Genomic DNA, 113,003 nt, shown 5'->3' with positions numbered 1-113,003 from the left:
GCCGTTCCGCCCGCATCGCCGCAAAGATCGCGTCGCGCCCCTCGCACCACTGCCCGCTGAGCGTCAGCATCCCGGCAGATGTCGCCAGCACCGCCGCGAGGAGGTCGGCATCCCCGGCCATCCAGGCGGAGGCAAAGGCCCGCGCAAAGCCTTCCGGTTCGGTCACGCCGCAGGATCCTGCGGCACGAGCTTGCCGGGATTCATCAGGTTCAGCGGATCAAGCGCGCGCTTGATGGCGCCCATGACCTGCCAGCCCTCGCCATGCTCCGCCGCCATGTATCCCAGCTTGCCCATGCCGATTCCATGCTCGCCCGTCACCGTGCCGCCCAGCCGCAGCGCCCGTTCGGCCATGCGCGCCGACAGCCGCGCGGCCTCGGCCAGTTCGGTTGAGCTTTGCCTGTCAACCAGAAGGATTGCATGGAAATTCCCGTCTCCGACATGGCCGAGTATGGGGCCCTGAAGCGGGCTGTCGGCAATGTCCGCGCGGGTTTCCTCGACCGCCTGCGCCAGCCGCGACATCGGCACGCAGACGTCGGTGACAAGTGCCGTCGATCCCGGACGCAGGGCGAGGCAGGCGTGATAGGCCCGGTGCCGCATGCGCCAGAGGCGCGCGCGGTCCTCGGCGGCCTGCGCCCAGCGAAACTCCGACGCGCCGAAGTCGCCCGCGATCTCTCCGAAGCGCCGGCTCTGCTCCGCGACGCCCGCCGGGCTGCCGTGAAACTCGACCAGCAGATGCGGCAGCGGCGGCAGCGCTTCGCCGGAATGGGCATTGCAGGCCGCGACCGAGGCTTCGTCGAGGAATTCGATCCGGGCCATCGGGATGCCGGACTGGATCGTTGCGGTCACGCAGTCGACGGCTTCGGCCATGCCGGGAAAGGCGCAGACGGCGGCGGCCACCGCCTCGGGCTGGCCCTGCAGCCGCAGGGTCAGTTCGGTGATCAGGCCCAGGGTGCCCTCGGCACCTGTAAAGAGGGCCGTAAGATCATAGCCTGCCGAGGTTTTCGGCGCGGCTGTCCCGGTGCGGATCACCCGTCCGTCGGCCAGCACGACCTCGAGCGCCAGCACGTTGCCGCGCATCGTGCCGTAACGCACCGCCGTCGTGCCGCTGGCCCGGGTCGAGGCCATGCCGCCAAGCGTCGCATTGGCGCCAGGGTCGACCGGGAAGAACAGGCCGGTGGCGCGCAATTCCTCGTTCAGCCGCTCGCGGGTGATGCCGGGCTGGATCACCACCGTCATGTCCTCGGGATTGACCCGCAAGACCTTGTCCATGCGCGTGAAATCGACCGTCACACCGCCGCGCAGCGGCAGCGCGTGCCCTTCCAGCGAGGTGCCGGCGCCCCATCCGACCATGGGCAGGCGGTGCGCGGTGCAGATGCGGGCGATGGCGGCCACCTCGTCCGTTGTCGAGGGGAACGCCACGGCATCCGGCAGCCCGCCCGCCACCCAGGTTTCGCTGGCGGCATGTTGTTCGCGGATCGGCCGCGTGGTTGCAAGCGCCGCGCCAAGGACTGCGGAAAGCTCGGCAAGTGCTTGTTCTACAGACATTTGTATCTCCCTGCCGATGCAGGTTACGGGAAGTGGTGCGGCGGGGGAAGCATCAGGATGCGCGGGATGCCAGGAAGCCCGCGAGATCGCCGTAGCCGGTAAACCGGCGTTCATAGGCAAGCCCCAGACGTTCGGCCGCGGCGCGGGCGCGGGCGTCGAGATCGGGGTCGTCGGTCTGGGCCTGGTAGACCAGCTTGGTGTAGTTGCCGAAATACATGTCGCGCAGCTCGGGATGCCGGTCCAGGCCCATCGGCCGCCAGACGAAGGCGTCGAACTGGCGGGTCAGGAAATCGGTCAGGTAGAATGCGGTTATTTCGGAATCAGCGTGTTCGGAAAAGACATCGTTGCCTTCAAAAAACGAATAGCAATGGGGCCCCTGTATCATTTCTACGCCAAGTTCCTTGCACTTTTCCTGCAAACCCCCACCAGTTCCGCAGTCGGCGTAGAGAATGAGGATCGTCGCGTAACTGTCGCGCCACCGCAGCACGGCCGCTTCGACCGCCGCGGTGATCCGGTCGGGCCAGAGATGCAGGTTGGCGGGCAGGCAGTGCAGATCGAGATAGTCCCATGAATTCAGTCGCTTGAGCGCCAGAACTTCGCGGGCCAGGGCGCCGCAGGCGATGGCCAGGACGCGGCCGCGGCCTTCGGGGGGCATTCCCTGCTCGGTCAGGGTGATGTCGTCGGGCGGGTTCACTTCCATCGTCTCAGGCCCGGCCAGAGACTGGCCAAGAGCGCCGCAAGTCCCAGTGCTGCAAGGGGAAATCCGGCCCAGAGGGCCAGCCCCAGGGTCGCCGCCGCGGCGGCGATCACGGCAAGGATGAGCAGGGCGAATGTCCGGGCGGGCATCGGTTTCCTTGCGTCTGGCATCTGTCGGGTCTGCGTCTGGCGCGCGTCTGGCATCCGTCCCGACAGGGGGCGCGATCCGTCAACGGAAAGGTAGGAAAGAAAGGGGCGGGTGCCAAGACCCGCCCCTGCCGGTTCCGGCTGTCGGTGGTGCGGGGTCAGCGCGCGACGGCCTGGTTGTGCTTGCGCAGGATCATCGCCTTGGCGGTTTCCACCGCCACGGCCGCATCGCGGCAATAGGCGTCGGCACCGATCGCGCGGCCGAACTCCTCGTTCAGGGGGGCGCCGCCGACGAGGACGATGTAGTCCTCGCGCATGCCCTTTTCCTTCATCGTGTCGATGACGACCTTCATGTAGGGCATCGTCGTGGTCAGCAGGGCGGACATGCCCAGGATGTCGGGCTGTTCGGCTTCGAGCGCCTCGAGATACTTCTCGACCGAATTGTTGATGCCGAGGTCGCGCACCTCGAATCCGGCGCCTTCCATCATCATCGCCACGAGGTTCTTGCCGATGTCGTGGATGTCGCCCTTGACGGTGCCGATCACCATCTTGCCCATGCGCGGCGCACCGGTTTCCACCAGCAGCGGCTTGAGGATGAACATCCCGGCCTTCATCGCGTTGGCGGCCAGCAGCACCTCGGGCACGAAGAGGATGCCGTCGCGGAAGTCGTTGCCCACGATGGTCATGCCGGCGACGAGCGCCTTGGTCAGCACGTCATAGGGGGTCCAGCCGCGCGAGAGGAGGATATTGACGCCTTCCTCGATCTCTTCCTTGAGCCCGTCATAGAGGTCATCGTGCATCTGGAGCACGAGCTCGTCGTCATCGAGATCGGAAAGGATGATGTCGTCGCCGTCGTCTGCCATGGTATCCTCGCGCGGGCCTGCCTGCCCGTCATCTGCCGCTTCCATATACCGGACTTTCCGGTTTGCGACAGGGTCCGCGTGGAAAGCGGCAGGGCTGGCATTTGTTCGCTCTATGTTCTATCATTCGACGATGCAGCGGGGCAGGGGCATTCTTCCGGGACAGGAGTTGCGCGGCCGGGGGGCCGTGTCGAACGCCGCCGGCCGGTTCGAGGGCAGCACGCGCGAGGCTGTCGATGACGGCTGGGACCTGCCGGAGGAGGCGCGCGTGGTGCGGACCGAGGTGCGGCACGAGCGCGCCCGGTCGGCGCTGAGCTGGAACAGCTCGCCCGATCTGGGCTTTGACCGGGCGGTCAATCCCTATCGCGGCTGCGAACATGGCTGCGTCTATTGCTACGCCCGACCGACCCACGCCTATCTGAACCTGTCTCCGGGGCTGGATTTCGAGACGCGGCTGATCGCACGGCCCGGCATCGGGCAGGTGCTGGCGCGCGAGCTGTCGGCAAGGGGCTATGCGCCCGCCGTGCTGGTGCTGGGGTCGAACACCGACCCCTATCAGCCGATCGAGGCGCGCGAGCGGGTGACGCGCGAGGTGCTGGAGGTGTGCCGCGATTTCCTTCACCCCGTCGGCGTGACCACGCGCGGGTCGCTGGTCGAGCGCGACATCGACATCCTGGCGCCGATGGCGGCACAGGGACTGGCGCGGGTGGGGGTCAGCCTGACCACGCTCGATCCGGCGCTGGCCCGGCGGATGGAGCCGCGCGCGCCCGCGCCCGCGCGGCGGCTGGCGATGATCCGCCGTCTGTCCGGTGCGGGCGTGCCGGTGCGGGTGCTGGTGTCGCCGCTGGTCCCGGCGCTGACCGACCACGAGCTTGAGCCGATCCTGGCGGCGGCGGCGGAGGCCGGGGCGGTGGCGGCCTCGACGATCCCGCTGCGGCTGCCGCGCGAGGTGGCGGGGTTGTTCCGCGACTGGATCGAGGCGGAGTTTCCCGACCGCGCCGCGCGGATCATGGGACGGGTGCGCGAACTGCACGGCGGGCGCGACTATGACCCCGATTTCGGGGTGCGGATGAAGGGGCAGGGTATCTGGGCCGACCTGATGCGCCAGCGGTTCCGCGTGGCCACGGAACGCCTGGGGCTGGCGGTCCGGATGCCGCCGATGCGGACCGACCTGTTCCGGATACCGCCACGGCCGGGGGACCAGCTGAGCCTGTTCTGAAGGTCTGGCGCTTCGCGGCGGCCACGAAGCCGCCACCGCGTGATGGTGGCGGTTGCCCGGGCCAGGGTCAGCCCCGCCGACCCCGCCGTTCGCGCTTCGGCCCGGTGTCGTCGCCGGTGCCGTCCGAGGCCGAGGAAAAGCCGCCAAGCCGCCCCGCGATCTCGTCCAGCGAGGGGCGGGGGCCGCGCGGCCGGGTTTCGAGCGCGGCCCTCATCGCGCGCAGGTGGTCGGGGGTGGTGCCGCAGCAGCCGCCGATCAGCCGCACGCCCGCGTCGCGCGCCAGCACCGCGTAGTCGGCCATCAGGTCGGGTGTGCCGTCATAGTGGATGTGGCCGTCGTGATACTTGGGAATCCCCGCGTTGCCCTTGGCGATCAGCGGGCGTTCGGACCCCTGCGCCACGAAGCCGAGCGCGGTGCGCAGCAGGTCCGAGGCGCCGACACCGCAGTTCGCGCCATAGGCGATGGGCGGGTTCGGCAGCTTTTCGACCAGATCGGCCATGGCGGCCGAGGTGACGCCCATCATCGTGCGGCCTGCCGTGTCAAAGCTCATCGTGCCGCACCAGGGCATCCCGGCCAGGCGCGCTGCCTCGGCGGCGGCCCGGTATTCCTCGGGCGCCGAGATCGTCTCGACCCAGAGCACGTCGACGCCGCCCTCTTTCAGCCCCTCCGCCTGTTCGTGGAACATCTCGACCGCGACGGCATGGGTCAGGGTGCCCATCGGCTCGAAGATATCTCCGGTCGGGCCGACCGACCCCGCGACGATCACCGGGCGGCCTGCACGGTCGGCCACCTCGCGCCCCAGTTCGGCGGCGACGCGGTTCAGTTCGCGCACCCGGCCTTCGGCGGCGTGCAGCTTCAGGCGGCTGGCATTGCCGCCGAAGCTGTTGGTCAGGAACACGTCCGACCCGGCATCGACCGCGCCGCGATAGAGCGCGGTGATGCGGTCGGGGTGATCGACGTTCCAGAACTCGGGGGGGTCGCCGGCCGAAAGGCCCATGTTGAAAAGGTTGGTTCCCGTCGCTCCGTCAAGCAGCAGCACATCGCGGTCGGCCAGAAGGCGGGAAAGCGGATCGGTCATCGGGCACCTGTGTCAAAGCGTCCGCCCCCCATGTCACGGCGGCACGGGGGGCGCAAATGCAAAGCGTTCATGTCGTCATGAGCGCCGCCGCAGGACCGGCGGCGGGGGCGGTCAGCCCTCGGACATCAACTGGGCCTTGGCGACGGGCGCAAGCTCGGCCAGCTTGGCGCGGATCGTGTCGGGGGTCGCGCGGGCGCCCAGATCGGCCGCCACCTTGCGCACGACATCCTCGGAGCCCGCTTCCTCGAAATCGGCCAGCACCACGGTCTTGGCATAGGCGTCGGCCTCGTCGCCCGAAAGGCCCATCAGGCCGGCGGCCCAGAGACCCAGGAGCTTGTTGCGCCGCGCCTCGGCCTTGAACTGCATCTCGGCATCATGGGCGAACTTGGTCTCGAACGCCTTTTCGCGGTCGTCGAAGGTGGTCATGCGCGTCTCCCTGTTGCTCGGGTGTGGCCGCTATATGCCCCCGTGTCCGGAACCTCGCAAGTGCGCAGCCCCGGAAATGCCCGCCGCGCGCGCCATGCCGCATGTCGGCCACAATGCCGCCGCGATCTGCCGACAGGCTGGGCAGCGGGGCTCTTGCGACGGAAGGTGACGCGGCGACCATGGGACATGCAGCGGTCCAGCGGGAAGGTGCGACGGCGGCGATGCCCCTGATGGGCCGCGACCGGGCCGAGGTTGCGCGCGCCATGCTGTCGGTGGTGATGATCGCGGTGGCGCCCGACGGTGAGGCGCGGGCGGGCGGCGCCGGCCGCGCGCTGGTGATCTGCGCCGACAGCCCTGCCTTTGCCGGGCTCGATGCCGCCGACCTGCGGCAGCTTGCGGGCTGGGTGCTGCGCGCGCTGGCCGGGCGCGGCCCCGGCGCGGTGATCGCGGACGTGCAGGGCCTGTTGTCGCCCGAGCGCGCGGAGACGGCGCTGTGCCTTGCGGTGCGGGCGGTTCTGGCCGGTTCGGCCTCGGCCGGGGCGATGGACCGGCTGGGCGCGCTGTCGCACCGGCTGGGCGTGCCGGTGGACCGGTTCGCCACGATGATCGAGATCCTGCGCATCCTTGACCGGCCCGTCGGCTGATCCCCGCCGTTCTTGCGGCGTCCCCGGCCTTGGCTTATATGGCGGCTCACCGGGCGCCCGCAGGCCCCCGGGTGGAGACCCCATGGCACGCCGCAAGAAGATTTACGAGGGCCAGGCAAAGATCCTCTACGAAGGACCCGAGCCCGGAACGCTGATCCAGTATTTTAAGGACGAGGCTTCGGGCAGCCCGGCCACGCCGATGCGCGCCGCCGTCGAGGGCAAGGGGGTGCTGAACAACCGCCTGAGCGAGTTCTTCATGTCGGGGCTGAACGGCATCGGGGTGCCGACGCATTTCATCCGGCGGCTGAACATGCGCGAGCAGCTCGTCCGGATGGTCGAGATCATCCCGCTGGAGGTCGTTGTGCGCAACTTCGCGGCTGGCGACCTGTCGAGCCGCCTGGGCATTCCCGAGGGCACGTCGCTGCCGCGCCCGATCGTCGAATACTACTACAAGGACGAGAAGCTGAATTCGCCGCTTGTCGCGGAAGAGCATATCGTGGCCTTCGGCTGGGCCAACCAGCAGGACCTTGACGACATCGTGGCGCTGGCGCTGCGGGTGAACGACTTCATGTCGGGGGTGATGATGGGCGTGGGAATCCGGCTTGCGGATTTCCGCATCGAGGTGGGGCGCATCTGGGAAGGCGATTTCATGCGGCTGATCGTGGCCGACGAGATTTCGCCCGACAGCTGCCGCCTTTGGGACCTGCGCGGCCCCGACGGCCAGTTGCTGCCCGAAGGCGCGGTGCGCCCGCTGGGTGCGGCTGGCGACATCTATACCGAACTGGCGCGGCGGCTGGGCGTTCTGCCCTCGAACGTCACGCACACCACGAAGCCCACGCTGATCAACTGAAGAGGTCCCGATGCTCAAGGCGCGCGTGCATGTGATGCTGAAGGACGGGGTGCTGGACCCGCAGGGCGAGGCGGTGCGCCACGCCCTTGGCACGCTGGGGTTTTCCGGCGTGCAGGCGGTGCGGCAGGGCAAGGTGATCGAGCTGGACCTGGCCGCCACCGACCGCGCCGCCGCCGAGGCGGAGGTGCGCGCGATGTGCGAGCGGCTGCTGGCGAACACCGTGATCGAGAAGTTCGCGGTCGAGATCGCCTGACCGGGCCGCGCATGGCTTGACCCCGCCCGGGGTTTCGCGCCCCATTGCGCGACCTGAAGGGGGAAGAGCGATGCGTGCTGCCGTGCTGAGGGCCTATCGGGCCGACCTGTCGATCGAGGATGTGCCGGAACCCGGCTGCGAGGCCGATGGCGTGGTGCTGCGGGTGCTGGCCTGCGGCATCTGCCGGTCGGACTGGCACGGCTGGTCGGGGGAACATCCGCGGGTGAAGCCGGGCCAGATCGGCGGGCATGAATATTGTGGCGAGGTGGTCGAGGCCGGGCCGCTGGCGAAGTGGCGCCCGGGTGACCGGGTGGTCGCGCCCTTCATCCTGGCCTGCGGAATCTGCCCCGACTGCCAGTCGGGCGAGGGCCACACCTGCCGGTCGCAGCGCCTGCCGGGGTTCGTGGAACCGGGCGCCTTTGCCGAGTACGTCCATGTTCCCTTCGCGCACAACCTGGCCCGTCTGCCCGACAGCCTGTCGCCGGTGGTCGCGGCGGGGCTGGGCTGCCGGGTGACGACGGCCTGGCACGCGCTGACCGGGCGGCCCGGCTTGCGGGCGGGCGAATGGCTTGCGGTGCATGGGACGGGGGGTATCGGGCTGTCGTGCCTGATCCTCGGGCGGGCCCTGGGGGCGCGGGTCGTGGTGGTGGATGTGGTGCCCGAAAAGCTTGACCATGCGCGCCGCCTGGGGGCCGAGGCCGCCATCGACGCGCGCGAGGGCGACGTGGCGGCGCGGATCGTCGAGATCACGGGCGGCGGGGCGCATGTCTCGGTCGAGGCGCTCGGCATCGCGGCCACGACGAACGGGTCCATCGAATGCCTGCGGCCGCTGGGGCGGCATGTGCAGGTGGGTATGCCGGTGGGCCACACGGCACGGATGGAAATCAACATGAACGCCATCTACATGAAGAACCTGGCGCTGTTCGGCACGCGCGGGATGCCGGCCTGGCGCTATCCGTCGCTTCTGGACCTGATCGAGCGGGGCGCGGTGGACGTGACGCCGATCGTCGCGCGCGAGGTGGCGCTGTCGGATGCCTCGGCGGAACTGCGGGCCTTCGACGGACCGACCCCGCCGGGGGTGGCGGTGATCTCGGATTTCGCCGCCTGACGGCGCGGCGCGGGTCAGCCGCGCGGCCGGGCGAAGTGCTGGCGCATGATGCGCAGCAGCGTGCGGTGCATGGGCGAGGTGCGGTGGCGCAGGTGGGTTGCCGCCTGCACCGGCTGGCCGATCGCCGGGGCATCGGCCACGGGGCTGACGGCGGCCCCCATGGCGCGGGCGGTATCCTCGAGCACATAGGCCGCGCCGCCCATGGCCAGCAGCAGCGAGGCCACCGCCGCCGACTGCCCCGAGGCCACCGCCGCCTCGGCCATCGCGGGGATCGCGGCGGCCTGTGCGGCAGCGAAGGCCGGGGCATAGTTGGCGCGGATCAGCCGCGCGGGCGCGAGGTCGGCCAGCCGCGCCGGAACCGTCGAGACCAGGATGTAGCGCGCCTCGCCCAGCGTGGTGAAATGCAGGTCGGGCGCGGGGTGGGGCGTGTAGAGGACGGCGAAGTCGAGCCGCCCCTCGGAGATGTCGCGGCACATCTGCGCCGAATAGTCGGGTTCGATGTAGAGCGCGACATCGGGCAGGGCGCGGCGGAACCCCTGCGCCCAGTCGCCCAGCCCATGCGCCGCCAGGTCCGACTGGATGCCGATGCGCAGGTTCAGCGCCGATTCGCCGGTGGGTGTGACGGACCGCTGCGCCTCGGCCCAGGCGTGGCGCAGCGCGCGGGCATGGGGCGCGAACTTCAGCCCCTCGGTCGTCAGTTGCGCCCCCGCGCGCGACCGCGAGAACAGCCGCGTGCCAAGCGCGGCCTCGAGCGCCGCGATGCGGGCCGAGACGGTCGATTGCGTGAGGCCAAGCCGTTCGGCGCTGCGGTGGAAACTGGCCGTCTCGGCGAGGTCGAGGAAGGTCGCGATCTGGTCGGGGTGCATCTGGGGCCGCGCTGTCGGGTGGGGCCGGCGCGGGGTGTCCCGGGAACGGGTGGAACCGGGCGGGCCGTGATCGTCGATTTCGATCAATAAGGGTGACAGCGGCGAATTGAAAGCATCGCGCGGCAGGCAGATGATGGCGCCGGCGAAACGGGGGGCGGCAATGGCGGACTGGCCCATGCATGTGCGGGTGGCGGTGATCGGCGGGGGCGCGGTGGGCGCTTCGTGCCTTTACCATCTGGCGAAGGCGGGGTGGCAGGATGCCGTGCTGCTGGAGGCGAACGAACTGACCAGCGGGTCGACCTGGCACGCCGCCGGGAACGTGCCCACCTTCAGCGCGTCCTGGTCGATCATGAACATGCAGCGCTACTCGGCGGGGCTGTACCGGCGGCTGGGGGCCGAGGTCGACTATCCGATGAACTACCATGTCACCGGGTCGGTGCGGCTGGGCCATTCGCGCGAGCGGCGGATGGAATTTGCCCGCGTGGTGGGCATGGGCCGGTATCAGGGGATGGACCTGGAACTGCTGGACCCGTCGGAAATCGGGCAGAAATACCCCTTTGTCGAGACGCACGACCTGACCGGGGCGCTCTACGATCCCCATGACGGCGACATTGATCCTGCGCAGCTGACGCAGGCGCTGGCCCGGGGGGCGCGGGCCATGGGTGCGCGGGTCGAGCGGTTCTGTCCGGTCACCGCGGTGCGGCGCGAGGCCGGGCTTTGGGTCCTGGCCACGCCCAAGGGCGAATGCCGGGCCGAGGTGGTGGTGAACGCCGCCGGATACCGGGCCGCCGAGGTCGGCGCGATGTTCGGCCGCCGCGTGCCGATGATGGTGATGAGTCACCAGTATCTGCTGTTCGACACGATCCCGGAACTGGAGCAGTGGTCGAAGCAAGCGGGGCACAAGCTGCCGCTGCTGCGCGACGTCGATTCGAGCTACTATCTGCGGCAGGAGAAGATGGGGTTCAACCTGGGGCCCTACGAGGACCCCTGTCGCGCGCACTGGGCCACGCCCGATGACCCGATGCCCGAAGATTTCGCGTTCCAGTTGTTCCCCGACGATCTGGACCGGCTGGAATGGTGGATCGAGGATGCGGCGCGGCGGGTGCCGCTGCTGGCCAACGCGAACCTTCAGAAGGTGATCAACGGGCCGATCCCCTATACCCCCGACGGCAATCCGCTGATCGGTCCGATGCCCGGCGTGCCGAATGCCTTCGAGGCCTGCGTGTTCACCTTCGGCATCTGCCAGGCGGGCGGGGCGGGCAAGGTGCTGGCGGAATGGGTGACCGAGGGCGGCACCGAATGGGACATGTGGTCCTGCGACCCGCGCCGGTTCACCGGCTGGGAGGATGACGACTACCTCGTGGCCAAGGGCAAGGAGGTCTATGGCCACGAATACGCCATGCATTTCCCGATGGCCCGCTGGCCCGCCGCGCCCGACCGGCGGCTGTCGCCGGTGCATGCGCGCCTGACGGCACTTGGCGGCCAGATGGCGCCTTACAACGGCTGGGAACGGGCGGAATGGTTCGCGAAGCCCGGCGACGACACGTCCTGGCAGGCGACGCAGACCTGGGGCCGCGCGGGCCCGTGGGAGGCACGGATCGCCGCCGAATGCGCGGCGGTGCGCGATGGCGTGGGGGTGCTGGACCTGCCGGGCTTCACCCGGCTGCGGCTGGCAGGCCCGGGCGCGCGGGCGCATCTGGCGTCGCTGACCGCGTCGAGGCTGCCGCAACCCGGGCGGACCGGGCTTTTGTATTTCGCCGATGACCGCGGCCGCATCGTTACCGAGATGACCTGCCTTCCCTTCAGCGACGAGGATGTGGGCGTCATCACGGCCGCGGTGGCGCAATCCCACGATGCCGACATCCTGCGCAGGGGCCTGCCCGAGGGCGTCACGCTGGAGGACTGGACCGATCGCATCCACTGTTTCATCGTCACCGGACCGAAGGCGCGCGCGCTGCTTGCGCCGATCTCGGACGCCGACCTGACGCTGCCCTGGCTGTCGGTGCAATATGCCGCGAGGGTGGCGGGGAAGGATGTCGCGCTGCTGCGGGTGTCGTTTGCGGGCGAGCTGGGCTGGGAAATCCACTGCGACCGGGCCGACGCGCCCGAGATCTACGACGCCTTGCTGCACGGCGGGGCCATCCCCTTCGGGATGCGGGCGCTGAACAGCCTGCGCATCGAAAAGGGATACCGGGCGTGGAAGGGCGACCTTTCCACGGACTATTCGCTGCTGGAGGGCGGGCTGGAGCGGTTCGTCGACTGGGGCAAGGATTTCCCCGGAAAGGCGGCGCTTCTGGCCGAGAAGCAGCGCGGGCTTGCCAAGCGGTTCGTGGCGCTGAAGGTGGCGGACTGTCCCTGCGATCCGCCCTACATGGCGAACCTCTGGCATGGCGACCGTATCGTGGGCGAGGTGACATCGGCCGCGATGGGCCACCGGGTCGGGCATGTCGTGGCGCTGGGCATGCTGCGGGCGGACCTTGCGGCGCAGGGGCAGCGGCTGGAGGTGGAGGTGTTCGGCGCGCGCATTCCCGCGGAGGTCGCGGGGTTCGGCGCGCAATGGGACCCGGCCAACGAAAGGCTGAAGGCATGAGCCTGCCCGCCGTCATGTGCGGGGTGCAGCTTGTGGCCCACGGCGGGCCCGTGGCGCTGGTCTGGCGCGAGGACATTCCCGTGCCGCGCCCCGGCCCCGGTCAGGTGCTGGTGCGGGTGCTGGCGGCGGGCGTGAACATGACCGACATCAACACGCGGCTGGGCTGGTACGGCGTGGGCGACGCGGGGGAAGGCAAGGCGGCGGGCTGGGCGGGCGAGATGGCCTTTCCGCGCATCCAGGGGGCCGATCTCTGCGGCCGGGTGGTGGCGCTGGGCGAGGGGGTGACGGCGCCGGCCCTGGGCGCCCGCGTCGTCTGCCCGGTCAACCAGCACGAGCCGACCGCGGCCAACGCCATCGCCTTCGTCGCCATCGGGTCGGAGTTCGACGGCGCCTTCGCGCAATACTGCGTGGTGCCTGCGCGGCATCTGCATGACGTGACGCCCTCGCCCCTGTCGGACGTCGAGATCGGCGCGATGCCATGTGCCCACGGCACGGCGCACAACCTGCTGACTCGCGCGGGCGTGGCGGCGGGTGAACGGGTGCTGGTGACGGGCGCCTCGGGCGGGGTGGGGCTGGCCGCGGTGCAACTGGCGCTCCTGCGCGGGGCCGAGGTGACGGCGCAGTGCAGCCCGGCCAAGTCCGCGCCCCTGCGCGCGATGGGGGCCGAGATCCTGCCGCGCGATGCGGTGCCCCCGGCGGGCCGGTTCGACGTGGTGATCGACGTGGTGGGGGGCGGGGGCTGGCAGGACCGGCTGGACGCGCTCCGCCCCGGCGGCCGCTATGCCACCTCGGGCGCGGTGGGGGGCCCGATGGTGCAGGGCGACCTGCGGCGCATCTATCTGAACGACCTGACGATCCACGGCGCCACGCACCAGCCGCGCGAGGTGTTCGCGGGGCTGGTCACCCTGATCAACACCGCACGGCTGCGCCCGGTGGTGTCGAACACCTATCCCCTGCGCGACATCGTCCGCGCGCAGGACGATCTTGCGGCCGGGCGCTATCCCGGCAAGCTCGTGCTGATCCCGCCGGAGGCCCTGCCATGACCGTTCCCACCCAGGCACGCGCGGTCGTCATCGGCGGCGGCATCTCGGGCGCCTCCGTCGCCTATCACCTGGCCGAGGCCGGCTGGACGGATGTGGTGGTTCTGGAACGCCGCAGGCTGACCTGCGGCACCACATGGCATGCGGCGGGGCTGATCGGGCAGTTGCGCGGATCGGCCAACATGACGCGGCTGGCGCGCTATTCCGCCGATCTCTACCGGCGTCTCGAGGCCGAGACGGGCGTCGCCACCGGCATGCGGCAGGTGGGAAGCATCTCGGTCGCGCTGACGGCGTCGCGGCTGGAGGAACTGCGCCGCCAGGCCACCGTCGCACGGATTTTCGGGGTCGAGGTCGAGGAGATTTCGACAGCCCGGATCAAGGAGATGTATCCGCTTCTTGAGGTGGCGGACGTGACCGGGGGCGTGCATCTGCCGCTGGACGGCCAATGCGATCCGGCCAACATCGCCATGGCGCTGGCCAAGGGCGCGCGGATGAAGGGCGCGCAGATCCACGAGGGCGTGCGCGTCACCCGCGTCACCACGGCAGACGGCCGCGTGACCGGCGTCGACTGGGACGCCGGCGGCGAGACCGGGCACATCGCCGCGGAGGTGGTCGTGAACTGCGGCGGCATGTGGGGGCGCGACCTGGCAGCGGCCAGCGGCGTGACCCTGCCGTTGCACGCGGCGGAGCATTTCTACCTGGTGACCGAGCCGGTGGCGGGGCTGGGCCACCTGCCCGTGCTGCGCGTGCCCGACGAATGCGCCTATTACAAGGCCGACGCGGGCAAGATGATGGTCGGGTTCTTCGAGCCGCGGGCAAAGCCCTGGGGGATGGACGGCATCCGCGCCGATTTCGAGTTCGACACCCTGCCCGAGGACTGGGACCATGTGGCGCCGGTGCTGGAACTGGCGTCGCGGCGGATGCCGCTGTTCGAGACGACGGGCATTCACACGTTCTTCAACGGTCCCGAAAGCTTCACGCCCGATGACCGCTATTACCTGGGCGAGGCGCCGGAACTGGCCGGCTACTGGATCGCGGCGGGCTACAACTCGGTCGGCATCGCATCCTCGGGCGGGGCGGGGATGGCGCTGGCACGCTGGATCGTCGACGGCGCGCCGCCTTTCGACCTGTGGGAGGTCGACATCCGCCGCGCCATGCCGTTCCAGCGGAACCGCAGGTATCTGAAGGACCGGGTGAGCGAGACCCTGGGCCTGCTTTATGCCGACCACTGGCCCTACCGGCAGATGACGACGTCGCGGGGCGTGCGGCGGTCGCCCGTGCATCACCTGCTGGAGGCGCGGGGCGCGGTCTGGGGCGAGGTCGCGGGCTGGGAGCGGGCGAACTGGTTTGCCGAACCGGGGGGGCCGCGCGACTATACCTTCGGCTGGGATCGCCAGCCGTGGTTTGCCAACGTTGCCGCCGAACACCACGCGGTGCGCAGCGGTGTCGCCTGTTTCGACATGACAAGCTTTGGCAAGATCCGGGTCGAGGGGCGCGATGCCACCGCCTTCCTCAACCGCGTCTGTTCGGCCGAGATGGACGTGGCACCGGGGCGCATCGTCTATACGCTGATGCTGAACGACCGGGGCGGCATCGAGGCCGACCTGACCGTGACGCGGCTGTCGGATGGCGCCTATCTGCTGGTCGTGGCGGGCGCGGTGCTGACGCGCTGCCTCGCCTGGCTGCGCGGGCATGTCGACGGCGATTTTGCCGTGGTCACCGACATGTCGGCCGCCGAGGCCTGTTTCGTGGTGATGGGGCCAAGGGCGCGCGAGGTGATGGGCGCGCTCAGCCCCGACGACTTCGGCAACACCGCCTTCCCCTTCGGCACCGCGCGCGAGATCGAGGCGGGCATGGGTATCGCGCGGGCGCATCGCGTGTCCTATGTGGGCGAGCTTGGCTGGGAGCTTTACGCCGGGGCCGACCAGGCCGCCCATGTCTTCGAGGCGCTGATGCAGGCGGGCGCGGGGCCGGGAATGCGTCTGGCGGGGCTGCATGCACTGGATTGCTGCCGGATCGAAAAGGCGTTCCGCCACTGGGGCCACGACATCACCGACGAGGATCACGCGCTTGAGGCGGGGCTGGGCCATGCGGTGCGCAGCACCAAGCCCGGCTTCATCGGGCGCGATGCCGTGCTGCGGCGGCGGGACGAGGGGCTGCGGCGGCGCATGGTGCAACTGCGCCTGAAGGACCCGGCGGTCATGCTGTACCACAACGAGGGGCTGGTGCGGGACGGGCGCATCGTCGGCCCGGTGACATCGGCCGCCTACGGGCACTGGCTGGGCGGGGCGATCGCGCTTGGCTACGTGCCCTGCGCGGGCGAGACGGCGGCCGATGTGCTGGCCTCGGCCTATGAGATCGAGGTGGCGGGCGTGCGCCATGCGGCCGAGGTGTCGCTGGTGCCGATGTACGACCCCAAGGGCGAAAGGATGCGGGCATGAGGCTGGCGGACCGTCATCAGGCATTTGCCGAGCTTCACCGCGCCGGCTGTTTCGTGCTGCCGAACCCCTGGGATGCCGGATCGGCGCGGATGATGGCGGCCCTGGGCGCGCCTGCGCTGGCCACCAGTTCGGCGGCACATGCCTTCACGCTGGGGCGGCCCGACATGGGCGGCGTCAACCGGGACGAGGCGCTGGCCCATGCCGAGACGATGGTGGCCGCGACCGGCCTGCCGGTATCGGGCGACTTCGAGAACGGCTTTGCCGACGATCCCGACGGTGTCGCCGAAACGGTGCGGATGGCCGCCTGGGCCGGACTGTCGGGCTGCTCGATCGAGGACACGATGATGGTGCCGGGCAATCCCGCCTATCCGCGTGACCTGGCGGTCGAACGGGTGCGCGCGGCCGTGGCGGCGGCGCGGGGGCTGGGCCGGCCCTTTGTCCTCTGCGCGCGGGCCGACGGGGTGATGAACGGCGCCTATGACATGGCCGAGGGCATTGCGCGGCTGCGGGCCTTCGGGGTGGCGGGTGCCGATTGCCTGTACCTGCCCGCGCCGCCCGACCTGCCGGCGCTGCGCGCGGTGCTGGCGGCAGTGGATGCGCCGGTCAACGTTCTGGCGGCGGGCTTTGTCAGGGGCATGGCGGTGGCCGATCTGGCCGCGATGGGCGTGCGCCGCATCTCGACCGGCAGCCAGATCGCGCGGGTCACCCATGCCGCCATACGGGACTGCATGGCGGGAATGCTGGGGCAGGGCACCTTTGCACCGCTGTCAGGGGCGGCAGCGGGTGGCGAGATCGACGCGCTTCTGGCGAAGGGCGGCGCGGGACGGTGATGGGGGCGGGCCGGGCGCCAGGTGCCCGGTCGGCAGGGCGGGCCAGGATGAAAGGGCCAGGGGAATGAGCGACGAGGTCTGTGCGCCGGTGCGGGCGCGGGGCGGGCGGGCGGCCCGGGTGGCGGCGCGGGCGGCGGGCCTGTCGCCCGAGGCGCGCCCGGTGCGGGGCGGGATGCCCGGCGGCCAGTACCGGCCGCTGACCGAGGCGGGCATGCTGCGCATCCACCAGGCGGCGCTTCAGGCGCTCGAGGAGATCGGGCTGAGCCAGGCGCCGCGCTCGGGCGTCGAGATCCTGACCGGGGCCGGGGCGGTGCTGGGCGATGACGGGCGCATCCGGTTTCCGCGCGCACTGGTCGAGGACATGCTGGCGGTGGCCGCGCGCGACATCACGCTGTTTGCCCGCGACCCGCGCCATGACCTGCACCTGACCGGCAGCAACGTGCATTTCGGCACGGCGGGCGCGGCGGTGCATGTGGTCGACCCCGTCACGCTGGCCTATCGCGATTCCACGGCGCAGGACCTGTATGATGCGGCCCGGCTGGTCGAGCATCTGGACAACGTGCATTTCTTCCAGCGGATCTGCGTCTGCCGCGACGTGGTCGACAACTTCGACATGGACGTGAACACGCTCTACGCCTGCCTCGCGGGCACGCAGAAACACGTCGGCACCTCGTTCAGCGACCCGGCGCATGTGAAGGGCTGCTTTGATCTCCTGCACATGGTGGCGGGGGGCGAGGACCAGTGGCGCGCGCGACCCTTCGTCAGCAATTCCAACTGCTTCGTCGTCCCGCCCATGAAGTTCGCCGAGGAAAGCTGCGTCACCATGGAGGCCTGCATCCGGGCCGGGATGCCCATGCTGCTGCTGTCGGCCGGGCAGGCCGGGGCCACGGCGCCCGCGCCGATCGCACTGGCCATCGTGCAGGCGGTGGCGGAATGCCTGGCGGGTGTGGTCTATGCCAATGCCATCGTGAAGGGTGCGCCCTGCATCTTCGGCACCTGGCCGTTCGTGTCCGACCTGCGCACCGGCGCCATGTCGGGGGGCAGCGCCGAGCAGGCGCTGCTGACGGCGGGCTGCGCGCAGATGCACCGGTTCTATGGCCTGCCGGGGGGCGCGGCGAGCGGCATCTCGGATTCCAAGCTGCCCGACATGCAGGCGGGCTGGGAGCAGGGCATCACCAATGTGCTGGCGGGGCTGGCGGGCCTGAACATGTGCTACGAGTCGGTGGGGATGCATGCCTCGCTGCTGGGGTTCTGCCATGAATCGCTGGTGCTGGGCGACGATCTGCTGGGGCAGGTGATGCGCTGCGTGCGCGGCATCGAGGTGACCGAGGACAAGGTGTCGATCGACGCGATGAAGCAGGTCTGCCTGGGCGGGCCGGGGCATTATCTGGGCAGCGACCAGACGCTGAGCCTGATGCAGACCGAATATGTCTACCCCGTCGTCGGCAACCGGATGAGCCCCAAGGAATGGGGCGAGGCCGGGCGGCCCTTGCTGCTTGACGCGGCGCGTGCGCGGATGGAGTCTATCCTCGGCCGGGCGGGCTGCGTGCTGCCACCCGCCGTCGATGCCGCCGTCAGGGCGCGGTTCAACATTCATTTCCGGTGAGGTCAGGATGGCTTGGGACAATCTGCTGAAGTTCTACGTGAACGGGGAATGGGTCACGCCGCTGTCCGCCGAGCGGATGGGTGTCGAGAATCCCGCGACGGAAGAGATCGTGGCCGAGATCGCACTGGGATCGACCGCCGACGCCGACCGCGCCATTGCAGCCGCGCGCGCGGCCTTCGACGGCTGGACGGTGGTGCCGGTGGCCGAGCGCATCGCGATCGTCGAGCGCATCCTCGATGAATACAACGCGCGCGCCGAGGAATTCGCGCAGGCCATGTCCACCGAGATGGGCGCGCCGATCACCTGGGCGCGCGACGCGCAGGTCTGGGCCGGGCGGGTGCATCTGGAATCGACCATCGCCGCCGGGAAGGACTTCGAATGGGAGGTAATGCGCGGCGAGACGCTGCTGATCCGCGAGGGCATCGGGGTCTGCGCGCTGATCACGCCGTGGAACTGGCCGATGAACCAGATCGCCTGCAAGGTGGCCCCCGCGCTGATCGCAGGCTGCACGATGGTCCTGAAGCCGTCCGAGATCGCGCCCCTGTCGGGCGTCCTGTTCGCCGAGGTCTGCCATGCGGCGGGTGTGCCTGCGGGCGTCTTCAATCTTGTCAACGGCATGGGGCCGGTGGTGGGGGCGCATATGTCCGCGCACCCCGAGGTCGACATGGTCAGCTTCACCGGTTCCACCCGCGCGGGCACGGCGGTGGCCGCTGCCGCCGCGCCGACGGTGAAGCGCGTGGCGCAGGAACTGGGCGGCAAGTCGCCGAACATCATCCTGCCCACGGCCGACCTTGCGGCCGCGGTGGCGGGCGGGGTCGAGGGCTGCATGGGCAATGCCGGCCAGTCCTGCGACGCGCCGACCCGCATGTTCGTGCCGCGCGCCCGGCATGACGAGGCCTGCGCGGTGGCCAAGGCGGCGGCCGAGGCGATCGTCGTGGGCGATCCGCGCGACGAGGGCACCGGGATGGGCCCGCTGGTGTCGGGCCTGCAATGGGAAAAGGTGCAGCGGCTGATCGCGGCCGGCATCGCCGAGGGCGCGACTCTGGTGACCGGCGGCACCGGACGGCCCGAGGGCGTGAACCGCGGCTGGTTCGCACGGCCCACGGTGTTCGGCAATGTCACCAACGAGATGACTGTTTCGCGCGAGGAAATCTTCGGGCCGGTGCTGGCGATCCTGCCCTATGACAGCGTGGATCAGGCGGTCACCATGGCCAATGACACGCCCTATGGCCTGGCCGGCTATGTGCAGGGCCCGGTCGATGAGGCGCGCGCGGTGGCGCGGCGGCTGCGGGCCGGGCAGGTGTCGCTGAACTATCCGGCCTGGGATACCCATGCGCCCTTCGGCGGCTACAAGCAGTCTGGCAACGGGCGCGAATATGCGGACTGGGGTATCCACGACTTCTGCGAGGTCAAGGCAGTGGTGGGGCACGGCGCATGACATACGGCTATGTCGGTCTGGGCAACCTGGGGTTCCACCTGGCCGGGGGGCTGGTGCGCGCCGGGCTGGATGTGGTGGCCTATGACCGCGACCCGGACAGGCCCGCGCCCGATGGGGCGGGCCGTGCCACCTCGCTGGAGGATCTGGCGCAGCGGGTCGACCATGTGGTGACCTGCCTGCCGTCGCCCGCCGCATCCGAGGCGGTCCTGGCGGCGCTGCTGCCGCATCTGAAACGCGGCGCGACCTGGATCGAGAATTCGACGCTGGGGCGGGCCGACGTGCTGCGGCTGGGCGGGCTGGCCGAAGGCGCCGGGGTGTCGATGCTCGAGGCGCCGGTCACCGGCGGCGTGCATCTGGCCGCGCGCGGCGAGATCACAATCCTGGCGGGCGGCCCCGCCGATCTGGTGGAACGCCACCGAACCGCCCTGTCGGCCATGGGCGGGCGGCTGTTCCACATGGGGCCGCTGGGCAGCGCGGCGGTGATCAAGGTGATCACCAACATGCTGGCCTTCGTGCATCTGCTGGCGGATGGCGAGGCGCTGATGCTGGCCGCACGCGGCGGTCTTGACCTGAAGACCGCGTGGGAGGCCATCGCCGCATCGTCGGGCAACAGCTTCGTGCACGAGACCGAGGGCCAGCTGATCCTGAACGGCAGCTATGATGTGGGCTTCACCATGGATCTGGCGGTCAAGGATCTGGGGTTCGCGATGGACTACGGGCGGGAATTCGGTGTGCCGCTGGGGCTGGCGGCCCAGGCCATGCAGACCTTCCTGCAGGGTCGCGCGGCCTATGGCGGGGCGGCGCAGTCGACCGCCATCGTGCGGTTGCTCGAGGATGCGCTGAAGACGGAACTGCGCGCCGACGGCTTCCCGGCCAGGCTGGTCTAGGGCGCGGTGGGGGCGGCGCGATTTGCGGCAGCGCGCCCGGCCCGGATGCCGTTTGTGCGATGTGGCGTGACGGGTGCGTGACACTCGGGCGCGCAGGCACTACATCAGGCGCATCGCGATCCTGGGATTCGGAGCCTCGCCCATGGAACCCTTCCGCCACCCCTTCGATCCGCTGTCCGACGACAAGCTGCACGAGGAATGCGGCGTGTTTGGCGTGATCGGCGTGCCGGAGGCCGCGAATTTCGTGGCGCTCGGCCTGCATGCGCTGCAACACCGGGGGCAGGAGGCGGGTGGCATCGTCAGCTATGATCCCGACCACGGGTTCAACTCGGTCCGCCGCTTCGGCTATGTGCGCGACAATTTCACCAATGCCTCGCTGATGCAGACGCTGCCCGGGGGACTGGCCATCGGGCATGTGCGCTATTCCACGGCAGGGTCAAAGGGGGCGACCGCGATCCGCGACGTGCAACCCTTCTTCGGCGAGTTCTCGATGGGCGGAGCGGCCATCGCGCATAACGGCAATCTGACGAACGCCTCGGCGCTGCGCCGGGAACTGATCGAGCGGGGCTCGATCTTCCAGTCGTCCTCCGACAGCGAATGCATCATCCACCTGATGGCGCGGTCGATCCAGAAGACCATTGCCGAACGCATCAAGGACGCGCTGCGACGGGTCGAGGGGGCGTTCTCCATCGTCGCCATGACCCGCACCAAGCTGATCGGCGTGCGCGATCCGCTGGGGGTGCGGCCGCTGGTGCTGGGACGCCTCGGGGACGAGGGGTGGGTGCTGTCGTCGGAAACCTGTGGGCTGGACATCATCGGCGCCGACTTCGTGCGCGAGATCGAGCCGGGCGAGATGGTCATCGTCGAGAACGGCAAGGTTGCCACCTCGCGCCCCTTCGCCCATGCCCCGGCCCGCCCCTGCATCTTCGAGCATGTCTATTTCAGCCGCCCGGATTCGATCCTCGGCGGCCGGTCGGTCTATGAGACGCGGCGCCTGATCGGGATCGAACTGGCGCGCGAGGCGCCGGTCGAGGCAGATCTGGTCTGCCCGGTGCCCGACAGCGGCACCCCGGCCGCGATCGGCTATTCCCAGGAATCCGGCATCCCCTTCGCCTTCGGCATCGTGCGCAACCAGTATGTCGGCCGCACCTTCATCGAACCGACCGAGCAGATCCGCAACATGGGCGTGCGGCTGAAGCTGAACGTCAACCGCGCGCTCGTGAAGGGCAAGCGGGTCGTGCTGGTCGATGACAGCGTCGTGCGGGGCACGACATCGCGCAAGATCAAGGACATGATCCTTGAGGCCGGTGCCGCCGCGGTGCATTTCCGCATCGCCTCGCCGCCGACGGCCTGGCCCTGCTTCTACGGCGTGGACACACCCGAACGGTCAAAGCTGCTTGCCGCCACGATGTCCGAGGACGAGATGCGCGACTGGATCGGGGTGGACAGCCTGCGCTTTGTCACGCTGGACGGGCTGTACCGCGCGGCGGGGCAGGCGGCCGGGCGCGATCCGGCGGCCCCGGCCTATTGCGACGCCTGTTTCTCGGGCGAGTATCCGGTTGCGCCCTCGGACATGATCGAGAACGGGTTCGAGATGAAGGCGGCGGAATAACCCCGCCGCAGCGGCCGGAATGCGGAACGCCGCCCCGTGGGGCGGCGCCTGCATGTCCGGCAAGGTGCGGCGGATCAGCCCGCGCGCGTCACGGCCTTCCAGCCGCCCGCGATCATCAGCGCCGCGATGGCCGACTTGACGACGCCGCCGATCAGGAACGGCGCGATCCAGCCCGCCCAGACCACCGACAGCGATCCGGCGGTCCAGGGGGCCTGCATGCCCAGCACGCCGGCCAGCAGCGGCCAGCCTCCGCCCGCGACGAAAAGCAGCATCGCAGGCACCACCGCCGCGACGAACAGCGCGGCGAAACCGCGCGCCGCCATGCGTTCGGCCAGCCAGCCGGTCGCCCAGGCCATGCCGACAAAGCCCCACAGGAAGCCTGCGGTCGGGCCGCCAAGCAGCCAGCCGATCCCGGCGTTGCCGCCCGAGAACACCGGCAGCCCCGCCGCACCCTCGGCCAGGTAGGCCAGCACGGTGAGCGCGCCAAGGCGCGCGCCATAGGCCAGCCCGACCAGCGAGATCACCAGCGTCTGCAGGGTCATGGGCACCGGGTACATCGGCACCTCGACGCGCGCCGAGGCGGCGATCAGGATCGAACCGGCCAGAACCATCAGGGCCTGAACGGGCAGGCTGCGGTTGGCAACAAGCGCATGGGAAAGGGTCATCGGCGCGGACCTTCTGCATGGAATGACGACGCCTTGATGACGGCGCCGCCCCGGGGGGTCAAGTCCTCTTGTCATCTGCCGCCCTTGCCCTTTCGTGCCCGGGCACTTATTCCGCCGCCAGATCGTCCGCTGCCCGGAGCCTGTGCATGCCCGACCTTCCCGCACCCGGCCGCGTGGCCCTTGTCACCGGCGCCTCGCGGGGGCTTGGCGCCGCGATCGCCGAGCAGCTGGCGCTGCGGGGGTGGCATGTGGTGGCGGTGGCGCGCACCGTCGGCGGGCTCGAGGACCTGGACGACCGCGTCAGGAAAGCCGGCCTGCCAGGGGCAGGCGGGCTGACGCTGGCGCCCATGGATGTCACCAGCGAGGACGCGATGCGCCACCTGTGCCGGTCGGTGCATGACCGCTGGGGGGGGCTGGCGCTCTGGGTCCATGCGGCGGTGCATGCGGCACCGCTGGCGCCTGCCGGGTCGATGGATGCCCGCGATTTCGACAAGTCGGTCGCGGTGAACCTGCGGGCCACCGCATCGCTGATCCCGATGGTGGAACCTCTGCTGCGGGCCGGGCAGGGCACGGCCCTTTTCCTCGACGATCCGCGCGGCGGGCAGAAGTTCTTTGGTGCCTATGGCGCGACCAAGGCCGCGCAGGTCGCCCTCGCCCGCAGCTGGCAGGCCGAAACGGCGCGCACCGGTCCGCGTGTGATGATCGCCGAACCCGCGCCGATGCCCACCGCCGTCCGGGCGCGGTTCCATCCGGGCGAAGATCGGTCCGCATTGGCCGATCCCCGGGCCGAGGCCGCACGGCTGCTGGATCTGCTCTGACCGCTTCCGCCGGGTCCCGGCGCCGTCAGCAGTCGCTGTCGTTGCAGAACATGTCGTGCAGGGTGGTGATGATCCGTCCGACCTTCGGGTCGCGGATCGCATAGTATATCGTCTTGCCCTCGCGGCGGCAGGTGACCAGCCCCTCAAGCCGCAGCCGCGCGAGCTGCTGGCTGACGGCCGACTGCCGCTGTTCAAGCAGGGTTTCAAGCTCGGTCACCGATCGCTCGCCCTGGGCCAGATGGCACAGGATCATCAGCCGACCCTCATGCGACAGCGCCTTCAGGAAGGCCGCAGCCTCGGCCGCGCGCACCGCGATGTCATCCGCAGGCGGCGGGGCCACGGCACGCGGGGTCGTAACGGTCATCTCGGTTGCGGGTGTCATTGCGATGTCCGGCTGGGGCTGTTCGTCGGGATATATGCGCAGACCTGCATTTGTTCAAGTCAACGGCGCGTCAAGCCCCGATCATCGGCAGGATATGCAGCCCGACGAACACGATTGCCGCCAAAAACAGCGTCTCGCCCAGTATGAGCGCGATCGCGGGCCGCCCCACCTGCATCAGCCGGGGCAGGGCGATCTTCATGCCCACTGCGGCGATCGCGGTCAGCAGCGCCCAGCGTGACAGCGCGCCGGCCAGGTCCGACGCCGAGGCCGGAACCACCCCGGTCGAGTTCAGTGCGGCAAGCGCCAGAAAGGCCAGCACAAAGCCCGGCACCAGCGGCGGCCGCGTGCCGGCGCCGGTTCCGCGTGCGCGCAGGATCACGGCAGCCAGGATCACCACGGGGGCAAGCGCGGTCACCCGGATCAGCTTGACCAGGGTCGACAACTCTCCTGTCGGATCGTCGATCGAAAATCCCGCGCCCACGACTTGCGCGACGTCATGGATGGTGGCCCCCAGGAACAGCCCGGTCGCCCGGGTGTCGAGTCCAAGCCGCGTGGTCAGGATCGGATAGACGATCATCGCCAGCGTCGACAGGACGGTCACACCGACCACGGTAAAGGCAAGGTCGCGTTCGGCGGTGTCGGCGCGGCGCCCGTCCTGCGGCAGGATCGCCGCGATGGCCATCGCGGCCGAGGCGCCGCAGATCGCCACCGACCCGCCGGTCAGGAACCCGAAGGCGCGGCTCTGCCCCGACAGCCGGGCAACCAGCATCCCGAAGCCGATGGTCGCTGCCACCGCGCCCAGCACCAGGGCCAGTGCGGGCAGGCCCAGCGACAGCACCATGTCGGCAGACACGCGCAGCCCCAGCAGCGCCACACCGATGCGCAGCACCGCCCTTGCGGCCAGGTCGATGCCGGGCGCCGCGCGCCCCTCCTCGGCCAGGAAATGCAGCGCCATCCCGATCAGGATCGCCATCAGCATGGCCGGGGCGCCGTAGTGGTCCGACAGGAACTGCGCGGCAAGGGCGGCGCAGCCTGCGACCGCGAGGCCGGGAAAGTGCTGATCCCAGTCGGCGCGCGTGGGCAGGGAAAATGACATGGGGTTCCGTTCGGGGGCGCAGGGCAGGCAGCGGGGCGCCCCCGCGCGGCAGGTGCCGCGCGGGGGCAACCGGCGTCAGTTCATGTCGGCGGCACGTTCCGCGTCGATCTTGGCGGTGGCCGCGACCACCGCCGCCTCGAATGCCGCCAGCGTTTCCTCGCCGCCCGCGACATTCGCCTTGAACCAGTCGTAGACCGGGGCGACGGCGGCCTGGAACGCGGCCTTTTCCTCGGGCGTGGGCACGTAGATGTCGCCACCCGCCTCGCGGAACGCCGCATAGGCCGCGATTTCCTTGCGCTTGGGCGAGGCAAAGGTCGCCTGCTGCAGCGCCGCGAACCCGTCCAGCACGATCCGCTTCTGGTTGTCGTCAAGCGACTGGAACCGCTGGTTCGACATGTACCAGAAGGCGCCCATGTAGCTGTGGCCGTCCAGCGTGATGTACTTCAGGCCGGCATCGGGGAACTTCATCGACATGATGTCGGTGATCCCGTTTGCGGTGCCTTCCACGACGCCGGTCTGCAGCGAGGTGAACAGCTCCGGCCACGGGATCGGCGTGGGTGCCGCGCCCAGCGTCTTGGCCAGTTCCTGCGGCAGGTCGGCGGGCACCGTGCGCATCTTCAGTCCCGACAGGTCGGCGGGCGCCGCCACCCGGGCCTTGGTGTTGGCATAGTTGCGCCAGCCGCCGGTATTGCCCACCGTCATCAGGCGTATCGTGTCGTCGCTGTCGGCCAGCATCTTGTCGCGCAGGAAGCGCACGAAATCGCCCGACAGCACTTCCTCGGCCACGCGGTCGTCGCTCATCAGATAGGGCAGGTCGAGCACCTGGATGTAGGGAAAGATCCCCGCCGCCCCGCCCGAGGTCGAGATGAAGATGTCGATCGACCCGTCGGCGACGCCCGCCAGGCATTCCTGCCCGGTGGCGCAAAGCTGCGTGCCGATGAACAATTCCACGCCGATCGCGCCGTTCGAGGCGTTCTCGACATAGTTCTTGAACACCACGAGGCCGTCATAGTCCTCGTCCTGTTCGTTCGAGTTCGCCGTCGCGCGCAGCACGATGTCCTGCGCCATGGCGGCGCCCGCCGTGCCTGCCAGCAGCGCGGCCAGCATCAGTGATTTCAGGTGTGTCTTGAGCATGTGGTCCTCCCGTTGGTTTTCGGTTTGGTGGCGGGGGCCGGGAACGCGGCCCCGCGCCGCGTCAGTTCACGAACCCGAGCAGTCGCGGGATCGTCAGTGTCAGGGCCGGGAAATAGGTGATCAGGAAGATCACCACGATCTCGACGGCAAGGAACGGCAGCGTGGCCCGCGCGATGGTCTCGACCCTCAGCCCCGAGACCGACGAGGTGACGAACAGCACCAGCCCCATGGGCGGCGTCAGCAGCCCCACGGTCAGGTTCACCGCCATGATGATGGCGAAATGCACCGAATCGACGCCCATCGCTGTGAACACCGGGCCAAGGATCGGCCCCAGGATGATGATCGCGGGCCCGGCATCCAGGAACATCCCCACGATGAACAGCAGGATGTTGATCATGAACAGCAGGATCAGCGGGTTGTCCGATACGCCGAGGATCATCGCCGCCAGCATCTCGGGCGTGCGCGCCAGCGACGCGACGGTCTTGAAGGCCATGGCCGCCCCCACCAGCAGCAGCACGACGGCCGAGGTGATGCCCGCCCTGATCAGGATGTCCGGCAGGTCGCGAAGGCTCAGCGTCCGCATCACGAACAGCCCGATCATCAGCGAATAGCCGACCGCGATGCAGGCCGCCTCGGTCGGCGTGAAGATGCCGCCAAGGATGCCGCCAAGGATGATCACCGGGGTCATCAGCGGCCAGATCGCCTTGAGACTGGCCTGGCCGGCCTCGCCCCAGGTGGCGCGGCGGGTCGACATCGGCAGGTCATAGCGGTCGGCCAGGAACCAGATCATGAACATCAGCGATCCGCCGATCATCAGCCCCGGCACGATCCCCGCCAGGAACAGCGCGGCCACGCTTTCGCCCATCACATAGGCATAGATGATCATGATCCCCGACGGCGGGATGATCGGCCCGATGATCGAGGATGCGGCGGTGATCGCGGCGGCGAACTTGCGGGAATAGCCCTGCTTCTCCATCGCCGGGATCAGCATCGAACCCAGGGCCGAGACATCCGCCACCGCCGAACCCGACAGCCCCGCGAACAGCATCGACGACATCACGTTCACATGCGCCAGGCCGCCCCGCAGGTGCCCGATCATCGCCTGGCTGAACTCGACCAGCCGCAGGGTGATGTTCGACCGGTTCATCACCTCGCCCGCCAGCATGAAGAACGGGATCGCCATCAGCGGAAAGCTGTCCATCCCGTTGTAGACGTTGCGATACAGCAGCACGATGTCGCGCTCCTGCCCGTTCATCCACAGAAGGATGCCGGGTGCCGCGATCAGCCCGAAGAACACCGGCAGGCCCAGGAGCAGGAAGACCATGAAAAGCGGAAGGAAAAGCGACAGCATCACTCGGCCCCCCCGACTGCGGCGCCGGCGATCGCGGGCAGGCGGTCACCCGCGCCGACCATGGTGGCGACGCAGCGCAGCATCAGTTCCACCGTCACCGCGATCATGATCGTGACGCCCACGGCCAGCGAGGCCATCATCCAGGCGCGCGTCACCTTGGTCCATTCCAGCCCCTCGGCGCCCCATCCGGTCGGCACGCGGAACGCATCCATCTCGAACCGCCCGCCAAAGCCCGTCACCTCGGCCCAGCCGATGCGGAACCCGACCAGCAGCACTGCAAGCGCCACGCCCAGCAACAGCAGCGTCAGCCCGGCCGCAACCACGCGCGGCAGCAGGCGCACCACCATGTCGATGCCGACGAACCCGCCCTGCCGATAGGCTGTGGGCGCCATCAGCCCGGTCGCCCAGAGCATCAGGAACCGGGCCACCTCTTCCGGCCAGGGCAGGGCATTGCCCAGCACATAGCGCCAGAACACCTGGATCAGGATCGCCCCGACCATCACGGCCATGCAGACCGCTCCGATCCATCGCCCGGCCGCAAGCACGGCGGCATTCAGCGCGCCCAGGGCTGCGGCCAGCCCAACCAGTACACCCATCGGTGCGTCCTCCCCCCTTGTGCCGTCATCCCGCCGGCCGGGCCTGTCCCGCGCGGGTCCCCCTCAGGCCTGCGCGAAGGTTCCGTATCGTCCGGCGCTGAACACCAGCGGCGTGCCCTCGGCCAGCGCCGCCCGCAGCACCAACCCCACCACGATGGTGTGGTCGCCGCCGTCATGCAGCGCGTGCTGCCGACAGTCGAACCGCGCCAGGCACCCCTCGATCACCGGCACGCCCTCGGCATTCACGCCATGGGGCAGTCCGTCGAACCCCGCGCCCCCGCGCACGAACCGGCGGCTGACATCGCCCTGGTCCGCGCCAAGCACATGGATGGCGTAGTGCGGCGCGGCCACCAGCACGGGATAGCGCAGCGATGCCTTGGCGGGCGACCACAGCACCAGCGGCGGGTCCATCGACAGCGAGGCAAAGCTGTTCGCGGTGAATCCCATGTGCCCGTCCGGGCCCTGCGCCGTGATCACGCAGACCCCGGTGGAAAAACGCCCCAGGGCATCGCGGAAGGCACGGGCATTCGCGGCATCCGGCGTAAAGGTCAGGTCGGTCATCGGCGCTCCATCCGGCATCTCAGGCCACCTCGCGGCCCAGGGCCAAGGTGTAGAGTTCAAACCATGTCTGGCGATCCATCGGCACCTTCAGCGCGTCGGAAATCGCGGCGATCCGGGGCAGGCTGTTGGTGCCCATCACCGGCAGGATGCGCGCCGGATGGGCCAGCAGCCAGGCGACGGCCGCCGCCGACCAGTCGGCTCCTGCCGCGTGGCCCAGATCGTCCAGCCGTTCGCGCAGGCGCTGCGGCGCCTCGGCCAGCAGCCGGCCGCCCGCCAGCGGCGACCAGGCCATGACCGGCAGGCGGCGTTCCTGCAGGTCGGCCACGTCGCCGTTCACGAAGCCTTCATGCGCCATCAGCGACAGTTCGATCTGGTTCGTCGCCAGCCGCGTCGCCATGCCCGACTGCAGCAGCGAGAAATCCCACGGCCGGAAGTTCGACACGCCGACGGCCCGCACCTTGCCGCTGGCCACCAGATCGTCCAGGCAGCGCCCGGTCGCGTCGTGGTCCATCAGCGGGTCGGGCCGGTGGATCAGCAGCAGGTCGATGCGGTCGGTCGCCATCTCGCGCAGGCTGGTCTCGACCGATGCGGTGATATGGCCGGGCGAGGTGTCGTAGTGCTTCAGCCGTGCCCCGGCATGGCGGCCCACCGGGGCCACGATGTCGCATTTGGTGACCAGTTCCACCCGGTCGCGCAGGCCCGGGCTGGCGCGGAACGCGGCCCCCAGGATCGATTCGGCCGTGTAGTCGCCATAGATATCGGCCTGGTCCATCGTGGTGATGCCCTGCGCCAGACAGACCTCGATCTTGGCCTGCACATGGCTCGACACGGTGATCGCATCGTCCCCCAGCCGCCACATGCCATAGACGATGCGGCTGAACGTCAGGCCATCGGCAATCGTGATCCGTTCCATCAGCGGCGTGCCCCCGTGCCCAGCGGCGTCGCCGGGGTTTCGGCGGGCACCCGGCCATAGGCATGCGGCAGGCTGACCGTCGTCAGCTGCGGCAGGACCTTCGTGCCGAAATGCTCTGCCTCGTCCAGATGCGGATAGCCCGAAAGGATGAACGCGCGGATGCCCATCTTGCGATACTCCTCCAGCTTGGTCAGGATCTGGTCCGGCGACCCGACAAGCGCCGCGCCGCAGCCCGACCGCGCCCGCCCGATGCCCGTCCACATTCCCGGTTCGACATAGCCGAACTGGTCGGCCAGCTCGCGGGCCCGCGCCTGGTGCGACACGCCCAGCGACCCCGCGTCATGCGCCCGCTGGCGGATCAGCTTGCCGTATTCGTCATCCAGCTTCGACACCAGATGCTCGGCGTAGTCCCGTGCCTCGGCCTCGGTATCGCGCACGATCATGTGCACGCGCAGCCCGTAGTCCAGCGTCCGCCCATGCGCCGCCGCGCGGGCGTTCACGTCGCGCATGCGCTGCGCCAGCATCTCCTTCGGCTCGGGCCACATCAGGTAGACGTCGCACTGCGCCCCGCAGAGTTCGAGCGCATCCGGGCTGTAGCCGCCGAAGTACAGCAGCGGCCCGCCGTTCTGCTGGTAGGGCCGCGCGGGGTCGGCGGGCAGGGTCTTGATCTTGTAGATTTCGCCGTCGTGCGAAACCTCGTCCTGCGTCCAGCACTTGCGCAGGATCTGCACCACCTCGTGACTGCGGCGGTAGCGGCGCGCGCTGTCCTCGACCTCGCCGGGGAAGTCCGACGAAATGACGTTCAGCGTCAGCCGCCCCTTCATCATGTGGTCCAGCGTCGCCACCGTCCGGGCCAGCATCATCGGGTGCAGCTCGCCGCAGCGGATCGCCGCCAGCATGTTGATGCGCTCGGTCACCTGCGAACAGGCGGCCACGAAGGTCAGCACGTCCTGCCCCACCTGGAACGACGAGGGGCACAGGATGTTGCGGAACCCCAGGCGTTCGGCGGTCCGGACGATCTCCGAGCAGTGCTCCCAGGACGACCTTAGGCGGCCGTCGGGCACGCCCAGGTACTGATAGTCGTCCGAACACAGCGCGGCGAACCAGCTGACCTCGGCGCCGTCCAGATCGGGCGAGGTGATGGGGACCACGGTCATCTGATTCTCTCTCCCTGAGATTCAACTTTCCTCTTGCGTAGCATCCGCAATGATATAGATCAATACTATATCAATTGTTCGAAATGACGCGAGTCGGCCATGAAAAGCGGTGCGCTCCCGCTGTATCAGCAAATCAGCGAACTCCTGATCCGCGACATCGCGTCAGGCCGGCTGATCGACGGCGAACGGCTCCCGCCCGAGCGCGAGATGGCCGCATCGCTGGGCATCGCCGTCGGCACGCTGCGCCAGGCGCTGAAGGATCTGGCGGCCAAGGGTATGCTCAGCCGCGTGCAGGGGTCGGGCAACTATGTGCGCGCCCGCGCCGATGCCGAAAGCGTCTATGCCTTCTTCCGGCTTGAACTGCTGACCGGCGGCGGGCTGCCGACGGCGCAGGTGCTGGCGGTGGACCGCGTCGCCAAGCGCCCCGACCTGCCCGAGTTCGGCACCTCGCCCGACGCGCATCGCATCCGCCGCCTGCGGTTCATCTCGGGTCTGCCCGCGGCGGTCGAGGAAATCTGGCTGGACGGTGCCTATGTGCCGCGCATCGCGCCGGAGGATCTGTCGGAGTCGCTCTATCTGTTCTACCGCACGCGCCTGGGCCTCTGGGTGCAGCGGGCCGAAGATCGGCTGGGGCAGGGGGCACTGCCGGACTGGGCGCCACCGGCCTTTCCCCATTCCCCCGGCACGCTCCTGCCAGAGGTGACGCGCATCTCCTGGGTGCAGGATGGCGCCCGGGCCGAGGTTTCCCTGACGTGGTTCGACCCGCAGCGGGTCAGGTATGTGGCGCGGCTGAAATAGCGCGCGCCGTCGGAAATGCGGCGCGCGACGCGCCCGAACAGAGGACAAGGACGTGAAGACAATCCGTTACGGCATCATCGGGTGCGGCATGATGGGGCAGGAGCATCTGCGCAACATCGCCCTTCTGCCACAGGCCGAGGTGGTGGCGATCTTCGAGCCCGACCCGGCGATGCGCGCCGAGGCCGCGCGCTTCGCGCCCGGCGCGGCGATGGTGGAATCGGTCGCCGCGGTTCTGGCGGTGCAGGCCGTGAACTGCCTGCTGATCGCCAGCCCCAACTACCTGCACGTCGGACAGCTGGAACAGATCGCGGCGATCCGTCCGCTGCCGGTGCTGGTCGAGAAGCCGCTCTTCACCGATCCGGCCGACGCACCCCGCCTTGCCGCGCTGCGCGCCGCCTATCCCGCGCCGATCTGGGTGGCCATGGAATACCGCTACATGCCCCCCGTCGCGCATCTGCTGCGCGAGGCGCAGGCGGCGACCGGCGGGATCCGCATGCTGACGATCCGCGAACACCGCTTTCCCTTCCTGCACAAGGTCGGGGAATGGAACCGCTTCAACGTGCAGTCGGGCGGCACCCTGGTCGAGAAATGCTGCCATTTCTTCGACCTGATGCGCCTTGTCGCCGGCTGCAACCCGGTCCGCGTGATGGCTTCGGGCGGGCAGGACGTGAACCACAGGGACGAATCGGTCGACGGCCGCACCCCCGACATCTGGGACAACGCCTATGTGATCGTCGACTTCGAGAACGGTCTGCGGGCGATGCTGGAACTGTGCATGTTCGCCGAGGGCAGCCGCTACCAGGAAGAGATCTCGGCGGTCGGGCCGCTGGGCAAGATCGAATGCCTGGTGCCCGGCCCGGGCCGCTTCTGGCCCGCGCATCTGGGTGAACCGCCGGTGCCGCAGGTGATCGTCTCGCCCCGCGATCCCAAGGGGCCGCGCGTGCTTGACGTGCCGGTCGATCCGACCATCCTGGCCGCGGGCGACCACAACGGATCGACCTTCTACCAGCATCAGGGTTTCGCCCGCGCCGCCGCCGGGCAGGGCGGGGTCGAGGTGACGCTGGCCGATGGCTGGTGGGCCGCGGCCATCGGCATGGCCGCGCAGAAGTCGGCGCTGACCGGGCAGGCTGTCGACCTGCGTGCCGAGGGGTATTTCCCGGCCTGACCGATCGCGCGGGGCGCGCGGGGCCGGGCAACGGCCCGGCCTGTCCCGCCACTGTCACCAAAGTTTCGCGGAACCGACACATCGCCTTTGCAGCCGCCACCTATCCCCCGGCCAACCGCAGGGGGTTGCATGCTGCTCGACGTTCAGACGGTCACGCGGATGTTCGGCCAGAAGGCCGCGGTTGACCACATCTCGTTCTCGGTCGACCGCCCGGCCTTCGTCGGCATCATCGGTCGCTCCGGCGCTGGCAAGTCCACCTTCCTGCGCATGATGAACCGGCTTACCGATGCGACATCCGGTGAAATCCGGTTCGAGGGGCGCAACATCCTGGCCCTGAACGGGGCCCAGATGCGCGCATGGCAGTCGCAATGCGCGATGATCTTCCAGCAGTTCAACCTCGTGCCGCGCATGGACGTGGTGTCGAACGTGCTGCACGGGGTCCTGAACCGCCGCTCGACGCTCCAGACGATGTTCAACCTGTGGTCCCGCGCCGACATCGAAAAGGCGCTGTCCATACTCGACCGTCTGGGAATCGTCGAACAGGCCCCCAAGCGCGCCGAGGCCCTGTCGGGCGGGCAGCAGCAGCGCGTGGCGATTGCCCGCGCCCTGATGCAGGACCCCCGCATCATCCTGGCTGACGAACCCATCGCCAGCCTCGACCCGATGAACGCGCAGATCGTGATGGACGCGCTGCGCCGCATCAATGTCGAGGACGGGCGGATGGTGATCGCCAACCTCCACACGCTCGACACCGCGCGCCGCTACTGCGACCGCGTGATCGGCATGCGCGACGGGCGCATCGTGTTCGACGGCACCGCGGACCAGCTGACCACCGGCGTCGCCCGCGACATCTATGGCGCCGACGCGAGCTTCTCCGAGGCCGCGACCTCCACCGCCATCGACGCCCTTCCGCAGGATACGGCCTACCGGGCCGCGATGCTGAACGCCTGATCCCTTCACCCCGGCCCCGCGCATCCCGCGGGGCCTTTTCACCACCGGAGACGACAGATGAAAAAGCTGCTTGCCGTCCTTGCTGCCACCACCGCCCTGACCGGCGCCGCGCAGGCGCAGGAAATCACCGAGTTCCGCATCGGCCTTCTGGGTGGCGAGAACGCCCAGGACCGCCTCGCCTCGAACGAATGCTTCCGCGCCTATACCGAGGAAGCGCTCGGCGTGCCGACCAAGCTGTTCACCGCCGCCGACTACAACGGAGTCATCCAGGGCCTGATCGGCGGCACGCTGGACATGGCCTGGCTCGGCGCCTCGGCCTATGCCGCCGTCTATCTGGAAAACCCCGATGCGGTGACCCCGGTTCTGGTCAAGACCAACCTCGACGGCTCCTTCACCTATCACTCGATCGGCTTTGCGCGGAAGGACTCGGGCATCACCTCGCTCGAGGACATGAAGGGCAAGAAGTTCGCCTTCGCAGACCCGAACTCGACCTCGGGCTACCTGATCCCGCTGGTGGAACTGCCGGCTGCCGGCTACTCGATGAAGCCGGGCGAGTATTTCTCGGACGTGGTGTTCTCGGGCGGGCATGAGCAGTCGATCGTCGGCGTGAACGCGGGCGACTTCGACGGCGCCGTGACCTGGGCCGACGGCCAGGGCGACTGGGAAGACGGCTACAACTCGGGCGCGCTGCGCCGCGCGGTGGATGCCGGTCTGGTCGACATGAACGACCTGGTCGAGATCTGGAAGTCGTCGCCGATCCCGGAAGGCCCGATCGTCCTGCGCAACGCGCTGCCCGAGGACGTCAAGGCCAAGATGATCGAGCTGACCGCCGGCCTGCACGCCAAGGACCAGGCCTGCGCCTACGGCGTGGCCGCGGGCGAGACCGCGGGCTTCACCCCGATCGGCCACGACGCCTACGAGACGATCATCGCCGTCCGCGTGGCGCAGCAGTCCAAGACCAACTGATCCGACACCTGGTCTGACCACGGGTTCCGGCGCAGGCCGGAACCCGTCCTTGCGCGCAGGTATCCCATGGCCGATCTTCCCGCTCCTTCGCCGTTGCTGGCATCGACGCAGGCGCATTACCTTGCCCTGACGCGCCAGCGGCAGCTCTATTCCGGGATCGCGCTTGCCGTCTTCATCGTGCTGATGATCGCAGGCTTCCGCATCGTCGAGGATCGCAGCGCGGGTTCATTCGCGAACGGCTGGTTCCAGGTGCTCGACTTCCCGGCGGGCCTCGTCTCCGAGGCCTGGGAAAAGCGCGCCAACCTGCCGGGCCATCTGGTCACCTTCTTCCCGGCCCTGATCGAGACGATCAACATCGCCGCCGTCGCCACCATCATGGGCGCCATCGGCGGGCTGATGCTGTCGCTTCTGTCCACCCGCGGCCTTGCCCCCTTTCCCCGGCTGATCCCGCTGTTCCGCCGGCTGATGGACATCCAGCGGGCATTCCCCGAAATCGTCATCGCGCTAGTCCTGATCTTCATCCTGGGCGGCGGGCCGGTGCCCGCGATGATCGCCATTGCCGCCCATACGGCGGGCGCGCTTGGCAAGCTGTTCTCGGAAGTGGCCGAGAACGTCGACATGAAGCCGCTCGAAGGGCTGCAATCGGTGGGCGCGTCGTGGTCGCAGCGGATGATGCTGGGCGTCATGCCGCAGGTCGCGCCCAACTACCTCAGCTACACGCTGATGCGGTTCGAGATCAACGTGCGCGCCTCGGCTATCCTGGGCTTCGTCGGCGCAGGCGGCATCGGCTATGAACTGCGCAACGCCATGACCTTCGGCACCGGCCGCTTCGACATGTCGGCGGCGATCTTCATCCTGCTGTTCGCCGCCATCGTCTTCTTCGACCAGATTTCCAGCTACTTCCGCAACCGGCTGGTGCATGGGGGCCAGGCATGACCGTGACGGCCGAATTCTCGGCGCAGGACGCCCGCAGCCGCGCGCATGCGCTGATCGCCTCCAAGCGCCGCCTGGCCATGGCGGTGCCTGCGCTGATCGTCATCTACCTGGCGTACATCTTCTTCGCCTTCGACGTGCCGGGGCTGGCCGAACGCGCGCGGCTCGACAATGCGCGCATCCTTCTGGCTGACAGCTACAGCCACAAGGTGCATGTCACCCGCGACGGCCGCACCGGCGGGCTCGACGTCACCAAGGAAGGCGAGGCCAAGGGCCGCTTCCCGGTCGAACTCTATCCCGACTGGATCGGGCAGGGCGCGGACGAGAAGGTGATCGACCTCGGGCAGGGGCATGTCGTGCGCTTCCTGCCGGATCGCCGCGTCACCTATGACGTCCCGGGCTTCGGCCTGATCGACATCACCCGTGACGGGCAGAACATCCGCCTGTCCCTGCCGGTCGCCGACACGCCCGCCTGGATCAACGCCTCCGACAGCCGGGTGACCATCACCACCGATGCGGGCCGCCTGACCGCCACCAGGTCCAAGGACGAGGTGTTCCGCTACTTCTTCGGCTGGGAACTGTTCTGGTTCACGCTCGACAGCCCCTATTACAACCAGTCCCTCTGGACCATCCTGACCGGCCCGCAGCTTGACCCCGCGCGAACCAACATCGCGGGTGCATGGTCCGATTTCATGGGCAACGCGATGTGGCGCCACGCCGATGTGTTCTGGGCGATCGGCGAAACGGTCCTCATGGCCTTCCTTGGCACCTTCGGCGCCGCGATCATCGCGCTGCCGATCGCCTTTCTGGCGGCGAAGAACTTCGCCCCCTTCGTGGCCGTCCGCTTCGTCACCCGACGCGTCTGCGATTTCATCCGGGGTGTGGACGGGCTGATCTGGACGATCATCCTGTCGCGGGCCTTCGGTCCCGGGCCGCTGACCGGGGCGCTCGCGATCCTCGTCACCGATGTCGGCAGCTTCGGAAAAAGCTTCTCCGAGGCGCTCGAGAATGTCGACGACAAGCAGATCGAGGGGATCCGCTCGACCGGCGCGCGGCCCGTGCAGCGCTACCGCTTCGGGGTGATCCCGCAGGTCACGCCGGTCCTGCTGTCGCAGGTGCTGTATCTGTTCGAATCTAACACCCGCAGCGCCACGATCATCGGGGCGATCACCGGGGGCGGCATCGGCCTTTTCATCACCCAGGCGATCCAGACCCAGAAGGACTGGGAAGAGGTGACCTATTACATCCTGCTGATCATCCTCATGGTCATGCTGATGGACACGCTGTCCGGCTGGCTGCGCCGCAGGCTGATCAAGGGATAAGCCGGGGCCCGGCCGGACACGGGCCCGGCACGCGCCGGGCGCTCCCCCGGTCGCGTGCTTGCCGACCCGGGCCAGATCATGAAAAAGTGGTTAAGTCGGTTTTGTAACCCGTTGATTCCAAAAGGCTCAGAAAATGTCCCACGATGGGACGCCCCAGCCGGACCCTGCCATGCCCCAGCTTTCCGCAACCGAACCCTACCTGCACCCCGGCTGCGAGATCGTGGCCACGACCTTCGGCGCCTGGTGCGAGGTGGGGCAGGGGTCCCGCATCGTGAACTCGGCCTTCCTCGACTATGCCTACTGCGACCGCCTGTCCGACATCGCCAACACCACCGTCGGCAAGTTCGCCAACATCGCCGCGATGACGCGCATCGGCCCGACCGATCATCCGATGGCCAACGCCTCGCTGCACCACTTCCTCTACCGCTCCCGCTACTACTGGCCCGACGAACCCGACGACGCGGGGTTCTTCGCCGCCCGCGCCGCCCGCCGCACCGTGATCGGTCCGGATACCTGGATCGGGCACGGCGCCATCGTGAAGCCCGACGTCATGATCGGGGCGGGCGCCGTGGTTGCGGCGGGCGCGGTGGTGACCCGCGACGTGGCGCCCTACATGATCGTGGCGGGGGTGCCCGCGACCCCGCTGCGCCCCCGCCTTCCCCCCGGCATCGCCGCACGGATGATCGACCTTGCCTGGTGGGATTGGGACCATGACCGGCTGCGCCAGGCGCTGCCCGACTTCCGCAGCCTGCCGGCCGAGGCCTTCCTCGACCGCTACGGCGGCTGACCGGCGGCGCTACTCGGCGGCCATCCGCATCGCCTGCGGCTGCGCCAGGAACCGCCGCGCCGCCTCGCCCGAAAGCCAGGACAACCGCCCCGCCGCGATGGTCGCCTCGACCATCCGGGTTTCCGCGTTGACCACCGTCAGGTCGGCCCGCAGCCCCGGCTCGATGCGGCCGCGGTCCGCCAGCCGCATGATCTCGGCCGGGCGGGTCGAGATCATCGCCCAGGCCTGCGGCAGCGCCATCATGCCCCGGTCCACCAGCGTCCAGGCCGCAAGCGCCAGGGCCGGCACGTGGTAGTCCGACACGAGCGCGTCGCACAGCCCCTCGGCGATCAGGTCGCAGGCCGACACGTTGCCCGACTGGCTGCCGCCCCGCACCACATTCGGCGCCCCCATGATCACCGGCGACATCATCGCCCGGGCCGCGGCCGCAGCCCGGCGGGTGGTCGGGAACTCGGCGATCCGGGCGCCGATCATCGAGTATCGCTCGCGCGTCTCGCCATCGGGGTCGTCATGGCTGCCGTACAGAACGCCCATCTCGTCGAACGCGTCGGCCAGACGGCACAGGTGGCGGGGTACCTCGCGCGACCGGGCCTCTGCCGCCTCGATGGCCGCCAGCATCTGTTCGGGGGTGCGGCCGTTGCGCCGCGACCAGTGGGCAAAGGCATCCGGCCGCAGGCGGCGCATCTCGTGGCCCTGCTCCAGATGGTCGTTGAACACGACATAGCCCACACGGTGCCGGGCGACGGCAGCGATCAGCCGCGCGCCCGCCTCGACCAGATGAATCTCGGCCCGCAGCTGCACCCGCAGGTCCGTCAGCGCGCGGGGCCGGAAGGCGGCAAGCGCCGACAGCAGCGCCTCGGCCCCCTCGGGGCTGCGCGAGCCGCCCTCCCAGCTCCAGCCCTGCGCCAGCCAGGCTGTCGTCACACCATGGGCCGCCGCCTCGCGGTCGGTCGAGGCAAGGCCCGCGGCCAGCGGGAAGTCGACCCCGGGCCGGGGGAACAGGTGACGCTCGAATCCGTCGCCGTGCAGGTCCACGATGCCGGGCAGGATCAGGTATCCGGTCAGGTCCACCTCGGGCAGCGGTCCGCGCGCGATCCGGCCGTCCGCGATGCAGACCGAACGGCGCTGCATCTCGCCGTCGCGCAGGATGTCGGCGCCGGTCAGGCGCAGGGGGGGCAAGGGCAGGGGCATGGCGCTGCTCGTGTCGGGGTCTGCCTGTGGATAAACCGGTTGCGCGACGGGTTCATGACAACCTGAGGTTCTATTCGGGCGCGACGACCAGGGTCACGCGGTCGCCCGCGAACCACGACGTGCCGAACTCCACCGGGACGCCCGCATCGTCCACGTTGATCGCGACCGTCCGCAGGAGCGGCGCACCTTCGGACAGATGCAGCAGGGCCGCGCGGGTGCCGCGCGCGATCTTCGCGGTGATGCGGGTCGAGGCCCGCGTGTAGTCCGACAGTCCCTCGGCGGCGAGCGCCTCGGTGACCGAAAGCGTGTGCTGCAACCGCTCGCACAGGCCCGGGAACCGGCTGGCAGGAAAGACCGACCGGAACAGGCCCACCGGCATCCCGTCGGAAGTCGAGAGCCCTTCGTAGACATGGACCATTGCGCCCGCCGAAAGGGCGAGCGCCTGCGCCTCGTCCGTCGTCGCGCGCCGGGTGTCGAGCGCCAGCAGGCGGCGTGCGGGGGTGCGGCCCGATGCCGTCAGGTTCTGGTGGAACCGCACGCGGCGCCCCAGCGGGTATTCCGTCGGCGCCGCATGCACGAACACCCCCGCGCCGCGCCGCGAATGGACCAGCCCCTGTTCCGCCAGCTGCGCCAGTGCGTGCCGCACGGTGTGGCGGTTGACGCCGAACCGCGCGGACAGTTTCGCCTCGGTCGGCAGGCGGTCGCCGGGCGCATAGATGCCCTGCGCGATCTCGGCCGACAGGGATTGCGCGATGGATTGCCATAGGGGTTCGGCGGCGGTCATGCGGGGCGGTCCGTCATCAAAGTTTCACAGCCTTGGGGCTTGTAGCGGAGGTGGCGAAGGCGTATCAGATGTCTAGTTGTATAGCAAGAACCGACATGTCCCACCACACCCGCGATCCTGACCATGCGAAAGACGACAACGCCCCGCGGCAGGGCTGGATGGGGCTGCTGGCACGCGCCCGGCCCGACCGCCTGGCGGGGCTGATGCCTGCCGAACTGCCGGGCCATGCGGTGCTGCGCGGCCCCGAGACCGGCGCGGTGATGGTGCGTGGGCGGGCAGGCGGTGCGGGTGCGCCATTCAACCTGGGAGAGATGACGGTCACGCGCTGCACCTTGCGCCTGGCCACGGGCGAGGTGGGCCATGCCCATGTGCAGGGCCGCGACCGGGGGCATGCGCTGCGGGCCGCCATCGTCGACGCGCTGATGCAGGGCCCGCAGGCCGCCGAGGTTCGGGCCCGGGTGCTCGAACCCCTTGCGACCGAGGAATCCGCCCGCCGCCGGGCCCGCGCGGACCGGGCGGCCCGCACACGGGTCGAGTTCTTCACGCTGGTGCGGGGAGAGGATCAGTGATCGCGGGTGCAACGCTGGGCGGGGGCTTTGCCGACCCGCCGCATGAAGCGGCACGGGCCTTCCGCGCCGCGATGGAGGCGATGGCCCGGCCCGGCCGCATCGAGCGTGTCGCCGGGGCGCTGCCGCCCGCGCCGCTGTCGGTGGCGGCCGGCGTCCTGCTGCTGACGCTGGCCGACCCGACGACGCCCGTCCATCTGGCCCCGTCACACGACACGGACGAGATGCGCGGCTGGATCGCGTTCCATACCGGGGCGCCGATGGCGGCGCCGGGGCAGGCCGTCTTTGCGGTCGGCCGTCTTGCGGCGCTTGGTGCGCCCGAGCGCTTTCCCCTGGGAACGCCCGAGTATCCTGACCGGTCCGTCACCCTGATCATCGAGGTCGACCAGCTGGAACCGCGCGGCGCGCGGCTGACCGGTCCCGGTATCCGCGACCATGCGTGGCTGTCGCTGCCCGATCCGGCGCCCTTTGCGATGAACCGTTCGCGCTTCCCGCTGGGGTTCGACGCATTCCTGACCTGCGGCGACCGTCTGGCGGCGGTGCCACGGTCAACCCGGGTGGAGGCGGCCTGATGTATGTGGCGGTGAAAGGCGGCGAGCGGGCGATCGACGAGGCACATGCCTACCTTGCCGAGGAACGGCGGGGCGACCCCGCCGTGCCGGAACTGACGGTGGCCCAGATCCGCGAACAGATGCGGCTGGCGGTCAACCGGGTGATGGCCGAGGGATCGCTCTACGATCCCGACCTCGCGGCGCTTGCCATCAAGCAGGCGCGTGGCGACCTGATCGAGGCGATTTTCCTGATCCGGGCCTATCGCACGACGCTGCCCCGTTTCGGTGCCTCGCGCCCTGTCGATAGCGGCTCGATGGCCTGCATCCGCCGGATCAGCGCGACCTTCAAGGACGCGCCGGGCGGGCAGGTGCTGGGGCCGACCTTCGACTATACGCATCGTCTTCTGGATTTTGCGCTGATGGCGGAAGGCGGGCCACCCGCCGCAGCGCCCCGGCAAGACGATGCGGCGCCCTCGGGCGCACAGGTGCCGGCGGATGCGCCGTCCGACCCGGCCCGCACGCCGCATATCACCGGGTTCCTGAACCGTGACGGGATGATAGAGATCGACCAGCGGTCGGATGACACGCCCCCGGACCTGACGCGCGACCCGATGGAACTGCCCGCCCCGCGCGCCCTGCGCCTGCAGGCCCTGGCCCGGGGGGACGAGGGGTTCCTGCTGGGAATGGCCTATTCCACCCAGCGTGGCTATGGGCGCACCCATGCCTTCGTGGGCGAGCTGCGCATCGGGACCGTGGCGGTCGAGATGGACATTCCCGAACTGGGTTTCGCCGTGGAAATCGGCGAGGTCGAGCTGACCGAATGCGAGACGGTGAACCAGTTCAAGGGATCACGCACCGAGCCGCCGCAGTTCACCCGCGGCTATGGTCTGGTGTTCGGGCAGTCCGAGCGCAAGGCGATCTCGATGAGTCTTGTCGACCGGGCCCTGCGATGGGAGGAACTGGGCGAGGATTTCGCGGGCGCCCCGGCGCAGGACTCCGAATTTGTCCTGATGCATGCCGACAACATCCAGGCGACCGGATTTCTGGAACACATCAAGCTGCCGCACTACGTCGACTTCCAGAGCGAACTGGAACTGGTCCGGCGGCTGAGGGCTGCCGCGGGGGGCACGGAATGACCCTAGTCGCAGCGCCCGCCGCCCGGATCGCTGTCGGAGCCGTCGCCGAAGCCGCGATGCCGCGGGTCCTGCTGCATCTGGAACAGGCCCAGCCGTCCGCGCGTGTCGATCAGGAGGCCGCCGGGGCCGACGGCCCAGGGCGGTGCGAACCTGTGAAGCAGGGAAAGGGCGATCCTCCGCAGGGCCAGCACGCCCGCCACGACCGCGCAGATGATGGCCAGATCGGTGCCTGTCATGGCCTGCGCCCCGGGCGGATATGGACCATGTCAGACGCTGCGGCGCCGGTCGGCCGCCATCAGGGGGCGAAGCACGTTGATCGCCGCGCGACCGACGACCGCGATGGTGGCTGCACCGCATATCAAGAGAGCAAGTTCCAGCATCGCGATGCGGGCTCCTTCCGACCCGGCGCACCCCTCCAACGGTCACGTCAGCAGAGAAATCGGGCAAAAGTATGACCGACGCCGCGCTTACCCCCGCCTACAACTTCGCCTATCTGGACGAACAGACCAAGCGGATGATCCGCCGGGCGATCCTGAAGGGTCTGGCGGTGCCGGGCTATCAGGTGCCCTTCGCCAGCCGCGAGATGCCCATGCCCTATGGCTGGGGAACGGGCGGGGTGCAGGTGACGGCCGCCTGCCTGACGGCGGGCGACGTGCTGAAGGTGATCGACCAGGGGGCCGATGACACCACGAATGCCGTGTCGATCCGGCGCTTCTTCCAGCGGACGGCGGGGGTCGCCACGACGGAGCGGACGGCCGAGGCCACGATCATCCAGACCCGCCACCGCATCCCCGAGGCGCCGCTGGCCGAGGGGCAGATCCTTGTCTATCAGGTGCCGATCCCCGAACCGCTGCGGTTTCTGGAACCCCGCGAACCCGAGACCCGGAGGATGCACGCCTTGCAGGACTACGGGCTGATGCATGTGAAGCTGTACGAGGACATCGCGCGCCACGGCGCCATCGCGACCTCCTACGCCTATCCGGTGAAGGTCGAGGGGCGCTATGTGATGGATCCGTCACCGATCCCCAAGTTCGACAATCCGCGTCTGTCCGGCTGTGCCGCGATCCAGCTTTTCGGCGCGGGGCGCGAACAGCGGATCTATGCCTTGCCGCCCTGGACCGAGGCCGTCAGCCTGGACTTCGAGGATCATCCCTTCGACCCGTCGAAGGCCGCCGGGGAATGCGCGCTGTGCGGTTGCGGCACGAGCTATCTGGACGAGGTGATCGTCGACGATGCGGGCGGGCGGATGTTCGTCTGTTCCGACACCGACTGGTGCGCCGGGCGGCGCGCGGCGGGCTTCGGACCGGGGCCGCAGGAGGATGCAGCGTGATGCGGGCAGCGGTTTCATGTTCCGGCGGCCGAAGGAACCGGCAGTCCCCTGCCGCGCGCCCGGTCCGGAGGGGTCGCGATGCGGCATGAGGTTTCGGGGATGACAACCCATCCGCTTCTGTCGGTACGGGACCTGACAAAGCGCTACGGCGCGCGCATCGGATGCTCGAACGTGTCGTTCGACCTGTGGCCGGGCGAGGTCATGGGGATCGTGGGGGAAAGCGGGTCGGGCAAGTCGACCCTGCTGTCCTGTCTGGCCGGGCATCTGGTGCCCGACGCGGGTGCGGTGATCTTCGACACGCGCGAAGGCCCGCGCGACACGGTGACCATGCCCGAATCCGAGCGCCGCATGCTTGGGCGCACCGACTGGGCCTTCGTCCACCAGAACCCCCGCGACGGGCTGCGCATGGGGGTGAGCGCGGGCGGCAACGTCGGTGAACGCCTCATGGCAGTGGGCGCGCGGCACTACGGCCGGATCCGCAGCGCGGCAGAGGACTGGCTGGACCGTGTCGAGATCGACCCCGCCCGCATCGACGACCGCCCCCGCCAGTTCTCGGGCGGCATGCAGCAGCGGTTGCAGATCGCGCGGAACCTTGTGACGGGCCCGCGTCTTGTGTTCATGGATGAACCGACCGGCGGGCTGGATGTCAGCGTGCAGGCGCGGCTTCTGGACCTGCTGCGCGGGCTGGTGCGCGAGATGGGCCTGTCGGCGGTGATCGTGACGCATGATCTGGCCGTGGTGCGCCTGCTGGCCGACCGGCTGATGGTCATGAAGGGGGGGCTTGTGGTGGAACAGGGCCTGACGGATCAGGTTCTGGATGATCCGCAGCACGCCTATACGCAGCTTCTGGTCTCTTCGGTCCTGCAGGTCTGACCCATGATGTTCGCCTATCGCATCGCAGGCAACAGGTTGGAAGAGCTGGCCCCCGAGGCGCCGCTGGCCGAGGCCGTCTGGATCGACCTCTACCGTCCGCAGCCGGCCCAGGTCGATGCGGTGCAGGCGCTTGGCATCGAGGTGCCGACGCTGGCGGACATGGAGGAGATCGAGATCTCCAGCCGCCTCTACCGGGAGGATGGCATCGATTACCTGACCGTGGTGCTGCCGGGGATGTCCGAATCGAAGGAACCCATGGCCGGCCCGGTCACCTTCATCCTGACCGCTGACCGCGCCTTCACCGTCCGCCACCACGCCCCGCGCCCGTTCGAGACCTATCCCACACGGGCTGAAAAGGTCGGGCCGGGCTGCACCGGGCCGGACGCGGTGTTCCTGAGCCTGATCGAGGAGATCGTCAGCCGACTGGCCGACCTGCTGGAAGGATCGGGCCGGTCGCTCGATGCCATCGCGCGCGAGGTCTATGGCGATGCGGGCAGCACAGGCGCGGCAGAGCTTCAGCAGGCCCTGCGTCGTGTCGGGCGCGAGGGCGAGGCGGTGGCGCGGGTCCGGCTGTCGTTGCTGACGGTCGAGCGCGCGATCAGCTACTTCGGGCAGACCCTGGCGGAGGGGCTGCGCGGTGGCGGGCACAAGGGGGTCGTGAAGGGCCTGATGCGCGACATCCACGCGCTTGAGGTGCACGCCGATCACCTGTCGGCGCGCGTGGCGCTGGCGACCGATGCGACGCTGGGGATGATCAACCTCAGCCAGAACCAGACCATCAAGATCGTCTCGGTTGTCGCCGTGGTGTTCCTGCCGCCGACGGTGATCGCCTCGGCCTATGGCATGAACTTCACCAATATGCCCGAACTGGACTGGCGCTACGGCTATCCCATGGCAATCGGGATGATGCTGGCTGCCGCGGTCGGCACCTATCTGTTCTTCAAGTGGAAGAAGTGGCTATGAACCCGGTGATCGAGGTCCGCGACCTGCAGAAGCGCTTCGTGCTGCACAATCAGGGGGGCGCCGTGATCCCGGTGATGGCGGGTGCGGCGCTGGCCGTCGGCGCCGGGGAGTGTGTGGGGCTGACAGGCGCGTCGGGCGCCGGAAAATCCACCCTGATGCGCATGGTCTGGGGCAATTATCTGGCGGACGCAGGGTCCATCCGGGTGGCCGGGGTCGAGGTTGCCGGTGCCGAGCCGCGCACCGTGATCGCGCTGCGCCGGGGGACACTGGGCTATGTCAGCCAGTTCCTGCGGGTGGTGCCGCGTGTGGCAACGCTGGACGTGGTGGCCGAGCCGCTGCTTGCGCTTGGCGTCGCCGCCGACGAGGCACGCGACCGGGCACGCGGCCTTCTGGCACGGCTTAACATTCCCGAACGGCTGTGGGGCCTGTCGCCGACGACATTCTCGGGCGGCGAACAGCAGAGGGTGAACATCGCGCGCGGCTTCGTGCATGGCTATCCGGCGCTGCTGCTGGATGAACCCACGGCCAGCCTCGATGCCGCCAACCGCGAGGTCGTGCTGTCGCTGATCGACGAGGCGAAGGCGCGCGGCGCGGCGATTCTGGGCATCTTCCACGACGAAGGCGCCCGGGCGCGGGTCTGTGACCGGCTGGTGGACGTGACCGGGTTCACACCGGCGCGGGTGGCCTGAGGTGGCCGGGCGCGTCTTTGCCGTTGTCGGCCCCTCGGGTGCCGGCAAGGACACACTGATCGCGGCCGCCCGTGCGGCGCGGCCCGCGCTGCATGTGGTGCGCCGCGTGATCACGCGGCCTGAGGAGGCCGGGGGCGAGCCGTTCGAGGGCGTCACCGAGGCGGAATTCGCGGCGCGGGCCGAAGCCGGGGCATTCTGCCTGGCGTGGCGGGCGCACGGTCTTGACTATGGCATCCCCGCCAGTGCCATCGACGCCATCGCGCAGGGCCGGGATGTGGTGTTCAATGGCAGCCGGGCGATGCTCGCCGAAGCCTGGGGGGTGTTTCCCAACCTTGCCGTGATCCTTGTCACCGCTCCGATCCAGGTGCTGGCCGAACGGCTTGCGCTGCGGGGGCGCGAAACGGCACCCGACATCGCCGCAAGGCTGGCGCGGGCGCGGTATGAGGTGCCGCCCGGAATTCCGGTTCGCGTCGTGCAGAACGGCGGGTCGCTGGCCGAGGCCGAGGCGGCCTTTCTGGCCGCCCTGGCACCGGAAGGGGTGGCGCGGTGATGATCTGCCGGTCAGTCCGTGCCGGGCGGGACTCAACCCAGCGGATAGCGCCGGATCAGGCGGAACCGGCCATCCGCGCCTTCCCCGCAGAGCGCCAGACTGTCGAGCGTGAAGGGTCGCGGCAGGACCGGGGCAATCGCCGGTGCCAGTGCCGCAAGGACGGCGTCGGCCTGATCCCCGGGCAGGTTCCCCGACAGCGTGAGATGGAACTGGAACTCCTCCATCACATAGGGATAGCCCCAGCGGTCGAGGAGGGCACGCTGCCGCTCGGTCAGCCGGTCGGGATTGCGACGGGCGATCTCGGCCGCGTCCGCCGGCGCACGAAACGGGTCGAGCGCCTCGACCGCCCGTGCGGCAAGCGCCGACAGCGACGCCTGGTCGCCATCCGGGACAAGCGCCAGGAATCCGCCCAGCCGTTGGAGCCGCAACCCCGGCAGCGCGACAGCGGCAAGCCCGGCGCTGAGCGCGGCCGCGGCGGTGTCCAGATCCTCCGGCGCAACCCCCGCAGCCAGCCGGAATGGCGGCTTGATCGTCCCGTGAAAGCCGTATTTGCGGGGTGTCGCAACGACCGCCTCGCGGGGCATCGGCAGCCCGGGCACCACCGGCGCCGCCGGTTCGGTCCCGTCGCCCAGATCCCATCCCAGCCATGCCGCGCCGAAAGCCCCGAGCGGCCCGTCGGGCGCGGCGTAGATCGCATAGCGCCGATAGCCGCCGATCGCCGTCGCCTGCATTCCAGCCTCCGTTCACGCTGTTCCGCCGCCGTGATACCGGGCTGCCGACCGCTTTGCCAAGGAATACACCCATGACCGAGACAATCCTCGCCAATGCCCTCCTCGTCCGGCCGTCCGAGGTCATGCGGGGTGCGGTGGTGCTGCGCGACGGGCGGATTGCCGATATCGCCGAGGGGACGGCCGTTCCCCCCGGTGCGATCGACTGCGGCGGGGACATGGTGATGCCGGGCCTGGTGGAACTGCATACCGACAACCTGGAGCGCCATATCGAGCCGCGTCCAAGGGTGAACTGGCCGCATGCCCCGGCGATCATCGCCCATGACGCGGAACTGGCGGGCGTCGGCATCACCACGGTCTTCGATGCGCTGCGCGTCGGGTCGGTGGTGTCGAAGGCCAAGGGCAACTATGGCGAATACGCCCGCGCCCTGGCAGACGAAATCCTCGGGCTGCGGGCACAGGGTGCCCTGCGCATCAGTCACTTCCTGCACCTGCGGGCCGAGAAATGTTCCGAGACGCTGGTTGACGAGATGGCGAAGTTCGGCCCCGCCGACCGCGTGGGCATCGTCAGCCTGATGGACCACACCCCCGGCCAGCGCCAGTTCCGCAACCTGAAGTCGCTGAAGGACTATGTGATGGGCAAGCACGGCTATTCCGAGGCCGAGTTCGCCGGCCATGTCGCGAGCCAGCAGGAACTGGGCGCGCGCATGGGGGCGCTGCACGAACGGGTGGCGGTTGCCGAAGCGCGCCGGTACGGGGCGGTTCTGGCGAGCCATGACGATACCCGGCCCGAGGATGTCGCCCAAAGTGCCGCGCATGGTGTGACCTTCGCCGAGTTCCCGACCACGGTCGAGGCCGCCGAGGCCTGCCGAGCCAACGGAATTGCCGTCATGATGGGGGCGCCGAACCTGATCCGGGGCGGATCGCATTCGGGCAATGTTGCGGCGCGGGCGCTGGCCGAGGCCGATCTTCTGGACATCGTGTCGTCCGACTATGTGCCTTCGGCCCTTCTGACGGCCGCGCTGATGCTGGGCGACATCTGGGGCGACATGGCGCGCGGGGTCGCCACGGTGACCAGGGCCCCTGCGGCAGCGGCCGGGCTCGATGATCGGGGGCACCTCGACCCCGGGGCGCGCGCCGATGTGATCCGCGTCGCCCGGATCGGTGACGCGGCGGCGGTGCGCGGTGCCTGGGTGCAGGGCAGGCGGGTCGCGTGACGCGGCATCGTCATCGCGCCGTTGCCGTGCCGGTATGCTGCCGTCATTCTGGACTGCGACAAGAAGAGCATTCGAGGGAGCGCCGACATGACCACCACCCGACTGCCCGCCTTTGCCGCCCCCGGGCGGTTCTGGAAGGGGAACCTGCACACCCATTCCACCCGTTCGGATGGCGTGATCAGCCCCGAGGAGGTCTGCCGCCGCTACCGCGAGCAGGGGTATGATTTCCTGGCGCTGACCGATCACTTCGTGGGCGCCTACGGCTATCCGATCGTCGATACGACGGCGTTCCGAACCAATGCCTTCACCACCATTCCGGGGGCAGAACTGCATTCCGGCGCGATGGAAAACGGTGAGCTGTGGCACATTCTGGCGGTCGGCCTGCCGCCTGATTTCGCGCCGTCCGACAGCCCGGATTTCGAACCGGTCGACGGCCAGGAAAGCGGACCCGAACTGGCGGCACGGGCCGTGGCGGCCGGTGCTTTCGTGGCCATCGCGCATCCGCAATGGTCGGGCCTGACGCTGCGTGACGCGCGGTCCGTGACGGCGGCACACGCGGTCGAGATCTACAATCACGGATGTGCCGTGGGCTGCGACCGCCCCGATGGCACCGCGGTCGCCGACCTGCTGCTGGCCGAGGGGCGGCGGGTGACACTGATCGCGACGGATGACGCGCATTTCTACGAGCCCGACCATTTCGGCGGCTGGGTCATGGTCAAGGCCGAGGCCAATGCCCCCGACGCCCTGGTCGATGCGCTGAAGGCGGGGCATTTCTATGCCAGCCAGGGCCCCGAGATCCACGATCTGCGGATCACGCCGGACGCCGTCGAGGTCGACTGTTCCCCGGCCCAGACCGTGATCGTGCAAGGGGCAGGCACGGCCGCCGTCTCGGTGCATGGCGAGGGCATGACGACGGCGCGTGTCGCGTTGAAGCGGCTGGCACGATCGCCGTTCCTGCGTGTGACGGTGCGCGATGCCGAGGGGCGCCGCGCCTGGTCGAACCCGCATTTCCTGTGACCGGAGGCACCGCGCAGGCGCGCTTGGCACTGGCAAGCGGCGCGTCTTCGGGATAATCGGGACGCAACCGCAGTCCTGAGGTCCGCGCATGAAAGCTGCCGTCATCACCTTCCCCGGGTCGAACTGCGACCGCGACCTGGCACTGGCCTTCGCGCAGGCGGGCGCGACGGTGGAACGGGTCTGGCACAAGGATACCGCGCTGCCGCCGGGGACCGACGTGGTGGGCGTGCCGGGCGGCTTTTCGTTCGGCGACTATCTGCGCTGTGGCGCAATCGCCGCCCGGTCCCCCATATCTGCCGCGGTCGCGGCCCATGCGGCGCGTGGCGGGTTCGTTCTGGGCATCTGCAACGGGTTTCAGGTGCTGACCGAGATGGGCCTGCTGCCCGGCGTGCTGATGCGCAACGCGGGCCTTCGGTTCGTGTGCCGCAGCGTGCGGATGCGCGTGGCAACGACCGACAGCGCCTATACGGCTGGCTATGCGCCGGGGGCCGAGATCCGCATCCCGGTGGCGCATCACGACGGGAACTACACGGTCGATGCCCCGACGCTGGACCGGCTGCGCGGCGAGGACCGGATCGCCTTCGCCTATCTCGACAACCCCAACGGATCGATGGGCGATATTGCCGGAGTTCTGTCGGAGAACCGCCGCGTCCTCGGCATGATGCCCCACCCCGAACGCGCCATGACCGCCGATCACGGATCCCCGGACGGTGCGGCGGTTTTCCGCGCGCTCGTCGGCGTGGCGCTGCCTGTGTGATTGCGCCGCGCTGCGTTGCCGCGCTTGAGCGGGGGCGCCCTGCGGCCTAGACTTCGCGCATGACCGACGCCGCCGCGCCTGTTTCATCTCCCGCCGATCCGTCCGGAACCGGGGCGCCCCCGGACCTGCCGCCGGATCTGTCCCTGCCCGTCGCACCCCCGGCCACCAATCCCGTTCCCCAGGGCCTGACCTGGACGATGCGCATCGTCGTCGTTGCCCTGGCGGTGGTTGCCGGCGTGGTCGTGCTGGTCACGAACAGCTGGCTTACCGACCGCTTCTCGGATGCGACGCGGAACCGGTCGGAGGTGCGGCTGGCGCTTTACTCCGGCAATCTTGTCAGCGAGTTGCAGCGCAATTCCATCGTGCCGCTGCTGCTGTCGCGGGATCCCGAACTGATCGGGGCGCTGTCATCGGGGACATATTCCTCGACCTCGCAGCGGCTGATCTCGTTCCAGTCGGAAATCGGCGCGGCCTCGATATTGCTGCTGGACCGGGACGGGCGGGCGGTCGGTGCCACGAACCGGAACAGGCTTGGTTCGGGCCACCGCAACGCGGCCTATTTCGTCGACGCGCAGCGCACCAAGGATACGGTGTTCACGGCCACGCCCCGTGATGGCGGAGGCGGCACCGATTTCACCTATTCGCGCGCCGTGACCGCCGAGGGCAAGCTGCTGGGTGTCATCGTCGTGGCCGTGGACCTGCAGAAGTACGAACGTTCCTGGGCCGGGCTGGCGGATGCGGTGCTGGTGACCGACAGCGAGGGGCGGGTGATCCTGTCGACGGAACCCCGCTGGCGGGGACTGAAGGTGGACGAGGCGCTAGCGGTGCAGGACCCGCCATCGGCCATCCGCCGCGCGGTGCAGATTGCGCAGGACTGGACGCAGGAGCCGCCCGACGCCTATGTGCGGGGCGAGGCCGTGATCCGGGCGGAGGCGCGCGTGCCGTTCCGCGGCTGGCGCATCGTGACCTTCACCGCGCTCGATTCCGTGCGTGAGCGGGTCAATTCCGTGCTGGCGCTCGAAATCATGGGTTTCGCCATCCTGCTGGCCGCGACATTCTACATCTTCTCGCGCCGCGCCTGGTCGCGCACGGTCAGCTTCCAGCGTGAGTCGGCCGAACTGCGGCTGCTGAACGCCCGGCTGCAGCGCGCGATTGCCGAGCGCGAGAAGGTGCGCAAGGATCTGGCCGTGGCCGAGGCGACGCTGGCACAATCGTCGAAACTGGCGGCACTGGGCGAGATGTCGGCGGCCGTCAGCCACGAGCTGAATCAGCCCCTTGCCGCGATGAAGACCTATCTGGCCGGCGCGCGCCTGTTGCTGCAACGGCGCAGGCCGGAAGAGGCGCTGTCGTCGTTCCAGCGGATCGACGACCTGATCGAGCGGATGGGCGCGATCACGCGGCAGCTCAAGTCCTATGCACGCAAGGGCGGCGAGGCATTCGAGCCGGTGGATGTGCGGGCCTGCCTGTCCTCGGCGCTGTCGATGATGGAACCGCAGCTGAAGGCGAGGGTGGTGCGGATCACCCGTGCGGTGCCGCGCAAGCCGGTCATGGTGATGGCCGATCGCATCCGGCTGGAACAGGTGATCATCAACCTGCTGCGCAACGCGCTCGACGCGACCAAGGGCGTGGCTGAGCCGCGCATCGACCTGACACTTGCCGAGGATGAGGCCGTGCGCCTGTCGGTGCGCGACAACGGCCATGGCATCGCCGATCTCGCCAATCTGTTCGAACCCTTCTACACCACCAAGAAACCGGGTGAGGGCGTCGGGCTGGGTCTGGCCATCTCCTCGGGCATCGTCACCGATCTGGGCGGTCGCCTGACCGCACGCAACGGTGAAGGCGGCGGGGCTGTGTTCGAGGTGCAGTTGCCGCTACTCAGGCGCGACATGGAAGCAGCGGAGTGACGTGATGGCCCGTGCGATGAAAGTGGCGATCGTCGATGACGAGGCGGACATGCGCCAGTCGATCAGCCAGTGGCTGGCCCTGTCGGGCTTCGATACAGAGACCTATGCCAGTGCCGAGGAGGCCCTGAAGGGAATCGGCGCCGACTTTCCCGGTGTTGTCGTCAGCGACATCAAGATGCCGGGCATGGATGGAATGGCCTTCCTCAAGCGGCTGATGAGCGTGGATTCGGGCCTGCCGGTGATCATGATCACCGGTCATGGAGATGTGCCGATGGCGGTCGAGGCGATGCGGATCGGCGCCTATGACTTCCTCGAAAAGCCGTTCAACCCCGACCGGATGACCGAACTGGCCAAGAAGGCCACCCAGACCCGCCGGATGACGCTGGACAACCGCGCTCTGCGCCGGGAACTGGCGGACGGCTCCAGCGTGATGAAGAAGCTGATCGGCACCTCGGCCGTGATGGACCGGCTGCGCGAGGATATCCTCGATCTGGGGCAGGCGGACGGTCACGTCCTGATCGACGGGGAAACCGGCACGGGCAAGACGCTGGTGGCCCATGCGCTGCACGCGGTCGGCCCGCGCGGGTCGAAGAAGTTCGTGACCATCAACTGCGCCGCCTGGGCGGAGGAGCAGCTGTCCGCCCGCCTGTTCGGACCGGTCGAGGAAGGCGCGACACTGCCCATGGTCGAGGAGGCGCGCGGCGGAACACTGTGCCTTGAGGATATCGAGGCGATGCCGGGCGCCCTGCAGGCGCGGCTGCTGACCGTGATCAACGATCAGGGCACGCCACCCGAGACGCGGATCATCGCGATCTGCAACCAGCACGCCCCCGACAAGACGCTGGAGCAGTTGCTGCGCCCCGACCTGTTCTACCGGCTGGGCGCGATGACGATCGTCTGCCCGCCCCTGCGGACACGCGGCGAGGATATCCTGACGCTGTTCACGCGCCTGTCCGAACAGTTCGCCGAGGAATATGGCTGCGATGCACCGCAGGTCACGGCGCAGGAGGCAGCGCAGCTGCTTCAGGCGCCCTGGCCCGGCAACGTGCGGCAGCTGGTGAACGTGGCGGAACGCGCGGTCCTGCAGAATCGGCGGGGAACGGGCTCGATCGCCAGCCTGCTGATGGCCGACAACGAGGCGGCCGGACCGACCCTGACGACCGAGGGCAAGCCCCTGCGCGACTACGTCGATGCCTTCGAGCGGATGCTGATCGACAACACGATGCGCCGCCACAAGGGCAGCATCGTCGCGGTGATGGAGGAACTGTGCCTGCCCCGCCGCACCCTGAACGAGAAGATGGCAAAGTACGGCCTGACGCGGGCCGACTACGTCTGACCGGATGCGTATCGTCAGCCTGAACGCCTGGGGCGGCGCGCTGTGGCCCGCGCTTGCGGCCTGGGTTCCCGCGGTCCGGGCAGATGTGCTCTGCCTGCAGGAGGTTACCCAGTCGGTCGCACCAGGTCCGGACTGGCTGCGCTATGTGGATGACGAACGCGCGCTGGATCAGCGGTCGGATCTCTTTGCCGATGTCTCGGCGCTGCTGCCGGGCCACCGGGGGCAGTTCTGCGCGGCCGCGCAGGGGCCGCTGCGCGATGCGCAGGGGGGTATCCACGCGTCGCTGCACGGCATTGCCACCTGGATCGACCGGGGGCTGACCGTGACCGGGCAGGTTCAGGGATTCGCGCATGGCGCCTTCCGCCCGGACGGCTGGGGGGCGCCGCCGGTGCCGCGCGCCCTGCACATCCTGCGCATTCATGTGCCGCGCCTTGCCCGTCATGTCGTGATCGGGCACCTGCACGGCTTGCGCGACCCGGATGGCAAAGGCGATACCCCGGCCCGCGTGGATCAGGCACGGCGCGTTGTCTCGGCCCTGGCCACACTGCGCGCGCCAGGCGATCCGGTGATTCTGGCGGGCGACCTCAACATCCTGCCCGGCAGCGCCACCTTCGCCATAATGCGCGAGATCGGGCTGACCGATCTGGTCATCGCGGGGGGACACAGGGACACGCGGACCTCGCACTACCGCAAGTCGCAGCGCCATGCCGATTACCTGCTGGTGTCGCCCGAGGTGCCGGTGCGTGCCTTCGATGTGCCCGCGCTGCCCGAGGTATCCGACCATCGCCCGCTGATTCTCGACATCGGCTGACCGGGCCCGGAGCGTTGGCAGCGCCCCTGACCGCAGAAATCGCCCATTGTATTTGTCGCGGCTTTCCCGCTAGGTTCGCGGAACGCGGGGTTCGCCTCGCCGACAAATTCTCTGCATCGCCGGATTTGCGCCCGCCAAAGGTGTTGCCGACCCTGCAGCCGGATCGGCCGAAAGGCCGCTGAATTGCCCGCAAGTCATTGGCGAAACGGGCTTTTGAAGGTGGGTGGCGCAAGCCGCCCAGATGTGAACCGCGATGATGCGCGCGATATTGGACAGGAAATGCGACGTCTGCCCCACGGGCAGTCCGCAGCTATGGCCGATGCGCGCTACCGCCCGAACAAGCCGCCCGTCATCCCGTGACCCCGCCGCCGGTCCCCCGGGGGCCGTCTCGCGATCCGGGCGCAATGGACCAACATGCCCAAGAAGATGCTTATCGATGCCACCCACGCCGAAGAGACCCGCGTGGTCGTGGTGGACGGAAACAAGGTCGAGGAATTCGATTTTGAGACACTGAACAAGCGGCAGCTGGCGGGGAACATCTACCTCGCCAAGGTGACGCGCGTCGAACCCTCGCTGCAGGCGGCGTTCGTGGACTACGGCGGGAACCGCCACGGGTTCCTTGCCTTCGCCGAAATTCACCCGGACTACTACCAGATCCCCGTGGCCGACCGTAAGGCGCTGCTGGACGAGGAGCGCGCGCTCGCGCGGGCCGAGGAAGAAGAGGAAAACGGCCGTTCGCGCCGGTCCTCCGCGCGCGGGTCACGCCCGGCACCAAAAGCCGAGACGGCACAGGCCGGCGTCGTGGTCACGGGTGAAACGGCAGAGCCTGCGCAGGGCATCGCCGGTATGGATGTGGTCGATCTCGGTGAGGATACCGATGCCGACGGCCTCGTCGCGGTACCCGTCGCCCCGGAGCCCGAGCACGAGGAAGCCGAGGCCGAGCGCCCCTATCGTGCAATGGACCACGCGACCGACCTTGACGACGAGATCGAGTCGGTCGCCGAGGAGGACGTCGCCGAGGAGATCCAGTCGCCCCGGAAGCCGCGGGCGCGCCGCTACAAGATCCAGGAAGTCATCAAGGTCCGCCAGATCATGCTGGTGCAGGTGGTAAAGGAGGAGCGCGGCAACAAGGGGGCGGCGCTGACCACCTATCTCAGCCTTGCCGGCCGCTATTGCGTGCTGATGCCGAACACGGCGCGGGGCGGCGGGATCTCGCGCAAGATCACGCAGGCCGCCGACCGCAAGAAGCTGAAGGAAATCGCGGGCGAGATGGAGGTGCCGGAAGGTGCCGGCCTGATCATCCGGACCGCAGGTGCCAAGCGCACCAAGCCCGAGATCAAGCGCGACTACGAGTACCTGATGCGCCTGTGGGAACAGATCCGCGAGCTGACGCTGAAATCCATCGCGCCCGCCGCAATCTATGAGGAAGGCGACCTGATCAAGCGGTCGATCCGCGATCTCTATTCGCGCGAGATCGACGAGGTGCTGGTCGAGGGCGAGGCGGGCTATCGCACCGCCAAGGACTTCATGAAGATGATCATGCCGTCCCACGCGCGCCAGGTGCAGCGCTATGACGACCCGATGCCGCTGTTCGCGCGGCACGGGGTCGAAAGCTATCTGGCCTCGATGTTCAACCCGACCGTTCAACTGAAATCCGGCGGCTACATCGTCATCGGCGTGACCGAGGCCCTCGTGGCGATCGACGTCAACTCGGGCCGTGCCACCAAGGAAGGCTCGATCGAGGAAACCGCCCTCAAGACCAACCTTGAGGCGGCCGATGAGGTGGCCCGCCAGTTGCGCCTGCGCGACCTGGCCGGCCTGATCGTGATCGACTTCATCGACATGGAGGAACGGCGCAACAACGCCGCGGTCGAGAAGCGCCTGAAAGACAAGCTCAAGACCGACCGCGCGCGCATCCAGGTGGGGCGGATCAGCGGTTTCGGCCTGCTGGAGATGAGCCGGCAGCGGCTGCGGCCGGGAATGCTGGAAAGCACCACCCAGCCCTGCCCGCATTGCCATGGAACGGGCCTGATCCGGTCGGACGACAGCATGGCGCTGACGATCCTGCGCGCACTGGAAGAGGAAGGAACGCGCCGCCGGTCGAAAGAGGTGCTGCTGCGTGCCCCGGTGGGCATCGTGAACTACCTGTTCAACCAGAAACGCGAGCATCTTGCGCTGATCGAGGCGCGCTATGGCATGGCGGTGCGGATCGAGGCCGACCCCAAGCTGGTGTCGCCCGACTACAGCCTGGAGAAGTTCAAGACCGCGACCCGTGTGGTCCCGGAAACCCCGCGCACGGTGATTTCGGGCAATGCCAGCCTGATGGGTGAGGCGGTCGAGGAGATCGAGGACGACGAGGATCTGCCGCTGGAAGAGGCCGACGAGGTCGACGCCGATGCGGCCGCCGTCGAGGAGGATCGCACCGAGGCCGGATCCAACGGCGACGGCGCCCCCGGCAAGAAGAAGCGTCGTCGGCGTCGGCGTCGGCGGGGCGCGTCCGGTGACAAGGCCAACGGCGCCGACGGTCAGGCGCAGGATGCGTCGGATGACGAGGAGGACGGCGACGACGGGGAAGAACCTGATGTCACGCCCGACGCGGCGCCCGAGGCCATGGGTGCGGACCCTGCACCCGAAGTGCCCGCCGCGGCAGAGGTCGTGACCGAACCGCAGGACATCGCACCCGCCAAACCAGCCCGCACCCGGACCAGCCGCAGCCGCAAGCCGAAGGCCGATGCCACGGCATCGACGCCTGCACCGGCCGCGCCCGCACCTGCACCCGCGCCTGCGGACAAGCCGAAAAGCACCCGGTCTCGGAGCCGCAAGGCCGCCCCGGCGGCGGAGTCGCAGGTCGATGTCGTGGCGGTCGAGCCCCCGGCGCCGGACATGGCGCACGCGCTGCTGCCCGATCCGGGCGAGACCGTGGCCGAGGCCGGTGCCCCGGTTCCCGATCCGGCGCTGTTCGATGCCGTCCCGGCACCCGCAGAGGTTGACCCTCCTGCCGCTGAGCCTGCACCTCCGGCATCCTTGTTGCCCGATCCGGGCGAAGGTCCTGCCAACGCGCCTGACCTGTCCCCTGATCCGGGCCAGTACGAGCCCGCGCCGACCGCCGCCGCCGAGCCTGCCAAGCCGCGCCGCAAGGGCTGGTGGTCACTGGGCCGCTGAGGCTACGCGAACGTGAAAGGCGGGTGCGTGACGTCGCGCCCGCCGCAGGCTAAGGCGAGCATGGGGGAACGCCGTGGCCGGATTTGACCTGATTGACGCAAGCCTGCTGCCTGCCATGCTGATTGCACTGGCGGCGGGGGTCCTGTCGTTCCTGTCGCCCTGCGTGCTGCCCATCGTGCCGCCCTATCTGGCCTACATGGGCGGCATCAGCATGGGCGAGATGAAGGGGGCCGCCGCCGCGCGCCGCCGCGTGGTGTTGCCTGCCCTTTTCTTCGTGATGGGCCTGTCGACGGTCTTCCTGTTCCTGGGTTTCACCGCGTCGGTCATGGGGCGGTTCTTTCTGGAGTATCAGGAACGCCTGGCCCAGGTATCGGGCGCGGTGGTGATCGTGTTCGGCCTGCATTTCCTGGGTGTCTTCCGGATTCCGATCCTCGACCGCGAGGCGCGGCTCGATGCGGGGGATCGGGGCGGCTCGGCGTTCGGCGCCTATCTTCTCGGCCTGGCCTTCGCCTTCGGCTGGACGCCCTGCATCGGGCCGCAGCTCGGCGCGATCCTGTCCATCGCGGCCGCCGAGGCCAGCGTGGCCCGCGGCACTCTGCTGCTGGGTGTCTATGCGCTCGGGCTCGGGATGCCGTTCCTGCTGGCGGCGCTGTTCATCGGCCGGGCGATCGGGCTGATGGGGCGGCTGAAGCGCCACATGCGGCTGATCGAACGGATCATGGGCGTGCTTCTGGTCATCGTCGGCGTTGCGTTGATGACCGGGGCATTCTCGGCGTTTTCCTGGTGGCTGCTCGAGACATTCCCCGCCCTGGCCGTGCTCGGCTGACCCCCGCCCACAATTCTGCCAGAATGACCGGGCAAAGCAGTGCCGAAGGGAAGGGGCAGATGCGCGACGACCGGCACAAGGACGAGCGGGATGAGGGGCCGGGCGCCTTTCGCCGCCGCGTGTTCTACATACCGGGCTACGACCCGTTCCACCCCCGCCGCTACCGCGAGCTTTACCGCAAGGAAGGCACGGCCCAGGCAGCCCTGTCGGGCTATGAACTGACGCTGCGGCCGCGCCGTGGCAAGGGGAGCTATGGCTGGCACGTCTCGACCCGCATCGACGGGGCCGAGACCCGTGCGGATGTCGAGGTTCTGGTCTGGTCCGACATCGTCAAGACCTCGATGGATGCCGGGATCCTCGCCACCTATGCCCAGCTTGCCCGCACGGCCGCGCTCTACATCGGAACGGGCGCGCTGTTCCGGCTGATGCGGCTGCGGGCCGGGCCGGTGATTGCGGCGCTGTATCCGGTGGTGATGCTGCTGGCGCAACTGGGCGTGGCGCTGGCTGCGGGCTGGCTGGCGGCGCGGGGCGCGGCGCTGGCGATGCCGGATCTCGTGGACATGTGGCACGGCCTGATTGTGCTTTGCATCGTGGGCGGTATCGCGGCCAGCCTCGTGCTGGCCGGGTTCCGGCGGATCGATAACCGGCTGATGGCGTGGTATCTCATGCACGACTATGCCTTCACCGCGCGCGACCTCGGGGCCGACCCGCCCGAACTTGCCGCCCGCATGGCCGACTTCCGCCAGACCATTGCCACGGCCATGACCGAGGATTGGGACGAGGTGCTGGTGATCGGACACTCCTCGGGCGCGCATCTGGGTGTATCGGTGCTCGCCGACATGATCCGGGACGGCCTGCCGGGGCATCACCCGGCCCTTTCCTTCCTGACGCTGGGGCAGGTCGTGCCAATGGTCAGCTTCCTGCCCCGGGCGCGGAAGTTGCGGGGCGACCTCGCCTTTCTTTCCACCGCCGACGCGCTGACCTGGGTGGACATCAGCGCGCCGGGTGACGGCTGCGCTTTTGCGCTCTGCGATCCTGTCGCCGTATCGGGCGTGGCCCCGCCGGGCAAGCGCTGGCCGCTGGTCGTGTCGGCCGCCTTCACGCAGACGCTGGCACCCGCGACCCTGCACGCCCTGCGCCGCCGCTATTTCCGGCTGCATTTCCAGTATCTCTGCGCCTTCGACGCGCTGCCCGGCCAGCCTTGGGACTACGACTATTTCCGCATCACCGCAGGCCCCCGGACCCTCGCCGACCATTTCGCGGGACGCCCTCCCTCGGCCAGCCGGATCGAGAGGCCGGTGAACCGCTTTACCGCCGTCGCCTGACCCATGTCCGGCCCGCTGCCCCTTGCCGGTTCCGGCGGTCCCGCGGATGCCCCGGCCGGGCTTCCGCCCAAGCCTGCCCCCCGGCCCGACCGGGTCAGCCTGTGGCGCTACCTGCGCCTGTTCCGGCGCGATATCCTGTCGGCGCAACCCGCCAAGCTCTACCGCGCCTGGATGGCGGAATTCCGCACGCCGTTCTTCCGCAGCTACATGTGCAACGATCCCGCCCTGATCGACCTGGTGCTGAAGGAGCGGCCGGACGACTTCCCCAAGTCAGCCCGCGTGGCCGAGGGCTTGCGGCCGCTACTGGGTCAGTCGGTGTTCGTGACCAACGGCGACCTGTGGAAGCGGCAGCGTCGCATCATCGACCCGGCATTCGAGGGGGGGCGCCTGCGCGACGCGTTTCCCGCGATGCTGGCGGCCGCCGACGCGGCGGCGGCGCGCATCACGGCCGGCGAGATCGAGGTCGAGGAGGCGGCCAGCCATGCCGCCGCTGATGTCATATTCCGGACGCTGTTCTCGATTCCCATCGAGCACCGCGCCGCACAGGCTGTATTCCATGCCTTCCGCGCACATCAACGCACCCAGCCCATCCTGAACCTTGCGGCTTTCGTGCCCTTGCCCGCGTGGTTTCCGCGCATGCATCGCCGCGCCACGCGCAGCACCGCCGCGCATATCCGGCGGCTGATCGAAGACATGACCACCGCGAGGGCGAAGGCCATCGCGGCAGGCACCGCGCCCGACGACCTGGCGACCAAGATCATGACAACCGCCGACCCGGTGACGGGCGAACGGTTCGGCACGCAGGAAATGGTCGATCAGGTCGCGATCTTCTTTCTGGCGGGGCACGAGACCTCGGCCTCGGCGCTTGGCTGGGCGCTCTACCTTCTGGCCACCCACCCCCGCGCGCAGGAGCGTGTGGCGGTCGAGGCCGCCGCGCTGCCCGATCCGCCCGGCTTCTCGGACCTGTCGCGCCTGCGTTTCACCCGCGACGTGTTCCGCGAGACGCTGCGCCTTTATCCGCCGGTGCCCATGATGGTGCGCGAGACAACGCGGGCCGAGACGTTTCGCGGACGCGCGGTTGCGCCCGGTGCCCAGGTCGTCCTGTCGCCATGGCACCTGCACCGCCACGAACGGCTTTGGGCCGACCCCGACGCGTTCGATCCTGACCGCTGGCAGACCGAGGACGGGCGCGCATCGTCACGCAATGCCTGGATCCCATTCTCGGCCGGACCGCGCGTCTGCACCGGCGCGGGCTTTGCGATGGCCGAGGGCGTGATCCTGCTGGCCCGCCTGGTCCGCGCCTGGCAGTTCGATCCGGTTCCCGGCAGCGTTCCCGTGCCCGAGGCGCACCTGACCGTTCGAGCCCGCGACGGCATCCGGTTGCAGGCGACGCCGCGCACCGCCCTTGCCTGAGTCTGCCCTGCGGCCGACTGCGCAACGCTCCGCCATATGCCGACGCCGCGTCTTGCCGCAAACCCGCCACAGGCGCATGGTGAATGCACAGAAGGGGCCCACCCGGGGCAAGGTTGACTCGGGGCTCCCCGACCCCCAGATATGGCGACCGACAGGGGAAGACCCCTGGGCCGCCGATGACCGGGGCCGGGTCTTCCTGCCAGACAAGGACATCCGATGACCGAGATTCTTTCCCCCAGCTACCCGGTCCTGCCGCTGCGCGACATCGTGGTCTTTCCCCACATGATCGTGCCGCTGTTCGTGGGACGGGAAAAGTCGGTGCGGGCGCTTGAGGAGGTGATGGCAGAAGACCGCCAGATCCTGCTTTCCAGCCAGATCGACCCCACGATCGACGATCCGGGCACGGACGGGATCTACAAGGCCGGCGTGCTCGCCTCGGTGCTGCAACTGCTGAAGCTGCCTGACGGCACCGTGAAGGTGCTGGTCGAAGGCAAGCGCCGCGTGCGGATCACCGATTTCCTGAAGAACGATGCCTTCTTCGAGGCGCGCGTCGCATCGCTGACCGAACTTCCGGGCGATCCCTCGACCGTCGAGGCGCTCGTGCGCGCGGTGACGGACGAGTTCGAGAAATACGCCAAGATCAAGAAGAACATCCCCGAAGAGGCGGTCGCCGCCGTGAGCGAGACGCGCGAACCTGCGCGCCTGGCCGATCTGGCTGCGGGGCACCTGGGCATCTCGGTCGCGGACAAGCAGGCACTGCTCGAGACGCTTGATGTCGCGCAGCGGCTGGAGCGGGTCTATGGGCACATGCAGGGCGAGATGTCCGTCCTGCAGGTCGAGAAGAAGATCAAGAGCCGCGTCAAGACCCAGATGGAGAAGACGCAGCGCGAATACTATCTGAACGAGCAGATGAAGGCGATCCAGCGTGAGCTGGGCGATGGCGAGGGCGAGAGCGAGATCGCCGAACTGGAAGAGCGTATCCGCAAGACGCAGCTTTCCAAGGAAGCGCGCGACAAGGCCGAGGCCGAGGTCAAGAAACTGAAGACCATGTCGCCCATGAGCGCCGAGGCGACCGTGGTGCGCAACTACCTCGATTGGCTGCTGGGCGTTCCCTGGGGCGTCAGAAGCCGCATGAAGAAGGATCTCGGCGCGGCACAGAAGGTTCTCGATGCCGATCACTTCGGGCTGGAAAAGGTCAAGGAACGCATCGTCGAGTATCTTGCGGTCCAGGCACGCAGCGCCAAGCTGAAGGGCCCGATCCTGTGCCTCGTCGGCCCTCCGGGCGTGGGCAAGACCAGCCTCGGGCGCAGCGTGGCCAAGGCCACGGGGCGCGAATTCATCCGCATCAGCCTGGGCGGGGTGCGCGATGAATCCGAGATTCGCGGCCACCGGCGCACCTACATCGGCTCGATGCCGGGCAAGATCATCCAGTCGCTGAAGAAGGCAAAGACCACCAATCCGCTGATCCTGCTGGATGAGATCGACAAGATGGGGCAGGATTTCCGGGGTGACCCGTCGTCGGCCCTGCTCGAGGTGCTGGATCCCGAACAGAACAACACATTCGTCGATCACTACCTCGAGGTGGAATACGACCTGTCGAACGTGATGTTCATCACCACGGCGAACTCCTACAACATGCCTGGGCCGCTGCTTGACCGGATGGAGATCATTCCGCTGGCCGGCTACACCGAGGACGAGAAGCGCGAGATCGCCAAGGGCCACCTCATCCCCAAGCAGGTGAAGAACCATGGCCTGAAGAAGGGCGAGTTCACCGTCGCCGACACCGCGCTGACCGAGATGATCCGCACCTACACCCGCGAGGCGGGCGTGCGGAACCTGGAACGCGAGATCGCGAAGCTGGCCCGCAAGGCTGTGACCGAGATCATGAAGGGCAAGGTCAACTCGGTAGAGGTAACGCCGGAGCGGCTCGAGTCCTTCCTCGGGGTCAAGCGGTTCCGCTATGGCCTGGCCGAGAAGGAGGATCAGGTGGGCGTGGTGACCGGCCTGGCCTGGACATCGGTCGGCGGCGACCTGCTGCAGATCGAGGCGCTGAAGCTGCCCGGCAAGGGGCGGATGAAGACCACGGGCAAGCTGGGCGACGTGATGAAGGAATCGATCGACGCGGCGAGCTCGTTCGTGCGTTCGATCAGTCCGCAGATCGGGGTGAAGCCGCCGAAGTTCGAGACGGTGGACATCCACGTCCACGTGCCCGAGGGCGCGACGCCCAAGGACGGACCTTCGGCCGGGATCGCCATGGTCACCTCGATCGTCTCGGTGCTGACGGGCATTCCCGTCCGCAAGGACATCGCCATGACGGGCGAGGTCACGCTGCGCGGCAATGTGCTGGCCATCGGCGGCCTGAAGGAGAAACTGCTCGCCGCTCTGCGGGGCGGCATCAAGACCGTGCTGATCCCTGAAGAGAACGCCAAGGACCTGACCGAGATTCCGGCCAACGTGACCGAGGGCCTGACGATCATCCCGGTCAGCCATGTGCGCGAGGTGCTGACGCGTGCCTTGGTGCGCGCGCCGGAACCCGTGGAATGGGATGAGGCAGCCGAAGAGGCCGCCGCCGCCGCGCGCCATGCCTCCAGCGAGGCTGCGGCGGGCCAGACCGCGCACTGATCGTTCAACCGGTCACCATCGTTCCGAAGGGGCGCGCCGCAGGGCGCGCCCCTTTGTCGATGATATTCCGGGCAGTTGCGCGCGCCGACCGCCAGTGTCAGGCTATTCTGCGATTCTTGTCTTAGAAGGCATTGCAATAAAAGAAAAAACGACTATAGTTTTTTCGGAACGAATTTCTGGCCCTGAAAGGATCACAGATGACCGACGCAGAAGAAGCCGCCGTTGCGGCAAAGGGTGCCAAGCGGAAGCGCGCGCCCAAGGAAGGCGCCGCCGAAGGCGCGCCCGAAGCACCGTCGCTGACCAAGCGCGTGCTGTTCGAGCGCGTGGAAACCGCGACCGGCGCAAAGAAGAAGGCCGTGCGCGAGATCGTGGATGCGACGCTCGCACAACTGGGCGAGGCGCTTGCCAAGGGTGAGTCCCTGGTTCTGCCGCCGCTGGGTCGCATGGCCGTAACCCGGACCAAGGGCGACAAGGGCACGATGATGGTGCGCTTCCGCAAGGCCACCGAGCGCGACGCCAAGAAAGACGGCGACCCCCTTGCAGAGGCTGCCGAAGCGGAATAATAGACCCGCCACCGGGCGATTAGCTCAGCGGTAGAGCGCTTCGTTCACATCGAAGATGTCAGCGGTTCAAATCCGTTATCGCCCACCATGATTTGCATCGACCCGCAGGCCGTGACCGGCCCGCGGGTCGTTTGCTTTCCGGTCCGCGGCGTCCGAACGAAGACGCTGTATCGGACCGGTGACGTTGCCGACCTCGCCACGCGGTGGCCGGGCTGCCCGCGCAGTTGCGGAACCGCACCTGACCGCGCATGCCAGCGGGCTGCCGGAACACGTCTGGGCCGAGGTGGCCCGGATGTGATGCGCCTGCCGCATCGTCGGCTTTCGGACGGGCGGCGTAGTGTCGCCGGCGCGGGGCGGCAGAACCGCGCTCAGACGTTCGACCATCCGCCGTCGATGATCTGTGTCGTGCCGGTGGTGAAGGCGCTTTCGTCCGAGGCGAGATATACCACAAGCGCGGCGATCTCCTCGGGTCGGCCGGTCCGTCCCATCGGCTGGCGTGCCGTGAAGGCCGCCCGTGCCGCCGCGTAGTCCCCTGTCGCCGCGAGCCGCGCCTCAAGCGACGGGCTTTCGACGGTCGCCGGGCAGATCGCATTGCAGCGGATGCCCTGTGTCACGAAATCTGCCGCGATCGAACGGGTCAGGCCGATCACGCCGGCCTTGGTGGTGCCATAGACGAACCGGTTGGGCGCCGCGATCAGCCCGGAGACGATCGAGGACATGTTGATGATGCTGCCACCGCCCCGCGAAAGCATCCCGGGCAGGATGGCGCGGCACATGCGGTAGGCGGCGGTCAGGTTCAGGTCCATGCTGAAGGCCCATTGATCCTCGTCACAGTCCAGGATCGTGCCATGCGCCACGAAGCCCGCGCAGTTGAACAGCACATCCACCGGTTCCGCAGCCATCGCGCCGACCTGCCCGGGGTCGCGGACGTCCAGAACCTTCGTCCGGACGCCGTTCAGGGTCGCCAGGGCCTCGGGGTTGATGTCGGTGGCCAGGACGTCCGCACCCTCGGCCGCCATGGCAAGCGCCGATGCCCGCCCGATGCCCTGTCCCGCCGCCGTCACAAGGGCACGCTTGCCCGCCAGTCGTCCCATGAGCATTCCCCCTTCCGCCTTTGGCCCGACTGTCGCGGCCACCGCGGCATTGCGCAAGGTGCGCCGATGCTGGACGGGCCGGATCGCGCCGCCTATGACGGGCCGGGCGCGGCAAGGAGACCCGGCATGACGCTGACCTGCTTCAAGGCCTATGACATCCGCGGGCGCCTGGGCATCGACCTCGACGAGGGCATCGCCCGCCGCATCGGACGCGCGTTCGCCGACGGCATGGCGGCACGCCGGGTCGTTCTGGGGCGCGACTGCCGGGCCTCGTCGGCCGCGCTGTCGGCTGCGGTTGCCGATGGGCTGGTGATGCAGGGCGTGCAGGTGATCGACCTGGGGCTTTGCGGCACCGAAGAGGTGTACTTTGCGACCGACCACCACGGCGCGGACGGCGGCATCTGCGTGACGGCGTCACACAACCCGATGGATTACAACGGGATGAAGCTAGTGGGGCGCGGGTCGGCTCCGCTCGATCCGGCAACCGACATGGCGCGCGTGCAGGCGCTTGCCGAGGCGGGCGCATTCGCGGCCGCCCTGCCGGGCGCGGTGTCGGCTGCCCCGGAAACCCGCGCGGCCTATGTTGCGCGCGTCCTGTCGCTGGTCGACACGCGGGCGCTGCGGCCGCTGCACATCGTGGTGAATGCCGGAAACGGCGCGGCTGGCCCCACCTTCGATGCGATTGCCGCCGCCCTGGCCGACACACCCCTGCGCTTCACCCGGCTGCACCACGATCCCGACGGCACCTTTCCCAACGGGATCCCGAACCCCCTGCTTCCGCAGAACCGCCCGGCCACGGCGCGGGCGGTTGTCGCCGCCGGGGCCGATTTCGGTGTGGCCTGGGATGGCGATTTCGACCGCTGCTTCCTGTTCGACCATCGCGGCGGTTTCGTGGACGGCGAATATGTCGTGGGCCTGCTGGCCGAGGCCGCGCTGGCGCGCGAACCCGGCGCGGCGATCGTGCACGATCCCCGCGTCGTCTGGAACACGCAGGACGTGGTGGAGCGGGCCGGGGGGCGGGCAGTGCAGGCCCGCACCGGCCATGCCTATCTCAAGGCGGCGATGCGGGCGACCGGCGCCATCTATGGCGGCGAGATGAGCGCGCATCACTACTTCCGTGACTTCATGGCCTGTGATTCCGGCATGATCCCCTGGCTGCTGGTGGCCGAACTGGTGTCGCGCCGGGGTGTCGGGTTGGCCGACCTGGTGGACAGCCGCCGCGCGGCCTTTCCCTCATCGGGCGAGATCAATTTCCACTTGCCCGATCCGGCCGCCGCGGTGGCCAGGGTCGAGGCGGCGCTTTCCCCGCTGGCCATGGCGCGGGACGACACCGACGGGCTGTCGCTCGACCTCGGGCGGTGGCGGCTGAACCTGCGGCGGTCGAACACCGAGCCGCTGTTGCGGCTGAACGTCGAGGCGCGGGGCGATGCGGGGCTTGTCGAGACGGGGGTGGCGCAGGTCCGGGCGCTTATCGGCGCCTGAGGGGTCGTTTTCTGGCTATCCCGCAACCCGCGCACACGACAGTCTGTGCCGGACAGAGGAGCGCCCATGTCGAACGATCCCCTCCTGCAACCCTACCGGCTGAAGCATCTGCGGTTGCGCAACCGCGTCATGATCACATCGCACGAACCCGCCTATGCCGAGGATGGCATGCCCAAGGCCGCCTACCGGGCCTATCACGCCACCCGCGCCCGCGCAGGCGTGGCGATGACCATGACGGCGGGTTCGGCATCGGTCGCCCGCGACAGCCCTCCCGCCTTCAACAACATCCTTGCCTGGAAGGACGAGGTGGTCCGCTGGATGGCCGAGCTTGCCGACGAATGCCACGAGGCAGGGGCGGCGGTGATGATCCAGCTGACGCATCTTGGCCGCCGCACCCGCTGGGACAAGGGCGACTGGCTGCCGGTCGTCGCCCCCGGATACGCCCGCGAACCGGCACATCGCGCCTTTCCCAAACTGATCGAGGACTGGGATATCGCCCGCATCGTTCAGGACTATGCCGATGCCGCGCAGCGGATGCAGGCGGCTGGGCTCGATGGCATCGAGATCGAATGCTACGGCCACCTGATGGACCAGTTCTGGTCGCCGCGCACCAATGACATGGATGGGATCTGGGGCGGCACGCTCGAGAACCGCATGCGGTTCTCGCTTGAGGTTCTCGCGGCCATACGCGCCCGTGTGGGGCCGGATTTCATTGTCGGCGTCCGCTATGTGGGTGACGAGATGGCGGAGGGCGGCATCGACGCCGCCGGAGGCCGGGCCATTGCGCGGCGCCTCGTGGACAGCGGCCATGTCGATTTCCTGAACGTGATCCGCGGGCATATCGACACCGATCCGGCGCTGACCACGGTGATCCCGGTGCAGGGCATGGCATCGGCCCCGCATCTGGATTTCGCGGGCGGCATCCGCGCCGAGTTCGGCCTGCCCACGTTCCACGCCGCGCGGATCCCGGATCTGGCGACCGCGCGTCACGCCATCGCAAGCGGCAAGCTCGACATGGTGGGGATGACGCGGGCGCATCTGGCAGACCCGCTGATCCTGAAGAAGCTGCTGGCGGGGCAGGAGGACCGCATCCGCCCCTGCGTCGGCGCCAACTATTGTCTCGACCGGATCTATCAGGGCGGGCAGGCGCTGTGCCTGCACAACCCCGCCACGGGGCGCGAACGCGACTGGCCGCAGGAGGTGCCGCAATCGGGGGGTGGCCTGCATGTCGTGGTCGTGGGGGCCGGGCCGGGCGGGCTCGAGGCCGCGCGGGTCACGGCAGAGCGCGGGCACCGGGTCACGGTGCTCGAGGCGGCGCCGCAGGCGGGCGGGCAGGTGCGGCTGGCGGCGACCTCGCCACGTCGGCGCGAGTTGCTGGGCGTGACCGCCTGGCGCGAGGCCGAGTGCCAGCGGCTTGGCGTGGCCTTCCGCTTCAACACGGTCGCCGAACCCGAAACGGTGCTGGCAGAAGGCCCCGACGTGGTGATTGTGGCCACCGGGGGGTTGCCGCATACCGATGTGGTGCCGCGCGGCGCGGATCTGGTGGTGTCCGCCTGGGACATCCTGTCGGGCGACGCGCTGCCGGGGCGGGATGTGCTGGTCTATGACGATGCGGGCGATTTCGCGGGGCTGCAGGCCGCCGAGCGCATCGCCGCATCAGGTGGCCGGGTCGAGATCGTCACGCCCGACCGCAGCTTTGCGCCCGAGGTGATGGGGATGAGCCTGTCCCCCTTCGTCAAGACGCTGCAGCAGGCGGGGGCGCGATTCACGGTGACATGGCGGCTGCGCGAGGTGCGGCGCGACGGCAACGCGCTGACCGCGCGGCTCGGGTCGGACTACGGCCCGGCGCAGGAGGATCGTCGGGTCGATCAGGTGGTGGTGAACCACGGGACGCGCCCGCTGGACGATCTGTACCTGGCGCTGAAGCCGCTCTCGTCCAATCTGGGGCAGGTCGATTACCCGGCGCTGATCGAGGGCAGGGTGCAGGCGCTGGCGCCAAATCCGGATGGCCGGTTCCGGCTGTTCCGCATCGGCGATGCGGTGGAAAGCCGCAACATCCATGCCGCCGTGTTCGACGGGCTGCGGTTCGGCATGGGGCTGTAGCGCCGCGCGCCGTGACCGCCGATGCCGCATTGCCGGGACTGCCGCGGCTTTGCTACTGTCAGCCGAAGTTGACAGGAGGATGCGATGCTGGACGGTCTGAACGTGGAGCGCGACACCGCGGCGGCCTGGTTCCGCGACCTGCGGGACCAGATCGTCGCTGCGTTCGAGGGGCTGGAGGACCGGCTGACGGAGGGTCCGACCGCCGCGCTTCCGCCCGGCCGGTTCGAGGTCACCGCGACGCGGCGGCATTCCGACGACGGCTCTGACGCTGGCGGCGGCCTGATGAGCGTGATGCGCGGCGGGCGGGTATTCGAGAAGGTCGGCGTCAATGTCTCGACCGTGTTCGGCGCGCTCGGGGCGCAGGCACAGAAGGCGATGGCGGCGCGCGGTGTGCCGGGGATGGCCGACGACCCGCGGTTCTGGGCCTCGGGGATCAGCCTGGTTGCCCACATGCAGAACCCGCATGCACCGGCGGTCCACATGAACACCCGGATGTTCTGGACCCCGCATGCCTGGTGGTTCGGAGGCGGCGAGGATCTGAACCCCTGCATCGAATACGCCGAGGATACGGCCCATTTCCACGAGACGCTGGCGCGGTTCCTGGCGCCGCATGGCGCCGATCTCTATCCGCGGCTGAAGGACTGGGCGGACGAGTATTTCTTCGTGCCGCACCGGGGGCGCGCGCGCGGGGTGGGCGGGATCTTCATGGACGACCGCAACACCGGCGACTGGGCGGCGGATTTTGCCCTGACGCAGGACATCGGGCGGGCCTTCCTGCCTGCCTATGTGCCGCTGGTGGAACGGCGGATCGGCCAGCCCTGGACCGAGGCCGACCGGGATATCCAGCTGGTGCATCGCGGGCTCTATGCCGAATACAACCTGGTCTATGACCGGGGCACCAAGTTCGGGCTGGCCACCGGGCACGACGCGAATGCCGTGCTGATGAGCCTGCCGCCGCTGGCAAAGTGGGTCTGACGCGAAGCGGGCGTCCCATCGTGGGACGCTTTTCGGACGCAGCGATTTCAATGGCTTGAGCGGCCGCGTTAACGACTTGTCAGGAAATGCGCGCGGTGGCGGCGCGGGAGCGTGCCCCGCGCCGTCCGCACCTCAGTTGGTTGCGGGCGCCGTTTCGGTGCCGGAGTCAGCCCCGTCCCCGGCCGCCGCGGGCGAGAACGTGGCAAGGAAGGCCGCGAGGTCGGCGGCATCGTCCGCCTGCCGCACGCGGTGCGACATGCCGGACCGCGCGCGCGGGTTGTCCAGCCGCGCCTTCAGGTAGTCGGGCGGATTGACCAGATAGGCCGCCAGTTCGGTTTCGTCCCAGACCAGCCCCGCGGCGCCCGCCTCGACAATCGAGGGCTGATAGCGGAAGCCCTCCACGCTGCCGGCCTGCCGGCCGATCACGCCGTAGAGGTTCGGCCCGGTGCGGGCATTGCGGCCCGCAAGGGTTTCGCCCGCCTCGTTCTGGACGATGTGGCAGGTCTGGCACTGGCCGAACAGTTTCGCGCCATTTTCGGCATCGCCTGCGGCGAAGGCCGGGGCCGCAGCGGTGCCGAGGCCCAGGGCCATGGCAAGGATCGTGCGCATCGGTCTCTCCCAAGTGGTGTCGGTCTTGGGAAACTGGGGCCGGATGCCCCGCGATCAAGCCACCGCGTGCGACAGGGCGCAATGTTTCCAGAGGGATTCGAGCGCCCTCACGAGTTTGTCAATGTCCGTGTCCGAATGCAGGGGCGAGGGCGTGATGCGCAGCCGCTCGGTGCCCTTGGCCACGGTGGGGTAGTTGATCGGCTGCACGTAGATGCCCCAGTCCTGCATCAGGATGTCGCTGATCATGCGGCATTTCACCGGATCGCCGATCATCACCGGAATGATGTGGCTGTCGTTGGCCATGTGCGGGATGCCCGCCCGGTCGAGCCGTGCGCGCACCTTGGCCACGCGATCCTTCTGTGCGGCGCGTTCGGCGCCCGATGTCTTGAGATGGCGGATCGAGGCCGTGGCGGCGGCCGCGACCGCCGGGGGCAGGGCGGTGGTGAAGATGAAGCCGCTGGAAAACGACCGGATGAAATCGCACATCGCGGCGCTGCCCGTCACATAGCCGCCGACCACGCCGAAGGCCTTGCCCAGGGTGCCTTCGATCAGGTCGATCCGATGCGCCAGTCTTTCGCGTTCGCTGACCCCGCCGCCGCGCGGGCCATACATGCCCACCGCATGCACCTCGTCGATGTAGGACAGCGCGCCATGCGCCTCGCAGACCTCGACGATCTCGCGGATGGGGGCGATGTCGCCGTCCATCGAATAGACGGATTCGAAGGCCACCAGTTTCGGCCGGTCGCCCACCGCGCGCAGCTTGCGGTCAAGGTCGCGCCAGTCGTTGTGGCGCCACAGCACCTTGTCGGCGCGGGAATGGCGGATGCCCTCGATCATGCTGGCGTGGTTCTTCTCGTCCGACAGGATCACGACATTCGGGATCCTGGCGCCGAGCGTGCCGAGTGCTGCCCAGTTCGAGACATAGCCGCTGGTGAACAGCAGCGCCCCTTCCTTGCCGTGCAGGTCGGCCAGTTCCGCCTCGAGCAGGCGGTGGCAGTGGTTGGTGCCGCTGATGTTGCGCGTGCCGCCCGCGCCGGTGCCGCAGGACTGCACGGTATCGACCATGGCCTGCACCACGTCCGGGTGCTGGCCCATCCCCAGATAGTCGTTCGAGCACCATACGGTGATGTCCTCGGTCGTGCCGTCGTCGCGCCAGCGGGTCGCGCGCGGAAAGGCGCCGCGCCGCCGTTCCAGTTCCGCAAAGACGCGGTAGTTGCCCTCGGCCCGCAGGCGATCCAGTTCCTGGGTGAAAAAGCCTTGGAAATCCATCGTCTTGCCTCTCAGTCCTTGGTCATCGGTTTGGGCGCGGGCATCATCCAGCGCCAGAGTTTCTGGTCGGGCAGCGGCAGCACCATGAACCAGTGTTCCAGCAGTGCCAGCAGCGTCAGCGCCGCCAGCAGCGCGAAGCCCGTGGTCTGGCCAGGCGTTTCCGCCTGCCAGAGCCGTTCCAGCCAGCAATAGGCGGCAAAGGTCAGCAGGCTGACCGAGACCGGGAAGAACGGGTTCATCCCGGCGCGGCGGAAATGGCTGGGCAGGTGCGACAGGGTGCGCGGCAGGAATTCGGTGTGGATGCGGGGGACGCCGAAGAACAGGTTCAGCTTGGCCGAGATGCGGGCGAAGAACAGCACCGCGAAGGTCCACCATGCAAAGGGGTTCGCGGCACCCTGGGCGATCTGCGCCAGCACGAGCAGCGCCGAGAGCAGCGCCAGTTCGTGCCAGGCGACGGTGCCGAAGCCGCGGACGAAGCGGTCCCAGCCGCCGGCACCGGGGGGGCAGGGGCTGCGGTTCGGGCCTGTGATCAGGCCGGAGAGGAAGGCAAGCTCGATCCAGCCCCAGACGGCGAGCGCCGAGAGGAACCCCAGAAAGGCCCCCAGCGACGAGGGGTCGGCGGCGGTCTGGCTGGCCCCGATGACGCCGGCGGCCAGGACCGGCAGCGTCAGCAGGCAGGACCAGATATGCGCGTCATGGCCGCGGTTGTCGGCGGCTCGGACGCGCATCAGCAGGAGGCCCGTGGAAAACCACCACAGGAACAGCGCCGCAAGGGCCGCGATCCAGGGGTTTTCCATGTCACTCCTTTCGTTGTTGTGCCGCCGGGGGTCCGCGCCCAGACCCCCGGCAGCGGTGCGGGGACGTCAGTAGGACGGCTCCAGCCGCACGTTCGCAGGCAGGTCCTGATGCTTGACGGGGATCAGGTAGAGGCTGGCAAAGGCAAGCGCGGCCCTTGCGGTGGCGGCAAGGCCCTTCATCCGGCCCATGACGCCGCCCTGCTTGCGGGCCGCGTCCATCGCGATGAAGGCGTCATTCATGCGCCTCAGGTTGGGTTTCCAGCGGGGGTGGTCGATGTCGAGCTCGATCGGGAAGATCTGGCGGGCGATTGTCGAGGTCTTGCGGAAGACCTCCTGATCATACCACTCGATGTCGACGCCGAGCGCCTCGTGGAAGCGGGGCCGGGCATGGTCGCGCACCCACATGGTCGAGTAGACGGCGGTCAGGAAGAACCGGATCCACAGCTTGTTGGTGAAGCTGGTGGTCAGCTTCGGGTCGGTCTTCATCAGCAGCGCGAAAGCCTCGCCGTGGCTGAACTCGTCGTTGCACCATTCCCTGAACCATTTGAAGATGGGGTGGAACCGGTGTTCGGGATGCGCCTCGAGATGCCGGAAGATGGTGATGTAGCGGGCGTAGCCGATCTTTTCCGACAGGTAGGTGGCGTAGTAGATGAACTTGGGCCGGAAGTAGGTGTATTTCTTGGCCTTGGTCAGGAAGCCCAGGTTCACCGCCACGCCCGCCTCGCGCAGCGCGTCGTTGATGAAGCCCGCGTGGCGCGCCTCGTCCCGGCTCATGTAGGAAAAAAGCTCGCAGATGTCGGGGTTTGCACCGCGACGCTTCATTTCCTTGTAGAGCACGCAACCCGAGAATTCGGCGGTGCAGGAGGAGACGAGGAAGTCGATGAACTCGCGCTTGAGGCCGGGTTCCATCGCGTCCCAGTCGATCTTGTCCCAGTCGGCGTTCTTCTTGAAATGGCCCTTGTTCGGGTCGGACTTCATCCGGGCCAGCAGCGCGTCCCATTCGGCGCGGACCGAGGTGACGTCGATGCGGTCCATCTCGTCGAAGTCGGTGGTGTAGAAGCGGGGATTGAGCAGGGTCGTTTCCGTGGCCATGGCGGTGGTGTCGTAGGCAGCGGCCAGTTCGGAATGCAGCTCGTCATGTGTGGTGGCATGGGCGTTCATTGCAGCACCTCGTCCGAGAAGGAAAATTCGCACAGTTCCATGAACTCGAAATCGCCGGTCAGCCGGGTCCACTGGCGTTCCAGCCAGGAGGCGCGGGTGATCGTGGCGGTGCGGTCCTCGCTGATCACCTCGCCCCAGGCCGCCAGGATCGGGCGGCCGTGGACCAGCACCTCGTCGCCCGGATGGACGACGGCACCGTTGTTGAAGCGGACATGCGCGTGCAGGCTTTCGAAGCGGTGGCTGACCTCGACGGTGACAGGCACCTCTTCCCTTTCCTTCGTGAAAAGTCCCATGTGTCTGGTTCCCTTGTTTTTTGTCGTCTTCTTTTGCCTGGCATCGGTCTGGCAGGCGTCTGGCCCGCGTCTGGCAGGTTCAGCGCGCCAGCAGGCGTTCGAAGGCCGCCCTGTTGTCGCCGCCGAAGGCGTAGAGTTCCACGCTCCACCCCGTCAGCGGGTCCTCGATGGCAAGGCGGTTGTTGGCATAGGCCACCAGCCGCACCGGCAGGTCGGGGCTCAGCCCGTGGCGGCGGCGTGTGGTCATCAGGCCGTTCTGCACCACGGTGACAAAGCCGCCGTGGGCAAGATCGGCCAGCACGTTCCCGTCGGCGTCGAGCACGGTCACCGCCTGGGCACCGCCGCCGATCAGGGCGATGGTGCGTTCCGACAGGATGGCGGCGGGCGCGGGCTGGCCCACGGTGTCGCGGCCTGTCAGCACCGCGAAGCTGACCACGGCCAGCGTGGCGGCGACAAGCGCCGCCATGGCGCGCAAAAGGACACGCGGGATCATCTCGCGGTCGCGGTGCTTCAGGGCGGGCTGGGCGTCGAAGGTGGCCATGGCGTTCCCTCCTATTCTGCCGCGACGGCGGTTGCGGGCCCGGTCTCGCGCCGCACCTCGGGCTGCGACAGGCGGGTTTCGGCGGCCTCGGCCAGAAGCCGGGCGATGCGCGCGGCATCGGGGATCGCGCGCAGCGCGGGCTGGGTGGGGAAGCGCCAGGGGCGCACATGCGGCCAGAGCACCAGATAGGACAGCCGCGTGTCGCCCTGGATGTCGAGCGCGATGGTCCCGGTTCCGTCGCGGCGCAGGTCAAGCTGGGCGCCCGCGATCTGGCGGAACGGCAGGTTGAAGGTGACCGACAGCGCGGCCCCGACGCGCAGCACCACGCGCGCGGTCGTGATGGTGTAGACCGTCGCCTTGGCCTGTGCCCAGGCAAGGGCCAGGATCAGCAGCGCGGCCCCGAGGGCAAGGCCGACATAGGGCAGGCCCCAGGCCAGCGCCCCGGGCAGCCCGGCAGCCGAAGCCCCGGCGCCGGCGCGCCACAGCACGACCAGCAGGAAATAGGCCAGCACCCACCGCAGTCCGAAGGCCTGCATGGCGAGCGCACGGGTGTCGGGGCGGCCCTGCCACAGGATCGTCTCGCCGCGCGGCAGATCGGCGGGAAGCCCCGGGTGGGTTTCGAAGGCGAAATCGTCGTGAGACATGGGCGCAGGTCTCCGGTTCGTGACGGGGCCGGGGCCAGCCCTGGGCTGGCCCCGGGGCGGTCAGGTCAGCCGAACAGCGCGCGCCATTTCGAGGCGCGCTTGTCGGCCGAATACATCAGGCCCCCGGCGACGTAGCCGGAGATCTTGTCTTCCTCGAGCATGGTGACCTCGGTGGTCGAGCGGGTGGCGGGGATGCCCGCGAAGAGATCCGAGGACAGGGCGTTGACGCGCACCCGGTCGCCTTCGATCTTGGCCATGGGCATCGGCACCAGCCGCTTTTCGCCCGTGCCGAGTGTCAGTTCGAGATAGCGCACAAGCTGTTCCGGCGCGTCCACCCAGAGATCGCTGACGGTGCCCACGAAGGCCAGGTCATTGGCCTGCACGCGCATCCCGCGCGGGTCGCGGCCCGCGCTGACCATGAAGCCCTCGGCCCGCGCCATCGGCACGATCTTGTTGTGGCCGTGGCCGTCGAGTTCCGGCAGGTCGCGGCGCGGCGCCCAGGATGCGGGGCCGACGCCGTCCTTCATCGCATCGCCGGTGGGGGCGTGGGGAAAGCCGTCGGACGTCGCGGTCCGGGCCAGCGCGACCTCGCGCGCCTCGCGCGCGTGGTTCGGGGCGGTCACGGTGCCCCGGCCGTGCGGCAGCAGGAAGGTCTTGGGTGCGGGCACCGGGAAGGGCCCCTGGTTCGGCGCGGGCGCGCCGTCCTCGGTTTCCAGCGGATAGCCTTCGCGCATGTTCTCGGTCTGCAGGTAGTAGATGAGCAGCGCGAAGAACCCCCAGAACAGCCAGATCGACAGGCTTGCGAGGTCGAAGTTGCCCCAGAATGTGACGCCAACCATGATGGTCCTCCTTGGTCAGGCAGGCAGGTCGGCAAGACCGATCTTGGCCGGGCCGCCCTGGGTGGAAGGGGAAAGACGCCCGAGCCGCACCAGCGGGCCGAGCACAACGAGGGTGAGGAACAGAAGTCCGATTTCGAGGTGGTAGACGAAGGAATAGCCGAAGGCCGGGGTGGCCAGCGCCGTGCCGAGGTGGCCGCCCATCGCGAGGCCGCCGATGCCGTCGCGGAGCGCGCCGGCCATGAGAATGGCCAGGCCCGCCGCCGTGGCCTGCGCCGCGCCCCAGGCGCCGAGCGCCAGGCCCCGGCCCGCGATGCCCTGTGCGGGCATCGTCATCGCCGCGGTCAGCGTGGCGACCGAGAACAGGCCGCCGCCCAGGCCGATGCCGCAGGCCCCGGCGTAGAACAGCACCGGCGATCCCAGCGGCGCCGCGAACACGACACCGGAAAACGCCGCGATGCCGATCAGGATGCCGCGCCCGCACATGCGATAGGGGTCCATCCCGCGGGTCAGCCAGCGCGCCGCCAGCGCGAAGCCCGCCAGCGCACCGGCGGCCCAGATCGCGGTCAGCAGCGTGGTGGCGGCGACGGACAGCCCCATGATCTCGCCGCCATAGGGTTCCAGAAGCACGTCCTGCATGTTGAAGCCCAGAGAGCCCACCGCGACCACGGCCAGCAGCCGCCCGGCCTGCCCGCCGGCCATCAGGTCGGCCCAGGCGTCGCGGAACAGAGGCCGGGGCGCGCTGCGCTCGGCCTCGGACATCGGGCGCACGCGCTCCTGCTTCCACAGCGCGACGAGGTTGATCAGCAGCGTGGCCAGCGCGCAGCCCTGCACCACCCGCACCAGCGTGAGCGGGCTGTAGTCGCGCAGCAGCCAGCCCACGACGAGCGCCGAAATCCCCATGCCGATCAGGAACATCACATAGAGAAGCGCGACCACGCGGGGGCGCGTCTCGTCGGTGGCGCGGTCGGAGGCGAGCGCCAGACCCGCCGTCTGCGTCATGTGCAGGCCGAGGCCGGTCATCAGGAATGCCAGCGCCGCCAGCACCTCGCCCGCGAAGGGCACGTCATGCACATGATCGCCCGACAGCACGATCAGCGCGAAGGGCATCACCGCGAGGCCGCCCATCTGCCAGAGGCTGCCGAACCAGAGATAGGGAATGCGCTTCCACCCGATCGCGCTGCGATAGGTGTCGGAGCGGAAGCCCAGAAGCGCGCGGAAGGGCGCGACCAGAACCGGAATGGCGATCATCGAGGCCACGACCAGCGAGGCCACCGACAACTCGACGATCATCACGCGGTTCAGCGTGCCGAGGCACAGCACCATCGCCATGCCCACCGACACCTGGAACAGCGACAGCCGCAGGAGCTGGCCCAGCGGCAGCCCCTCGGAGGCCGCGTCGGCAAAGGGCAGCCAGCGGAGGGTGAGCGACTGGACCTGTTTCTTCGTGACGATCACGCCGCCACCTCCAGACATTCGCTGATGTAGAAGCCGCGCGCGACGCGGCCGACGCGGGACAGGCCGGGCTGGCCACGGGCCAGCCGCGCATGGGCGTGGGGCACCATGGCGGGCGAGCGGTCGGCGCGGGGAAACAGCTTGCCCGCGCCCCACATCGCCATCAGCACCGGGGTCCGGGGCGCCACGGTAAAGACGACGCGGCCGGACCGCGCCGACAGGTCCGACAGGGCGCGCAGGATGTCGGGCTCGGCGTAGTAGATCAGGCTGTCCATCGCGAGGATGGCGTCGAACCGCCCCCGGTCGGCCAGCATGTCACCCGCCACGAAGGTCACGCGGGCCGCAAGGTCGGGGGCCAGCCGGGCCCGGGCGATCTCGATCAGCCGGGGCGAGATGTCCACTGCCACCACGTCGGCGCCGCGCGCCGCCAGTTCCGCCGTCATCACGCCCGGTCCGCAGCCCGCGTCGAGGATGCGTGCGCCCGCCAGATCGGCGGGCAGCCGCGACAGCATCAGCGCGCGCATGGCGTCGCGGCCCTCGCGCACGGTCTGGCGGATCCGGCTGACCGGCGCGTCGCTGGTCAGCCGCGCCCAGACCTGGGTCGCGGAGCGGTCGAAGTAGTCCTCGACCCGGGCGCGGGTGGCGGACCAGGCATCCATCAGTCGAATCCCAGCAGTTCGAAGATCTCGCGGTCGGGCAGGGGGGCCGGGGTCAGCGGAGCGGCCTCGGTCGACCGCCACAGCGCCTCGGCCAGCCGGATGTATTCGGCGCGGGCGCGCACCACGTCCTCGTCGGCGTCCATCTCGAACAGCGTCTTCTTCTTCAGGCGGCTGCGCCGGATCGCGTCGATGTCGGGCATGTGCGCGATGCGCCTGAAGCCGACCTTCTCGCAGAACCGGTCCACCTCGTTCGTCTCGCGCGACCGGTTGGCCACGCATCCGGCCAGCCGCACCTTGTAGTTGTTCGACTTGGCCTGCACCGCCGCGATGATGCGGTTCATCGCATAGATGCTGTCGAAATCGTTTGCCGTCACGATCAGCGCGCGGTCGGCATGCTGGAGCGGCGCGGCGAACCCGCCGCAGACCACATCGCCCAGCACGTCGAAGATCACCACGTCGGTATCCTCGAGCATGTGGTGCTGTTTCAAGAGCTTGACGGTCTGCCCCACGACATAGCCGCCGCAGCCCGTGCCCGCAGGCGGCCCGCCCGCCTCGACGCATTTCACGCCGTTGAAGCCTATGGTCACGAAATCCTCGGGGCGCAGTTCCTCGGCGTGGAAATCGACCTCCTTCAGGATGTCGATGACCGTGGGCTGAAGCTTGCCGGTCAGGGTGAAGGTGCTGTCGTGCTTGGGGTCGCAGCCGATCTGCAGCACGCGCTTGCCCATCATCGAGAAGGCGGCCGACAGGTTGGAACTGGTCGTCGACTTGCCGATGCCGCCCTTGCCATAGACCGAAAAGACCTTGGCGCCCTCGATCTTCAGGGCGGCGTCCTGATGCACCTGCACCGAGCCGTCGCCGTCCAGACCGCGAAGGTCCGGTATCTCGTCCCTGGGGCTCATGCGCTGTTCCTCTGCTTCTGTCCGGGGAAATCCCGGGGGGTGCGGGGGGCGGGGCCCCCGCGCGTCGGGGTCGGGGCTATCGGCTGCATCGTCATTCTGCCGCGATCCCTTCCATGCGATCCTCAAGCTCGTCCGCCGCGCCGCGCAGGGCGGCCAGCGTTGCGGCATCGGGCTGCCAGTAGTTGCGTTCGCTCGCCTCGATCAGCCGGTTGGCCATGCGGGCGGATGCCTCGGGGTTGAGGCTGGCCAGACGCCGGCGCATGGCCTCGTCCAGCACGAAGGTCTCGCTCAGGCGCTGGTAGACCCAGGGCTCGACCGCCTCGGTCGTGGCGGACCAGCCCATCGTGTTGGTCACATGCGCCTCGATCTGGCGCACGCCCTCGGCCCCATGGGTCAGCAGCGGTTCGTAGAAGCGGGGGTTCAGGCTGCGCGACCGGGTTTCCAGCGCGATCTGTTCGCGCAGGCTGCGCACCTTGCCCGCGCCGCGCGTCTGGTCACCGATGTAGACCGGCGTTTCCGCCCCGCCCCGTGCCCGTTTCACCGCGCGGGCGATGCCGCCCAGCGTGTCGAAATAGTGGTCGACCGTGGTGACCCCCAGTTCCACCGATTCGAGGTTCTGGTAGGCGAGGTCCACGTCGCGCAGCGCCTTTTGCAGCAGGCCCGCATTCTTCACCGCCTTGCCGCTGCGGCCATAGGCGAAGGACTTGCGGGCCTCGTAGGCGTCGGCCAGTTCGTCCTCGACGCCGAAGGCCGAGGAACCGACCAGCGTGTTGACGTTGGCGCCATACGCCCCTTCGGCGTTCGAGAACACGCGCAGGGCGGCGGTTTCCATGTCGACGCCCATCTCGGCCGCATAGGCCAGGGCATGCGCGCGGATGAAGTTCTGCGCCTCGGGTTCGTCGGCGGTGGCGGCCTTCCAGGCCGCCTCGGCCAGCATCCGGGTCTGCAGGGGCAAGAGATCGCGGAAGATGCCCGACAGCGTCATCACCACGTCGATGCGCGGGCGCCCGAGATCGGCCAGAGGGATCAGGTCGGCACCGCAGAGACGGCCGTAGCTGTCGAACCGGGGGGTCGCGCCCATCAGCGCCAGGGCCTGCGCGATCGGTCCGCCGTCGGACTTGATGTTGTCCGACCCCCAGAGCACCAGCGCCACGGTGCGCGGCAGGGCGGGATGCGCGGCAAGCAGCCGGGCCGCCTGCGCGGCGCCGTCCCGCATGGCGAAGGCGGTGGGCATGCGGAACGGATCGAAGGCGTGGATGTTGCGCCCCGTGGGCAGGATTTCGGGCGCGCGGATCAGGTCGCCGCCCGGGACGGGAGCAATGAAATGCCCGCCCAGCGCCGCCAGCAGGGCGGGAATTTCGCAGGACTGCCGCAACAGCGCCTCGGCGCGGGCCGCCGCATCGCCCGAGAGGCCCATGAGCTGCAGCATGCGGGCGCGCTGTTCTGCGGGCATCGGGCGGCCCATCACATGCAGCCCGTCGGGGATCAGCGCGCCTTCGGTTTCCAGAAGCCTGAGCCAGAGCGCATCCGGGTCCTGGCCCGGCATGTCCACCGCCTCGGCCTGGGTGGCGATCAGCGCGGCCAGATCCGCGCGGGCCGGGTCGTCGGGCGTGGCGGCACGCCAGCGCGTCACGCTGTCCTTGAGGTCGGCCAGCGCCTTGTAGAGACCGGCCGAGGCCAGCGGCGGGGTCAGGTGCGTCACCGTGATGGCGTTCGACCGCCGCTTGGCCAGCGTCGCCTCGGACGGGTTGTTCGCGGCATAGAGATAGATGTTGGGCAGCCCGCCGATCAGCCGGTCGGGCCAGCAGGCGCCGGACGCCCCTGCCTGCTTGCCCGGCATGAATTCCAGCGCGCCATGCATTCCGAAATGCAGCACCGCGTCGGCCGCGAAATCCTGGCGGATCCAGCGGTAGAAGGCCGCGAAAGCGTGGGTGGGGGCAAAGCCCTTCTCGAACAGAAGGCGCATCGGGTCGCCCTCGTAGCCGAAGACCGGCTGGACGCCGACGAAGACATTGCCGAAGCGCGCGCCCAGCACGAAGACGCCGCGCCCGTCGGATTGCTGGCGGCCCGGGGCGGGGCCCCAGACGGCCTCGATCTCGTCGAGCCAGGCACAGTCGGCCACGATCCTGTCGGCGGGCACATGGGCGGCCACGGCGGCTACCTGGCCATGGGCCGGGGTCAGGACCGCCGCGCGCAGATCCTCGACCGTGGCGGGCGGGGTCAGGGCATAGCCCTCGGCCGCCATCGCGTGCAGCGTGTTGAACAGGCTTTCGAACACCGACAGGTAGGCGGCGCTGCCCACCGCGCCCGCGTTCGGCGGAAAGCCGTAGAGCACCACGGCGACCCTGCGTTCGGCGACACGCGACCGGCGCAGCCGCACCAGGCGGGCGACCTTGTCGGCCAGCACGCCGATCCGTTCGGTGCAGGGCGCCATGGCGCGCGCCTCGGCGCCCGGGCGGCAGCGCCGCGCGCATCCGTTGCAGCCATCCATCCCGTGGCGCCCGGCGAACACCGTGGGATTGGTGGCGCCGTCGATTTCGGGCAGGGCGACCAGCATGGTGGTTTCGACCGGGCCAAGGCCGCCGCCCGAGGCCGCCCATTGCCCCAGGGTCTGGAATTCCAGCGGATGCGCCGCGACATAGGGCACATCCAGCGCGGCCAGCGCGGCGACGGCGGCGGGGCTGTCGTTGTAGGCGGGGCCGCCCACCATGGAAAAGCCGGTCAGCGATACAAGCGCGTCGATCCGGGTGCCGCGCGTGTCGCGGAAGTAGGCGTCGATCGCGGGGCGCCCGTCGAGCCCCCCGGCGAAGGCGGGCACCACGGCCAGCCCCTGCGCCTCGAGTGCGGCGATCACCGCGTCATAATGCGTGCAGTCCGACGCGAGGATGTAGGAGCGCAGCAGCAGCAGGCCCACCGTGCCCCTTGCCCCGGCCGGGCGCGGCAGGTCTGCGGCGCGGGTGGTGATGCGGCCGGGCAGGCGCGGATGGTAGAGGCCGACATCGGGGTAATCGACCGGCGCCTTCGCCGCCGCGCCCTTCCAGCCCGCCACGGTCGCGTAGCGACCGACCAGGAAGCGGATCATCTGTTCGATGTTGTCGTCCGACCCGCCGAGCCAGTACTGCATCGACAGGAACCATGCCCGCAGGTCCTGCGCCTTGCCCGGGATGAACCGCAGGATCTTTGGCAGGCGGCGCAGCAGCGTCATCTGCCTTTCGCCCGAACTGGCCGAGGGCTGGGCGTTGCCGCGCAGCTTCTTCAGGAAGGCCATGACGCCGGTGGCCGGGCGGGCCATGTCCAGATCGCCCATCCTGGTCAGCTTGACCACGGAGGGGTCGGCGATGACGCCGACAAAGGCGTCGGCCCGGTCACGGGCGGCCTGAAGGTTGGGCAGGATCGCCTGGATGTGTTCCTCGATGAACAGCAGGTTGGCGACCACGAGGTCGGCATGGTCCACCGCATCCCGCGCCCGCAGCAGCGCCGCCGGATTCTCGGCCCATTCGGCGGCTGCATGGACACTGACCACGAGGCCCGGAAAATCGCGCTGCAGGCGCGGCGCGATGCGGGCCGCCGGGCCTGCCGCATGCGCATCGAGCGTGACGATCACCACGCTGTAGGCGGGCCTTATGTTCGTCTCAGCGCGCATAATGGGCCTTTGCCTCGTAGAGGGTGTCGACGCTGATTTCGCTCAGGCCCTTGTCCGCGGCGAATTTCTCGGTGTTGCGGCGCGCCTTGCCGCGCACGAAGAAGGGGATCTTGCGCAATTCGCGCTCGGCCTCGGCCAGCCAGACCATCACATCCGCACCGGTGGCGGCAGGGACGGGCGCGGCGGCGGCAGCCGCCGCCGTGGGGGCGGTGACGGGGGAGGGGGACGCATCCTCGGGCCGGGCGACGGCCTTGCCGCCGTGGTGCGAGGCGCCCGCCGCGTCGTGAAACTCGAAATCCTCGCGGAACATCGTCAGCAGATGTTCCTCAAGCCCCATGACAAGCGGATGCACCCAGGTGTCGAAGATGACATTCGCACCCTCGAAGCCCATCTGCGGGCTGTAGCGGGCGGGAAAATCCTGCACATGCACGGGCGCGCTGATCACGGCGCAGGGAATGCCCAGACGCTTGGCGATGTGGCGTTCCATCTGGGTGCCGAGGATCAGTTCGGGGGCGAGCGCGGCGATCGCCTCCTCGACCTCCAGATAGTCGTCGGTGATCAGCGCCTCGATCCCGAACCCCTTGGCGAAGCTGCGCAGGGGGCGGGCGAATTCGCGGTTGTAGGCGCCGATGCCCACCACCTCGAACCCGATCTCGTCGCGGGCGATGCGGGCGGCGGCCATGACATGCGTGGCGTCGCCGAAAACAAAGACGCGCTTGCCCGTCAGATAGGTCGAATCGACCGAGGCGGACCACCAGGGCTGGCGCAGGCGGCTTTCGTCGGCGCGGACGGGCAGGCCGGTGATCGCGGACACCTCGGCCAGGAAATCCCGCGTGGCGCCGACACCGATGGGCACGACCTGGGTCCAGGGCTGCCCGAAGGCGCGTTCGCAGTGGCGTGCCGCCGTCTCGCCGGTTTCGGGATAGAGCAGCACGTTGAAATGCGCCGCGCCCATGCGCGCGACATCGGCCGGGCTGGCACCCATCGGGGCGCAGACGTTGACGGAAATTCCCATGTCGGCCAGCATCTTCGTGACCTCGGCCACATCGTCGCGGTGGCGGAAACCCAGGCCGGTGGCCCCCAGCAGGTTGCAGGTGACCGCCTCGGTCCGGGGCATCGGGCGGGCCAGTGCCTTGACGATCTGGTAGAAGGTTTCGTCGGCGCCGAAATTCTCTTTCCGGCTGTAGGACGGCAGGTCGAGCGCGATCACCGGCACCGACAGGCCCATGGTCTCGGCCAGACCGCCCGGATCGTCCTGGATCAGTTCGGCGGTGCAGGAGGCGCCGACGATCATCGCCTGCGGCTTGAACCGCGCCTCGGCCTCGCGCGCGGCCTGCATGAACAGGCCCGCCGTGTCGGCCCCCAGGTCGCGCGCCTGGAAGGTGGTGTAGGTGACCGGCGGGCGCTGGCCGCGCCGTTCGATCATCGTGAACAGCAGGTCGGCATAGGTATCGCCCTGCGGCGCGTGCAGCACATAGTGCAGGCCCGTCATGCCGGTGGCGACGCGCATCGCGCCGACATGGGTTGGCCCCTCGTAGGTCCAGAGCGTCAGTTTCATTCCGCCGCCTCCAGCCGGTTCGGGTGCTGGCGCAGCGCCGCGCGGCGGCGGAGCGGCCGGGCGAACAGGGCGGCAAGATCGCCCGCCTGTTCGTAGAAATGCACCGGACTGAACACCAGTTCGATGGCCCATTTCGTCGTCAAGCCCTCGGATTCCAGCGGGTTGGCAAGGCCGAGGCCGCAGACCGTCAGATCCGGGCGTGCCGCGCGCGCGCGGTCAAGCTGGCGATCCACGTCCTGGCCCTCCGAGATGACCGGACCGGCGGGGAGGAGCGCCAGGTCGGGGCCATGGATCGTCTGGTGCAGGAAGGGCGTGCCCACCTCGACCGCGCGCATCCCGCACTCGACGGTCAGGAACCGGGCGAGGGGGATTTCAAGCTGGCTGTCGGGAAAGAAGAAGACCGACCTGTCGCGCAGCGTCTCGGCGGCGGCGGCGATGGCCTTTCGGGCGCGGGCACGCGGCGCGGCGGTGACCGCCTCGAACAGGGCGGGGTCCACGCCGAATTCGGCCGCGACGGCGGCCAGCCAGGCGGTCGTCCCGGCCTCGCCGAAGGGGAAGGGGGCCGGGATCGGCCGCGCGCCGCGCCGCACGAGGGCGGCATGCGTGTCGCCCAGGAAGGGCTGGGTCAGCGCGAAAACCGTGTTTGGCCCCACGCCCGGCGCGTCGGCCGCACGATGCGCGGGCAGCACGCTGACCGGGCCGATGCCCATGGCCGACAGCAGGCCCAGCATCTGGTCCTCGACCACATCGGGCAGGGCACCCACGACGATCAGGCTGCGCGCCTGATTCGCCGGAAGTGCCGGAACGAGCGCGGCCAGGCAGGCGTCCTCGCCCTGCGTGAATGTCGTCTCGATGCCGGACCCGGAGTAGTTGTAGCACCGCACCCGGCCAACGTGGGCCGCATTGATTCGCTCGGCCGCGCGGGCGAGATCGAGCTTGATGACCTCGGACGGGCAGGACCCCACGAGGAACAGTTGCCGGATGTCGGGGCGGCGGGCCAGCAGGCGGGCCACTTCGCGGTCAAGTTCGGCGTTGGCATCGGCCAGCCCCGCCAGATCCTTTTCCTCGAGAATCGCGGTGCCGAAGCGCGGTTCGGCAAAGATCATCACGCCCGCCGCCGATTGCAGCAGATGCGCGCAGGTGCGGCTGCCGACGACCAGGAAGAACGCATCCTGCATCTTGCGGTGTAGCCAGATGATGCCGGTCAGGCCGCAGAACACCTCGCGCTGGCCGCGCTCGCGCAGGACGGGGGTGTCGGTGCATCCGGCGGTCATGCGGGCACCCCGCCGGGGGCCATGGCGGCCGCGTCGAGACGCGCCATGCGCAGTTTCCAGAGGAACTGGAAGGCATTGATTGCATAGGCAAAATAGGCGGCCAGGGCGATGGCCATCTCGGCGGCGGGTCCGGCGTCGCCGCGCCACAGCACCACCAGATAGGCGCTGTGCAGGGCGATCACGGCAAAGCTGAAGACATCTTCCCAGAAGAAGGCGGGCGCGAACAGGTAGCGCCCGAACACGACCTTTTCCCAGATCGCGCCGGTGACCATGATGACATAGAGGAACCCGGTCTTGACGAGAATCGAGACGGTCGCCGCGCCGTAACCTTCGCCGGTCCAGAGATAGCGGAACACTAGCACCACGCTGACCGCGAAGGCCAGGAACTGCAGCGGCGCCAGAATCCCCTGCACCAGCGTCCAGACCGTGGCGTCACGACGTGCACGTTCTTCGGGCGTGTAGAGCGGGGCGCGCTGTCGGGCTGTGCGGGGCATCGTGGGCTTTCGGATTGGCGGTCGGGATGTCATCCAGGCATCTCGCCGGACAAGCCTAGCCCTGCGGCCCCATGTGTCAATAAAAACTTACACCTTGGGGGGCCGATGCGGTTCGGCGCCAAGGATGCGCTTGGTTTCTGCAATTCAAGAATGACGTTATAAAATAATGTGTTGAATGGATTCCGCGTGCCGCGCAGATTGTTCCCGTGGTCGGGTGTCAATTTGCTTTGACATTTCTGCCCGGCTGTCCGACTGTTGGGGGCGAGACGGGGGCGGGCTGCGCGCGCCCGGTTGTCGCCCTTCCGCGCAGATCGACGAGCAGATTGCCGCATCCAGCCGGAGCTTGTGGAATGCAGGATCAGCGTTACAGTTTCGACCTGCATCCGTCGCCGGGACCGACCCGTCGGGGAAAAGCCGGGGAGGGTGGGGTGATCGATTTCGCATCCTGGGTCGTCGCACTGCTGGCCGCGCGCCGCAGTGCTGCGGACATGGTGATGCGCCCCGAGATTCTCGAAGCGCTCGTGCGGTCTTCCACATCCGCCGACGATGCGGTGATGGGCGGGTTCCTGCGCGAACTGGTGCGCCAGAAGGTGTCGCCCGCCGCGATCTCGGACCTCTACATCCCCGCGGCCGCGGCGCAGCTGGGCGAGGAATGGCTCGACGACCGGCTGGGGTTCGCCGAGGTGACGCTGGCCTCGGCCCGGCTGCAGTCGATGCTGCGCGCCATCGGCGCCGCCTGGACGGCGGATGCCGCCCTGCCCGAGCGGGAGACCTGCGTGCTGCTGTGCGTGGCGCCGGGGGAACAGCACACGCTGGGGGCGCTGGTGCTGCTGGGCCAGTTGCGCCGCTGCGGGGTGTCGGTTCGGCTTGCGCTGGCGCCATCGCGCGCGGAACTGTCGGCGCTGTTCGCCGCGATCCACTTCGACGGTGCGCTGATTTCCGCTTCGGGAAGCAGCCACCTTGCGCAACTGGGCAGATTTGTAGAAACACTTAGAGTACTTGGGCCGGACGACCTGTGTGTGGTGATCGGCGGCGGAATCCTGCAAAGGGTGCCGGACGTGGCCTCCGCCGTAGGGGCCGACGCGGCAGCGACGGATATCGGACAGGCACTGGCGGCCTGTGGCCTGCGGGCAAGCGAAGAGGTCAGGGCACGGAAGCGGGCGTGAAAGCCACCGGCGCCCGGGTGGACAAAGGCGGCACGTGACGATCGGATGTTGTGTTGAAGAACGGAAGTGCGATGTTGAGCGGCGGGTCGATACCCATGCTCGCGCCCGATCTTCTGGCGGAGGTCATATCGACCGCGTCGGATATCGCACTCCATGTGACCCGCGACGGCGCGGTCATCTCGGTTCTCGTGAATGAACATCACCGGTCCTTCGGGCAGCTTGAAACCTGGGTCGGCCGCCAGGTTCGGGAGCTTCTGACGCCCGAGAGCGTGCAGAAGCTCGACCGCCGCCTGACCCAGCTGCACGAGGCGCCGGAAGGCACCTCGCTGGCCGTCGAGATCACGCATGAGGATGCGGTCAACGCAGGCTTTCCGGTGCGCTATGCGCTGCACCGCCTGCCGGGGGATGAATCGGTGCTGATGCTGGGCCGCGACATGCGGGCCATCGCCGAGATCCAGCAGAAGCTGGTGTCGGTGCAGCTGGCGCTGGAAAAGGACTATGAGGCGCAGCGCGAGATCGACACGCGCTATCGTGTGCTGATGGAGATGACGCGCGACGCCATTCTGCTGGTGTCGATGGCGACGGGCCGGATTGCCGACCTGAACCAGGTGGCCGCGAACCTCCTGGGCGGCACCCGCAACGAGCTTCTGGGGGCGGCGGTCGCGCAGGAGTTCGTGGGGCGTCGGCGCGGCGAGCTGCTGGAAACCATGGCGAGCCTTGCGACGGCGGATGCGGCCACCCCGATCGAGATGCAGGCCCGGCGCAGCCAGAAGCGGGTGATGATGGTTCCGCTGGTGTTCCGTGCCGCGGGCGAGCGGCTGCTGCTGTGCCGGCTGGATGTCGTGGAACAGGTGCGCCCGGCGGCGGACGAGCTGGGCGACGCGCTGGGGCGGCTCTATGCCGAGGGGGTGGACGGCATCGTGTTCGCCGACCGCGACGGGCTGATCCGCGGCGCGAACGAATCCTTCCTGAACATGACCGACAGTTCAGGGCTGGCCGCCGTGCGGGGGCGTTCGCTGGCCGATTTCCTGCTGCGCGGGGCGGTCGACCTGAAGGTGCTGATCGAGAACGCCAAGCGCACCGGACGGATGCGGATGTATGCGACGCGGCTGGTGACGATGTTCCAGGCGCAGGTGGCGGTGGAGATTTCGGCGACCTGGCTGAACGACCGGCCGCAGCCGGTGCTGGCCCTTGTGGTGCGCGATGCCAGCCGGGCCGAGGCGATGCGGCGCAGCGGGCTGGGCGGAACCGAGGACGGGTCGAGTTCGGTGGTCGAGCTGGTCGGATCGGCCAAGCTGAAGGACATCGTGGCCGAGACGGCCGACGTGGTCGAACGGATGTGCATCGAGACGGCGGTGGAACTGACGCGGAACAACCGCGTCGCGGCGGCCGAGATGCTGGGCCTGTCGCGCCAGTCGCTGTATGTGAAGCTGCGCAAGTACGGGTTGCTGAGCAAGGGCGAGGAATAGGGCGCGGCGGTCGCGCTGCTGGGGCGTCCCATCGTGGGACGCCCTGTCCGTTCCCATGAAATCAGTCACTTGCGATTTCGGATTCATCAATCGTCAAGATTTCGGTCCCCGGCAGGGCCGGATTGATCCATGTCAATCCCGATGCGTCGCCAAACTGTCAACCTGACTTGACAGTCATGCGGAGGGCGCCATGCGGATCGTCTTTGTCCATCCGAACTACCATTCCGGGGGCGCCGAGATCGCGGGCAACTGGCCGCCCGCCTGGGTCGCCTATCTGACCGGACACCTGCGCCGGGCGGGATTCGATGACATCCATTTCGTCGACGCGATGACGCATCACCTTTCCCCCGGCGACCTGCGGGCGCGTCTGGCCGCGCTTGCGCCCGACATCGTGGGCGTCACGGCCATCACCCCGTCGATCTATGCCGCCGAGGAGGTGTTGCGCATCGCCGAGGAGGTCTGCCCGAAGGCGCTGCGCGTGCTGGGGGGCGTGCATGCGACCTTCATGTACCGGCAGGTCCTGTCCGAGGCGCCCTGGGTCGATGTCATCGTGCGCGGCGAGGGCGAGGAGATCATGCAGGCGCTGGCGATCGCGGTGCGCGAGGGGCGCTGGCCCGCCGACCGGCGCAAGCTGCGCGGCATCGCCTTTCGCGAGGGCGCCGAGATCGTGGCCACCCCGGCGGCCAGCACGGTCAAGGACCTTGACGCCATCGACCCCGACTGGTCGATCCTCGACTGGGAGAAATACACCTACATTCCGCTGAACCGCCGTGTCGCGATCCCGAACATGGCGCGGGGCTGCCCGTTCACCTGTTCGTTCTGTTCGCAGTGGAAGTTCTGGCGCGACTACCGGGTGCGCGACCCGAAGAAGGTGGTCGACGAGATCGAGCGTCTGGTGAACGACCATGGCGTCGGGTTCTTCATCCTGGCGGACGAGGAACCGACGATCAACAAGAAGAAGTTCGTGCAGTTCTGCGAGGAACTGATCGCGCGCGGCCTGCCCGATCGGGTGCAATGGGGCATCAACACCCGCGTCACCGACATCTGGCGCGACCGCGACCTGCTGAAGTTCTACCGGCAGGCCGGGCTTGTGCATGTCTCGCTGGGCACCGAGGCGGCGGCGCAGATGAAGCTGGACCTGTTCAACAAGGAAACCACGGTCGCGCAGAACAAGGAGGCGATCCGCCTGCTGCGCGAGGCCGACATCTTCACCGAGGCGCAGTTCATCGTGGGGCTGGACAACGAGACGCCCGAGACGCTGGAGGAAACCTTCCAGATGGCCTGGGACTGGCAGCCCGACCTTGCCAACTGGTCGATGTACACGCCCTGGCCCTTCACGCCGCTGTTCCAGGACATCCGCGACCAGGTCGAGGTGTTCGACTTCTCGAAATACAACTTCGTCACGCCGATCATGAAGCCGGCCGCGATGACGCGGGGGGAACTGCTGGACGGGGTGATGAAGAACTACCGCCGGTTCTACATGCGCAAGGCGCTGTTCCACTATCCCTGGCGCGGCACCGGGTACCGCCGCCGCTATCTGCTGGGATGCCTGAAGGCCTTTCTGAAGGCGGGTGTGGGGCGCACGTTCTATGACCTTGGCAAGGCGGGCTACTGGGGACCGCAGACCAAGGGCAAGGTCGATTTCCACTTCGACGAGACGCGCACCATCGCCGAGGCGCAGATGGCCGACTGGGAGGCCAGCGCCGACCGTGCCGCACGGGCGGCCGAGCGGCGCGAGGCGGTGAAGGCGCAGATGCAGGAACGGGCGGCCGAACGCGCGGCGTTCCGGATGCCCGGGGATGGCGCCGCACCCATGGCCTGCGGCGGCGGGCGCGCGCAGATGGCGGAAAGCCTTGACCAGCCTGCCGGTTGACCTGTCGGCGGCGGCGCCTGTCGCCGGGGCGGCGCCGGTCGGCCTGATCGGGCCGAACGCGCTGCTGCAACTGGTGCCGGTGCTGGACCGGCACGCGGGGCGGGCGTTCCGCGACCAGGTGTTCGCGCAGGCGGGCGTCGCGCCGCCGCCGCCCGATGCGGGCATGTGGCCCGAGGCGGAGGCCGCGGCGGTGCATCGCACGCTGCGGGCGCTGGCGCCCGGCCAGGCGGCGGGGCTGCTGCGGCTGGCGGGGCAGGGGGTAGCCGACTATGTGCGGCTGCACCGGATTCCGGCGCCGGTCCGGACGGGCCTGCGCCTGTTGCCCGGTGCGGTCGGGGCGCGCCTGCTGGCCGCCGCCATCGACCGCCACGCCTGGACCTTCGCCGGGTCCGGCGGGTTCCGCATCGCCACGCGGCGCCCGCTGGTGTTCGAGATCGCGCGGAACCCGCTGATCGCGGGCGAGGTGGCGCCCGCGCCGCTGTGCCACTGGCATGTGGCGGTGTTCGAGCGGCTGTTCCGCAGCCTGGTCTGGCCGCGCGCGCGGGTCGAGGAGACCTGCTGCGCCGCCATGGGGGCGCCCTGCTGCCGGTTCGCGGTCTACCGGTCCTGACTGTCAGGAAAAATTGACACCTGCGGCGCCAGCACCCTTGCCCGACTCGTGACTGTCCTGTTTACTTGACACATGACCGTATCGCTTGCCTTACAGTCGCCCCGTCGCCTGCCCGAACCCCGGGCCCTGCTGACGCTGCTGAAACCGATCACCTGGTTCCCGCCGATGTGGGCCTATCTGTGCGGCGTGGTGTCGTCGGGCGGCGACATCGCGGCGAACTGGGGGCTGGTGGTGCTGGGCATCGTGCTGGCCGGGCCCATCGTCTGCGGGATGAGCCAGGCGGCGAACGACTGGTGCGACCGGCATGTGGACGCGGTGAACGAACCGCAGCGCCCGATCCCCTCGGGGCGGATTCCGGGGCGCTGGGGACTGTGGGTGGCGCTGGCGATGTCGGTGCTGTCGCTGGCGGTGGGCTGGCAGCTGGGGCCCTGGGGGTTCGGCGCCACGGTGGCCGGGGTGCTGGCGGCCTGGGCCTATTCGGCCGAGCCGGTGCGGCTGAAGCGGTCCGGCTGGTGGGGTCCGGGGCTGGTGGGCCTGTGCTATGAGGGGCTGCCCTGGTTCACCGGGGCCGCGGTGATGGCGGCGGGGGCGCCTGCCTTCGAGGTCGTCACGATCGCCGCGCTTTACGCCTTTGGCGCGCATGGCATCATGACGCTGAACGATTTCAAGGCGCTGGAGGGGGACCGCCAGCATGGCGTGCGGTCGCTGCCGGTGGTGCTGGGCCCTGAGGTCGCGGCGCGGGTGGCCTGCACGGTGATGGGCATGGCGCAGGCGGTGGTGGTGCCGCTGCTGGTGATCTGGGGCAAGCCCTGGCATGCGCTGGCGGTGTTCGTGCTGCTGCTGGGCCAGATCGCCGCGATGCGCGTGCTGTTCCGCGATCCGAAGGGCCGCGCGCCCTGGTACAACGGCGTGGGCGTGGTGATGTATGTGGCGGGCATGATGGTATCTGCCTTCGCCCTGCGGGGGCTGGCGTGAGGGCCGGTTGCCCGCCCTTGCCGGTCTTGCGCCCGGGGTGCCCCGCCCGCCGCGGGGGGGTGCCATGCTGAGCTGGCTGTCCATTGCCCGGCTGGGGCTGGTGCAGATGAGCCTGGGGGCGGTGGTGGTGCTGATGACCTCCACCCTCAACCGGCTGATGGTGGTGGAACTGGCGCTGCCGGCGGTGCTGCCGGGGCTGCTGGTGGGGCTGCACTATGGCGTGCAGCTGTCGCGGCCGGTCTGGGGCTATCGCAGCGATACCTCGGGGCGGCGGACGCGGTGGATTGTCGGCGGCATGGCGATGCTGGCGGCCGGAGGGCTGGCGGCGGCCTGTGGCGTGATGGTGATGGCGGGCGCCTTCTGGCCCGGCCTTGCGCTGTCGGTGCTGGCCTATGCGCTGATCGGCGCAGGGGTCGGGGCATCGGGCACCTCGCTGCTGGCGCTGCTGGCGACGGCGACCCATCCGCGCCGCCGTGCGGCTGCGGCCACGATCACCTGGCTGATGATGATCTTCGGCATCGCGGTGACGGCCACGGTGGCGGGCCGGTTCCTGGACCCCTACACGCCACTGCGCCTGGTCGAGGTGGTGGCGGTGGTCTGCGCGGGCGCGGTGGCGCTGACCGCGCTGGCCGTCGCGGGGATCGAGGCGCGGGTGTCCGCCGCCCCGTCCGAGGGCCGCCCGATGCCGTTCCGCCAGGGTCTGGCCGAGGTCTGGGCCGAGCCGCGCGCGCGGGCCTTCACGATCTTCGTGTTCCTGTCGATGACCGCCTATTTCATGCAGGAGCTGATCCTGGAACCCTATGCGGGCCTCGTGTTCGGGCTGACCCCGGGCGAGACCACACAACTGTCGGGCGCGCAGAACGGCGGCGTGTTCCTGGGCATGCTGGCCGTGGGCATCGCGGCGACGGGGCTGGGCATCGGGTCGCTGCGGGTCTGGGTGGTGGCGGGGTGCCTGGGTTCGGCGGCGGCGCTGGTGGTGATTGCCGGGCTGGGCGGGGGCGGCGGCGCGCTGATCGTGCCCGCCGTGGTGATGCTGGGCCTGTTCAACGGGATGTTCGCGGTGGCCGCCATCGGGTCGATGATGGCGCTTGCGGGCGAGGGTCGCGGCGCGCGCGAGGGCACGCGGATGGGCCTTTGGGGTGCGTCGCAGGCGATCGCGGCGGGGATCGGCGGGCTGACGGGGGCCGCAGCGGTGGACCTGCTGCGCCACCTGCTGCCCGATGCGGCCGCCTTCGGGGCGGTGTTTCTGGCCGAGGCGGGGTTGTTCCTGGTCGCGGCGCTGATGGCTGTGCGGGTGCTGGTGCCCGCCGGGGGCCGCGCCCCGCATGCGGCGATGGTGCCGGGGGAGTGACGCCATGACATATGACATCTTCGTTGTGGGCGGCGGCCCGTCGGGGGCGACGGCGGCCGAGGATGCGGCGCGGGCCGGGGCGTCGGTGGCGCTCCTGGACCGCGCCGGGCGCATCAAACCCTGCGGCGGTGCCATTCCGCCGCGCCTGATCGCGGATTTCGCCATCCCAGACAGCCAGATCGTCGCCCGGATCACCACGGCGCGCATGATCTCGCCCACCGGGCGGGCCGTCGACATCCCGATCGAGAACGGGTTCGTCGGCATGGTCGACCGCGAGCATTTCGACGAGTTCCTGCGCGACCGGGCCGGACAGGCCGGGGCGGTGCGTCTGACCGGCACCTTCCTGCGGGTCGAGCGCGATGCCGAGGGCACGCATGTGGTCTGGCGCGACAAGGCAACGGGCGCCGAGCGGCGCACCGCCGCGCGCGTGGTGATCGGCGCCGACGGGGCGCGGTCGGCCGTGGCGCGGGCCGAGGTGCCGGGCGGCCGCGACATCCCCTATGTGATCGCGTATCACGAGATCATCGCGGCGCCCGTGGCGGGGCGCGCGGCGAATGCCGACTATGACCCGCGCCGCTGCGACGTGATCTATGACGGCCGGATCAGCCCCGATTTCTATGGCTGGGTATTCCCGCACGGGGACCATGCCAGCGTCGGCATGGGCACCGAGAAGGATGGTGTCGACCTGAAGGAGGCGACGGCGGCGCTGCGCGCGATGTCGGGCCTGACGGGATGCGAGACGATCCGCAAGGAGGGCGCGCCGATCCCGCTGCGGCCGCTGGACCGCTGGGACAACGGCCGCGACGTGGTGCTGGCGGGCGATGCGGCGGGGGTGGTGGCGCCATCCTCGGGCGAGGGGATCTATTATGCCATGGTGGGCGGCCGGGTGGCGGCCACCGCGGCGCTGGCCGTCCTGCGGTCGGGGCGGGCCCGCGACCTGGCGCTGGCACGCAAGCTGTTCATGAAGGAGCACAAGACCGTCTTCAAGGTCTTGCGGTCGATGCAGGATGCCTATTACAGGTCGGACGAGCGCCGGGAACGGTTCGTGAGCCTTTGCCACGACGTCGACGTGCAGCGCCTGACGTTCGAGGCCTACATGAACAAGAAGCTGGTCGCGGCGCGTCCGCTGGCGCATATCAAGATCGGGCTGAAGAACCTTGCGCATCTGACGCGCCTCGTGTCGCCGGTCTGGACATGAACGCCCCCTTTCCCGGCATGATCGCGGCCTGGCTGGACGGGCGGCTGGTGCCGATGGACAAGCTGGAGGTTCACGCGCGCGGGCTGCGCCATCCGGCGGTGTCGGTCTTCGTGATGCGTGGGTCGCGCGTGCTGATCCAGCAGCGCGCGCTGTCGAAATACCATACGCCGGGTCTCTGGGCGAACACCTGCTGCACCCATCCCCACTGGGGCGAGGAGGCGGGTGCCTGCGCCCGCCGCCGCCTGCGCGAGGAACTGGGCATCCGGGGTCTGTCGGTCGCCCCGGCCGGTCAGGTGGAATACCGCGCCGAAGTGGGTGGCGGGCTGACCGAGCACGAGGTGGTGGAGGTGTTCACCGCCGAGGCGCCCGAGGGCCTGGCGGTGGCGCCGAACCCGGCCGAGGTCGCGGCGGTGGACTGGATCGACCTCTACGACCTGGCCGCCGAGGTGCAACGCCACCCCGCGCGGTTCACGCCCTGGCTGCGCATCTACCTGACCGAGCACATGGACCGGATCTTTGGCGCGCTGTCGCCAGCGGTGGGCCGCGCGACCTGAGATGCTGCCATCTGTTGCCCTTCGGTTGCGGGGTGCCAGGTTCACCCTGCCTGACCGGAGGACGCCATCATGGACTGGGGCCTGTTCCTGACCTTCCTTGCCGCCTGCGGCGCGGCGGCCGCCACGGGGGCGATGTTCGAACCCGGCGCCTGGTACGACAGGTTGCGCAAGCCGGTCTGGACGCCGCCGGGCTGGGTGTTTCCGGTGGTCTGGACGATCCTCTACATCAGCATGGCGGTGGCGGCGGCGCGGATCGCGGTGCTGCCGGGGTCGGGGCAGGCGCTGGCCTTCTGGGCCGCGCAGATCGCGTTCAACACGCTGTGGACGCCGGTGTTCTTCGGCCTGCACCGGATGGGGGCGGCGATGGTGGTGATGGGGGGCCTGTGGCTGTTCGTGGCGCTGACGACGGTCAGCTTCTGGCTGCTGGATCCGGTGGCGGGCCTGCTGTTCGCGCCCTACCTGGTCTGGGTGACCGTGGCGGGCGCGCTGAACCTGGCGGTGTGGCGGATGAACCCCGGCACGGCTGCGCGCTGAGCGCGCATCAGCCGGGCGGAAAGGTCCAGCCGGCGCGGCGCGGCACGCGGACCGCGAGCATCGGCATCAGCCAGGGACCACGGAACCGGCGCAGGTCAAGCGCCTCGTGCACGCCGGTGGTGGGTTCGCCGTTCAGGACGGTCCGCACCAGCGCACGGGAATAGAACGGCGCCTCGAGCATCGCCATGACCTGCCGGGGCCGGGTGCCGGGATCGGCCCGGGTGCGGCGCGCGATGCCCCAGAGCGTGCGCGCCATCGCCGTGTCGGGCGGGGCATCGGCGATCTCGGTCGCGGTACCGTCGGGGGCGATGTGCAGGCCCAGCGCCAGGCGCGACCCGTCGCGGCGCCGCGCGTCATAGAAGCAGGCGGCGCCGGAGGCCAGCGGGTAGCGCCCCCAGGTCCAGGTGTCGAAATCCGCCTCGAGCGCGCGGCTGCCGAAGTTGGCATCGAAATAGCCGTGCCCCTGCCAGCGGTGGCCCTGCGACAGGGCGACATCGATTCGGGCCACCGGGGCGAAGGGGCGCCAGCGGTGCGCGCCGTCGGGGGTAAGGTCGACGCTGGCCGTGGTCAGGGCGGCGGGGGTCAGCACGATGCGCCCGCACACCGGCGTCACCATCGGCGGGGCGCCCCATTCGTCGATCTCGATGACCAGCCTGCCGTCCTGCCAGGCCAGCGACGAGGGGCCGACGGTGAAGCTGTGGTCGCTGCGGCGCAGGGCGGCGCGGCCCCGGTCGGTCATGGTGAAGCGGCCGCCCGGGCCATAGGTGGCGACGTTGATGCAGACATGGTTCTCGGGGTCGCGCCGCCCGGACCAGCGGTACCAGGGCGAGAACACCGAGCCTATGAAGGCGATGACCGAGACGGCGCGGGTGCCGCAGTCGGAGACCCCGTCGACATACCACCAGGCATAGCCGTCCGGCCCGACCGGGACGGAGAAGCAGGGGCCATCAGCACGCCCTGCGCCGCGTTCCATCCCGACCGCGCCGCCATCGGCACGCCCGCCCCCGGATGCACCCCCCCGCCGCAGAGCCACAGTCCGGCCAGCCGGGTCGCCACCGCCGGGCGCCGGAAGCTGGCCGTCAGCCCGTGCGGCGACAGGCCGTAGATCGCCCCCCCGCTGCCCGGGAACATCCGCGCGAAATCTGCCGGTGCGGCCATCGTCGCCAGTTGCGGTTCGGGGTCGAAGGTCAGCCCGTGGCTGGCCAGGGTGTCGCGCATCATCGCGTGGCATCGGCGGTCCTCTTCCGGTGTGGCGGCGGTGCCCGCCGGCGCGTTCAGGATGATCTCGAACCGCTCGGCGCGGCCCGGCGGCGGCGGCGCGGCGGCGCGGTCCTGGGCACAGACATAGAAGGATGCGGCCTCGGGCGCCTGGCCGCGCCGCAGCGGCGCGAATTCGGCCTGCGGGTCGGGGGTGAAGAACACGTTGTGATAGGCAAGGTCGGGGCCGCGCGGGATGGCGGCAAAGCTCCAGACCCGGGCCGACAGGCTGCGGGGCTGCGTGGCGCCGCGGGGCAGGGCGGCCTGTGCCGCCGGGCCCAGCAGCCCCGCAGCCAGCGCGGCGGGATCGCCGTTGAACACCACATGATCCGCAGGAAGCTGCGTGCCGCAGGCCAGGTGCACGCCCGACACATGCCCCCAGTGCTCGGCGATCCGCACCGCCCGCGCGCCGTGGCGGAACTGCGCGCCCCGGTCGCGGGCCAGGTCCGCCAGCACCTGTGCAAGCCGGTGCATCCCGCCCTCGACCGCCCAGACCCCTGCCGCCTCGGCCTGCCAGATCAGCGACAGCACGGCGGGCGAGGCATCGGGGCAGCCGCCGACATAGGTGGCATAGCGCCCGAACAGCTGGCGCAGGCGCGGGTCGCGGAACTGCAGCGCCAGCCAGCGCGCCAGCGTCATGCCCGGCGCCAGCATCGGCCAGAGCGCGGGCGCCACCAGCGCGGCGCGGGCCAGCGCGGCGGGCGACAGCCGGGCCGACTGCATCACCGGCCCGTCGAAGGCGGCATAGGCCAGCCGGGTGCGGGCGTCGAACCGCCGGAAATCCGCCACGGCCTGCGGCCCGGCGAAGGCGCCGATGGCCTCGGCGCTGCGGGCGGGATCGGTGAACAGGTCCAGGGGGCCGGTCCCCGGCCACCAGTGCCGGGCGATGCAGTCGAGCGGGATCAACCGCAAGTGGTCATCGAGGGCGGTGCCCGCATCGGCGCAGAGCGCGTCGAAGACGCCGCGCATCGTCAGGACGGTCGGCCCGGCATCCACCGGACCCGCAGCACTGGGGACCGTGCGCATCTTGCCGCCCGGGGTCGGTGCGGCCTCGACCACGGTCACCTCGCAACCGGCCGCCGACAGCCGGAGCGCTGCTGACAGGCCGCCGATTCCGGCGCCGATCACCACGACACGCCGGCCGGTCGCGGCAGCTATTGCGGGCCTGTCCATGGCGGGAGTGTTGACTCGCCGACCCTGTCTGTCCAGTATGAATTACACATTGGTGTCCAAAATATCTGACACATCAGGAAAGGCCGTCCCCATGACCGCGCCGCCCGCCACACCCGCGCTGATCGAGGCCCGCATCGAGGCGGCCATTCTTGGGGCGCTTGACGCGGCCCGCGGGGCCGACGCGCCGCCCCGCCTGACGGCGGCGCTGCCCTATGCGGTGCTGCCCGGCGGGGCGCGGATCCGGCCCACGATCCTGACTTCGGTCGCCCTGGCCTGCGGCGACGATCGCCCGGGCCTGACCGATGCGGCGGCGGCGGCGCTGGAACTGATCCATTGCGCCAGCCTCGTGCATGACGACCTGCCCTGTTTCGACGATGCCGACACCCGGCGGGGCAAGGCCACGGTGCATCGCGCGTTCAGTGAACCGCTGGCCGTTCTGGCGGGCGACAGCCTGATCATCCTGGCCTTCGACACGCTGGCCGCTGCCGCCGGGCATGATGCCGCCCGCGCGCTGGGGCTTGTGCGGATCCTCGCGGCGCGCAGCGGCATGCCGGGCGGGATCTGCGCCGGGCAGGGCTGGGAAAGCGAGACGCAGGTTGACCTGCGGGCCTATCACCGCGCCAAGACCGGGGCGCTGTTCGTTGCGGCGACCCAGATGGGGGCGCTGGCCGCCGGCCATGACCCCGAACCCTGGCAGGAACTGGGCGCCCGCATCGGCGAGGCGTTCCAGGTGGCCGACGACCTTCGCGACGCGCTTTACGATGCCGAGACGCTGGGCAAGCCCGCCGGGCAGGATGCCGCGCATGCCCGCCCGTCAGCGGTGTCGGAACTGGGCGTGCCCGGGGCGATCCGGCATCTGCGCGACATCCTGTCGGGTGCCATCGCGTCGATCCCGTCCTGCCGGGGCGAGGCGATGCTGGCCGCGATGGTGCGCAAGTATGCCGAACGGATGACGCCGGTCGCGCCCGCCGTGCCGCGCGGCTGACCGATGGTCAGCCTGCCTGACACGCGCCTGCCTGCCGCGTCGCCGGGCCTGGTGACGCGGCTGATGGGTTCGCGGCGGTTCCAGGCATGGGCGGCGCGCATGCCGCTGTTGTCGCGCGTCGTCCGGGCCGAGGGCGCGGCGATGTTCGATCTGGTCCAGGGCTTCGTGCGCAGCCAGGCGCTGATGGCGCTGGTCGAGCTTGACCTGCTGCCCCGCCTGACCGTGCCCCGGTCGCCCAGCGACCTTGCGGGACCTGCCGGGCTGACCGAGGACCGGATGCAGATGCTGCTGCAGGCGGGGGCCGCGCTCGGCCTGCTGCGGCGGATGCGCGACGGACGGTTCCGCCTGTCGCATCGGGGCGCGGCCTTCCTCGGGGTGCCCGGCCTGTCGGCGATGGTGCGCCATCATGCGGTGCTCTACCGCGATCTTGCCGATCCCGTGGCCTTCCTGCGCGGCGAGACGGCGCCCGAACTGGCGCGATTCTGGCCTTATGTCTTTGGCGCCGGGGCGGCCGCCGATCCCGAGACTGCCGCGCGCTATTCCCGCCTGATGGAAGACAGCCAGACGCTGGTGGCCGAGGATACGCTGCGCCTGGCCGATCTGCGGGGCGTGGCGCATCTGATGGACGTGGGCGGCGGCACCGGCGCATTCCTGCGGGCGGTGGCGCGGGCGCACCCGGGGCTGCGGCTGACGCTGTTCGACCTGCCCGCAGTGCTGGACGCCGCGCGGCTGCCGCCGGGAATCGCCCGTGTGCCGGGCAGTTTCCGCGACGATGACCTGCCGCGCGGGGCCGATGCGATCAGCCTGGTGCGCGTGCTCTACGACCATTCCGATGCCACGGTCGCGGCGCTGCTGGCGCGGGTTCACGCGGCCCTGCCGCCGGGCGGGCGGGTCATCGTGTCCGAGCCGATGTCGGGCGGAGCCCGGCCCGATCCGGCGACGGATGTGTATTTTGCCTTCTATTGCGCGGCAATGCAGACCGGCCGCACCCGTTCGGCCGAGGCGATCGCGGGGCATCTGGCGCTGGCCGGGTTCACCGGCATCCGCAGCCACCCCGGCCCGCGCCCCTTCGTCACATCGACCGTCGTCGCGCAGCGGTCGTGACATCCGTATGTCTAATATAGTTGACAGTATGTGATGTAAGCCTAAACTGACACTTAAGCGACCCGGCCGACTCCCGCCATGGGGAAAGGGGGCGCCGTCGCAGGAAGAACACGATGGAAACCACGGCCGTCATCCTGTCCGGCCCCAAGGCGCTCGCGCTCGGGGGGCTGACGCTCTCCGAACCGGGCCCTGCCGATCTGGTGGTCGAGATCGACCATTCCGGCATCTCGACCGGCACCGAAAAACTGTTCTGGTCCGGTACGATGCCGCCGTTTCCGGGCATGGGTTATCCGCTTGTCCCGGGCTACGAGGCGGCGGGGCGCGTAGTGCATGCCGGGCCCGACAGCGGCTTTCGCGGGGGTGAGACGGTCTTTGTTCCGGGCGCCAACTGCTTTGGTCCGCGCGACGGGTTGCCGGTGCGGGGCCTGTTCGGTGGTGCGGCGCGGCACCTGGTGACGCCGGCCGCACGCGTGACGCGGATCGAGGCGGGCATGGGGGCCGAGGGTGCGCTGCTGGCGCTGGCCGCGACCGCGCGCCATGCCCTGGCCGGGTTCGACACCGCGCTTCCCGACCTGATCGTCGGCCACGGCGTGCTGGGCCGCCTCTTGGCCCGGCTGACGCTGGCCGCAGGGGGCGCGCCGCCCACGGTGTGGGAGGTGAACCCCGACCGCCGCGCGGGCGGCGATGGCTACCCCGTCCTCGACCCCGAGGCCGATTCCCGCCGCGACTATCGCGCCATCTATGACGCCTCGGGCGCCGAGGGGCTGCTGAACAGCCTGATCGGGCGCATCGCGAAGGGCGGCGAGGTGGTGCTGGCGGGGTTCTATACCCAGCCGATCTCGTTCGCCTTCCCCCCCGCCTTCATGAAGGAGGCGCGCATCCGCATCGCCGCCGAATGGACGCCCGAAGATCTGACCGCGACGCGCGCGCTGATCGGCGCGGGCGCGCTGTCGCTGGACGGGCTGATCACGCACCGCGCCGACTGTCGCGATGCGCCCGCCGCCTACGAGACCGCGTTCACCTCACCCGCCTGCCTGAAGATGATCCTGGACTGGAGCCACTGATGACCGACGTGCCCAACCTCAAGGACTTCGATGCACGGCTGCGCGCCGAGGCGGCCGAGGAGCCGACGCTGGAGGTTCCGCAGGATCCGCCGTCGAAGAAGACCCAGATCATCGCGATCTACGGCAAGGGCGGGATCGGCAAGTCCTTCACGCTGGCCAACCTCAGCCACATGATGGCCGAGATGGGCAAGCGCGTGCTGCTGATCGGCTGCGACCCCAAGTCCGACACCACCAGCCTGCTGTTCGGCGGCAAGGCCTGCCCGACGATCATCGAAACCTCGACCCGCAAGAAACTGGCGGGCGAGGAGGTCAAGATCGGCGATGTCTGTTTCAAGCGCGGCGGCGTGTTCGCGATGGAGCTTGGCGGGCCGGAGGTGGGGCGCGGCTGCGGCGGGCGGGGCATCATCCACGGCTTCGAGCTGCTGGAAAAGCTCGGGTTCCATGACTGGGACTTCGACTATGTGCTGCTCGATTTCCTGGGCGACGTGGTCTGCGGCGGGTTCGGCCTGCCGATCGCGCGGGACATGGCGCAGAAGGTGATCCTGGTCGGATCGAACGACCTGCAGAGCCTTTATGTCGCCAACAACGTCTGTTCGGCGGTCGAATACTTCCGCAAGCTGGGCGGCAACGTCGGCATCGCAGGCCTTGTGATCAACAAGGACGATGGCACGGGCGAGGCCGCGGCCTTTGCCGAGGCGGTGAAGATCCCGGTGCTGGCCGCGATCCCGCAGGATGACGACCTGCGCAAGAAATCCGCGAACTATCAGATTGTCGGCTCCTACGAAAGCCAGTGGGGCCCGCTGTTCGCGCAACTGGCCGAGGCGGTGGCCGGGGCGCCCCCGGTGCGGCCGCGGCCGCTGACGCAGGACGGGTTGCTGGGGCTGTTCTCGGCCGAGACCACAGGCGCGGATTTCGTGCTGACCCCGGCATCCGATGCCGACATGCGGGGCAAGAACGCGGTGCTGAAGGCATCGCTGGAAGTGGTGTATGACGATGCTTGATCTTCGTGCCCTTTCTCTTCTGGACCAGGCGCTTGCGCGGCTTTCCTCAGGCGAGGGCGGCAAGTGACGGAAGTGGCCTATGACAGCGCGGGCGACACGGGGCTGACCACGGTCGGCACCATCGACGCGGGCCCCGCCGCGACCCCGGCGGATGGCATGGGCTGTCATGCGGGCGCGGCCGAAATGGCGGCGGCGGCGCGGGCCGCCGGGCAATCCGAGATCCTTGACCGCTATGCGAAGGACTATCCGCAGGGCCCTCATGACAAACCGCAATCCATGTGCCCGGCCTTTGGCAGCCTGCGCGTCGGGTTGCGGATGCGGCGGGTGGCCACGGTCCTGTCGGGCAGCGCCTGCTGTGTCTATGGCCTGACCTTCGTCAGCCATTTCTACGGCGCCCGGCGGTCGGTGGGCTATGTGCCCTTCAACAGCGAGACGCTGGTGACCGGCAAGCTGTTCGAGGACATCCGCGAGGCGGTTCACGAACTTGCCGATCCCGACCGCTATGACGCGGTGGTGGTCACGAACCTCTGCGTGCCGACCGCCAGCGGCGTGCCGCTGCGGCTTTTGCCGAACGAGATCAACGGTGTGCGGATCGTGGGCATCGACGTGCCGGGCTTCGGCGTGCCGACCCATGCCGAGGCCAAGGACGTGCTGGCCGGCGCCATGCTGGCCTATGCGCGCGCCGAGATCGAGGCGGGGCCGGTCGCGGCGCCCGCCGCGGGCCGGTCGGACCGGCCGACCGTGGCGCTGCTGGGCGAGATGTTCCCCGCCGATCCGATGATGATCGGGGCGCTGCTGGCGCCGATGGGGCTGGCGGCGGGGCCGGTGGTGCCCTGCCGGGAATGGCGCGAACTTTATGCCGCGCTGGATTCGGCGGTCTGCGCGGCGATCCATCCGTTCTACACGGCGGCGGTGCGCGAATTCCGGGCGGCCGGGCGGCCCGTGGTGGGCAGCGCGCCGGTCGGCCATGACGGCACGGCGGACTGGCTGCGCAACATCGGCGAGGCGCATGGGGTGTCGGCCGGGCAGATCGCGGCGGCGCAGAACGCCTTTCTTCCGGCCATCCGGGGCGCCCTTGCGGCGAACCCGGTCCGCGGGCGCATCACGCTGTCGGGCTACGAGGGGTCGGAACTGCTGGTGGCCCGGCTGCTGATCGAGTCGGGCGCGGAAATCCCCTATGTGGGCACCGCCTGCGCCCGGTCGGAGTGGTCGGCCGCCGATCGCGACTGGCTGGAAGCGCGCGGCGTGACAGTGCGCTACCGCGCCAGCCTCGAGGACGACCTGGCGGCGATGGACTGCTTCCGCCCCGATCTGGCCATCGGCACGACCCCGGTGGTGCAGAAGGCGAAAGAGCTTGCGATTCCGGCACTTTACTTCACGAATCTCATCTCGGCCCGGCCGCTGATGGGGCCTGCCGGGGCCGGCTCGCTGGGGCAGGTGGTGAACGCCGCCATCGCGGGCAAGACCCGGATGGACGGGATGCGCGCGTTCTTCGAGGGTGTGGGCACGGGTGATGCCGCTGGCATCTGGGAAGGCGCGCCGAACCTGCGCCCGGACTTCCGCGCGCAGCACCAGAAGAAACTCGACAAGGCCGCGAAGGCGGCCAGGGCCGAGGACATGATCTGATGCTGATCCAGGATCATGACCGGGCGGGCGGATACTGGGGGGCGATCTATGCCTTCTGTGCCGTCAAGGGTTTGCAGGTGGTGATCGACGGTCCCGTCGGCTGCGAGAACCTGCCGGTGACATCGGTGCTGCATTACACCGACGCGCTGCCGCCGCACGAGCTGCCGATCGTGGTGACGGGGCTGGGCGAGGAAGAACTGGGCCGCGACGGCACCGAAGGCGCGATGCGCCGGGCGTGGAAGACGCTCGACCCCGCGCTGCCCGCGGTGGTCGTCACCGGCAGCATTGCCGAGATGATCGGCGGCGGCGTGACCCCGATGGGCACCAACATCCAGCGGTTCCTGCCCCGCACCATCGACGAGGACCAGTGGCAGTGCGCCGATCGCGCGATGACCTGGCTGTTCACCGAGTTCGGGCAGACCAAGGGCCGCATGCCCCCCGAGATGAAGCGCCAGCCGCAGGACAAGCCGCGCGTCAACATCCTGGGGCCGATGTACGGCGTCTTCAACATGGCGTCGGACCTGCACGAGATCCGCCGCCTGGTCGAGGGCATCGGGGCCGAGGTCAACATGGTGATGCCGCTGGGCGCCCATCTGGCCGAGATGCGGCATCTGGTGAATGCGGACGTCAACATCTGCATGTACCGCGAATTCGGCCGTGGCCTGTGCGAGGTTCTGGGCAAGCCCTACCTGCAGGCGCCCCTGGGCATGGACAGCACCACGCGCTTCCTGCGCAAGCTGGGTGAACTGCTGGGCCTGGACCCCGAGCCCTTCATCGCCCGCGAGAAGCACAGCACGCTGAAACCGCTGTGGGATCTGTGGCGGTCGGTGACGCAGGATTTCTTTGCCACGGCGTCGTTCGGGATCGTGGCGAACGAGACCTATGCGCGGGGCATCCGGCACTACCTTGAAGGCGACCTGGGCCTGCCCTGCGCCTTTGCGGTGGCGCGGGTGGCGGGGCAGAAGACGAACAACGAGGCGGTGCGCGCGATGATCCGCAAGGACCGCCCGCTGATCCTGATGGGGTCGATCAACGAAAAGATGTATCTGGCCGAGACGCGGGCAGGCCACGGGCCGCAGCCGGTGTTCATTCCGGCATCGTTTCCCGGAGCCGCGATCCGCCGCCACACCGGGACGCCCTTCATGGGCTATGCCGGGGCCGTCTACCTGTTGCAGGAGGTCTGCAACGGCCTGTTCGACGCGCTGTTCCACATCCTGCCGCTGGGGTCCGAGATGGACGCGGCGGCGGCCACCCCCGCCACGCTGCGCCGCGACTTCCCCTGGGATGCCGACGCGCAGGCCGAACTCGACCGGATCGTGTCCGGCCATCCGATCCTGACCCGCATCTCGGCGGCCCGCAACCTGCGGGACGCGGCCGAGAAGGCCGCGCTCGACCAGGGCGCCGAACGGGTCGTGCTTGAAACCGTTGCTGCGCTGCGGCGCGGTGGCTGAACGCAATCGAAAGGGAGGGACCATGACCGATTACAGCATCGACATTCCCAAGGGCCGCGCCCGGCGCGCGGGGGCCGTGGAATACGCGATCTACTTCGCGCCGGTCTTCGTGATCGCGCTGCCGTTCAGCCTTGCCGTCTGGGCCAGCTATCCGCTGCGCAAGGGGCGGCTGCCCGACGAGGGGCCGCTGGCCCGCGCGCTGAAGGATGCGCGCGGCATCGTGGCCCAGATCATCCGCGTCTGACGGCGCGACCCTTTCCGGGCCCCCCGGGCCCGCCTGCGGCATCCGCAGGAACCGACCTTCGCCCCGCGCCCGGGGCAAGACTCCCCCGGTGACGGGGGTCCCGATCCGCCCCTTTCCCGGGGGCGGGTGCAAAGACCGGGCAATCCGCCCGGGCATACCCCGGCCGTGGGGAACGCGGCCTCAGTCTGACCATCCGGAGGGTAGTATGGCTGATAAATCCGACCTGAGTTTCACGGGTCTTACCGACCAGCAGGCTCAGGAACTGCACTCGGTCTACATGAGCGGGCTCTGGCTGTTCTCGGCCGTGGCCGTTGTCGCTCACCTGGCCGTGTTCATCTGGCGTCCGTGGTTCTGAGGGAGAACGAGACATGTCCAAGTTCTACAAGATCTGGCTGATCTTCGATCCCCGTCGTGTGTTCGTGGCGCAGGGCGTGTTCCTGTTCCTGCTCGCAGCGATGATCCACCTCGTCCTGCTGTCGACGCCCAGCTACAACTGGCTCGACATCGCGGCGACGAAGTACAACCGCGTCGCGGCAGAGTGACCAAGGGCCAACGCCGCGGGCGGGCCTGACGGTCCGGCCGCGGGCCTGACCCCTGCCTCCGGGGAAATCCCGGGGGCGGGGGCTTAGCGACACCAAGTCTTATCCCGGGCACGGGCCCGCGTCCCATCGGGATGCGGCCCAAGGACAGCGGAGAGGGAAGCATGGCACTGCTCAGCTTCGAACGAAAATACCGCGTGCCGGGTGGCACGCTGGTCGGCGGGAATCTGTTCGACTTCTGGGTCGGCCCTTTCTACGTCGGCTTCTTCGGCGTCACGACGTTCTTCTTCGCGGCGCTCGGAACCATCCTGATCTTCTACGGGGCCAGCCTGCAGGGCACGTGGAACCCCTGGCTCATCTCGATCAACCCGCCGCCCATCGAATACGGGCTGGCGGCGGCCCCGCTGCGCGAGGGCGGCCTGTGGCAGATCATCACGATCTGCGCGCATGGCGCCTTCATCAGCTGGGCCCTTCGCGAGGTGGAAATCTGCCGCAAGCTGGGCATGGGCTATCATGTGCCCTTCGCCTTCGGCTTCGCCATCCTGGCCTATACCACGCTGGTCGTGATCCGGCCCGTGCTGATGGGCGCCTGGGGATATGCCTTCCCCTACGGCATCTGGACGCACCTCGATTGGGTGTCGAACACGGGCTACACCTACGGCAACTTCCACTACAATCCCGCCCACATGATCGCCATCACGTTCTTCTTCACGACGTGTCTGGCGCTGGCGCTGCACGGGTCGCTGATCCTGTCGGCGGCCAATCCGGTGAAGGGCAAGGAAGTCCGCACCCCCGATCACGAGGACACCTATTTCCGCGACCTGATCGGCTATTCGGTCGGCACGCTGGGCATCCACCGCCTCGGCCTGCTGCTGGCGCTGAACGCGGCCTTCTGGTCGGCGGTCTGCATCGTGATCTCGGGCACCATCTGGTTCGATCAATGGGTCGTCTGGTGGGACTGGTGGCTGGAGCTGCCGTGGTGGGCCGGCATCGAGGGAGGCGTAAATGGCTAACTATCAGAACATCTTCACCCAGGTGCAGGTGCGGGCCGCCCCCGAGATGGGCATGGTCGAGGATGTGGAACTGGACAACCGCACCCGCGGCGCCGGTTTCTCGACCCTGCTGGGCTGGTTCGGAAACGCCCAGCTCGGGCCCGTCTACCTGGGCGCCATGGGGGTGATCAGCCTGGCCACCGGCCTGATCTGGTTCACGATGGTCGGCGCCTGGTACTGGCATCAGGCGGGCTTCAACCCGGCCGTGTTCATGCGCGACCTGTTCTGGTTGTCGCTCGACCCGCCGGCGCCGGAATACGGCCTGCGCTTCCCGCCGCTGGCCGAGGGCGGATACTTCCTGATCGCCTCGTTCTTCCTGCTGATCAGCGTGCTTACCTGGTGGGTCCGCACCTGGCTCCGGGCCGAGGCGCTGGGGATGGGCAAGCACGTCTGCTATGCCTTCGCATCCGCGATCTGGCTGTTCCTGGTGCTGGGCCTCATCCGCCCGGTGCTGATGGGGTCGTGGTCCGAGGCGGTGCCCTACGGCATCTTCACGCACCTCGACTGGACCAACACCTTCAGCCTCACCTACGGCAACCTGTTCTACAATCCGTTCCACGCGCTCTCGATCGCCTTCCTCTACGGTTCGGCGCTTCTGTTCGCGATGCACGGGGCGACGATCCTCGCGGTCTCCCGCTTCGGCGGCGACCGGGAACTGGAACAGATCTTCGACCGCGGCACGGCATCCGAGCGTGCCGCCCTGTTCTGGCGCTGGACCATGGGCTTCAACGCCACGATGGAGGGCATCCACCGCTGGGCCTGGTGGTTTGCGGTGCTGACCACGCTGACCGGCGGGATCGGCATCCTGCTGACCGGCACGGTCGTCGACAACTGGTACGTCTGGGCACAGGAGCACGGCTACGCGCCGATGCAGTAAGGGGGAAACCATGTCGGAGAAACCGTATTACGAGGAATCCGAGTCCGCCCGGCTGCGGTCCTGGGTTCTGGGTCAGATGATGCGGGGGGCGGGCTATGCCGCGATCCTCGTGTTCGGGGTGATGATCGTGATCTACGCGATCTACCTGCTCGGGCTGCTGCTGCCGCCCGAAAGCAAGACCGCACCCTCACCCTTCGGCTTCGTGATCGAGGCCCCGGCGGACACGCGCGCCGCCTGACCTGACCCGGGGGGCGGGCCGACCGCCCCCCGGTCCGCGATCCCGCGCGGCACAAGGCGCGCGGGCACGATGTTCGGGCCATACGCCGGTCCGGACCCTGGGCCACCACAGCCCGGTTCCCTTCCTGTTGGCGACAGGAACCTGGTGCCGCGGCGGTCCCGCCTGCGGCACCTTTTTTCCTGACACGGGAGGCCACCATGACCGATACACCCATCCTCGACCGCGTGGCCGGCCCCGCCGATCTGCGAAACCTGTCGGATGGCGACCTGGCCCGCCTGGCCGCCGAGGTCCGCGCCGAGGTGATCGGCGTCGTCAGCGAGACCGGCGGCCATCTCGGCTCGTCGCTGGGCGTGGTCGAACTGGCGGTGGCCATCCACGCGGTGTTCAATACCCCGGCGGACAAGCTGATCTGGGATGTCGGCCACCAGTGCTATCCCCACAAGATCCTGACCGGACGGCGCAGCCGCATGAAGACCCTGCGCCAGGGCGGCGGCCTGTCGGGTTTCACCAAACGGTCGGAAAGCGATTTCGATCCGTTCGGCGCGGCGCATTCGTCAACCTCGATCTCGGCCGCGCTGGGCTTTACCGTCGGGCGCGACATGGGCATGCCCACGGGCGATGCCATCGCCGTGATCGGTGACGGAGCGATCACCGCGGGCATGGCCTATGAGGCGATGAACCACGCGGGCCACCTGAACCGCCGCCTGTTCGTGATCCTGAACGACAACGACATGAGCATCGCCCCGCCCGTCGGCGCGATGAGCCGCTACCTGACGCGGTTGCAGACCACCGCGCCGGGCGCGGCCTTCCGCGACCTTGCGGCGGGGTTCGAGGCGGTCCTGCCCGGCCCCCTGCGCGACCATGCGCGCAAGGCCCGGCAACTGGTCACCGGCATGCCCGGCGGCGGCACGCTGTTCGAGGAACTTGGCTTCACCTACATCGGCCCGGTCGACGGCCATTCGGTGCCGGAACTGCTGGCCACGCTGCGCGCGGCCCGGGCGCGGGCGACGGGCCCCGTGTTGATCCACGCGCTGACCGTCAAGGGCAAGGGCTATGCCCCGGCGGAATCGAGCGCCGACAAGTATCATGGCGTCGGCCGGTTCGACATCGCCTCGGGCACCCAGGCCAAGGCCCGGTCGAACGCCCCGGCCTACACCACCGTGTTCGGGAACGCGCTGACCGCGCAGGCCGCCGACGATCCGCGCATCGTGGCGATCACGGCGGCCATGCCCTCGGGCACCGGGCTCGACATCATGGCGCGGCGCTTTCCGGCGCGGGTGTTCGACGTGGGCATCGCCGAACAGCACGGCGTGACCTTCTGCGCGGGCATGGCCGCATCGGGCCTGCGCCCCTTCGCCGCGATCTATTCCACCTTCCTGCAGCGCGGCTATGACCAGATCGTGCATGACGTGGCGCTGCAGAACCTGCCGGTGCGTTTTGCCATCGACCGCGCCGGGCTGGTGGGCCAGGACGGTGCCACCCATGCCGGGGCATTCGACATCGGCTTTCTTGCCGCCCTGCCGAACATGGTGGTCATGGCCGCGGGGGACGAGGCCGAGCTGGTCCACATGGTTGCCACGGCGGCCGAGCATGACGCCGGGCCGATCGCCTTCCGCTATCCGCGGGGCGAGGGCGTCGGGGTGGACCTGCCCGAGCGGGGCGTGCCGCTGCGGATCGGGCAGGGCAGGGTGATGCGCGAAGGGGCGGATGTGGCCATCCTGTCCTTCGGCGGGCACCTGGCCGAATGCCTGGCCGCCGCCGACCGCCTGGCAGAGCAGGGCATCACCGCGACGGTGGCCGATGCGCGCTTTGCCAAGCCGCTGGATGCCGCGCTGATCGCGCAGCTTTCGCGCCACCACGGCGCCCTCGTGACGGTGGAACAGGGCGCGCGCGGCGGCTTTGGCGCGCAGGTGCTGGAGCATATGGCGAACACCGGGTTGCTGGACGGGGGCGTACGGCTGCGCACGGTCACGCTGCCGGACCGTTTCATCGACCAGGGCAGCCCGCGCGAGATGTACGAATGGGCCGGCATGACCGCGGCCGACATCGCGCGGACCTGCGCCCGGGCCATCGGCCGCGATGCGGCGCGCCCCGGCATCCATCTGGTCCACGGCTGACCGCACGCCTGCCGGAGGCGCATGGGGCGGGTGCTGGACCCCGGCGGCGGAACCGTGCAGTCTGCCGCCGTGAAAGGAGCCCGACATGCGCAACAGCGATCCCCTGTGGGAAATGATCGAGGCCCGGCGCGGCGCGTTCGAGGGGCTGGCCGATGCCGTCTTCGACACGCCCGAAGTGGCCTATACCGAGGTGCAGAGCGCCGCCGCCCACCGCGCGGCCCTTCAGGCGCATGGCGCGCGGATCGCCGACGGGCTGGCGGGCATTCCGACCGCCGTCATGGGCGAATGGGGCACCGGCGGACCGGTGATCGCGATCCTTGGCGAGTATGACGCGCTGCCCGGCCTCGGGCAGGCGCCCGGCGTGGCCGAACACCGCCCCCTGGGCGGCTTCGGGCACGGCTGCGGCCACAACCTGCTGGGATCGGCGGCGATGGAGGCGGCGGTGGCGGTGGCCGACTGGCTGCGGGCGCAGGGCCTGCCGGGGCGGGTCCGCTATTACGGCTGCCCGGCCGAAGAGGGCGGCGCCGCCAAGACCTTCATGGTCCGCGCGGGGTGTTTTGCCGATGTCGCGGCGGCGATCACCTGGCATCCGGCGGACTACACCGGGGTCATGGCACCCCGCGCGCTGGCCAACACCCGGATCGACTTTGTCTTCACCGGGCGGGCGGCACATGCGGCGGCGAACCCCGAACTGGGCCGGTCGGCGCTGGATGCCGTGGAACTGATGAGCGTCGGCGTGAACTACCTGCGCGAGCACATGCCCGATGGCTGCCGCCTGCACTATGCCTACCAGGATGCCGGTGGCGCGGCGCCGAACGTGGTGCAGGCCCATGCGGTCGTGCGCCACCTGATCCGGGCATCGGACGCGGCGGAACTGCTGCCGCTGGTGGCGCGGGTGCGCAAGGTGGCCGAAGGCGCCGCGCTGATGACCGAGACGACGGTCGCGGCGCAGGTGGTCTCGGCCGTGTCGAACCTGCTGCCCTGCCCCCCGCTCGAGGCCGAGATGGAGGCACATGTCCTGGCACTCGGTCCGCCCGACTGGGACGAGGACGACCGCGCCTTCGCCCGGGCGATCCGGGCCACCCTGACGCATGAGCATTTCGCCGATACCTTCCGGCGCTGTGGCCTGCCGCTCGATGCCGATCTGCCGCTGGCCGATTTCGTCGTGCCCCTGGCGCAGGCGGTGCCGGGCGCGCAGGGCTCGACCGACGTGGGCGATGTGTCCTGGGCGGTTCCCACGGTTCAGGCCTGGGTCGCGACCTGCGCCATCGGCACGCCGTTCCATTCCTGGCAACTGACCGCGCAGGGCAAGACGCCCGCCGCGAAGAAGGGCATGGTGCAGGCCGCCCGCATCATGGCGGCGACGGCGCGGTCGCTGTTCGAACGCCCGGCGCTGCTGGCGGCCGCCCGGGCCGACCACGCCGCGCGGCTGGCCCGCCAGCCCTATCTCTGCCCGATGCCGGATGAGGTGACGCCGCCGATCCCGGGGGCGATCAAGGGCTGAGGCGCCCGCCGCCTCAGTCGGGGATCCGCGTGACCTCGGCCTCGCCCGCCGTCATCGGGCCCGTCGCCCGGTCGAAACGCAGATAGGCCAGCGCCCGGTCGCCCGACCGGGTGTGCAGCATCCCCGCCTCTTTCCCCTCGGCCAGGATCGGGGTGCCGGGCGCCGCCTCGCCCCGCAGCCCGACTCGCGCGAGCCCCTTGCGCAACTCGGTCTTGTGCTTCATCCGCGCCGTCACTTCCTGCCCGACATAGCAGCCCTTGCGGAAATCGACGCCATGCAGGCGCTCGAACCCCATCTCCAGGATGTAGCTGTCATCGGGGATCAGCTCGATCCCCGTCTCGGGAATGACATGGGCGACGCGGATCGCGTCCCAGTCCACCGCCGCCTCGGGCAACGGCGCGCCATAGTGCCGCCAGCCCAGGTCCGGGTGGCGCGGATCGGGCAGGGCGCCGGGGGGCGCCGTCCCCAGCCCGCGCGTCACCGACAGGTCGGCGGGCGCGAACTGCACGTCGGCGCGCAGGCGATACATCGAAAGGCGGCGCAGCGTCGCGTCGGCCAGTCCCTCGGGCAGGTCCAGCAGCAGCGCGATGCCGGTGTTCACCACGAAGAAGTCCGACAGGTACTTGCCCTGCGGCGACAGCAGCGCGGCATGCACGATGCCCGCGCCGCGCCCCAGCGGCAGCACGTCATTGGTCACCAGCCCCTGCAGGAAGGGCAGGGCATCCGTTCCGGTCAGCGTGATCAGGCGGCGCATCGGTGTCATCCCCGGTTCAGGCGGCGAACTGCAGGCGGCAAAGTTCGGCGTAAAGCCCGCCGCGCGCCAGCAGCGCGTCATGCGTGCCCGCGTCGACGGCCCGCCCGCCATCCATCACGACGATATGGTCCGCGTCGCGCACGGTTGCCAGACGGTGCGCGATCACCAGCGTGGTGCGCCCGGCGGCGGCCGCGCGCAGCGCGCCGGTCACCGCGGTCTCGGTGCCCGCGTCCAGCGCCGATGTCGCCTCGTCCAGCAGCAGCACCGGGGCCTCGCGCAGCAGCGCCCGCGCGATCGCCACGCGCTGCCGCTGGCCGCCCGACAGGGCCGAACCGCGCGGTCCCGCCGGAGTGTCCAGCCCCTGCGCCAGCGCTGGCAGAAAATCGGTGACGCGCGCCGCATCAAGCGCCGCGCGCAGCGCGTCGTCCGATACCGGGCGGCCCAGCGACAGGT

The 113,003-nt window shown here is 69.3% G+C and carries 108 protein-coding genes and 1 tRNA gene (2 of these 109 only partly in view); 68 read left to right on the top strand and 41 right to left on the bottom strand.

Annotated elements, in window-relative coordinates:
• From KF887_14780 to KF887_14760, 5 genes are all read right to left on the bottom strand, one after another.
• Positions 1 to 121, bottom strand: partial view of a DUF4440 domain-containing protein gene (locus KF887_14780; protein ID QYK43595.1) — the 5' end (the start) only. Its footprint begins 218 nt before the window's first position; 121 of the gene's 339 nt are visible here — the first part of the coding sequence; its start codon is at positions 119 to 121; the stop codon falls past the left edge of the window.
• Positions 122 to 162: 41 nt separating this feature from the next.
• Positions 163 to 1,545, bottom strand: a complete 1,383-nt coding sequence (locus KF887_14775; GenBank protein ID QYK40662.1) for an FAD-binding protein — start codon at positions 1,543 to 1,545, stop codon at positions 163 to 165.
• A 52-nt stretch (positions 1,546 to 1,597) separates the two neighbouring features.
• Positions 1,598 to 2,245: a DUF1638 domain-containing protein gene (locus tag KF887_14770; GenBank protein QYK40661.1), complete on the bottom strand. Its 648-nt coding sequence runs from the start codon at positions 2,243 to 2,245 to the stop codon at positions 1,598 to 1,600.
• On the bottom strand, positions 2,236 to 2,391 hold the full coding sequence (locus tag KF887_14765) for a hypothetical protein (GenBank protein ID QYK40660.1): 156 nt from the start codon (positions 2,389 to 2,391) through the stop codon (positions 2,236 to 2,238). The genes KF887_14770 and KF887_14765 overlap by 10 nt, the downstream gene beginning before the upstream one ends.
• 155 nt (positions 2,392 to 2,546) lie before the next feature.
• Positions 2,547 to 3,251: a B12-binding domain-containing protein gene (locus KF887_14760; protein ID QYK43594.1), complete on the bottom strand. Its 705-nt coding sequence runs from the start codon at positions 3,249 to 3,251 to the stop codon at positions 2,547 to 2,549.
• A gap of 112 nt (positions 3,252 to 3,363) precedes the next feature.
• Here KF887_14760 and KF887_14755 point away from each other — a divergent pair, with 112 nt between their 5' ends.
• Positions 3,364 to 4,467 (top strand): PA0069 family radical SAM protein, encoded by a 1,104-nt coding sequence (locus KF887_14755; GenBank protein ID QYK40659.1) that lies wholly within the window; start codon positions 3,364 to 3,366, stop codon positions 4,465 to 4,467.
• Between the two features lie 67 nt (positions 4,468 to 4,534).
• On the opposite strand, the gene bmt is transcribed toward KF887_14755, so the two are convergent.
• Together bmt and KF887_14745 are read right to left on the bottom strand one after the other, a co-directional pair.
• Positions 4,535 to 5,545 carry a betaine--homocysteine S-methyltransferase gene (bmt, locus tag KF887_14750; protein QYK40658.1) on the bottom strand — a complete coding sequence of 337 codons (1,011 nt, stop codon included), beginning with the start codon at positions 5,543 to 5,545 and terminating at the stop codon, positions 4,535 to 4,537.
• A gap of 111 nt (positions 5,546 to 5,656) precedes the next feature.
• Positions 5,657 to 5,971: a DUF1476 domain-containing protein gene (locus KF887_14745; protein QYK40657.1), complete on the bottom strand. Its 315-nt coding sequence runs from the start codon at positions 5,969 to 5,971 to the stop codon at positions 5,657 to 5,659.
• Positions 5,972 to 6,150: 179 nt separating this feature from the next.
• Here KF887_14745 and KF887_14740 point away from each other — a divergent pair, with 179 nt between their 5' ends.
• From KF887_14740 to KF887_14725, 4 genes are all read left to right on the top strand, one after another.
• Positions 6,151 to 6,615, top strand: coding sequence for a hypothetical protein (locus KF887_14740; GenBank protein QYK40656.1), 465 nt, complete (start codon positions 6,151 to 6,153; stop codon positions 6,613 to 6,615).
• A gap of 82 nt (positions 6,616 to 6,697) precedes the next feature.
• Positions 6,698 to 7,465 (top strand): phosphoribosylaminoimidazolesuccinocarboxamide synthase, encoded by a 768-nt coding sequence (locus tag KF887_14735; GenBank protein QYK40655.1) that lies wholly within the window; start codon positions 6,698 to 6,700, stop codon positions 7,463 to 7,465.
• A gap of 10 nt (positions 7,466 to 7,475) precedes the next feature.
• Positions 7,476 to 7,718, top strand: coding sequence for a phosphoribosylformylglycinamidine synthase subunit PurS (gene purS, locus KF887_14730; GenBank protein ID QYK40654.1), 243 nt, complete (start codon positions 7,476 to 7,478; stop codon positions 7,716 to 7,718).
• A 70-nt stretch (positions 7,719 to 7,788) separates the two neighbouring features.
• The gene (locus KF887_14725) at positions 7,789 to 8,826 is read left to right on the top strand and encodes an alcohol dehydrogenase catalytic domain-containing protein (GenBank protein ID QYK40653.1); all 1,038 of its coding nucleotides are present in this window, start codon (positions 7,789 to 7,791) and stop codon (positions 8,824 to 8,826) included.
• A gap of 14 nt (positions 8,827 to 8,840) precedes the next feature.
• On the opposite strand, the gene KF887_14720 is transcribed toward KF887_14725, so the two are convergent.
• On the bottom strand, positions 8,841 to 9,692 hold the full coding sequence (locus KF887_14720) for a LysR family transcriptional regulator (protein QYK40652.1): 852 nt from the start codon (positions 9,690 to 9,692) through the stop codon (positions 8,841 to 8,843).
• Positions 9,693 to 9,852: 160 nt separating this feature from the next.
• On the opposite strand from KF887_14720, the gene KF887_14715 reads away from it, so the two are divergent.
• The 8 genes from KF887_14715 (at position 9,853) to KF887_14680 (ending at position 22,136) form a co-directional block, all read left to right on the top strand.
• Entirely contained in the window at positions 9,853 to 12,282 is a 2,430-nt protein-coding gene (locus tag KF887_14715; GenBank protein ID QYK40651.1) for a GcvT family protein, read from the top strand.
• Complete coding sequence (locus KF887_14710) at positions 12,279 to 13,325, top strand: zinc-binding dehydrogenase (protein QYK40650.1); 1,047 nt, start codon at positions 12,279 to 12,281, stop codon at positions 13,323 to 13,325. Before KF887_14715 ends, KF887_14710 begins: the two co-directional genes overlap by 4 nt.
• Positions 13,322 to 15,763, top strand: coding sequence for a GcvT family protein (locus KF887_14705; GenBank protein ID QYK40649.1), 2,442 nt, complete (start codon positions 13,322 to 13,324; stop codon positions 15,761 to 15,763). Before KF887_14710 ends, KF887_14705 begins: the two co-directional genes overlap by 4 nt.
• Positions 15,760 to 16,593, top strand: coding sequence for an isocitrate lyase/phosphoenolpyruvate mutase family protein (locus tag KF887_14700; GenBank protein ID QYK40648.1), 834 nt, complete (start codon positions 15,760 to 15,762; stop codon positions 16,591 to 16,593). The genes KF887_14705 and KF887_14700 overlap by 4 nt, the downstream gene beginning before the upstream one ends.
• Before the next feature lie 64 nt (positions 16,594 to 16,657).
• The gene (locus KF887_14695) at positions 16,658 to 18,199 is read left to right on the top strand and encodes a trimethylamine methyltransferase family protein (protein QYK40647.1); all 1,542 of its coding nucleotides are present in this window, start codon (positions 16,658 to 16,660) and stop codon (positions 18,197 to 18,199) included.
• A gap of 7 nt (positions 18,200 to 18,206) precedes the next feature.
• Complete coding sequence (locus KF887_14690) at positions 18,207 to 19,637, top strand: aldehyde dehydrogenase family protein (GenBank protein ID QYK40646.1); 1,431 nt, start codon at positions 18,207 to 18,209, stop codon at positions 19,635 to 19,637.
• Complete coding sequence (locus KF887_14685) at positions 19,634 to 20,524, top strand: NAD(P)-dependent oxidoreductase (GenBank protein ID QYK40645.1); 891 nt, start codon at positions 19,634 to 19,636, stop codon at positions 20,522 to 20,524. Before KF887_14690 ends, KF887_14685 begins: the two co-directional genes overlap by 4 nt.
• Before the next feature lie 142 nt (positions 20,525 to 20,666).
• Positions 20,667 to 22,136 (top strand): amidophosphoribosyltransferase, encoded by a 1,470-nt coding sequence (locus KF887_14680; GenBank protein QYK40644.1) that lies wholly within the window; start codon positions 20,667 to 20,669, stop codon positions 22,134 to 22,136.
• Positions 22,137 to 22,210: 74 nt separating this feature from the next.
• Here the strand turns inward: KF887_14680 and KF887_14675 are convergent, their stop codons facing one another.
• Positions 22,211 to 22,801, bottom strand: a complete 591-nt coding sequence (locus tag KF887_14675) for a biotin transporter BioY (GenBank protein QYK40643.1) — start codon at positions 22,799 to 22,801, stop codon at positions 22,211 to 22,213.
• Positions 22,802 to 22,947: 146 nt separating this feature from the next.
• On the opposite strand from KF887_14675, the gene KF887_14670 reads away from it, so the two are divergent.
• On the top strand, positions 22,948 to 23,619 hold the full coding sequence (locus KF887_14670; GenBank protein QYK40642.1) for an SDR family oxidoreductase: 672 nt from the start codon (positions 22,948 to 22,950) through the stop codon (positions 23,617 to 23,619).
• 25 nt (positions 23,620 to 23,644) lie between these two features.
• Here the strand turns inward: KF887_14670 and KF887_14665 are convergent, their stop codons facing one another.
• The 8 genes from KF887_14665 to KF887_14630 all read right to left on the bottom strand — a co-directional run bounded on the left by KF887_14665 (position 23,645) and on the right by KF887_14630 (position 30,809).
• Positions 23,645 to 24,001, bottom strand: a complete 357-nt coding sequence (locus KF887_14665) for a helix-turn-helix transcriptional regulator (protein ID QYK40641.1) — start codon at positions 23,999 to 24,001, stop codon at positions 23,645 to 23,647.
• A 70-nt stretch (positions 24,002 to 24,071) separates the two neighbouring features.
• Positions 24,072 to 25,097 (bottom strand): putative sulfate exporter family transporter, encoded by a 1,026-nt coding sequence (locus tag KF887_14660; protein QYK40640.1) that lies wholly within the window; start codon positions 25,095 to 25,097, stop codon positions 24,072 to 24,074.
• Between the two features lie 75 nt (positions 25,098 to 25,172).
• Positions 25,173 to 26,231: a TRAP transporter substrate-binding protein DctP gene (dctP, locus tag KF887_14655; protein ID QYK40639.1), complete on the bottom strand. Its 1,059-nt coding sequence runs from the start codon at positions 26,229 to 26,231 to the stop codon at positions 25,173 to 25,175.
• A gap of 61 nt (positions 26,232 to 26,292) precedes the next feature.
• Positions 26,293 to 27,582 (bottom strand): TRAP transporter large permease, encoded by a 1,290-nt coding sequence (locus tag KF887_14650; protein QYK40638.1) that lies wholly within the window; start codon positions 27,580 to 27,582, stop codon positions 26,293 to 26,295.
• Entirely contained in the window at positions 27,582 to 28,178 is a 597-nt protein-coding gene (locus tag KF887_14645; protein QYK40637.1) for a TRAP transporter small permease subunit, read from the bottom strand. Before KF887_14645 ends, KF887_14650 begins: the two co-directional genes overlap by 1 nt.
• A 63-nt stretch (positions 28,179 to 28,241) precedes the next feature.
• A complete protein-coding gene (locus KF887_14640; GenBank protein QYK40636.1) occupies positions 28,242 to 28,739 on the bottom strand; it encodes a flavin reductase family protein in 498 nt (165 codons plus the stop codon).
• 19 nt (positions 28,740 to 28,758) lie between these two features.
• A complete protein-coding gene (locus KF887_14635; protein QYK40635.1) occupies positions 28,759 to 29,652 on the bottom strand; it encodes an aldo/keto reductase in 894 nt (297 codons plus the stop codon).
• The gene (locus KF887_14630; protein ID QYK40634.1) at positions 29,652 to 30,809 is read right to left on the bottom strand and encodes an LLM class flavin-dependent oxidoreductase; all 1,158 of its coding nucleotides are present in this window, start codon (positions 30,807 to 30,809) and stop codon (positions 29,652 to 29,654) included. Before KF887_14630 ends, KF887_14635 begins: the two co-directional genes overlap by 1 nt.
• Positions 30,810 to 30,908: 99 nt before the next feature.
• Here KF887_14630 and KF887_14625 point away from each other — a divergent pair, with 99 nt between their 5' ends.
• The 7 genes from KF887_14625 (at position 30,909) to KF887_14595 (ending at position 37,731) form a co-directional block, all read left to right on the top strand.
• The gene (locus KF887_14625) at positions 30,909 to 31,607 is read left to right on the top strand and encodes a GntR family transcriptional regulator (GenBank protein ID QYK40633.1); all 699 of its coding nucleotides are present in this window, start codon (positions 30,909 to 30,911) and stop codon (positions 31,605 to 31,607) included.
• A gap of 52 nt (positions 31,608 to 31,659) precedes the next feature.
• Positions 31,660 to 32,772, top strand: a complete 1,113-nt coding sequence (locus tag KF887_14620; protein QYK40632.1) for a Gfo/Idh/MocA family oxidoreductase — start codon at positions 31,660 to 31,662, stop codon at positions 32,770 to 32,772.
• A gap of 132 nt (positions 32,773 to 32,904) precedes the next feature.
• Positions 32,905 to 33,723, top strand: coding sequence for a phosphonate ABC transporter ATP-binding protein (gene phnC / locus KF887_14615; protein ID QYK43593.1), 819 nt, complete (start codon positions 32,905 to 32,907; stop codon positions 33,721 to 33,723).
• Between the two features lie 57 nt (positions 33,724 to 33,780).
• Positions 33,781 to 34,689 carry a phosphonate ABC transporter substrate-binding protein gene (gene phnD / locus KF887_14610; protein QYK40631.1) on the top strand — a complete coding sequence of 303 codons (909 nt, stop codon included), beginning with the start codon at positions 33,781 to 33,783 and terminating at the stop codon, positions 34,687 to 34,689.
• 66 nt (positions 34,690 to 34,755) lie between these two features.
• Complete coding sequence (gene phnE, locus KF887_14605; GenBank protein QYK40630.1) at positions 34,756 to 35,625, top strand: phosphonate ABC transporter, permease protein PhnE; 870 nt, start codon at positions 34,756 to 34,758, stop codon at positions 35,623 to 35,625.
• Positions 35,622 to 36,944 carry a phosphonate ABC transporter, permease protein PhnE gene (gene phnE / locus KF887_14600; protein QYK40629.1) on the top strand — a complete coding sequence of 441 codons (1,323 nt, stop codon included), beginning with the start codon at positions 35,622 to 35,624 and terminating at the stop codon, positions 36,942 to 36,944. The genes phnE (KF887_14605) and phnE (KF887_14600) overlap by 4 nt, the downstream gene beginning before the upstream one ends.
• A gap of 169 nt (positions 36,945 to 37,113) precedes the next feature.
• Entirely contained in the window at positions 37,114 to 37,731 is a 618-nt protein-coding gene (locus KF887_14595; GenBank protein ID QYK40628.1) for a chloramphenicol acetyltransferase, read from the top strand.
• Between the two features lie 9 nt (positions 37,732 to 37,740).
• Here the strand turns inward: KF887_14595 and KF887_14590 are convergent, their stop codons facing one another.
• Both KF887_14590 and phnF read right to left on the bottom strand, forming a co-directional pair.
• A complete protein-coding gene (locus KF887_14590; protein QYK40627.1) occupies positions 37,741 to 38,922 on the bottom strand; it encodes an alpha-D-ribose 1-methylphosphonate 5-triphosphate diphosphatase in 1,182 nt (393 codons plus the stop codon).
• A 70-nt stretch (positions 38,923 to 38,992) separates the two neighbouring features.
• The gene (gene phnF, locus KF887_14585; GenBank protein QYK40626.1) at positions 38,993 to 39,706 is read right to left on the bottom strand and encodes a phosphonate metabolism transcriptional regulator PhnF; all 714 of its coding nucleotides are present in this window, start codon (positions 39,704 to 39,706) and stop codon (positions 38,993 to 38,995) included.
• Positions 39,707 to 39,801: 95 nt separating this feature from the next.
• On the opposite strand from phnF, the gene phnG reads away from it, so the two are divergent.
• The 3 genes from phnG to KF887_14570 are packed head-to-tail and all read left to right on the top strand — an operon-like array spanning position 39,802 to position 41,959.
• Positions 39,802 to 40,275, top strand: coding sequence for a phosphonate C-P lyase system protein PhnG (gene phnG, locus KF887_14580; protein ID QYK40625.1), 474 nt, complete (start codon positions 39,802 to 39,804; stop codon positions 40,273 to 40,275).
• Positions 40,275 to 40,844, top strand: coding sequence for a phosphonate C-P lyase system protein PhnH (gene phnH / locus KF887_14575; protein ID QYK43592.1), 570 nt, complete (start codon positions 40,275 to 40,277; stop codon positions 40,842 to 40,844). The genes phnG and phnH overlap by 1 nt, the downstream gene beginning before the upstream one ends.
• Positions 40,844 to 41,959 carry a carbon-phosphorus lyase complex subunit PhnI gene (locus KF887_14570; GenBank protein QYK40624.1) on the top strand — a complete coding sequence of 372 codons (1,116 nt, stop codon included), beginning with the start codon at positions 40,844 to 40,846 and terminating at the stop codon, positions 41,957 to 41,959. Before phnH ends, KF887_14570 begins: the two co-directional genes overlap by 1 nt.
• Positions 41,960 to 41,961: 2 nt before the next feature.
• Here KF887_14570 and KF887_14565 read toward each other — a convergent pair whose 3' ends face one another.
• On the bottom strand, positions 41,962 to 42,195 hold the full coding sequence (locus KF887_14565; protein QYK40623.1) for a hypothetical protein: 234 nt from the start codon (positions 42,193 to 42,195) through the stop codon (positions 41,962 to 41,964).
• Positions 42,196 to 42,410: 215 nt separating this feature from the next.
• On the opposite strand from KF887_14565, the gene KF887_14560 reads away from it, so the two are divergent.
• The 5 genes from KF887_14560 (at position 42,411) to phnN (ending at position 46,364) form a co-directional block, all read left to right on the top strand.
• The gene (locus KF887_14560) at positions 42,411 to 43,289 is read left to right on the top strand and encodes an alpha-D-ribose 1-methylphosphonate 5-phosphate C-P-lyase PhnJ (protein ID QYK40622.1); all 879 of its coding nucleotides are present in this window, start codon (positions 42,411 to 42,413) and stop codon (positions 43,287 to 43,289) included.
• A gap of 99 nt (positions 43,290 to 43,388) precedes the next feature.
• Entirely contained in the window at positions 43,389 to 44,162 is a 774-nt protein-coding gene (phnK, locus tag KF887_14555; GenBank protein QYK43591.1) for a phosphonate C-P lyase system protein PhnK, read from the top strand.
• A gap of 3 nt (positions 44,163 to 44,165) precedes the next feature.
• On the top strand, positions 44,166 to 45,125 hold the full coding sequence (locus tag KF887_14550; protein QYK40621.1) for a magnesium transporter CorA family protein: 960 nt from the start codon (positions 44,166 to 44,168) through the stop codon (positions 45,123 to 45,125).
• A gap of 5 nt (positions 45,126 to 45,130) precedes the next feature.
• Positions 45,131 to 45,814, top strand: a complete 684-nt coding sequence (gene phnL / locus KF887_14545; protein ID QYK43590.1) for a phosphonate C-P lyase system protein PhnL — start codon at positions 45,131 to 45,133, stop codon at positions 45,812 to 45,814.
• Position 45,815: 1 nt separating this feature from the next.
• Positions 45,816 to 46,364: a phosphonate metabolism protein/1,5-bisphosphokinase (PRPP-forming) PhnN gene (phnN, locus tag KF887_14540; protein ID QYK40620.1), complete on the top strand. Its 549-nt coding sequence runs from the start codon at positions 45,816 to 45,818 to the stop codon at positions 46,362 to 46,364.
• Positions 46,365 to 46,396: 32 nt separating this feature from the next.
• Here the strand turns inward: phnN and KF887_14535 are convergent, their stop codons facing one another.
• The gene (locus tag KF887_14535; GenBank protein ID QYK43589.1) at positions 46,397 to 47,080 is read right to left on the bottom strand and encodes a DUF1045 domain-containing protein; all 684 of its coding nucleotides are present in this window, start codon (positions 47,078 to 47,080) and stop codon (positions 46,397 to 46,399) included.
• Between the two features lie 86 nt (positions 47,081 to 47,166).
• On the opposite strand from KF887_14535, the gene KF887_14530 reads away from it, so the two are divergent.
• From KF887_14530 to KF887_14470, 13 genes are all read left to right on the top strand, one after another.
• Positions 47,167 to 48,309 (top strand): alpha-D-ribose 1-methylphosphonate 5-triphosphate diphosphatase, encoded by a 1,143-nt coding sequence (locus KF887_14530; protein QYK40619.1) that lies wholly within the window; start codon positions 47,167 to 47,169, stop codon positions 48,307 to 48,309.
• 87 nt (positions 48,310 to 48,396) lie between these two features.
• A complete protein-coding gene (locus KF887_14525; GenBank protein ID QYK40618.1) occupies positions 48,397 to 49,326 on the top strand; it encodes a CehA/McbA family metallohydrolase in 930 nt (309 codons plus the stop codon).
• 88 nt (positions 49,327 to 49,414) lie between these two features.
• Positions 49,415 to 50,083, top strand: coding sequence for a phosphoribosylformylglycinamidine synthase subunit PurQ (gene purQ / locus KF887_14520; protein QYK40617.1), 669 nt, complete (start codon positions 49,415 to 49,417; stop codon positions 50,081 to 50,083).
• Positions 50,084 to 50,280: 197 nt separating this feature from the next.
• Positions 50,281 to 51,987 (top strand): sensor histidine kinase, encoded by a 1,707-nt coding sequence (locus tag KF887_14515; protein ID QYK43588.1) that lies wholly within the window; start codon positions 50,281 to 50,283, stop codon positions 51,985 to 51,987.
• Positions 51,988 to 51,991: 4 nt separating this feature from the next.
• Positions 51,992 to 53,323, top strand: coding sequence for a sigma-54-dependent Fis family transcriptional regulator (locus KF887_14510; protein ID QYK40616.1), 1,332 nt, complete (start codon positions 51,992 to 51,994; stop codon positions 53,321 to 53,323).
• A gap of 4 nt (positions 53,324 to 53,327) precedes the next feature.
• Positions 53,328 to 54,134: an endonuclease/exonuclease/phosphatase family protein gene (locus tag KF887_14505; protein QYK40615.1), complete on the top strand. Its 807-nt coding sequence runs from the start codon at positions 53,328 to 53,330 to the stop codon at positions 54,132 to 54,134.
• 414 nt (positions 54,135 to 54,548) lie between these two features.
• A complete protein-coding gene (locus tag KF887_14500) occupies positions 54,549 to 57,296 on the top strand; it encodes an Rne/Rng family ribonuclease (GenBank protein ID QYK40614.1) in 2,748 nt (915 codons plus the stop codon).
• Positions 57,297 to 57,369: 73 nt separating this feature from the next.
• Positions 57,370 to 58,122 carry a cytochrome c biogenesis protein CcdA gene (locus tag KF887_14495; GenBank protein ID QYK40613.1) on the top strand — a complete coding sequence of 251 codons (753 nt, stop codon included), beginning with the start codon at positions 57,370 to 57,372 and terminating at the stop codon, positions 58,120 to 58,122.
• Between the two features lie 59 nt (positions 58,123 to 58,181).
• The gene (locus KF887_14490) at positions 58,182 to 59,447 is read left to right on the top strand and encodes a hypothetical protein (GenBank protein ID QYK40612.1); all 1,266 of its coding nucleotides are present in this window, start codon (positions 58,182 to 58,184) and stop codon (positions 59,445 to 59,447) included.
• A gap of 3 nt (positions 59,448 to 59,450) precedes the next feature.
• Positions 59,451 to 60,860, top strand: coding sequence for a cytochrome P450 (locus KF887_14485; protein ID QYK40611.1), 1,410 nt, complete (start codon positions 59,451 to 59,453; stop codon positions 60,858 to 60,860).
• Between the two features lie 216 nt (positions 60,861 to 61,076).
• Entirely contained in the window at positions 61,077 to 63,482 is a 2,406-nt protein-coding gene (lon, locus tag KF887_14480; GenBank protein ID QYK40610.1) for an endopeptidase La, read from the top strand.
• 197 nt (positions 63,483 to 63,679) lie between these two features.
• Positions 63,680 to 64,045, top strand: coding sequence for an HU family DNA-binding protein (locus KF887_14475; protein QYK40609.1), 366 nt, complete (start codon positions 63,680 to 63,682; stop codon positions 64,043 to 64,045).
• A gap of 13 nt (positions 64,046 to 64,058) precedes the next feature.
• A tRNA-Val gene (locus tag KF887_14470) sits at positions 64,059 to 64,133 on the top strand.
• Positions 64,134 to 64,413: 280 nt separating this feature from the next.
• Here the strand turns inward: KF887_14470 and KF887_14465 are convergent.
• Positions 64,414 to 65,145, bottom strand: a complete 732-nt coding sequence (locus KF887_14465; protein QYK40608.1) for an SDR family oxidoreductase — start codon at positions 65,143 to 65,145, stop codon at positions 64,414 to 64,416.
• A 120-nt stretch (positions 65,146 to 65,265) separates the two neighbouring features.
• Between KF887_14465 and KF887_14460 the strand changes: the two genes are divergently transcribed.
• From KF887_14460 to hemF, 3 genes are all read left to right on the top strand, one after another.
• A complete protein-coding gene (locus KF887_14460) occupies positions 65,266 to 66,621 on the top strand; it encodes a phosphomannomutase (protein ID QYK40607.1) in 1,356 nt (451 codons plus the stop codon).
• A 66-nt stretch (positions 66,622 to 66,687) separates the two neighbouring features.
• Positions 66,688 to 68,724 carry an NADH:flavin oxidoreductase gene (locus KF887_14455; protein ID QYK40606.1) on the top strand — a complete coding sequence of 679 codons (2,037 nt, stop codon included), beginning with the start codon at positions 66,688 to 66,690 and terminating at the stop codon, positions 68,722 to 68,724.
• Positions 68,725 to 68,808: 84 nt separating this feature from the next.
• On the top strand, positions 68,809 to 69,699 hold the full coding sequence (gene hemF / locus KF887_14450; GenBank protein ID QYK40605.1) for an oxygen-dependent coproporphyrinogen oxidase: 891 nt from the start codon (positions 68,809 to 68,811) through the stop codon (positions 69,697 to 69,699).
• 132 nt (positions 69,700 to 69,831) lie between these two features.
• On the opposite strand, the gene KF887_14445 is transcribed toward hemF, so the two are convergent.
• From KF887_14445 to bchF, 15 genes are all read right to left on the bottom strand, one after another.
• Positions 69,832 to 70,290 (bottom strand): cytochrome C, encoded by a 459-nt coding sequence (locus KF887_14445; protein QYK43587.1) that lies wholly within the window; start codon positions 70,288 to 70,290, stop codon positions 69,832 to 69,834.
• 72 nt (positions 70,291 to 70,362) lie between these two features.
• Positions 70,363 to 71,577: a 5-aminolevulinate synthase gene (gene hemA, locus KF887_14440; protein QYK40604.1), complete on the bottom strand. Its 1,215-nt coding sequence runs from the start codon at positions 71,575 to 71,577 to the stop codon at positions 70,363 to 70,365.
• Positions 71,578 to 71,588: 11 nt separating this feature from the next.
• Positions 71,589 to 72,374 carry a DUF3623 domain-containing protein gene (locus KF887_14435; protein QYK40603.1) on the bottom strand — a complete coding sequence of 262 codons (786 nt, stop codon included), beginning with the start codon at positions 72,372 to 72,374 and terminating at the stop codon, positions 71,589 to 71,591.
• Between the two features lie 66 nt (positions 72,375 to 72,440).
• The gene (gene acsF, locus KF887_14430) at positions 72,441 to 73,535 is read right to left on the bottom strand and encodes a magnesium-protoporphyrin IX monomethyl ester (oxidative) cyclase (GenBank protein QYK40602.1); all 1,095 of its coding nucleotides are present in this window, start codon (positions 73,533 to 73,535) and stop codon (positions 72,441 to 72,443) included.
• Positions 73,532 to 73,828, bottom strand: a complete 297-nt coding sequence (locus KF887_14425; GenBank protein QYK40601.1) for a hypothetical protein — start codon at positions 73,826 to 73,828, stop codon at positions 73,532 to 73,534. The genes acsF and KF887_14425 overlap by 4 nt, the downstream gene beginning before the upstream one ends.
• Before the next feature lie 79 nt (positions 73,829 to 73,907).
• Positions 73,908 to 74,369: a photosynthetic complex assembly protein gene (locus KF887_14420; protein ID QYK40600.1), complete on the bottom strand. Its 462-nt coding sequence runs from the start codon at positions 74,367 to 74,369 to the stop codon at positions 73,908 to 73,910.
• 11 nt (positions 74,370 to 74,380) lie between these two features.
• A complete protein-coding gene (locus tag KF887_14415; protein ID QYK40599.1) occupies positions 74,381 to 75,013 on the bottom strand; it encodes a PH domain-containing protein in 633 nt (210 codons plus the stop codon).
• A 65-nt stretch (positions 75,014 to 75,078) separates the two neighbouring features.
• Positions 75,079 to 75,852 (bottom strand): photosynthetic reaction center subunit H, encoded by a 774-nt coding sequence (gene puhA, locus KF887_14410; GenBank protein QYK40598.1) that lies wholly within the window; start codon positions 75,850 to 75,852, stop codon positions 75,079 to 75,081.
• Between the two features lie 15 nt (positions 75,853 to 75,867).
• Entirely contained in the window at positions 75,868 to 77,307 is a 1,440-nt protein-coding gene (locus KF887_14405) for a PucC family protein (GenBank protein QYK40597.1), read from the bottom strand.
• Positions 77,304 to 77,963, bottom strand: coding sequence for a magnesium protoporphyrin IX methyltransferase (gene bchM / locus KF887_14400; GenBank protein ID QYK40596.1), 660 nt, complete (start codon positions 77,961 to 77,963; stop codon positions 77,304 to 77,306). Before bchM ends, KF887_14405 begins: the two co-directional genes overlap by 4 nt.
• Positions 77,963 to 78,865: a ferredoxin:protochlorophyllide reductase (ATP-dependent) iron-sulfur ATP-binding protein gene (gene bchL, locus KF887_14395; protein QYK40595.1), complete on the bottom strand. Its 903-nt coding sequence runs from the start codon at positions 78,863 to 78,865 to the stop codon at positions 77,963 to 77,965. The genes bchM and bchL overlap by 1 nt, the downstream gene beginning before the upstream one ends.
• Positions 78,866 to 78,956: 91 nt before the next feature.
• Positions 78,957 to 82,508: a magnesium chelatase subunit H gene (locus KF887_14390; GenBank protein QYK40594.1), complete on the bottom strand. Its 3,552-nt coding sequence runs from the start codon at positions 82,506 to 82,508 to the stop codon at positions 78,957 to 78,959.
• A complete protein-coding gene (locus KF887_14385) occupies positions 82,498 to 84,066 on the bottom strand; it encodes a ferredoxin:protochlorophyllide reductase (ATP-dependent) subunit B (GenBank protein QYK40593.1) in 1,569 nt (522 codons plus the stop codon). The genes KF887_14390 and KF887_14385 overlap by 11 nt, the downstream gene beginning before the upstream one ends.
• The gene (locus KF887_14380; GenBank protein QYK40592.1) at positions 84,063 to 85,340 is read right to left on the bottom strand and encodes a ferredoxin:protochlorophyllide reductase (ATP-dependent) subunit N; all 1,278 of its coding nucleotides are present in this window, start codon (positions 85,338 to 85,340) and stop codon (positions 84,063 to 84,065) included. Before KF887_14380 ends, KF887_14385 begins: the two co-directional genes overlap by 4 nt.
• The gene (gene bchF / locus KF887_14375; GenBank protein QYK40591.1) at positions 85,337 to 85,834 is read right to left on the bottom strand and encodes a 2-vinyl bacteriochlorophyllide hydratase; all 498 of its coding nucleotides are present in this window, start codon (positions 85,832 to 85,834) and stop codon (positions 85,337 to 85,339) included. The genes KF887_14380 and bchF overlap by 4 nt, the downstream gene beginning before the upstream one ends.
• A gap of 428 nt (positions 85,835 to 86,262) precedes the next feature.
• Between bchF and KF887_14370 the strand changes: the two genes are divergently transcribed.
• The 9 genes from KF887_14370 (at position 86,263) to KF887_14330 (ending at position 95,564) form a co-directional block, all read left to right on the top strand.
• Entirely contained in the window at positions 86,263 to 87,000 is a 738-nt protein-coding gene (locus KF887_14370) for a hypothetical protein (protein QYK40590.1), read from the top strand.
• Positions 87,001 to 87,071: 71 nt separating this feature from the next.
• Positions 87,072 to 88,469 carry a transcriptional regulator PpsR gene (gene ppsR, locus KF887_14365; protein QYK43586.1) on the top strand — a complete coding sequence of 466 codons (1,398 nt, stop codon included), beginning with the start codon at positions 87,072 to 87,074 and terminating at the stop codon, positions 88,467 to 88,469.
• Positions 88,470 to 88,659: 190 nt separating this feature from the next.
• On the top strand, positions 88,660 to 90,342 hold the full coding sequence (gene bchE / locus KF887_14360) for a magnesium-protoporphyrin IX monomethyl ester anaerobic oxidative cyclase (protein ID QYK40589.1): 1,683 nt from the start codon (positions 88,660 to 88,662) through the stop codon (positions 90,340 to 90,342).
• Positions 90,269 to 90,952, top strand: coding sequence for a bacteriochlorophyll 4-vinyl reductase (gene bchJ / locus KF887_14355; protein ID QYK40588.1), 684 nt, complete (start codon positions 90,269 to 90,271; stop codon positions 90,950 to 90,952). Before bchE ends, bchJ begins: the two co-directional genes overlap by 74 nt.
• 72 nt (positions 90,953 to 91,024) lie before the next feature.
• Positions 91,025 to 91,927, top strand: coding sequence for a chlorophyll synthase ChlG (chlG, locus tag KF887_14350; protein QYK40587.1), 903 nt, complete (start codon positions 91,025 to 91,027; stop codon positions 91,925 to 91,927).
• Between the two features lie 64 nt (positions 91,928 to 91,991).
• Positions 91,992 to 93,278 (top strand): BCD family MFS transporter, encoded by a 1,287-nt coding sequence (locus tag KF887_14345; GenBank protein QYK40586.1) that lies wholly within the window; start codon positions 91,992 to 91,994, stop codon positions 93,276 to 93,278.
• A gap of 4 nt (positions 93,279 to 93,282) precedes the next feature.
• Positions 93,283 to 94,476: a geranylgeranyl diphosphate reductase gene (locus tag KF887_14340; protein ID QYK40585.1), complete on the top strand. Its 1,194-nt coding sequence runs from the start codon at positions 93,283 to 93,285 to the stop codon at positions 94,474 to 94,476.
• A 17-nt stretch (positions 94,477 to 94,493) separates the two neighbouring features.
• Positions 94,494 to 95,030, top strand: a complete 537-nt coding sequence (gene idi / locus KF887_14335) for an isopentenyl-diphosphate Delta-isomerase (GenBank protein QYK43585.1) — start codon at positions 94,494 to 94,496, stop codon at positions 95,028 to 95,030.
• A gap of 69 nt (positions 95,031 to 95,099) precedes the next feature.
• A complete protein-coding gene (locus KF887_14330) occupies positions 95,100 to 95,564 on the top strand; it encodes a tryptophan-rich sensory protein (GenBank protein QYK40584.1) in 465 nt (154 codons plus the stop codon).
• Positions 95,565 to 95,571: 7 nt separating this feature from the next.
• On the opposite strand, the gene KF887_14325 is transcribed toward KF887_14330, so the two are convergent.
• Positions 95,572 to 96,417: a carotenoid 1,2-hydratase gene (locus tag KF887_14325; GenBank protein QYK43584.1), complete on the bottom strand. Its 846-nt coding sequence runs from the start codon at positions 96,415 to 96,417 to the stop codon at positions 95,572 to 95,574.
• Complete coding sequence (locus tag KF887_14320) at positions 96,405 to 97,994, bottom strand: FAD-dependent oxidoreductase (protein QYK40583.1); 1,590 nt, start codon at positions 97,992 to 97,994, stop codon at positions 96,405 to 96,407. The genes KF887_14325 and KF887_14320 overlap by 13 nt, the downstream gene beginning before the upstream one ends.
• Before the next feature lie 37 nt (positions 97,995 to 98,031).
• Between KF887_14320 and KF887_14315 the strand changes: the two genes are divergently transcribed.
• The 14 genes from KF887_14315 (at position 98,032) to KF887_14250 (ending at position 111,796) form a co-directional block, all read left to right on the top strand.
• The gene (locus KF887_14315) at positions 98,032 to 98,979 is read left to right on the top strand and encodes a polyprenyl synthetase family protein (GenBank protein QYK40582.1); all 948 of its coding nucleotides are present in this window, start codon (positions 98,032 to 98,034) and stop codon (positions 98,977 to 98,979) included.
• A gap of 3 nt (positions 98,980 to 98,982) precedes the next feature.
• Positions 98,983 to 100,083: a methyltransferase domain-containing protein gene (locus KF887_14310; protein ID QYK40581.1), complete on the top strand. Its 1,101-nt coding sequence runs from the start codon at positions 98,983 to 98,985 to the stop codon at positions 100,081 to 100,083.
• Between the two features lie 113 nt (positions 100,084 to 100,196).
• On the top strand, positions 100,197 to 101,147 hold the full coding sequence (gene bchC, locus KF887_14305; GenBank protein QYK40580.1) for a chlorophyll synthesis pathway protein BchC: 951 nt from the start codon (positions 100,197 to 100,199) through the stop codon (positions 101,145 to 101,147).
• Positions 101,147 to 102,148 (top strand): chlorophyllide a reductase iron protein subunit X, encoded by a 1,002-nt coding sequence (locus tag KF887_14300; GenBank protein ID QYK40579.1) that lies wholly within the window; start codon positions 101,147 to 101,149, stop codon positions 102,146 to 102,148. The genes bchC and KF887_14300 overlap by 1 nt, the downstream gene beginning before the upstream one ends.
• 156 nt (positions 102,149 to 102,304) lie before the next feature.
• Entirely contained in the window at positions 102,305 to 103,774 is a 1,470-nt protein-coding gene (gene bchY, locus KF887_14295; GenBank protein QYK43583.1) for a chlorophyllide a reductase subunit Y, read from the top strand.
• Positions 103,774 to 105,225, top strand: a complete 1,452-nt coding sequence (gene bchZ / locus KF887_14290; protein ID QYK40578.1) for a chlorophyllide a reductase subunit Z — start codon at positions 103,774 to 103,776, stop codon at positions 105,223 to 105,225. Before bchY ends, bchZ begins: the two co-directional genes overlap by 1 nt.
• A 22-nt stretch (positions 105,226 to 105,247) precedes the next feature.
• A complete protein-coding gene (locus tag KF887_14285; GenBank protein QYK40577.1) occupies positions 105,248 to 105,469 on the top strand; it encodes a protein pufQ in 222 nt (73 codons plus the stop codon).
• Between the two features lie 205 nt (positions 105,470 to 105,674).
• The gene (locus KF887_14280; GenBank protein ID QYK40576.1) at positions 105,675 to 105,824 is read left to right on the top strand and encodes a light-harvesting protein; all 150 of its coding nucleotides are present in this window, start codon (positions 105,675 to 105,677) and stop codon (positions 105,822 to 105,824) included.
• Positions 105,825 to 105,837: 13 nt separating this feature from the next.
• A complete protein-coding gene (locus tag KF887_14275; GenBank protein QYK40575.1) occupies positions 105,838 to 106,011 on the top strand; it encodes a light-harvesting protein in 174 nt (57 codons plus the stop codon).
• 161 nt (positions 106,012 to 106,172) lie between these two features.
• The gene (gene pufL, locus KF887_14270; GenBank protein ID QYK40574.1) at positions 106,173 to 107,021 is read left to right on the top strand and encodes a photosynthetic reaction center subunit L; all 849 of its coding nucleotides are present in this window, start codon (positions 106,173 to 106,175) and stop codon (positions 107,019 to 107,021) included.
• A complete protein-coding gene (gene pufM / locus KF887_14265; GenBank protein QYK40573.1) occupies positions 107,014 to 107,937 on the top strand; it encodes a photosynthetic reaction center subunit M in 924 nt (307 codons plus the stop codon). Before pufL ends, pufM begins: the two co-directional genes overlap by 8 nt.
• Positions 107,938 to 107,947: 10 nt before the next feature.
• Positions 107,948 to 108,175: an RC-LH1 core complex protein PufX gene (gene pufX, locus KF887_14260; protein ID QYK40572.1), complete on the top strand. Its 228-nt coding sequence runs from the start codon at positions 107,948 to 107,950 to the stop codon at positions 108,173 to 108,175.
• 197 nt (positions 108,176 to 108,372) lie between these two features.
• Positions 108,373 to 110,292, top strand: coding sequence for a 1-deoxy-D-xylulose-5-phosphate synthase (gene dxs / locus KF887_14255; GenBank protein ID QYK40571.1), 1,920 nt, complete (start codon positions 108,373 to 108,375; stop codon positions 110,290 to 110,292).
• Between the two features lie 85 nt (positions 110,293 to 110,377).
• Complete coding sequence (locus KF887_14250) at positions 110,378 to 111,796, top strand: amidohydrolase (protein QYK40570.1); 1,419 nt, start codon at positions 110,378 to 110,380, stop codon at positions 111,794 to 111,796.
• 13 nt (positions 111,797 to 111,809) lie between these two features.
• On the opposite strand, the gene KF887_14245 is transcribed toward KF887_14250, so the two are convergent.
• Together KF887_14245 and KF887_14240 are read right to left on the bottom strand one after the other, a co-directional pair.
• Positions 111,810 to 112,559 (bottom strand): folate-binding protein YgfZ, encoded by a 750-nt coding sequence (locus KF887_14245; protein QYK40569.1) that lies wholly within the window; start codon positions 112,557 to 112,559, stop codon positions 111,810 to 111,812.
• Between the two features lie 7 nt (positions 112,560 to 112,566).
• Positions 112,567 to 113,003, bottom strand: partial view of an ABC transporter ATP-binding protein gene (locus KF887_14240; GenBank protein QYK40568.1) — the 3' portion only. 1,324 nt of this gene lie beyond the right edge of the window; 437 of the gene's 1,761 nt are visible here — the last part of the coding sequence; the start codon falls outside the window, past its right edge — the gene reads right to left on this strand; it ends in the stop codon at positions 112,567 to 112,569.

This window comes from Paracoccaceae bacterium (assembly GCA_019454225.1).
Classification (GTDB): domain Bacteria; phylum Pseudomonadota; class Alphaproteobacteria; order Rhodobacterales; family Rhodobacteraceae.
Note: the sequence above shows the minus strand (reverse complement) of the source record. Positions and strands in the feature narration are given on the sequence as shown.

Bases quoted from the DNA above. Each gene is read 5' to 3' on its own strand.
- KF887_14775 (QYK40662.1), bottom strand. From the start codon at position 1,545: ATGTCTGTAGAACAAGCACTTGCCGAGCTTTCCGCAGTCCTTGGCGCG.
- KF887_14770 (QYK40661.1), bottom strand. From the start codon at position 2,245: ATGGAAGTGAACCCGCCCGACGACATCACCCTGACCGAGCAGGGAATG.
- KF887_14765 (QYK40660.1), bottom strand. From the start codon at position 2,391: ATGCCCGCCCGGACATTCGCCCTGCTCATCCTTGCCGTGATCGCCGCC.
- KF887_14760 (QYK43594.1), bottom strand. From the start codon at position 3,251: ATGGCAGACGACGGCGACGACATCATCCTTTCCGATCTCGATGACGAC.
- KF887_14755 (QYK40659.1), top strand. From the start codon at position 3,364: ATGTTCTATCATTCGACGATGCAGCGGGGCAGGGGCATTCTTCCGGGA.
- bmt (QYK40658.1), bottom strand. From the start codon at position 5,545: ATGACCGATCCGCTTTCCCGCCTTCTGGCCGACCGCGATGTGCTGCTG.
- KF887_14745 (QYK40657.1), bottom strand. From the start codon at position 5,971: ATGACCACCTTCGACGACCGCGAAAAGGCGTTCGAGACCAAGTTCGCC.
- KF887_14740 (QYK40656.1), top strand. From the start codon at position 6,151: ATGGGACATGCAGCGGTCCAGCGGGAAGGTGCGACGGCGGCGATGCCC.
- KF887_14735 (QYK40655.1), top strand. From the start codon at position 6,698: ATGGCACGCCGCAAGAAGATTTACGAGGGCCAGGCAAAGATCCTCTAC.
- purS (QYK40654.1), top strand. From the start codon at position 7,476: ATGCTCAAGGCGCGCGTGCATGTGATGCTGAAGGACGGGGTGCTGGAC.
- KF887_14725 (QYK40653.1), top strand. From the start codon at position 7,789: ATGCGTGCTGCCGTGCTGAGGGCCTATCGGGCCGACCTGTCGATCGAG.
- KF887_14720 (QYK40652.1), bottom strand. From the start codon at position 9,692: ATGCACCCCGACCAGATCGCGACCTTCCTCGACCTCGCCGAGACGGCC.
- KF887_14715 (QYK40651.1), top strand. From the start codon at position 9,853: ATGGCGGACTGGCCCATGCATGTGCGGGTGGCGGTGATCGGCGGGGGC.
- KF887_14710 (QYK40650.1), top strand. From the start codon at position 12,279: ATGAGCCTGCCCGCCGTCATGTGCGGGGTGCAGCTTGTGGCCCACGGC.
- KF887_14705 (QYK40649.1), top strand. From the start codon at position 13,322: ATGACCGTTCCCACCCAGGCACGCGCGGTCGTCATCGGCGGCGGCATC.
- KF887_14700 (QYK40648.1), top strand. From the start codon at position 15,760: ATGAGGCTGGCGGACCGTCATCAGGCATTTGCCGAGCTTCACCGCGCC.
- KF887_14695 (QYK40647.1), top strand. From the start codon at position 16,658: ATGAGCGACGAGGTCTGTGCGCCGGTGCGGGCGCGGGGCGGGCGGGCG.
- KF887_14690 (QYK40646.1), top strand. From the start codon at position 18,207: ATGGCTTGGGACAATCTGCTGAAGTTCTACGTGAACGGGGAATGGGTC.
- KF887_14685 (QYK40645.1), top strand. From the start codon at position 19,634: ATGACATACGGCTATGTCGGTCTGGGCAACCTGGGGTTCCACCTGGCC.
- KF887_14680 (QYK40644.1), top strand. From the start codon at position 20,667: ATGGAACCCTTCCGCCACCCCTTCGATCCGCTGTCCGACGACAAGCTG.
- KF887_14675 (QYK40643.1), bottom strand. From the start codon at position 22,801: ATGACCCTTTCCCATGCGCTTGTTGCCAACCGCAGCCTGCCCGTTCAG.
- KF887_14670 (QYK40642.1), top strand. From the start codon at position 22,948: ATGCCCGACCTTCCCGCACCCGGCCGCGTGGCCCTTGTCACCGGCGCC.
- KF887_14665 (QYK40641.1), bottom strand. From the start codon at position 24,001: ATGACACCCGCAACCGAGATGACCGTTACGACCCCGCGTGCCGTGGCC.
- KF887_14660 (QYK40640.1), bottom strand. From the start codon at position 25,097: ATGTCATTTTCCCTGCCCACGCGCGCCGACTGGGATCAGCACTTTCCC.
- dctP (QYK40639.1), bottom strand. From the start codon at position 26,231: ATGCTCAAGACACACCTGAAATCACTGATGCTGGCCGCGCTGCTGGCA.
- KF887_14650 (QYK40638.1), bottom strand. From the start codon at position 27,582: ATGCTGTCGCTTTTCCTTCCGCTTTTCATGGTCTTCCTGCTCCTGGGC.
- KF887_14645 (QYK40637.1), bottom strand. From the start codon at position 28,178: ATGGGTGTACTGGTTGGGCTGGCCGCAGCCCTGGGCGCGCTGAATGCC.
- KF887_14640 (QYK40636.1), bottom strand. From the start codon at position 28,739: ATGACCGACCTGACCTTTACGCCGGATGCCGCGAATGCCCGTGCCTTC.
- KF887_14635 (QYK40635.1), bottom strand. From the start codon at position 29,652: ATGGAACGGATCACGATTGCCGATGGCCTGACGTTCAGCCGCATCGTC.
- KF887_14630 (QYK40634.1), bottom strand. From the start codon at position 30,809: ATGACCGTGGTCCCCATCACCTCGCCCGATCTGGACGGCGCCGAGGTC.
- KF887_14625 (QYK40633.1), top strand. From the start codon at position 30,909: ATGAAAAGCGGTGCGCTCCCGCTGTATCAGCAAATCAGCGAACTCCTG.
- phnD (QYK40631.1), top strand. From the start codon at position 33,781: ATGAAAAAGCTGCTTGCCGTCCTTGCTGCCACCACCGCCCTGACCGGC.
- phnE (QYK40630.1), top strand. From the start codon at position 34,756: ATGGCCGATCTTCCCGCTCCTTCGCCGTTGCTGGCATCGACGCAGGCG.
- phnE (QYK40629.1), top strand. From the start codon at position 35,622: ATGACCGTGACGGCCGAATTCTCGGCGCAGGACGCCCGCAGCCGCGCG.
- KF887_14595 (QYK40628.1), top strand. From the start codon at position 37,114: ATGCCCCAGCTTTCCGCAACCGAACCCTACCTGCACCCCGGCTGCGAG.
- KF887_14590 (QYK40627.1), bottom strand. From the start codon at position 38,922: ATGCCCCTGCCCTTGCCCCCCCTGCGCCTGACCGGCGCCGACATCCTG.
- phnF (QYK40626.1), bottom strand. From the start codon at position 39,706: ATGACCGCCGCCGAACCCCTATGGCAATCCATCGCGCAATCCCTGTCG.
- phnG (QYK40625.1), top strand. From the start codon at position 39,802: ATGTCCCACCACACCCGCGATCCTGACCATGCGAAAGACGACAACGCC.
- KF887_14570 (QYK40624.1), top strand. From the start codon at position 40,844: ATGTATGTGGCGGTGAAAGGCGGCGAGCGGGCGATCGACGAGGCACAT.
- KF887_14565 (QYK40623.1), bottom strand. From the start codon at position 42,195: ATGACAGGCACCGATCTGGCCATCATCTGCGCGGTCGTGGCGGGCGTG.
- KF887_14560 (QYK40622.1), top strand. From the start codon at position 42,411: ATGACCGACGCCGCGCTTACCCCCGCCTACAACTTCGCCTATCTGGAC.
- phnK (QYK43591.1), top strand. From the start codon at position 43,389: ATGACAACCCATCCGCTTCTGTCGGTACGGGACCTGACAAAGCGCTAC.
- KF887_14550 (QYK40621.1), top strand. From the start codon at position 44,166: ATGATGTTCGCCTATCGCATCGCAGGCAACAGGTTGGAAGAGCTGGCC.
- KF887_14530 (QYK40619.1), top strand. From the start codon at position 47,167: ATGACCGAGACAATCCTCGCCAATGCCCTCCTCGTCCGGCCGTCCGAG.
- KF887_14525 (QYK40618.1), top strand. From the start codon at position 48,397: ATGACCACCACCCGACTGCCCGCCTTTGCCGCCCCCGGGCGGTTCTGG.
- purQ (QYK40617.1), top strand. From the start codon at position 49,415: ATGAAAGCTGCCGTCATCACCTTCCCCGGGTCGAACTGCGACCGCGAC.
- KF887_14515 (QYK43588.1), top strand. From the start codon at position 50,281: ATGCGCATCGTCGTCGTTGCCCTGGCGGTGGTTGCCGGCGTGGTCGTG.
- KF887_14510 (QYK40616.1), top strand. From the start codon at position 51,992: ATGGCCCGTGCGATGAAAGTGGCGATCGTCGATGACGAGGCGGACATG.
- KF887_14505 (QYK40615.1), top strand. From the start codon at position 53,328: ATGCGTATCGTCAGCCTGAACGCCTGGGGCGGCGCGCTGTGGCCCGCG.
- KF887_14500 (QYK40614.1), top strand. From the start codon at position 54,549: ATGCCCAAGAAGATGCTTATCGATGCCACCCACGCCGAAGAGACCCGC.
- KF887_14490 (QYK40612.1), top strand. From the start codon at position 58,182: ATGCGCGACGACCGGCACAAGGACGAGCGGGATGAGGGGCCGGGCGCC.
- KF887_14485 (QYK40611.1), top strand. From the start codon at position 59,451: ATGTCCGGCCCGCTGCCCCTTGCCGGTTCCGGCGGTCCCGCGGATGCC.
- lon (QYK40610.1), top strand. From the start codon at position 61,077: ATGACCGAGATTCTTTCCCCCAGCTACCCGGTCCTGCCGCTGCGCGAC.
- KF887_14475 (QYK40609.1), top strand. From the start codon at position 63,680: ATGACCGACGCAGAAGAAGCCGCCGTTGCGGCAAAGGGTGCCAAGCGG.
- KF887_14465 (QYK40608.1), bottom strand. From the start codon at position 65,145: ATGCTCATGGGACGACTGGCGGGCAAGCGTGCCCTTGTGACGGCGGCG.
- KF887_14460 (QYK40607.1), top strand. From the start codon at position 65,266: ATGACGCTGACCTGCTTCAAGGCCTATGACATCCGCGGGCGCCTGGGC.
- KF887_14455 (QYK40606.1), top strand. From the start codon at position 66,688: ATGTCGAACGATCCCCTCCTGCAACCCTACCGGCTGAAGCATCTGCGG.
- hemF (QYK40605.1), top strand. From the start codon at position 68,809: ATGCTGGACGGTCTGAACGTGGAGCGCGACACCGCGGCGGCCTGGTTC.
- KF887_14445 (QYK43587.1), bottom strand. From the start codon at position 70,290: ATGGCCCTGGGCCTCGGCACCGCTGCGGCCCCGGCCTTCGCCGCAGGC.
- hemA (QYK40604.1), bottom strand. From the start codon at position 71,577: ATGGATTTCCAAGGCTTTTTCACCCAGGAACTGGATCGCCTGCGGGCC.
- KF887_14435 (QYK40603.1), bottom strand. From the start codon at position 72,374: ATGGAAAACCCCTGGATCGCGGCCCTTGCGGCGCTGTTCCTGTGGTGG.
- acsF (QYK40602.1), bottom strand. From the start codon at position 73,535: ATGAACGCCCATGCCACCACACATGACGAGCTGCATTCCGAACTGGCC.
- KF887_14425 (QYK40601.1), bottom strand. From the start codon at position 73,828: ATGGGACTTTTCACGAAGGAAAGGGAAGAGGTGCCTGTCACCGTCGAG.
- KF887_14420 (QYK40600.1), bottom strand. From the start codon at position 74,369: ATGGCCACCTTCGACGCCCAGCCCGCCCTGAAGCACCGCGACCGCGAG.
- KF887_14415 (QYK40599.1), bottom strand. From the start codon at position 75,013: ATGTCTCACGACGATTTCGCCTTCGAAACCCACCCGGGGCTTCCCGCC.
- puhA (QYK40598.1), bottom strand. From the start codon at position 75,852: ATGGTTGGCGTCACATTCTGGGGCAACTTCGACCTCGCAAGCCTGTCG.
- bchM (QYK40596.1), bottom strand. From the start codon at position 77,963: ATGGATGCCTGGTCCGCCACCCGCGCCCGGGTCGAGGACTACTTCGAC.
- bchL (QYK40595.1), bottom strand. From the start codon at position 78,865: ATGAGCCCCAGGGACGAGATACCGGACCTTCGCGGTCTGGACGGCGAC.
- KF887_14390 (QYK40594.1), bottom strand. From the start codon at position 82,508: ATGCGCGCTGAGACGAACATAAGGCCCGCCTACAGCGTGGTGATCGTC.
- KF887_14385 (QYK40593.1), bottom strand. From the start codon at position 84,066: ATGAAACTGACGCTCTGGACCTACGAGGGGCCAACCCATGTCGGCGCG.
- KF887_14380 (QYK40592.1), bottom strand. From the start codon at position 85,340: ATGACCGCCGGATGCACCGACACCCCCGTCCTGCGCGAGCGCGGCCAG.
- bchF (QYK40591.1), bottom strand. From the start codon at position 85,834: ATGCCCCGCACAGCCCGACAGCGCGCCCCGCTCTACACGCCCGAAGAA.
- ppsR (QYK43586.1), top strand. From the start codon at position 87,072: ATGTTGAGCGGCGGGTCGATACCCATGCTCGCGCCCGATCTTCTGGCG.
- bchE (QYK40589.1), top strand. From the start codon at position 88,660: ATGCGGATCGTCTTTGTCCATCCGAACTACCATTCCGGGGGCGCCGAG.
- bchJ (QYK40588.1), top strand. From the start codon at position 90,269: ATGGCGCCGCACCCATGGCCTGCGGCGGCGGGCGCGCGCAGATGGCGG.
- chlG (QYK40587.1), top strand. From the start codon at position 91,025: ATGACCGTATCGCTTGCCTTACAGTCGCCCCGTCGCCTGCCCGAACCC.
- KF887_14345 (QYK40586.1), top strand. From the start codon at position 91,992: ATGCTGAGCTGGCTGTCCATTGCCCGGCTGGGGCTGGTGCAGATGAGC.
- KF887_14340 (QYK40585.1), top strand. From the start codon at position 93,283: ATGACATATGACATCTTCGTTGTGGGCGGCGGCCCGTCGGGGGCGACG.
- idi (QYK43585.1), top strand. From the start codon at position 94,494: ATGATCGCGGCCTGGCTGGACGGGCGGCTGGTGCCGATGGACAAGCTG.
- KF887_14330 (QYK40584.1), top strand. From the start codon at position 95,100: ATGGACTGGGGCCTGTTCCTGACCTTCCTTGCCGCCTGCGGCGCGGCG.
- KF887_14320 (QYK40583.1), bottom strand. From the start codon at position 97,994: ATGGACAGGCCCGCAATAGCTGCCGCGACCGGCCGGCGTGTCGTGGTG.
- KF887_14315 (QYK40582.1), top strand. From the start codon at position 98,032: ATGAATTACACATTGGTGTCCAAAATATCTGACACATCAGGAAAGGCC.
- KF887_14310 (QYK40581.1), top strand. From the start codon at position 98,983: ATGGTCAGCCTGCCTGACACGCGCCTGCCTGCCGCGTCGCCGGGCCTG.
- bchC (QYK40580.1), top strand. From the start codon at position 100,197: ATGGAAACCACGGCCGTCATCCTGTCCGGCCCCAAGGCGCTCGCGCTC.
- KF887_14300 (QYK40579.1), top strand. From the start codon at position 101,147: ATGACCGACGTGCCCAACCTCAAGGACTTCGATGCACGGCTGCGCGCC.
- bchY (QYK43583.1), top strand. From the start codon at position 102,305: ATGGGCTGTCATGCGGGCGCGGCCGAAATGGCGGCGGCGGCGCGGGCC.
- bchZ (QYK40578.1), top strand. From the start codon at position 103,774: ATGCTGATCCAGGATCATGACCGGGCGGGCGGATACTGGGGGGCGATC.
- KF887_14285 (QYK40577.1), top strand. From the start codon at position 105,248: ATGACCGATTACAGCATCGACATTCCCAAGGGCCGCGCCCGGCGCGCG.
- KF887_14280 (QYK40576.1), top strand. From the start codon at position 105,675: ATGGCTGATAAATCCGACCTGAGTTTCACGGGTCTTACCGACCAGCAG.
- KF887_14275 (QYK40575.1), top strand. From the start codon at position 105,838: ATGTCCAAGTTCTACAAGATCTGGCTGATCTTCGATCCCCGTCGTGTG.
- pufL (QYK40574.1), top strand. From the start codon at position 106,173: ATGGCACTGCTCAGCTTCGAACGAAAATACCGCGTGCCGGGTGGCACG.
- pufM (QYK40573.1), top strand. From the start codon at position 107,014: ATGGCTAACTATCAGAACATCTTCACCCAGGTGCAGGTGCGGGCCGCC.
- pufX (QYK40572.1), top strand. From the start codon at position 107,948: ATGTCGGAGAAACCGTATTACGAGGAATCCGAGTCCGCCCGGCTGCGG.
- dxs (QYK40571.1), top strand. From the start codon at position 108,373: ATGACCGATACACCCATCCTCGACCGCGTGGCCGGCCCCGCCGATCTG.
- KF887_14250 (QYK40570.1), top strand. From the start codon at position 110,378: ATGCGCAACAGCGATCCCCTGTGGGAAATGATCGAGGCCCGGCGCGGC.
- KF887_14245 (QYK40569.1), bottom strand. From the start codon at position 112,559: ATGACACCGATGCGCCGCCTGATCACGCTGACCGGAACGGATGCCCTG.